Source organism: Streptomyces sp. DSM 41931 (assembly GCF_050271085.1).
GTDB lineage: Bacteria > Actinomycetota > Actinomycetes > Streptomycetales > Streptomycetaceae > Streptomyces > Streptomyces albogriseolus.
The window spans coordinates 2,000,747-2,112,726 of sequence record NZ_CP189902.1; the positions used below are offsets into that span (position 1 = coordinate 2,000,747).

Sequence of the window (111,980 nt, forward strand, 5' to 3'; positions counted from 1 at the left end):
TGGTGGATCGTGGTCACCAGGGGCGCGCCGAGGCCGCCGAGCAGGCCGTAGCCGAGGGTCTGGTTGTCGTGGACGACGTCGAAGTCGCCGCGGCGGGCGCGCAGATGGCGGCGGGCGCGCAGCGAGAAGGTCAGCGGCTCGGGGAAGCCGCCGGTCCACATGGTGGAGACCTCGAGGGCGTCGATCCAGTCGCGGTACTCGTCGCGCTTCGGAGTGCGGAAGGGGTCCGGCTGCCGGTAGAGGTCGAGGCTGGGCAGCTCGGTGAGGCTCAGCCCGTCGTACCCCTCGTCGAGCACCGGGTAGGGCTGGGCGCCGATGACCTCGACGCGGTGCCCCAGCCTGGCCAGTTCGCGGGAGAGGTGGCGCACGTAGACGCCCTGGCCGCCGCAGAACGGGTTTCCCTTGTAGGTGAGGAGCGCGATGCGGAGCGGTCGCGAGCCGTCGGATGCGGGGCCTGCCGAGGGCCCGGCCTGACTGGCCTCAGCGGTCACTCTGGGACCCCCTTCTGCCTGCACTGTCCCGCGACAGTACGACGGGACGCCGATCTAGAACAAGTTTCAGAGTTGATCGTTCGGAGGAACCGAATCTACCGGCAGGTAAGAACGTCGGCAGCGGTGGATCAGGTGATTCACGCCACGGCGGACGCCGTGCCATGCTGTCCGATCATCGATCCTCACCGACTGTCACGGACGGGACCCATGCCCGCGGATGCCCACAGGACCAAGGCGGCGCCGGACGCCGGGCGCGCCGAGCCGGCCTCCCCGCTCACGGAGCGGCAGGAGGCCCGGCGGCGGCGCATCCTCGAGGCGTGCGCGCGGCTGGCCTCGCGGGGCGGCTTCGACGCGGTGCAGATGCGCGAGGTCGCGGAGTCCTCGCAGGTGGCGCTGGGCACGCTGTACCGGTACTTCCCGTCGAAGATCCATCTGCTGGTGGCGACGATGCAGGACCAGCTGGAGCATCTGCACGCGACGCTGCGGAAGAAGCCGCCGGCCGGCGAGACGGCGGCGGAGCGGGTCGCCGGGACGCTGATGCGGGCGTTCCGCGCGCTCCAGCGCGACCCGCTGCTGGCCGACGCGATGGTGCGGGCGCTGACCTTCGCGGACCGCAGTGTGAGCGCGGAGGTGGAGCAGGTCTTCCGGCGGACGACGGCGATCATCCTGGACGCGACGGACCTGGCCGACCCGACGCCCGAACAACTGTCGGCGGTGCGGGTGATCGGGCACACCTGGCACTCGACGCTGATCACCTGGCTGTCGGGGCGGGCCTCCATCGAGCAGGTGGGCGCGGACATCGAAACGGTGTGCCGGCTGATCGACCTGACGGCGCCGCCGCGCTCCCGGCAGAGCTGACGAAAATTTCGAAAGCGCTTCCGCCCCCGGTCGCCCACCTCCCTCACCGGCCCCTCTTCGTCCAGGTCCATATCCGGCGTGCGCGAACGGTTGACCACCCGTTCCGCCCTCCGTATCGTCACCGCAGCCATTCGGAGCCGAGTCCGAAATTTTCGTACCGCAGTACCGCAGTGCCGCAGGCAGTGTCATCAGCGCCACCCCCACCGCACCACGCTCACCCGATCCGCACCACGGGACCCGCCGGAGAAGGGATGACATGCGCATGATCGGAAAGGGAACGACAGAGCCACACAGGAGAGCCGGAGGCGCCGTCCCCCGCGCGCGGCGCCGGCTGCGCGCGGCCCTGAGCGCCGCCACCACCGCCCTGCTGACCGCGGGCGCCCTCGCCGCGCTCCCCCAGGGCACCGCCCACGCCGCCGACACCCTGGGCGCCGCCGCGGCCGAGAAGGGCCGCTACTTCGGCGCCGCCGTCTCCGCGAACCACCTCGGCGAGGCGCAGTACGTGGCCACGCTGAACCGCGAGTTCAGCTCGGTCACGGCCGAGAACGAGATGAAGTGGGACGCCCTCGAACCGAGCCGGGGCTCCTTCAACTTCAGCCGCGCGGACCAGATCTTCGACCACGCCAAGAGCCAGGGCATGGACGTCCGCGGGCACACCCTGGTCTGGCACTCACAACTGCCGAACTGGGTGTCCCAGTTGGGCGCGAGCGACCTGCGCACGGCGATGAACAGCCACATCACCCAGGTCATGACCCACTACAAGGGCGAGATCCACTCCTGGGACGTGGTCAACGAGGCGTTCCAGGACGGCGGCAGCGGCGCCCGGCGCTCCTCGCCCTTCCAGGACAAGCTGGGCGACGGCTTCATCGAGGAGGCGTTCCGCACCGCCCGCGCGGCCGACCCGAACGCCAAGCTCTGCTACAACGACTACAACACCGACGGCGTCAACGCGAAGAGCAATGCCGTCTACACCATGGTCCGCGACTTCAAGGCCCGCGGCGTGCCGATCGACTGCGTCGGCTTCCAGTCCCACTTCAACCCCAACTCCCCCGTCCCGTCCGACTACCAGGCCAACCTCCAGCGCTTCGCGGACCTCGGCGTGGACGTCCAGATCACCGAGCTGGACATCGAGGGCTCGGGCCAGGCCCAGGCCGCCGACTACGGCAACGTCGTCCGCGCCTGCCTGGCGGTGAGCCGCTGCACCGGCATCACGGTGTGGGGCATCCCGGACAAGTACTCGTGGCGGGCGAGCGGCACCCCGCTGCTGTTCGACGACAACTACAACAAGAAGCCCGCGTACGACGCGGTGCTGAGCGCGCTGGGCGGCGCCCCCGGCGGCGACCCGGGGGACCCGGGTGACCCGGACGCGGCCTGCACCGCCGCCTACACCACGGCCGAGCAGTGGAACGGCGGCTACAACGGCAGGGTGACGATCACCGCGGGCCGCTCCCCGATCTCCGGCTGGAGCGTGACCCTCACCCTGGGGTCGTCGCAGCAGGTGGTCTCGGTGTGGAACGGGTCACCCACCTACAACGGCAACGTGATGACCGTCCGCTCCACCTGGAACGGCTCGCTGGCGGCCGGCGCCTCGACCAGCTTCGGCTTCACCGTCAACGGCTCCGCCACGTCCCCGCCGCAGATCGGCGCCTGCACCGCCTCCTGACGTACCCGCACCCCCCTCGGCCCGCACCCGTCCCTCGGGTGCGGGCCGTCTCACGGGTGCCGTGACCCTCGTCACCTCCCGCGTCCGTGCCTCTCCCCGCGCACGCGGCCGCCCCGGACGCCCGTTCTACGGGCGGGTAGAGTGGCCGCGTCGTATCACAGCCGTACGGGGGGAAGCCGGTGCGAATCCGGCGCTGACCCGCAACCGTGAGCCGTCCTGGAGACGGTGAGCCGGAATGCCCCGCACGGATCGTGACCGGCTCACGTGCCCGGCATCCCGCCGGCGCACGGGCACCGTCGAGGTATACGGAGCCGAGCCGCCGGGGTGTCCCGCGCTGCCCGGCCCTCTTCAGGGAGAGGCACCCGCCCGTCATGAACGTCCGCCGCAGCGCAGCGGTGCTGGCCGCCGTCGCCGTCCTCGGCGCCGCCGCACCGGCCGCAGCCGACTCGTCCCCGTCGCCGACCCCGCAGCCGCTGCCGTCCGCGCTGTACGGCGACACCGACCCGCAGTACGACGGGGTGTGGCGTCAGTCGCTCGCCCTGCTCGCCCAGCACGCCGCCGGCGCCGAGCCGCCGAAGGCCGCCGTCGGCTGGCTGACCGGCCAGCAGTGCGCCGACGGCTCGTTCGCGCCGTTCCGGGCCGACCCGTCCGTCGCGTGCGACGCCAAGACGATGGTCGACACCAACCAGACCGCCGCCGCCGTGCAGGCGCTCGCCGCGCTCGGCGGCCACGACGCCGTCATCGGGAAGGCCGTCGGCTGGCTGAAGTCCGTGCAGAACAAGGACGGCGGCTGGGGCTACACCGCGGGCGGCCCCAGCGACACCAACTCCACGTCCGTCGTCGTCGGCGCGCTCGCCGCCGCCGGTGAGAAGCCGGGCGAGGTGAGGAAGGGCGGCAAGTCCCCCTACGACGCGCTGCTCGGCCTGGAGCTGCCCTGCACCGGCGAGGGCGCGGGCGCGTTCGCGTACCAGCCGGAGAAGGACGGCTCGCTGACCGCCAACGCGGACGCGACGGCGGCGGGCGTGCTCGGCGCGCTCGGCCGGGGCCTGCTGGTCGAGCCCGGCAAGGGCGACGGCGCGGCGGCCGGCTCCTGCGTCAAGGCGACCACCCCGGAGCAGGCCGCCGCCAACGGCGCCGCCCACCTGGCCGGCGAGCTCGCCGCCAAGGGCTACCTGCTCGCCGCGACGCCCGGCGCCGAGGACCAGCCCGACGTCGGCAACACCGCCGACGCGGTGGTCGCGCTCGCCGCGCAGGGCGACACGGCCCAGGCGAAGAAGTCGTACGCCTGGCTGGAGAAGAACGCCGCCGACTGGGCCGCGCAGAGCGGGCCCGCCGCCTACGCGCAGCTCGTCCTCGCCGCCCACGCGACCGGCGCGGACCCGCGCGACTTCGGCGGCACGGACCTGGTGAAGCAGCTCCAGGCCGCCGGCCCGGCCGCCCCGGAGAAGACCACGAAGGCGGCGGAGGAGGCCGAGGACGAGAAGGACGCGGACTCCCCGTTCGGCGTCTGGTGGTTCGTCGGCGTCTGCCTGGTCGCCGGCATCGGCATCGGCTTCCTGGTCAGCAACCGCGCCAAGAGGCAGCAGTCGTGATCCGCCGTGCCACCGTGCTGTTCCTGGCCGCGCTGCTCCCCCTGCTGGCGGGCGCCGGCCAGGCCCAGGCCGCCGGGTACCGCTACTGGTCCTTCTGGGAGCGGGACGGCTCGGCGTGGACGTACGCCACCGTGGGTCCGTCGCTGTCGCGGCCCGCGGACGGCGACGTCCAGGGCTTCCGCTTCTCGGTCAGCGAGGACTCGGGCGACGCGGCCAAGCCCCGCGGCGCCGCCGGTTTCGACACGATCTGCGCGAAGACCCCCGCGAAGGACGGCACGAAGCGGGTCGCCCTGGTGATCGACTTCGGCACGCCCGGCGACGCCCCGTCCGGGGAGAAGCCGCCGGCCGGCCGCACGGCCTGCGCGCAGGTGGCGGAGGACGCCACGACGGCGGAGGCGCTGGCCTCGGTCGCCAAGCCGCTGCGCTACGACAGCAACGCGCTGCTGTGCGCGATCGCGGGCTACCCGGCGAAGGGCTGCGGCGAGCAGGTGGCCACGGACGGGAAGGACTCGTCCCCCACGGAGACCGCCGGGACCGCCGAGACCGCCGAGACCGCCGGGTCCGCCGAGGACGACGGCGGCTCCGGGCCCTCCGTGGGTCTGATCGCGGGCGCCGCGGTGGTGGTCGTGCTGGGCGCCGCCGCCGTCTGGCAGGTCCGTCGCCGTGCGTGAGGCACGCGGCTCCGGGCGTGCGGGCCTCGCCCGGCCGCGCCCGGAGCGGGGGACCCCGCCCGCCGGCGTCCCCGTCCCGCGTGCGCGCCGCGCCCAGCTGCACCCCGGCGCGTGGTGGCTGTGGGCCCTCGCGCTGGGCACCGCGGCGACCCGCACCACCAACCCGCTCCTGCTCGCCCTGCTGATCACCGTCTCCGGGTACGTCGTGGCCGTCCGCCGCCCGCACACGCCGTGGGCCCGCTCCTACGGCGCCTTCGTGAAGCTCGCCGCCGCCGTGCTGCTGCTGCGGCTCGCCTTCGCGGTCTTCCTGGGCTCGCCGATCCCCGGCACCCACACCCTGTTCACGCTGCCCGAGGTGCCGCTGCCCGACTGGGCGCAGGGCATCCGCCTGGGCGGCCGGGTCACCGCGGAAGGCCTCACCTTCGCCCTGTACGACGCGCTGCGGCTGGCCGCGCTGCTGATCTGCGTGGGCGCCGCGAACGCCCTCGCCAGCCCGTCCCGCCTGCTGAAGTCGCTGCCCGGCGCCCTGTACGAGCTGGGCGTGGCCGTGGTGGTGGCGCTGACCTTCGCGCCGAACCTGATCGCCGACGTACGCCGGCTGCGAGCCGCCCGCCGGCTGCGGGGGCGCCCCGACAAGGGCGTGCGCGGTCTGGTGCAGGTGGGGCTGCCGGTCCTCGAGGGCGCGCTGGAGCGCTCGGTGTCCCTGGCCGCCGCGATGGACGCGCGCGGGTACGGCCGTACCGCCGAGGTGCCGCCCGCAGTGCGGCGCACCACCGCCGCCCTCACGCTCGGCGGTCTGCTGGGCGTGTGCGCGGGGACGTACGGGCTGCTCACCGCCGAGGGCGGCAGTTACGGGCTGCCCGTGCTGCTCGTCGGGCTGGCGTCGGCGCTCGCGGGGCTCCGGCTCGGCGGGCGGCGCACCCTGCGCACCCGCTACCGCCCGGACCCGTGGGACGCCCGCGCCTGGCTGGTCTCCGCCTCGGGCGCCGCCGTGGCGGCCCTCCTGATCCTGGCCGGCTCGCTGGACCCCGGGGCCCTGCGCCCCGGCGTGGTCCCGCTGGAGCCGCCCACCCTGCCCCTGTGGCCGGCGGCGGCCGTGCTGCTCGGCCTGCTGCCCGCCTTCGTCACCCCCGCCCCCGAGGCGGCCCCCGACCCCCGCAAGGAGCCGACGACGTGATCCGCTTCGAGAACGTGTCGGTGACCTACGACGGCGCGGCGCGGCCCGCCGTGCGGGACGTCGACCTGGAGGTCCCCGAGGGCGAACTGGTGCTGGTGGTGGGCCCCTCCGGCGTCGGCAAGTCGACGGTGCTGGGCGCGGTCAGCGGACTGGTGCCGCACTTCACCGGCGGCACCCTGCACGGCCGCGTGACCGTCGCGGGCCGCGACACCCGCACCCACAAGCCGCGCGAACTGGCCGACGTGGTGGGCACGGTGGGCCAGGACCCGCTGTCCCACTTCGTGACGGACACGGTGGAGGACGAACTCGCCTACGGCATGGAGTCGCTGGGCCTGCCGCCGGACGTGATGCGCCGCCGCGTGGAGGAGACCCTGGACCTGCTGGGCCTGGCCGATCTGCGGGACCGGCACATCTCCACGCTGTCCGGCGGCCAGCAGCAGCGGGTGGCCATCGGCTCGGTCCTCACCCCGCACCCGAAGGTGCTGGTCCTGGACGAGCCGACGTCCGCCCTGGACCCCGCGGCCGCCGAGGAGGTCCTCGCCGTCCTCCAGCGCCTGGTGCACGACCTGGGCACCACGATCCTGATGGCCGAGCACCGCCTGGAGCGGGTGGTGCAGTACGCGGACCAGGTCGTGCTGCTGCCGCCCGGCGAGCGGCCCCGGATGGGCGCCCCGGCGGACGTCATGGCGGTCTCCCCGGTCTGCCCGCCGGTGGTCGAGCTGGGCCGCCTGGCCGGCTGGTCCCCGCTGCCCCTGACGGTCCGCGACGCCCGCCGCAGGGCGGCCCCGCTGCGGGACCGCCTGGAGGGCAGGCAGCCCGAGCGGCATACGACCGAGCCCCGGACGGCTCCCCCGGTGAAGCGCCTCTTCGGCCGGGCGAAGAAGACGCACGACGGCGCTCCCGAGCCGGTGGCCGAGGTGCGCTCGCTCGCCGTCCGCCGCGACCGGGTGCGGGCGCTCACCCACGTGGACCTCACGGTGTCGCCCGGCGAGACGATCGCGCTCATGGGCCGCAACGGCGCCGGCAAGTCCACGCTGCTCGGCGCGCTGGTGGGGCTGGTCGCCCCGTCCTCGGGATCGGTCCGCACCGGGGGCGCGGTCCCCCACCGCACCCGCCCCCGCGACCTGGTCCGCAAGGTCGGCCTCGTCCCGCAGGAGCCCCGCGACCTGCTGTACGCGGACACGGTGGCGGCGGAGTGCGCGGCCGCCGACCGGGACGCGGAGGCGGAGCCCGGCACCTGCCGCGCGCTGCTCACCGAGCTGCTGCCGTCGGTGGCCGACGACAGCCACCCCCGCGACCTGTCCGAGGGACAGCGGCTCACGCTCGCCCTCGCGGTGGTGCTCACCGCCCGGCCGCCCCTGCTGCTGCTCGACGAGCCGACCCGCGGCCTGGACTACGCGGCGAAGGCACGCCTGACGGCGATCCTGCGCCGGCTGGCCGCCGAGGGCCACGCCATCGTCATGGCCACGCACGACGTGGAGCTCGCGGCGGAACTGGCGCACCGGGTGGTGCTGCTCGCCGAGGGCGAGGTGATCGCGGACGGCCCGTCGGCGGAGGTCGTCGTGGCGTCCCCGGCGTTCGCCCCGCAGGTGGCGAAGATCCTGGCGCCGCAGCCCTGGCTCACGGTCGCCCAGGTGAAGGAGGCGCTGGAGCGATGAGCACGCCGACCACCCCCGCACGGCCCGCGGACCGCCAGGCCCGAGCGCTGCGCCTCGGCCCCCGCACCTGGCTGGCGCTGGCCCTGGTGAGCTTGGTGGGCGTGGCCGGCTTCGGCTGGCCGTTCCTCGCCCCGCCCGAGTCGGCGGTGAACGCGCACGAGGGCGACGCCCCGTGGCTGTTCGCCGGGCTGCTCGTGCTGCTGGTCGCCGTGGTGGCGGCCGCCCTGTCGGAGTCGGACCTGGGCGCGAAGGCGGTGGCGATGCTCGGCGTCCTCGCGGCGGCGGGCGCGGCCCTGCGCCCCGTGGGCGCGGGCACGGCCGGTCTTGAACCCATGTTCTTCCTGATGGTGCTCAGCGGCCGGGTCCTCGGCCCGGGGTTCGGCTTCGCCCTGGGCTCGGTCACGATGTTCGCGTCCGCGCTGCTCACCGGCGGGGTGGGCCCCTGGCTGCCGTTCCAGATGCTGGCGATGGGCTGGTTCACCATGGGCGCGGGCTTCCTGCCCGGCCCGGACCGGCTGCGGGGCCGCAGGGAGGTGTGGATGCTCGCCGTGTACGGCTTCCTGGCCGCCTTCGCCTACGGCACGGCGATGAATTTGGCGGGCTGGACCTTCATGAGCTCGCTCGCCTCGAACATCGCCTTCGACGGCGACGACCCGGTGGCCGCCAACCTGGCCCGCTTCGTCGCGTACTGCCTGGCCACCTCCCTGGGCTGGGATCTGGGGCGGGCCGTGATCACGGTGGTGCTGACGCTGACCGTCGGCGCGACGGTGCTGCGGGCGCTGCGCCGCGCCACGCGCAGGGCCGCCTTCGAGGCGCCGGTCACATTCGGCGACGCCCCTCGGTGAGGGTGCGTGCGCGTCGTGTGGGCGAGACGGTGAAGCACCCCACATGACCGGCGTCACATACGAAGGAGGGTCGTAGACGGTCCGCGCGCCCACTTACGGCCATCGCGCGCGAAACCGGACGTTGCGGACATTGAACCCGGACCGTCTCCGACCATCGGTAGTAAAAGGGACCTTTGCGGGCGATCCGGGGATTTGCTTCTGTGGAGCAGTCGCCGGGCGCCGACGAACCCCACGGGTCGCGGCGCCGACGTATGCCCCCGCCGGACGGCGGGGCCGCCCCCTGCTTCCGACCGAAAGGCCGCCTGTGTCCGCCGTTTCCCTCCTCCGCTCCGTCGCCACCCCGAAGAAGGCTGTGCTCGGCGCCGCCCTGACGGCCGCCACGTGCGGCACGCTGATCGCCGCCGCGCCCGCGCAGGCCGCGACCACGGCGACCCCCACCTCCGCCTCCTCGGCCCAGGCGACCGCGAAGAAGATGATCGGCAACTCGGCCGAGTTCCAGTGCTTCTCCAACATCGTGTCGCACGAGAGCGGCTGGAACCCGCAGGCCACCAACGCCTCCAGCGGCGCCTACGGCCTGGTCCAGGCGCTCCCGGCCTCGAAGATGGCCTCGGCCGGCTCCGACTGGAAGACCAACCCGGCCACCCAGATCAAGTGGGGCCTGGACTACATGAAGGACCGCTACGGCAGCGCCTGTGACGCCTGGTCCTTCTGGCAGGCCAACAACTGGTACTGACGAGCGTCACCCCTGATACCGAAGGCGGCGTCCCCCTGATCCCCGGGGCCGCCGCCTTCGTCTGCCTCAGCCCAGGATCAGCGGCAGCCGCGCGGTGAGGCCGCCCAGGGCGGCGGTCTCGCCGGCGGTGGGCGCACGCCGGCCCGTGCCGGTCAACAGGGCGTCGGTGTCGGACAGTTCGTCGGGGAACGGGACGTCCGCGATCCGTTCCAGCGCCGTGCGGGCCGCCGCGAGGGTTCTGGCCGGGGGCCTCGGGGCGGAGGGCAGGCGGGCGATCAGGTCCAGGTGGTGCAGGGTCCATTCCAGGACGTACGCCGCGAGGTAGTCGCCGGCGGTCAGCACCTTGCCCTTGGTGCTCACCAGGGCCGCGGGGTCGGCCAGTTCCGCCGCCCGCCCGGCCGCGGAGCCCACGTCGTCCAGATGGAACTTCAGCAGCGCGGGGTCGCCGTACGCGGCGGCCAGCCGCGGGATCAGCGCGTCCAGCGGGTCGTCACCGGTGGGCGGCGCCACGAGGTCCCAGTACGTCGTCGCGTCCGCCGTCGGCCCGGAGCCGGCCGGGGTGACGAGCGTGATGAGGACGTCCTGCGCGTCGATGACGAGATGGCAGACGAGGTCCCGCACCAGCCAGCCCCGGCAGCCGGACGGCTGGTCGAAGTCCTCGTCGGGGACGGCGGCGACGGCAGCCAGCAGCGCGCTCCAGCTGCGGGAGAAGTCACCGGTCACCACGTCACGCGCCATGCTCCGGATCCTAGGCGCGGCGCCCGCCGCGCCGCAGGGAATCCGGGCGCCCACGGGACGCGGCCCTAGATCTCCCCCACCGCCCGCAGCCACGCCGTGAAGTCCTCGATCAGCTCGGGAGGATTGGCGGCCTCGGTGGCGTGCGCCTCCCAGCCGGGGTGGGCCATGTCGAAGACGACGACCGGCAGCGGGCGGCCGAGGACGCGCTCGATCACACCGTCGGCGTGCAGATGCCGGGCCAGGTCGATCACGGCGTCACGGAAGTGCGCGCGCAGCAGTCCGGCGCGGGCGGCCACGTCCTCGTCGTCCAGCACCCGGTCGAGGTCGAACTCACCGTCGTACCAGGCGCCCAGGGCGCGCACCTCCTCGACGTACACCTGGCTGCCGACCGGGTCCTCGGGGACGTTGCCGAGGATCTCGAAGCCCTCGAGGAGCCAGTAGGCGTAGTTCCAGCGCGCCTCGCCGTCGTCGCCCGGGGTGTGCTCCCGTTCGTACTGGCTCTCGGTGTTGTACCCGATGGCCACGTACGGGCGGCGGTCGTCGTCGTCCACCCGCCAGATGCGGAAGGACAGGGCGTAGATCTCGGGCCTGAGTCCTGCGGGGAAGCGTTCGAGGACGCCGACGGCCGCGGTCCGCAGATGGGCGAGGAAGGTCTCCGGTCGATCCGTCACGGCAGCAGCATCCCATCCGTCAACGACAACGGACGGGACCCCCCTTGAGGAGTGAACGCGGGGGCGGAGTATGACGTCTTCATGATCGTGCCTTCTGCCGACCTCGCCCTGCTCCGGCGGCCGGCCCCGGCCACGGAGCGGAAGCAGACCCTCCGCTCCTTCTGCCGGCGTCGTCGCGTACCGCTCCTGGCCACCCTGGCCGTGCTGCCGCTGTACGCGCTGTGGTGGGCGGTGCTGGCGACGGGCGGCGGTGACCTGGCCGCCCAGGACGCGTGGGCGGGGTTCGCGGAGCGGCACGGCTCGTCGGCGTACAACCTGTTCTGGTACGGCGGCATGCACACCGCCAACTACAGCCTGATATCGCCGTACTTGATGGCGGCCGTCGGGGTGCGGGCGCTCACCGTGGCGTCCGGTCTCGCCGCCACCTGGATCGCGGCGGTGCTGGTGCGGCGGGTGGTGCCGCGCCGGCCGCTCGCGCCCGCGCTGCTCGCCGCGCTCGGCCTGTGGGGCAACGTGGCCTCGGGGCGCACCACGTTCGCCCTCGGGGTCGCCTTCGGACTGGCCGCGTGCCTGTACCTCACCGAGCACCGAACCAAGCACCTGACCGGGCGCCCGACCCAGCGGAAACGTCTCTTCCTCATCGGTTCCCACGCCGCCCTCGCCACCATGGCGTCCCCGGTCGCGGGCCTGTTCCTCGCCGTGGTCGGCGCCGGGTACGCGCTGGTGCGGCGGCCGGGCCCCGCCGTCGCCCTGCTCGCCCCGCCCGCGCTGGTGGTGGGCGCGACCAGTGCGCTGTTCCCTTTCCAGGGCGAGCAGTTGATGCCCGCGGGCCGCATATGGATACCCGCGTCCCTCGGCATCGCGGTCGCCGTGCTGTCCCCGCCGTCCTGGCGGGCGGCGCGGTGGAGCGGCGCCGTCTACGCGGCCGGGACCGTGCTGGTGTATCTGGTCCCCTCCCCCATCGGCACGAACGTCGAGCGGTTCGCCGAGTACGCCGCCCCCGTCGCGCTGCTGGCGGCCCTCCTCGCGCAGCCGCGGCTGCGGCCGGTGCGCCGCGCCCTGCTCGTGGCGGCGCTGGTGTTCTCCGCCGGGTGGACCGGCAAGAAGACCGTCGACGACCTGAAGGTGTCCACGGACGTCCCGGCCTGGGCGGCGCAGACGAACGGCGTCGTGCGCGCCCTGGAGTCGCTGGGCGCCGACCGGACGCGGGTGGAGGCGGTGCCCGCCCGCAACCACCGGGAGGCGGTGGCGCTCGCCCCGCACGTGCATCTCGCGCGGGGCTGGAACCGGCAGCTCGACATGGAGCGGGCCCGGCTGTTCTACGACGGCTCGTTCTCCGCCGCCACCTACCGGGCGTGGCTGGACCGGTGGGCGGTCGGATTCGTCGTGCTGCACGACGGCAAGCCCGACGGGTACGCCGAGGAGGAGGCGCGGCTGCTGCGGGAGCGGCGGCCCGACTGGCTGGTCCCGGTCTGGCGGGACGCGCACTGGGAGGTGTTCCGGGTCCGCGACGCGGTGCCGCTGGTGTCCGCGCCGGGGTCGGTGGTGCGGACCTCCGGCGCGGAACTGGTGCTGCGGGTGGCGCGGCCGGGCGCGGTGACCGTGCGGATCGCGTACTCGCCGTGGCTGCGGGTGGACGGCGGCGGGTGTCTGTCGCGCGCGGGCGAGTTCACCCGGCTCACCGTGTCCGCGCCCGGCGCGTACCGGATCAGCTCGGAGTACGGTCCTTCTCCGGCGCCGGCTGCCCGCTGCTGACCTCCTTCTTCCCCTCCTCCTCGGCCGCCGCCGTGACCGTGCGGGCCCGGGGTCCCTGGAACAGGTAGGTCAGGCCGAAGCCGCCGACGACGACGACCGCGCCGCCGGCCGCGTCCAGGATCCAGTGGTTGCCGGTGGCGACGATCGCGGCGGCCGTGAACAGCGGGTGCAGCAGCCCGAGGGCCTTCATCCACGCCCTGGGCGCGATGATCGCGATGACCAGGCCGCACCACAGCGACCAGCCGAAGTGCAGCGAGGGCATCGCCGCGTACTGGTTGGTGAGCGCGGTCAGCGTGCCGTAGTCGGGCTGGGAGAAGTCCTGCACGCCGTGGACCGTGTCGATGATGCCGAGGTCCGGCATCAGGCGCGGCGGGGCCAGCGGGTACAGCCAGAAGCCGACCAGGGCGAGCAGGGTGGCGAAGCCGAGGGCGGAGCGCGCCCAGCGGTAGTGGACGGGGCGGCGCCAGTACAGCAGGCCGAGCACGGTCAGCGGCACGATGAAATGGAACGACGTGTAGTAGAAGTCGAAGAACTCCCGCAGCCAGCCGGTCTTCACCACGGCGTGGTTGACGGCGTGCTCGATGTCCAGGTGCAGCACGCGCTCCAGGTCGAGGATCTGCTGTCCGTGCTCCTCGGCGCGGGCGCGGCCCGCCTCGTTGCTGCCGCCGGTCGCGGCGAGGCGCACCTTGGCGTACGCGGCGTAGGTGACGCGGATGAGCAGCATCTCCAGCAGCAGGTTCGGCCTGATCAGCACCCGCCGCAGGAACGGCAGCAGCGGCACGAACGCGAACCGGGCCGGCACGGGCGGGGCGTACGGCGTGGGCACCGGGTCGCGGAAGTACGGCGAGGTGCGGCCGAGGAACGGCACGGCGGTGGCGGCGGCCAGCGCGGCGAGCAGCACCACGTTGTCCCGCAGCGGGTGCAGGAACGCCATGTTCGGCAGCATCATCTTGGCCGGCAGCGTCATCACCAGGACGACGGCGACGGGCCACACCAGCCGGTCGCGGGCCCGCTTGCCGACCCGGCCGACGACGGTGAGCAGCACCCACAGCAGCTGGTGCTGCCAGGCGGTCGGGGACACCGCTATGGCGGCGCACCCGGTGATGCCGACGGCGAGGAGCAGCTGGCCGTCACGGGCGTAGTGGACGGCGCGCCTCAGGCCGAGGGTCACGACGACGGCGCCCAGCAGCAGGACCAGGCCGATCTCCAGCGGGCCCTCGAGGCCGAGGCGGAGCAGCGCGCCGTGCAGGGACTGGTTGGCGAGGGCGTCGGCGGGGCCGCCGAGCCCGACGCCCGACAGGTGGTGCGCCCAGTAGGCGGCGGAGTCCTGCGGCATGGCGGCCCAGGCGAGCGCGGTGGCCGAGGCGAAGGTGACGGCGGTCACGGTGGCGGCCTGGCGGCGGCCGGTGAGCCACAGCAGCGGCGCGAAGAGCAGCAGGGTCGGCTGGAGGGCCGCCGCGACGCCGACGAGGACGCCGCCGGCCCGCTGGCCGTGGGCGACGAAGCAGCCGAGCAGGACGAGCAGCACCGGGATGATGCTGGTCTGGCCGAGCCAGAGGGTGTTGCGCACCGGCAGGGACATCATGAGCAGGCTGACCGCGACGGGCGCGGCGAGCAGCGCGGTGCGCCGGCCGACCGGCTGGGGCAGGGCGCGGGCGGCGATCAGCGCCAGCGCCACCACCAGCAGCAGGGTGCCGAAGGTCCAGCCCCAGCCGAGGGTCTGTTCGGCCGATCTGGTGAGCGGTTTGAGGACCAGCCCGCCGAAGGGCGTGCCGGTGAACTCGGTGGAGTCGTAGAGGGAGCCGCTGACGTGCAGCACGCCCTCGGGGCCCACCCAGGTCTCCAGGTCGGTCAGGCGTTCACCGCTCGGGGTGGTGAGGACGAGGGCGACCTGGCGCACCGCGAGGACGGCGGCGAGCAGCCACAGTCCGAGGCGTGCCGCCCGCAGCCGCGCCCGGGTGCCGCCCACGGCCGTCGCGCCGAACGCCTCGGCCGGTCGCCCACTGTGTTCCGCATTCGCCACGCCTCGTCGGCCTCCCGCCCCGTTGTCGCCCCGCGCGTCCCGTGCGGGGGTTGTGCCGTGCGCCGCCCAGGAGGCGCGCACCCCTCGACAAGGACGCCGGACACCGCCGCTTCACCTGACGGTCCTCTCTCTTTTGTCCGGATGACGATAGTCCGCAGGGGATGCGGTTGCCTCGGGACGACGCGAGAAGGATCACAACCGGCCACCCTCGGCGGAGATCGCCTGGACCGCGACGTGCCTGCGCACGGCATATTTCCGTGCAGTATGCATCGACTTTCGTACCGTACGTAACGGGGGAAACGCCGCCTATCGTCGCTGGCTTCGGCCCGCCCGACAGTGCCGCCGCGCGGACCCGCCCCTGTTCCCGACGAAAGGCAGGCGAGCGAAGTCTTGTCGACTGCTCAGGTCGCCCCTCACTCCGTCGCCCCCGGTCCCGCCGGCTCTCCCGCCCCCGGGAAGGCCGGTGCGGCACAGGCACCCGATCCCGCCGTCGGCCCCCCGACGGTCACCGACCCCGCGCTGGTCAGGCGCGCCGTGAAGGCGGCCGCGCTCGGCAACGCCATGGAATGGTTCGACTTCGGTGTCTACAGCTACATCGCCGTCACCCTCGGCAAGGTCTTCTTCCCCACGGGGAACGCCACCGCCCAGTTGCTGTCCACGTTCGGCGCCTTCGCCGCGGCCTTCCTGGTCCGCCCGCTCGGCGGCATGGTCTTCGGCCCGCTCGGCGACCGCGTGGGCCGGCAGAAGGTCCTCGCCCTCACGATGATCATGATGGCCGCGGGCACCTTCGCCATCGGCCTGATCCCCTCCTACGCCGCGATCGGCGTGGGCGCCCCGATCCTGCTGCTGGCGGCCCGCCTGGTGCAGGGCTTCTCCACCGGCGGCGAGTACGCGGGCGCCTCCACCTTCATCGCCGAGTACGCCCCCGACAAGCGGCGCGGCTTCCTCGGCAGCTGGCTGGAGTTCGGCACGCTCGCCGGGTACATCGGCGGCGCGGGCCTGGTGACCCTGATGACGGCGCTGCTGTCCACGGACGCCCTGCTCTCCTGGGGCTGGCGCGTCCCGTTCCTGATCGCGGGCCCGATGGGCATCATCGGCCTCTACCTGCGCATGCGGCTGGAGGAGACACCCGCCTTCGCGGCCGAGGCCGCCAAGGCCGGTCCCGAGCGCCCGAAGGTGCCCCTGCGCGAGATGGTCACCGGCCAGTGGCGCGCGCTGCTGCTGTGCGTGGGCCTGGTGCTCGTCTTCAACGTCACCGACTACATGCTGCTGTCGTACATGCCGAGCTACCTCACCGGTGAGCTGGGCTACGACGCGACGCACGGCCTGGTCGTCGTGCTCGGCGTGATGGTGCTGATGATGGCCGTGCAGCCGTTCGTGGGCGCGCTGACCGACCGGGTGGGCCGCCGCCCGGTGATGGCGGCCGGCTGCGCGGGCTTCCTCGCGCTGTCCGTTCCTGCGCTGCTGCTGATCCGCGACGGCGGGCTGCTCGCGGTCGCCGCCGGCATGGGCGCGCTCGGCCTGCTGCTGGTCTGCTTCACCGCCGCGATGCCGTCCGCGCTGCCCGCCCTGTTCCCCACCCGGGTCCGCTACGGCTCGCTGTCGATCGGCTTCAACGTCTCGGTGTCCCTCTTCGGCGGCACCACCCCGCTGGTGGTCACCGCGCTGATCGGCGCGACCGGCGACCTGATGATGCCCGCCTACTACATGATGGCGGCCGCCGTGATCGGCGGGTTCGCGGTGTGGCGCATGGCCGAGTCGGCCGGCCGCCCGCTGCCCGGCTCACCCCCGTCGCTGGAGCCCGGGACACACCCGGAAAAGGTCTGACGGCCCAGGGCCGCGCCCCGTATCTTCGACAGCCGATCCGGCCGGGCAGGTCCGGCCGGCCCGACGGAAGGCACCCTGCATGAGCGAGGCGCGGACCTGGAACGCGGTGGACGACTGGTTCACCGGACGGCTCCTGGGCGACGACCCGGACGAGGCCCTGGCGGCGGCGCTGCGCGACAGCGACGCCGCCGGCCTCCCGCCCATCGCCGTCTCCCCCCTCCAGGGCAAGCTGCTCCAGCTCCTCGCCCGGCTCACGGGCGCGCGGCGGGTCCTGGAGATCGGCACGCTCGGCGGCTACAGCACGATCTGGCTGGGCCGCGCAATGCCCGGCGACGGGCGGCTGGTCACCCTGGAGTACGACCCCCGGCACGCCGAGGTCGCCGTCCGCAACATCGCCCGCGCCGGTCTCGCCGGGCGGGTGGAGGTGCGGGTCGGCCCGGCGCTGGAGTCGCTGCCGAAGCTCGCGGACGAGCAGCCGCCGCCGTTCGACCTGGTGTTCATCGACGCCGACAAGGCGAACAACCCGCACTACGTCGAATGGGCGCTGCGCCTGACGGCCGCGGGCAGCCTGATCGTCCTCGACAACGTGGTGCGCGGCGGCCGGGTGGCCGACCCGGAGAACACCGACCCGGACGTGGTGGGCACCCGCGCCGCCCTGGACCTGTTCGGCAGCCACCCGCGGCTCGACGCCACGGCCGTCCAGACGGTCGGGGCCAAGGGCTACGACGGGTTCGCCCTGGCGCGCGTGGTGGCCTGAGCGGACGGGCGGACACGCGAAGGGCCCGGCGGGCTCACACCTCGTGGTAGAAGCCCACGTTGACGCTGCGCGGGGCGGTGCGGTCCTGGATCACGACCTCGCCGCTGCCGCCCCGGGGCAGCGGCACGGTCCCGCCGTACGCGACCGGCTGGGCGTACTCCCCGACGGTCAGCCGCACCTCCGACGACGGCTCGGGCAGCGAGCCGCGCAGCCAGGTCAGCTGCCAGCTGCCGTCCTGCGCGCACTGGAACTCCAGGTGCACCCGGGAGACGAACAGCCAGTCGTCCGGCGTCGCCAGCCGGCACAGGGACGTGTCCCGGCCCACCCGCAGCACGGTGCCCGGCTCGCTGGGCGCGTCGGCCATCAGCATCCCGGCCGTGGCGCCCGCTTCCGCCGCGGACACCGCGGCCATGGTGAGTTCGAGCACGTGCGCTCCTCCTGAGAGGTCCCGGGGCCGGGGCGGCCGGATCGGCCGCCCGCCGCCAGATGATAAAACGCCCGGCCGTACCGCGTCCGGCACAATGGGGTCATGACCGAGCGGAAGCCACCGGGCGTCGATTTCGAGAGCTGGGTCGACAAGCAGATCCGCGACGCCGACGCGCGCGGGGAGTTCGAACGGCTCGAAGGCGCCGGCCGACCGCTGCCGCCCGAGGTCGAGAGCACCTACGACGAACTGTGGTGGGTGAAGCGGAAGATGGTCCGCGAGGGCATGTCGGTGCTGCCGCCGACGCTGGCCCTGCGCAAGGAGGCCGAGGACGCGCTGGAGGCGGCCCTCGCGGCCCCCTCGGAGCGGATCGTGCGGAAGATCCTCGCGGACGTCAACGCGAAGATCAGCGACATGATGTTCAAGCCGCCGCCCGGCCCCCCGCTGGGCAAGAAGCCGTACGACGTCGAGGACGTCGTACGCCGGTGGCGGGAGCGCCGGGCGGCGTCGGACGGACAGGGCGGACCGGGCGGACCGGGCGGGCGGGGCGGCTCAGACGCCTAGCAGGCGCTCCGCCAGCTGGCGGTAGTCCCGCAGCGCGAGCCGCAGTTGCTCGGTGTCGGCGGCCGGGGCGGCGTCGCCCTTCTTCGGGTCGCCGGAGGCGGGAGCCTTCCAGTTCTGGGCGAGGGCGCGGCGGCGCTCGGTGAGCGCGTCGGTCAGCCGCTCGGTGATCTCGTGCAGGACGAGGTCGGCCTCCTCCACGGCGTCCCGCGGCCGGTCCACGAACCCGGCGACGGCCTGCCGCAGCTGCGCGGAGAGACGGTCACAGGTGTCGTCGGCGAGGAGCCGGGCGTCGGGGCCGTGGTGGTCGGTGTGGCCGGCGCGGCCGGTCGTCCCCTTCGCGACGGGGGTGGTGGTGTGGTCGCCGGTGCCGTCCGGGCCGGGTACTGAGGTGCGGTCGGCGGTGCCGGGCGCGGCGCCGTGGGTTCCGGCAGGGGTGCCGTCGCCGGTCTGCGGATGGGCCGCGACCAGCGGGCTCCCGGCGCCGGCGGAGCCGCTCCCCGTGCCGCCGCCGGACCGGTGCGCGGTGTCCGTGCCCCCGGCGGCGGAGGACGTCTCCGTACCGCCGCGGCCGTACGGCGCGTCCGGCTCGCCGGGGAGGGTGCCCGCGCCGCCGGAGCGGCCCGGGGAGGTCTCCGCCCTGCGGCCTGCCTCCGTCCTGTGGTCGAGCGTGGCCGCCTCGCGGCCGGGGTCCGCGGAGGCGGGACCGGCCGGCGGGGTGTCCGGGCCGTTCGGGATCCAGGTGTCCTGGGTGTGACGGGGTGCCTCGGGCATGACGATCAGCTCTCCTTCGCCTGGCGGCGGTGCAGCAGCGACGGGGTGCGGTGACCCTCGCGGCGGGTGGCGGGGGCGGCCGTACGCTCGCCGGCGGCGCCACGGCGTCCGCCGTCGTGCCGCGACGGCCGGACCAGTTCCTCGAACAGCGCCCGCGCCTCGACCATCGCCTCGCGCATGTCCTCCGTGCCGGCGGCGCCGTCGTGCGCGCCGTCCGGGTGGGCCTGCGCGACGCGGTGGACGCGGCGGTAGCCCTCGACGTGGTGGGCGTGGTGCACGGACAGCGCCGCGACCTGCTCCTCGTACTGCCCGCCGGCGGGGAAGCCGCGCGTGCCGGCGAGTTCGGCGATCAGGCGGTCGGCCTCGGCGACCGCCTCCCGCGGCGCGTCGACGAACCGCTCCTGGGCGGCCGTCCAGCGCGCCTCGTAGCGCTCGCGCTCGGCCGGCTCCAGCGGCCGTACCCGGAGGGAGCCGTGGCGCTCCACGCGCTCGGACAGCTCCCGCTCGGCGGCCTTGGTGTCCCCGTCGTGCCGGGCGACGGCACGCTCGTACTCGGGACCGAAGCGCCGCTTGAGGCTCGCGCCGTGTCGCGGGCCGCGTGCGCGCAGGGTCAGGACGGCCGCGACGGCGACCGCGACAATCACGATCAACGCAATGATCAGGCCAGTGGACATGAATGCCTTCCGGGGTTCTCGTCCCAACCGGCACTCCTCGCGAGCCGGTTCGCCCCAACGGGTTGCCCGTTGCACCGCGCACAAACTGCGCGGCGCAGACGCCCGCGTCGTTGCCGGGGCCGCCCGGCGCCCCAATTCGCTTGCGCCGAGGGCCGGCCGGGGACACAGAATGCGGCCATGACCTGGACCGTCGCCCCGGAGCCCGCCGACTCGCCCGCCGCCCTCGCGCTCTGGCGGGCGTACTACACGGAGGTCAGCGACCGCTGGTACCTGCTGCACGAGGGGCGCAGGACCGATCCGGACGAGCTGGAGCGGGAGATCGCCGCGGCGTCGGGCGCCGGCCTCACTCCGCCGCGCGGGCTGCTGCTGGTCGCGCGGTACGGCGGGGAGCCGGCGGGCAGCGCCGGGTTCCGCCTGTCACCGGACGGCACGGCCGCCGAGCTGACCCGGGTGTTCCTGTACGAGGGGATGCGCGGCCGGGGCGGGGCGGCGCTGCTGGTGCGGGCCGCGGAGGAGGCGGCACGCGCCCGCGGAGCCCGCCGGATGATCCTGGACACCCGCAGCGACCTGGTCGAGGCACGCGCCCTGTACGCCCGCCTCGGGTACGCCGAGACCGAGCCGCACAACGACGACCCGTACGCGGAGCACTGGTTCGCCAAGCAGCTGGGCTGAAGCCGGGTCAGCCGTGGCTCAGGGCGCCGGGGCGGCAGCGCGGGCGCCCTGGGGGCGTTCGCCGCGGGAGCCGCACAGCTCGTCGTTGAGTTCGTGCACGAGCTGCACCAGGTCGGTCGGGCGGTCCGGCCCCCACCAGTCGCCCAGCAGCTCGGCCAGGGACTCCTCGCGCGCCCGTGCCAGCCGTTCGCTCACCTCGCGGCCCTCGTCGGTGAGCACCATGTCGACGCCCCGGCGCACGGCGAGGTGCCGGCTCTCGACCTGCCGGGTGGCCTTCAGGACGACGTCCAGCGGGACGGAGTTGCGCTCGGCGAGCCGGGCCGGTTCCACCGAGCCGTGGCGGCGGATCCGCAGCAGCAGCCAGCTCGACGCGGGCAGCAGGTCGTAGCCCGCGCGGTCGGTGATCTTCTGGTAGATCTCCCGGCGTCCCTCGCGGGTGCCGAGCACCGACAGGGCGCGGCACACCTCGTCGTGCGAGGAGCGTTCCACCGGGTTGGGGGCCAGCGTCTCGGAGGCGTCGGGCGCGGTGACCGAGGCGCGCAGCGGGTCCTCCTTGAGGATCCAGGCCAGCACGAAGCCCAGCAGCGCCACCGGCACGGCGTACAGGAAGACGTCGGTGATGGCGGTGGAGTAGGCGTCGAGCGCGGCGGGGCGCAGGGGAGGCGGCAGGGCGCCGATGCCGCGCGGGTCGGCCTCCAGGGCGTCGGGCGAGACGCCGGGCGGCAGGTCCACGCCGCGGAAGGCGGCGCCGAGCTGGTCGCCGAGGCGGCCGGCGAAGATCGCGCCGAACACGGCGACGCCGAACGAGGCGCCGATGGACCGGAAGAAGGTCGCCCCGGAGGTGGCGACGCCGAGGTCCTCGTAGGGGACGGCGTTCTGCACGATCAGCACCAGGACCTGCATGACCAGGCCGAGCCCGAGGCCGAAGACGAAGAAGAAGGCGCTCATCACGGCGGTGGAGCTCTGTGCGTCGAGCTGGTGGAGCAGCAGCAGTCCGACGGCGGTGACGGCGGTGCCCGTGATCGGGAACACCTTCCAGCGGCCGGTGCGGCTGACGATCTGCCCGGAGCCGGTGGAGGACAGCAGCATGCCGGCCACCATCGGCAGCATGTGCACCCCGGACAGGGTCGGGCTGATCCCGTGCACCACCTGGAGGAAGGTCGGCAGATAGGTCAGCGCGCCGAACATCGCGAAGCCGACGATGAAGCTGATCACGGCGGACAGGGTGAAGGTCCGCACGCGGAACAGCTTCAGCGGCAGCACCGGTTCGGCGGCCCGGCGCTCGACCGCGACGAACGCGACGATCAGCACGGCGCCGAGCACCGCGAGCCCGATGATCCCGGGCGACGCCCAGGGCCAGGTGATGCCGCCGAGCGAGGCGACCAGGACCAGGCAGGTGGCGACGGAGGCGATGAGCAGGGTGCCCAGGTAGTCGATGACGTGCTTGGTCGACCGGCGGGGGATGTGCAGCACGGTCGCGATGACGACGAGCGCGACGATCCCGACGGGCACGTTGACGTAGAACACCCAGCGCCAGCTCAGGTGTTGGGTGAACAGCCCGCCGAGCAGCGGCCCGAGCACGCTCGTCGCGCCGAACACCGCCCCGAACAGGCCCTGGTAGCGCCCGCGTTCACGGGGCGGCACCAGGTCGCCGACGATCGCCATCGACAGCACGATCAGCCCGCCGCCGCCGAGTCCCTGCAGCGCGCGGAAGCCGATCAGCTGGGGCATGTCCTGCGCGGCCCCGCACAGGGCGGAGCCGACGAGGAAGATGACGATGGCGGTCTGGAAGAGGCGTTTACGGCCGTACTGGTCGCCGAGCTTGCCCCACAGCGGGGTCGCGGCCGTGGACGCGAGCAGATAGGCGGTGACCACCCAGGACAGGTGCTCCAGGCCGCCCAGGTCGCTGACGATGGTCGGCAGGGCGGTGGAGACGATGGTCTGGTCGAGGGCGGCCAGCAGCAGGCCGAGCAGCAGCGCGCCGATCGACAGCACCACGCTGCTCGACACCTGGTCCGTGCCGGGTCCCCCGGGGGCCGCCGGACCGTCCTGGAGTGCGGGCCGTGCGCGCCCCGTCTCCGACGCCGAACGGTGAGCGTCCCCGGCCATGCGGACCTCCAGAGGTTCTCGTATCACCCTCCATCGTGATCGGTGTGCCCTGTTATGGCCTGTCGAGTCCCAGCGGAACTCTGCATTCCGGGGGCGCGCGGACGAGAGTGTGAAGAAGATCTGCATAATCTCTGGAGTTCGCGAGGGGAGGGACGACACGTGGACCAGCCGAACGGGCACCCGTGCCCGGAATGCGGTGCGCCCAGGCACGCCGACAACACACCGTCGTGCGGCTGCACCCGCCGCGCCGCCGACGCCCTCCGCGACGCCCGCACGGCCGAGGCCGCCGCGGCGGAGGACTTCGACCCCCTGCGGATACGTCCCTACGTCGACCTGGACGGCACTACGCCGGACGGGTTGCCGGAGGCAACGAACGACGCGCCGCCGGCGTCCGGGACGCCTCAGGCGCCGGCAAGGGAGGGCGCGTCCGCGGGTGCGCCCGCCGAGGGGCTCCACCCCGGGCCGGCAACGCCCGCCGGCCCCGGCAGGACGTCCGCGCCCGAAGACCGGCGGACGACGGAGACGCGGGCGGGGAACGAGGCGCCGGGCGCGCCCGACGCCACCATGACCTTGAAGGCCGTCAGCCCGGACGCCGCGACGTCCGGCAGGGCGGCACGCGGCCCGGCGGCAGCCGCGCCCGGAGCGGGAGGCGCCGCGGGCACCGGGGAGGCGCCCCACGCGGATGCCGCGCACACCGGCAGCCCTGCCCACGCGGCACCGGGCGCCGGGAACCGTGCCTCCACGCCCGGCGGGCCGCAGGTCCCGGCGAACACCACCGGCTCGGCGGCCCACGACTCCCCCATGACGTCCAAGGCCCCGCACCCGGACGCCGGGAAGCCCGGCACGGCAGCGGCGGCGGCGCCCGAAGCCGAGGGGCCGGCCGGCACGGGGGCGGCACCCGGCGCAGGCGCCTCCGACGGGCCGCGGGCCCAGGCCGGCGACGCGGCGCCCGACGCCACCATGACACTGCGCGCCGTCCGCCCCGACGCCGGGGCTCCCGGCACCGCGAAGCCCGGCGCCGCCGGCACCCCCGCCGCCGACGACCGCACGTCCGTCCTCCCCACCCCCCTCGCCCCCGGCACCGCCCGGCCGAACGTCGACGATCTGGGCCTCTTCGACGACGCCACGCGTCCGCTCCGCGCGGTGTCCGCGGGGGCGGCCGCCCCACGCCCCGAGGGCGCCGCGCCCCGGAACCGCCGACGGCGCGGCGCGCTGATCGCGGCGTCCGGCGCGGTCGTGGCCCTCCTGGGCGCGGCGGGGTGGGCGAGCGGGCTGCTCTCCTACGACACGCCGTCGCGGGACACCGCCGCCCCGGACGACGTCAGGGCGAGCGTGCCGGACGCGTCGTCGGCTGCCCCGTCGGAGGAGCCGTCCTCCGAGGCCCCGTCCGCCTCCCCCAGCGCGTCCGCGTCCGCCTCGGGCTCCCCCTCCGCGAGCGCGTCCGGGTCGCCGTCGCCCTCGGCGTCCAGTTCCGCGCCGAGCGCGTCCGCGACCGCCGCCCCGTCGGCGACCCCCTCCGCCGCCCTGTCGTCCGCGCCCGCCGTGGCGCCGGAGCCGGAGCCGGAGGAGCCGGTCGACACCGCTCCCGTGCTGCGGCGCGGCGACGCGGGGCCGGAGGTCGTCGAACTCCAGCAGCGCCTGCGCCAGGTGTGGCTGTACCAGGGCGACCTGAACGGCCGGTACGGCCACCGGGTGGAGGAGGCCGTGCGCCACTACCAGTGGTCGCGGGGCATCAACGAGGAGCTGGGCGTCTACGGCCCGCTGACCCGCTCCCGCCTGGAGTCGGAGACCGGGGGGCCCTGACGGGCCGAGGCGCCTGAGGCCGCCGCTCGCTAAGCGGAGACGTGCAGCAGGATCGTCCCCTCCGGCGTGCGCTCCACCCGTACCTGGGTGAGGTCGCGGACGACGACGTCCGGCCGGTGGAAGCCGGCCCGCGGGCCGATGCCGACCACCCGCATCCCGGCGGCGCGCCCCGCGGCGATCCCCGCGCCGGAGTCCTCGAAGACCACGCAGTCGGCCGGGTCCACGCCCAGTTCCGCCGCGCCCTTCAGGAAGCCCTCCGGGTCGGGCTTGCTCGCGCCGACCGACTCGGCCGTGATCCGCACCGCGGGCTGCTCGAGACCGGCAGCGGCCATCCGCGCCGTGGACAGGGCGACGTCCGCGGAGGTGACGAGCGCGTGCGGCAGCCCGTCGAGGGAGGCGAGGAACGCACGGGCTCCCGGTATCGCGACGACGCCCTCGGTGTCCGCGGTCTCCTCCGCGAGCAGCCGGGCGTTCTCGGCGTAGTTCTGCTCCATGGGCCGGTCCGGCAGCAGCAGGGCCATGGAGGCGTAGCCCTGGCGGCCGTGCACCACCTTCATCACCTCGTCGCCGTCCAGCCCGTGGCGCTCGGCCCAGCGGCGCCAGATGCGCTCGACCGAGGCGTCGGAGTTGACGAGGGTGCCGTCCATGTCGAGCAGGAGGGCGCGGGCGGGGAGTACGGCGGTGGTGGTGGCCGTCATCGGCTGCTCCAAGGCGGGGTGCGGGACCGTGGAGGCGGATCCCGGGCGGGACAGAGCGGCCCCGCCCGCCGGTCAGGGGAAACGGGCGGGAGCCACTTTGTTCAACCACGGTACAAAACAAACCCGGCTTCCCGCCACCGCCTCCACGGGGTGTTCACCGGCGGGACCGCCGCGCGTCACCCGGCGACCGCCTCCCACAGGCTCCACACGCCCAGGCTCAGCATGAGCAGCGCGGCGATCCGCGTGATCAGCTTCAGCGGCACCCGCTTCATCAGCGCCTTGCCGCCGACGATGCCGAGACCGGCCACCGCCCACAGCGCCAGCACCGCGCCCAGGCCCACGGAGAGCGGGTCGTCGTAGCGGGCGGCGAGGTTGGCCGTCATGATCTGCGTCAGGTCGCCGAACTCGGCGACCAGGATGAGCATGAACCCGGCCCCGGCGACCTTCCAGAAGGACTGGTCCTCGGGCTTGCGGATCTCCTCCTCGTCCTCGTCCTTCTTGAGCAGCAGCATCGCCGCGCCCGCGAGGAAGAGCACACCCGTGATCGCGTGGACGAGCTGCTGCGGCAGCAGGGTCAGCACGCTGCCCGCCGCCACGGCCAGCGCGACGTGCACCGCGAAGGCGGCGGCGACGCCGGCGAAGACGTACGAGGCGCGGTAGCGGGTGCCGAGGACGAGTCCGGCGAGCGCGGTCTTGTCGGGCAGTTCGGCCAGGAAGACGACGCCGAAGACGACGGCCGTCACGGTCAGGCTGATCAACGGTTCCTCAATCGGTCGGGGCCGCCCCGCCGAGAGTGATGAGCTTTCGCGCAAGACGCCTCGGCACGGCAGCACACTCGGCGCCCGCACCGTACGGCGCGGGCGTGCACTGCTTGCCGAAGGTCTCGCCGGCAGGACCCGTCACGGGTCTGCCTCCGGGCGCCGGCTCAGGCGGGCTGAGCAGTATGTCGACGGTCCGGCACAGGGCTACTCCCCTTCTGCGCCGTCCATCGTACGCGAGACCCGGCCCGGCTCCGGAAACGGCCGCCGGGGCGGACCCGGCCACCGCCGTGCGCGGAAACTTCACACCGGAACCGTAGACGTGTCATGTGCGCGTCATTAACTTCTTACCGGACCCTCGCCTCCCGGCAACACGGCGCCGCGAGCATTCCCCTGCACGCACGCCAACGCCCGCACCCCACAAGGGAGTTCGCATGTCGAAGTTCTACGCGCGTCGACGGCTCAGCATAGCCGCGGCGCTCACCGGACTCATAGCCTCCGCCGGGCTCTTCAACGCCCCGGCCGCCTCCGCCGCCCTCCCCACCCCGGTGAGCGCCGCCACCGCGCGCGGCTATCTCGCCACCCTCCCCGTCCGCACCGAGAGCCGGACCGGCTACAACCGCGACCTGTTCCCGCACTGGATCACGATCAGCGGCAGCTGCAACACCCGCGAGACGGTCCTCAAGCGCGACGGCACCAACGTCGTCACCGACTCCGCCTGCGCCTCCACCAGCGGCAGCTGGTACTCCCCCTACGACGGCGCCACCTGGTCCGCCGCCTCCGACGTGGACATCGACCATCTGGTGCCGCTCGCCGAGGCCTGGGACTCCGGCGCGGGCTCCTGGACCACCGCCCAGCGCCAGGCCTTCGCCAACGACCTGACCCGCCCGCAGCTCCTCGCCGTCACCGACAACGTCAACCAGGCCAAGGGCGACCAGGACCCCGCCACCTGGATGCCGTCCCGCACGGCCTACCGCTGCACCTACGTCCGCGCGTGGGTCCAGGTGAAGTACCACTACAACCTGGCGGTCGACTCGGCCGAGAAGTCCGCCCTCCAGGGGTACCTCAACAACTGCTGAGGCAGCACGGACCGAACCGCCGGGTGCGCCGATCTCCCCGGTGGCCTCCGTCGCTGCGTACCGTACGGGGCGACGGAGGAAGGGGTCATCATGGCCGGACTGCGGCTCGGACCGCTGCTGAGGTACGTCGACGGGTCGTCCGCGACCGTCTGGGCGGAGACGGACGGCCCGGGCACCGTGGAGGTGCGCTGCCCGGACGGCGCCGGGGGGACCTCCGGCACCTTCCAGGTGTGCGGCCACCACTACGCGCTGGTCCGGGTCACGGGCCTCGCCCCGGGCACGGCCACCCCCTACGAGGTCCATGTGGACGGCGAGCGCGTGTGGCCGCTCGCCCGGGAGCCGTTCCCGTCGTTCCCGCCGTCGGTGATCCGCACCCCGGCCGACGACGACCGGGCGCGCATCTCCTTCGGCTCCTGCCGCTGGGCCTCCCCGCCCACCGGGGAGCCCGACCCGGTGGGACCGGACGCCCTGGACGCCCTCGCGAAACGCATCGCCGCCGACCCCGAGGGCGAACGCCCCGACGTCCTGCTGCTCCTCGGCGACCAGGTGTACGCCGACGAGACGTCCGACGCCACGAAGGAGTGGCTCGCCGCGCGCCGCGACCTGGACGAGCCGCCGGGCAGCCAGGTGGCGGACTACGAGGAGTACACCCACCTCTATTACGAGTCCTGGCTCGACCCTCAGGTGCGCTGGCTGCTGTCCACCGTCCCCGCCTGCATGATCTTCGACGACCACGACGTCATCGACGACTGGAACACCTCCGCCTCCTGGGTCGAGGACATGCGCGCCACCTCGTGGTGGCGGGAGCGGGTGCTCAGCGGACTGATGTCGTACTGGGTGTACCAGCACCTGGGCAACCTCTCCCCCGCCGACGTCGACGCCGACCCCGTCTACGCGGCCGTGCGGGAGGCCCCCGACGGCACCGGCGCGCTGCGCGACCTCGCCGCCCGGGCGGAGGCCGACGCGACGGCCGTGCGCTGGAGCTACCGGCGCGACTTCGGCCGGGTGCGGCTGGTCATGGTGGACAGCCGCGCGGCGCGGGTGCTGGAGGAGGGACGGCGCTCGATGCTCGACCGGGACGAGGCCGACTGGCTGCGCGCCCAGGTGTTCGACGACCGCGGCTCCTACGACCATCTGCTCGTCGGCACGTCCCTGCCCTGGCTGCTCCCCCATCTGGTGCACGACGTGGAGGTGTGGAGCTCCGCGCTGTGCCGGGGCGACAAGGGCCCGCGCTGGGCGCGGCTCGGGGAGAAGCTGCGGCGCGCGGCGGACCTGGAGCACTGGTCGGCGTTCCCGGACTCGTTCGCCGAGCTGGCGGAGCTGCTCGCCGACGCGGGCAGCGGCCCGGACGCGCCCGCCACGGTGTGCGTGCTGTCCGGGGACGTCCATCACGCCTATGTCGCCGAGCCGAGCTGGCCGGGGCGGGCGGAACCGGAGGCACGGGTGGTGCAGCTGACCTGCTCGCCGGTGCACAACTCCATCCCCGCCTCGATGCGGGTGGGCTTCCGCTTCGGCTGGAGCGCGGCCGCCCGGTCGCTGGGCCGGGTCTTCCGGCGGCACGGCGGCCTCGGCCGGCCGCCGGTCGGCTGGCGCAGGACGGGCGGGCCGTGGTTCGGCAACCAGCTCATGACGCTGGCCACCCGGGGGCGTTCGGCGGTGCTGCGGCTCGAACACGCCCAGGAGGAGCAGGCCGGGGTGCGGCTGCGGCGCGTGATGGAACGGCGGCTGAGCCGCTGAGCCGCCAAGCCCTTTGGGCACCTGTGCGTCCGCTGTGCGACGAGGGGCGGTTCCGGTCACCCCGGTGATCAAGGGAGGGCCGCGGGGTGCCCGGTGACGTGCGGCGGGGGCGCGCGGGAGGGGGGCAAAAGGGGCCGACGTCATGGCCAAATGTTGAACTTGCAACCAAGATTTAGGCACACCTAACGTGGGGTCTCCGACTCGGTTCCGCCCCCCTCTGGACCGGCCTCGTCCAGCGGCCGGCCCGACCGAAGGAGACCCCCCATGAACGGACGCCTCACCAGCGCCCAGCCCTATGCCCTGGGCCTGTTCCGCATGGTCGTCGGCCTGCTCTTCGCCTGTCACGGCGCCGTGTCCCTGCTCGGCCTGTTCGGCGGCACGAACGGCAACGGCGGCACCGTCGGCACCGGCGCCTGGCCGGGCTGGTACGCCGCCGTCATCGAACTCGTCGGCGGCGGACTCGTCCTGCTCGGCCTCGCCACCCGGGCCGCCGCGTTCATATCGTCCGGCGCGATGGCGTACGCGTACTTCAAGGTGCACCAGCCCGAGGCCCTGTGGCCCATCGAGAACCACGGCGAGAGCGCGGCCATCTACTGCTGGGCCATGTTCCTGCTGATCTTCACCGGCTCCGGGGCCTTCGGCCTGGACCGCCTGCTCGCCCGCCGCGCACACGCGCGCGACGGGCGGCCGGCGGAACACACACCCGTCACCGCCTGACCGCACCGCACCACCGCACACACCCGCACGACCGCCGACGCCTCCCCACGGCAACCGCCTCCCCTACGGCACACCGAGTCGCACCGGGCGCCCCCCGCGCACACGCGGGGGGCGCCCTGGCGTACGGCGAGTGCCGGGCACACGAACCCCCCGTGACACTTCTGTCACTGACCGGGCGTACGCTGTATGGCTGTCATCGGCCTCTGCTGCCACTCCTGCCGCCTCCGCCGCGACAGCGCGGCAGGCACGGGCCCACGGGGGCGTACGGGGAGTGCGAGTGGAGAGTGTCGGGTCGCTGGTCGGCAGCCCGTGGATCTACGCGGTGGTGGCCCTGTCGGTCCTGCTCGACGTCTTCCTCCCGGTGCTGCCCAGCGGGGTGCTGGTGATCACCGCGGCCACCGCGGCCGCCGCGAGCACCGCCGCCTACGTGCCCGACATCCTGGTGCTGACGCTCTGCGCCGCGACCGCCTCGGTCCTCGGCGACCTGGTCGCCTACCGCCTCGCCTGGCGCGGCGGCGCCCGTCTGGACCGGGCCCTCGCCCGCTCCCGCCGGCTGCGGGGCGCGCAGGAACGTCTCGGCGCGGCGCTGGCCCGGGGCGGCGGCGGCCTCGTCGTCCTCGCACGGTTCGCGCCGGCCGGCCGCTCGGTGGTCTCCCTCGGCGCCGGCGCCGCCCGCCACCGCGCCCGCGACTTCCTCCCCTGGTCCGCCCTCGCGGGCCTGACCTGGGCCGGCTACAGCGTCGCCCTCGGCTATCTGGGCGGCCAGTGGCTCGGCGCGACGTGGCTCGCCGCGGCGGTCTCGGTGGGCGCCCTGTGCGCGGCAGGCGCGGGCGCGGGCTACTTGATGCGCAAGCCGCAGCCGTCGGAGGCGGGGTAGCCCCCTCCGGGGCGGGGGTGTTGCTCAGCTTGCCGGTCGGCGGGCCGGGGCGCCCCTGACCTCCAGGCTTTCCAGCAGCTCGGCCGTGGCCTCGGCGATCGCCTCGACCGCGCGGTCGAACACCTCGCGGTTGTGGGCGGCCGGCGCGCGGAAGCCGGACACCTTCCGCACGTACTGAAGGGCGGCCGCGCGGATGTCCTCCTCCGTGGCCTCCTCGGGGAGCGCGGGCGGACGCAGGGTCTTGATACTCCGGCACATGACCCCAGTCTCGCGCCTCCCGCCCCCGCGGGGCCACGAAAGAGTGAAGACCGCCCACGAGACCCCGGAACACCTCGCCACCCAAATTCGAACAGGCGTATCATTGGGGCGTGGCTGCGACCTATGACTTTCCGAGTGACCTCCTTGCCGGTCAGGAGGAACTGCATCAGGTCCGGGCCGAGCTGTCGGCCCTGCTGAAGCGGCTCCCCTGGTCGGTCGAACCCCTCGACGGGTTCAGCGACGACAACGGCTGGCGCAAGGTCGAGCGCCCCGCCTCGCCCGGCTGGACCGAGGACGAGCAGGCCGAGGTCGAGAAGCTCCGGCGCCGCGAGCACGAGCTCGCGGTGTTCGTCAGCACCCACCGCTACTGGTCGGAACTCACCGGCTCCGACCGCGTGCAGGCGCGCTCCGCGCTGAAGCACGCCCAAGAGGAGGGCGCGGACGGGGAAGAGTCGCCGTAGCGGCTCCCCCCGACGGCACAGGGCCCCCGGAGATGCTCCGGGGGCCCTGTCGTGTGTGGGCGCGGACGGTTTCGAACCGCCGACATCCTGCTTGTAAGGCAGGCGCTCTACCCCTGAGCTACGCACCCGTGACCCGCGCTCGCCGCCCGGGTCGAGTGGACAGACTACATGGCCGGGGTCACGGTCCCGCAAACCCCGTACGCCCCGGCCCGGGGGATATCCCCACCCCGGATCCGCCGGTCGGCCGGATCCCCTGCGGGCCCCCTCCTCCGTACGGTCGAAGACACCCGAAGCCGCCGCACCGCGCGGCCGTCCGTCCGCCGTACGCCCTGGGGGAGCCCGTCATGACCGCCACCGCCTGCACCACCTCGCCCACCCGCAGATCCCGTCCCGTACGGGCGCCTGCCCTCGTGCTCGCCGGGGCCGCCGTGGTGCTCGGCGCGGCGCTGAGCGCGTGCGGGGCGTCGGCGGCCGACGACGACGAGCCCGAGCACCGCGCCTTCGACCTGCCCGGCGCGAGCCTCACCGTGGACTCCGACGACTCCGCCCTGGAGATCGTCGCCTCGGACGAGCAGCCGGAGGGCGAGATCGCGGTCACCCGGTGGTTCCAGGGGACCGTCGCCATCGGCTCGGACCCGAAGGTCACCTGGTCCATGGACGGCGACCGGCTGGTGCTGCGCGAGCACTGCTCGGGCGTCGTCGCCGACTGCTCCGCCAAGCACCGCGTCGTGGTGCCGCGCGGCGTCACCGTCACCGTCGAGAGCGACGACGGCAGCGTCCGGGCCGACGGCTTCCGCGACGCGTTGAGCGTCCGCACCAAGGACGGCTCGGTCCGCGTCACGGACACCAGCGGCCCGCTGGAACTGCGCAGCGGCGACGGATCGGTGCGCGCCGAGGTCTCCTCCCGCACCGTGCGCGCCCACAGCGGTGACGGCTCGATGCACCTCGTCCTCACCGCCGTGCCGGACCGGGTGGAGTCCCGCAGCGGCGACGGCTCGACGACCATCGACCTGCCGCGCGGCGCCTACCGGGTGGACACCTCCACCGGCGACGGCGCCGAGGACGTGTCCGTCCCGCACGACGACTCCAGCTCCCACGTGGTGACCGCGCGCACCGGCGACGGCAAACTCACCGTCCGCACGGCGAACTGACGGGCCCGTGTGTTCGTCCTGTACCGGTGGGAGAATGACAACGGGCAGGGCGAACGACAGTACGGGAGAGGGATGTGACGGCGACACCAGCACAGCCGTACTCGCCGTCGGAGCCGCGCGCGCCTCGCCTGCGCCGCACCCTGTCCCCCGGACCTCTGCGTGACGCGCTCGCCCTGGCCGCCCTGCCGCTGGTCGCGGTGCTGGTGCTGCCCGCCGCGTTCGCCGGCGGGGGCACCCGGCGCTGGTTCGGCGGGCGGGCGGAGAACCAGCGCGCCGAGGCGCAGGCCGCCAAGGACGCCGCGGCCGCCGCCTTCTACGAACTCGACACCGCCCAGCGCGATCTGCGCATCTCCATCGAGACGATCACCGTCGTCGACGACTCGCCCGCGGCCCGCCGGGCCGTCGAGGACTTCGCGGCGCTGGGCCGGCGCATCGACGAGGCCAGCCACCGTTACATCAGTGCCGTCGACGCCCACGACCTCGACCGCGACGACCTGGACGCCTCGACGGCCTCCCGGGCCCGTGCCGACCTGACCGCAGCCAAGGACGAACTGGGGCGGGTCAAGCAGGACCTGGACCGGTTCGCCGACGGGCTCGGCCCGCTGCTCGGCAAGGCGGAGACCCAGCTGGCCCGGCTCGCGCCCGCCGTCGAACGCGCCCGGCAGGCACTGCTCGCCGCCTCCCAGGCCCTCGACTCCGCCCGCGGCTCCGGTCTGAAGGCCGACGACCTGGCCGCCCGGCTGGCCGCCCTCTCCCCCGAGCTGACCAAGCTGAACCAGGGCGCCGGGCAGCACGGCGTGCCCGCCACCCTGGACCGGGCCGCGCGCGTCACCCGGGAGGCCGAGGCGATCCGCGTGGAGGCGGAGCGGCTGCCGGAGCGGGCCGCCGAGATCGACCACCGGCTGGTCTCCCTGCGCACCCGCGCCCAGGCCCTCACCACCCGCTCCGAGCAGGTCGAACCCGTTCTGAGCGAACTGCGGCGGCGCTTCACCGCCGCCTGCTGGCAGGACCTCCAGGGCGTGCCCGAGCTCGCCGAGCGCAACGTCCGGCAGGCGGAGGCCCGGCTCGCCGAGGCCCGCACGGCCCGCGACGAACAGCGCTGGGCCGACGCCACCTCCCTGCTGTCCACCGCGCGGGCCCTGCTGAACACCACCGACGAGGCCGTGTCCGCCGCCGGGGACCGCCTGCGCCGGCTGAACGCCGTGCAGAAGGACCCCGAGCAGGAGATCGAACGCACCCGGTTCGCCATCCGGGATGCCCAGCGGCTCGCCATGGCCGGCCGCAACACCCCCGACCCGCGCCACGCCCGCCCGCTCGACGACGCCGTGGCCCGGCTGGAGCGCGCCGTCGCCGGGCTGGAGGGCCGTCACCCCGACTACTGGCACTTCCTCACCGAGACGGAGGCGGTCCGGGAGACCGTGAGCCGCGTGGTGGCCCAGATCCGTGAGGAGCGTGGCGCCGGCGCCCACTGACCGGCCCTCTCTCGCCGGTCCGGTTAACCTGTGCCCATGCCTCGCTACGAGTTCCGCTGCCGCACCTGCGGCGACACGTTCGAACTGAGCCGTCCGATGGCGGAGTCCTCCGCCCCCGCGGCCTGCCCGGCGGGTCACGACGACACGGTCAAGCTCCTCTCCACGGTCGCGGTCGGCGGCACCGCCTCGGCGGCGGCCCCGGCGCCCCGCGCGGGCGGCGGAGGCGGCGGTTGCTGCGGCGGGGGCTGCTGCGGCTGACCTCGCGCCGCCCGGCCCGGCGGGTCAGCTGCCCAGGTAGCGGAGCACCGCGAGCACTCTGCGCGAATAGCCCTCCCCTCCGCCCGCCAGCTCGAGCTTGTCGAAGATCGCGTTGGTGTGCTTCTCCACCGCGCTCTGCGAGATGTGCAGCCGCCGTGCGATGGCCGCGTTGGTGTGCCCCTGCGCCATCTCGGCCAGCACCGAGCGCTCCCGCGCGCTGAGCCGGGCCAGGGGGTCGACGTGGGTGGTGCGGCCGAGCAGCTGCCGGACGACCTCCGAGTCGAAGGCGGCCCGCCCGGCGGCCACCCTCTCCAGCGCGTCCAGGAACTCGTCGACCTGGACGACCCGGTCCTTCAGCAGATAGCCCACTCCTTCCGACTCACCCGTCAGCAGCTCCGTCGCATACCGCTTCTCCACGTACTGCGAGAGCACCAGCACCCCCACCTCGGGCCGGCTGCGGCGGATCTCCAGGGCCGCGCGCAGTCCCTCGTCCGTGTGGGTGGGCGGCATCCGGACGTCGGCGACCACCACGTCCGGCGGGGTCGCGGCGACCGCCTGCAGCAGCCGGTCGGCGTCGCCGACGGCGGCGATCACCTCGTGCCCCTCCTCCGTCAGCAGCCGCACCAGGCCTTCCCGCAGCAGGATGGAGTCCTCGGCCAGAATCACGCGCACGGCAGCTCCGCGGTCACCAGCGTCGGCCCGCCCGGGGGACTGCGCACCTCGAGCCTCCCGTCCAGCGCGGCCACCCGCCGGGCCAGCCCGAACAGGCCGCTGCCCGACGCGTTCGCCCCGCCTCGGCCGTCGTCCTCGACACTCACCCGCAACGCTCCTTCCTCCGATCCGACCGCGACGACTATCCGGCTCGGCGCCGCGTGCTTCACCGCGTTGGTCACGGCCTCGCAGACGACGAAGTAGACGACCGTCGCCACCGGCCGCGCCGGCTCCCCGCTCAGCCCGTACTCCACCCGCACCGGGACCGACGCGCGCTCGGCGACCGTCTCCAGCGCCGCCCGCAGCCCCGCCTCGTCGAGGGTCGTGGGGTAGATCCGCCAGGCCACTTCCCGCAGGTCGTCCAGGGCCTGCCGGCTCTCCTCGTGCGCCTGGCGCAGCAGCCGGTCCGCGCGCTCAGGGTCCTGGCTGCGCAGGGCCCGGCCCAGCAGCATGCCGAGCGCGACCAGGCGCTGCTGCACGCCGTCGTGCAGGTCCCGCTCGATGCGTCGCCGCTCGTCGTTCACCGCGTCGACCACGGCCGCGCGGCTCGCGGACAGCTCGGCGATGCGCCGCTCCAGCTCCTCCTGATGGCGGGGACCGAGCATGCGGCGGGCCAGCTTTCCCTCCAGCTCGGCGACCGCGAGTATCCCCTGCACGGTGAGGAAGAGCAGGAAGAGCCCGGCGAGGGACGTGTAGACGACCGCGCCCGTGTTCCGCACGTCGTCGACCAGCAGCCACAGATACATCCAGGACGTGCCGTAGCCGAGGCCGACCGCCGCCGAGAGCATCACCACCGCGCCCAGCACGCCGAGGGCCCAGCGGCAGGCCAGATACCGCAGGGCCTGCGTGTCCTCGTACACGGGAGAGGTGTGGACCCGGAGCCAGACCCGCAGCCGGGCCCGCTCCAGCTCCGTCACTCTCCGCGCGCACGCGAGAACCGGGCGGAGCACGGCCCGGCGGGGCCGCGGCCAGGCCACGACGAGCAGGAGCAGCAGGCCGGCCAGGGCCGTGCCGAGCAGCTCGACGACGGCCGCGGCGGCCCCCCACATGAGACCGACCGCGCACCGCACCACACGCCGCGCCATGACTCGCATGATCGCGAGACTAGCCGGGCCGGTCGGGGGCACACACTGCGGAAAACCGCAATTCCTCCTGCGGAGAACCGCAAGAAATCCTGCGGACGATCGCACCTCGTCGTGCGGCTTTCCTCAGCGACCCTTCAGCTCCGATTTCCTAGCGTGGACGACATGACAGCCATCGCAGCGCAGACGATCACGGCCTCGGGCGCGGACGCCGGGCCGCAGTGGGTCAACGACCTCATGGACGCCCTCGGCGCCCCCGGGGCGGGCCTCGCCATCGCGCTCGAGAACCTGTTCCCACCTGTGCCGAGCGAGGTGATCCTGCCGCTGGCCGGCTTCGCCGCGAGCAACGGGCGGATGAGCCTGATCGCCGCGTTGCTGTGGACCACCGCCGGCTCGGTGATCGGCGCGCTCGCCCTGTACGGGGTGGGGGCGCTGCTGGGCCGGGAGCGGACGCTGGCGCTGGCGGGACGCCTGCCGCTGGTGAAGGTCGCGGACGTGGAGAAGACGGAGGCGTGGTTCCTGCGGCACGGGTCGAAGGCGGTGTTCTTCGGCCGGATGATCCCGCTGTTCCGCAGCCTCGTGTCCATACCGGCCGGGGTGGAGCGGATGCCGCTGCCGCTGTTCCTCGGCCTGACCACGCTGGGCAGCGCGATATGGAACACGGCGTTCGTGATCGCGGGCTACGCGCTCGGGGACAACTGGACGCGGGTGACGTCCGTCGTGTCGGCCTACTCGAAGGCGGTGCTGGCGGCCGCGGCCCTGGCCCTCGTGGCCTTCGTCGTCGTACGTCTGTTCCGCTCGGGCGGCGGCAGCCGTCGCGCGGGCCGGGGCCCGGCGGGCGCCGGCTCCCGCGGCGCGGACGCCGACGCCCATGCCGGTGCCGACGAGGCCGGGGTGGCCGGCGCCCCTTCCGGGCAGGTCCGCCCGGCGGACTCGGGCGCCGACACCCTGAGCCTGCGCCGCCCCCGCTGATCCCGCCGCCGGCTCCCGGCGGGGACCGGCCTCAGCGGGAGCGGACGGTGCGGAGGAACTCGCGGAGGATGCGTTCGCCCGCCGCGACGCCCCGCTCGGGCAGGGTCCGGACGCCGGGGGCCGTCCAGGAGGCCTCGGCGAGTTCGCCGTGGCCCGGGCGCCAGCCCAGGTCGGCGGCGAGGAGCAGGTCCGCGTCGAGGAGGGAGTCGCCCGCGGCGAGGGTCAGGTCGGCGCCGGTGCGCCGGGCGACCTCCCGCATGGCCGCGCTCTTGGTGAGCGGCTTGGGCACGGCGTAGATCTTGCGGCCCTGGAGGGACACCGTCCAGCCGCGGTTCTCCGCCCACTCCCCGAGTTCCTTCACCCACTCCTCGCGCAGCAGCTCGCGCTCCACGACGAGGTAGGCGAAGAGGTCCTCGGCGGTCCGGTGCTTGCGCACCCACACGGGGTCGGCGGTGCGCAGCAAATGGTCCTGCACCTCGGACAGCGGGGCGCACTCGTCGGCCAGCCGGGCCTGGACGCGTTCGTGCCAGTCCCGGTCGGAGACGCCGTCGACGAGCAGATGGCCGCCGTTGGCGCAGATCGCGTAGGTGGGGGCGGGGCCTGGGAGGTTGATGCGCTGGTACTGCTTGCGGGTGCGGGTGGTGGTGGGGACGAACAGGGCCTCGTCGCCCAGCTCGGTGAGGAGCTGGCCTGCGGTCTCCGTCAGGTAGGACAGGGGCCGGCTCTCGTGGACCTCCACGCACAGCAGTCGCGGCGCCCGCGCGTCGGGCATGGTCAGGGCGAGCGCGGCGGCGGAGTAGATGAGGGTGCGGTCGAGGTCGCTGGCGACGATGACGGGCATCAGCGGGTCACCGCCGTGCCGTCGGCGCCGGTGGCGCCCCGGGTGTAGCGGGGGTGGATCAGGCCGACGCAGGTGTACGGCAGGTCGGCGACCTCCTCCACGGGGACGCCCCGCTGCTCGGCGAGGAGACGGACGTGGTCGAGGTCGCTGCCGGCCCCGGCGCGGGCGAGCACCTTCCAGGGCACCCGGCGCAGCAGCACACGGGTGGTCTCGCCGACGCCGGGCTTGACGAGGTTCACGTCGTGGATGCCGTACTCCTCGCTGATGCGCTCCACGGCGGCCCAGCCCTCCCAGGTGGGTGTGCGGTCGGCGGCGAGCAGGTCCTTGGCCTCGGCGCAGGCGGCCTCGGTGACCTCGTCGAAGCGGGCGGAGACGGCGTCCAGGAAGGCCACGGACAGGTCGGCGTCCGCGAGTTCGCGGTAGTACTTGGCGCCGTGGTAGTCGTCGGGGCCGACCAGGTCGGCGCGGAGCACGGTGCGCGAGATCAGGCCGGAGACCGTGGAGTTGAGGCAGGCGGACGGGATGAGATAGTCCTCGCGGGTGCCGTAGGTGCGCACGCAGGAGCCGGGGTCGGCGAGGACCGCGATCTCCGGGTCGAAGCCGGAGACGCCATGGGTCTTCTCGAACTCCTCGACGGCCTGGGCGAGTTCGCGGGTGATGGCGCCCTTGCCGGTCCAGCCGTCGACGAACACCACGTCGCGCGGGTCGTGGTGGGCGGCCAGCCAGCGCAGGGCGTTGGCGTCGATGCCGCGGCCGCGGACGATGGAGACGGCGTAGTGCGGCAGGTCGAGGCCGTGGCGGTGCTGCGCCCAGCGGCGCATCAGGATGCCCACCGGGGTGCCCGCGCGGGCCAGCGACACCAGCACCGGGCGGGGCGGCCTCTCGGCGAGGACGGTCTCGGTGACCACGCCGACGGCGTGCGCCAGCCGGGCGGCCGAGGCGTCCAGGGCGTTGTGGAAGAGCTGCTGGTACTGCTCGCTGGGCTGGTACTCCACGGGCAGCGACTCGGCGTAGTGGGCGCCGCCGCTCTGGATGGCCTCCTCGCGCTCCTCGGTCGGCGCCTCCAGCGTCACGTCCGAGAGGTCCTGGAGCAGCCAGCCGACCTCCTCGGGCGCGTACGAGGAGAAGGCGGGGCCGCGGAGGGGCTCGGGCAGCATGGTGGCGGACCTTTCGGGGGCGTCCTGGGCGACGGCGGGCACGGCCGGCACGTACGACGGTACGACCGCCAGGAGGACGTGCGGGGTGTGTTCGGCGAGCCGGGCGAGCAGGCCGTCGGGTGCGTGCAGCGCGGGGGTGTCGGCGACCGAGTCGACGACGGCGACCACGGCGTCGAAACCGGCGCCGGCGACGTTGTAGGCGTAGCGCTCGCCGGGGCCGTCGGCGGGGTCGTCGTGGGCGGGGAAGACGAGGCGGGTGCGGATGGCGTAGCCGGGGTCGTCGACGGCGAGGACGGGTGAGCGGGTGGTGGTGCTGTAGCGCACCTCGACGGTGGTGGTGCGCTCCAGTTCCGCGGCGAGCCGCAGGGGGGCGTACATGAGTTCCTCGAAGCCGAGGATGAGGACGCGGTGCGCGTCGTGCGGGAGGGCGGTGGCTATTCGGGACGCCATGGCGGGGAGGGCGGCGTCCAGCCGGGTGCGGTGGGTCGGGGTGAACCCGTGACGGCCCCCGTCGGGGAGGCCCGCCGGCCAACGCAAGTCGACTCGGGCGATGCGGTCGGACGGCGTCCGCGGCCCGGTGGGGGCTTGTCGCGCAGTTCCCCGCGCCCCTGAGGGTGCTGTCCCCGAGGCGCCCTCGAGCGCCGTAGCCGTCTCGAACCGCGCGACCAGCTCCTGCCCCTTCTCCAGGATGCCGTCAGGCAGCCGCACCGTCCCCGACGCGACCGTCACCAGGTCGATCCGTGCCCCGATCTCCCGGGCGAACTCCTCCAGCCGCCCGGCGTCGGCCGCCGACCGCATGTCGACCAGGGCGACGACGACATACCGTTCCCGCGGATATCGCGCATGAAGATCGCGCACGGTGTTCAGCACCGTGTTCCCCGTCGAGAACTCGTCGTCGACCAGCACCAGCGGCCCGGCCCCGGCCAGCAGGGACGGGTCCTCCGGCAGCAGCAGGTGGGAGGTGGCGTGCGAGTGGGACTCCTCGAAACCGCCGGCGGTGGCGACCCCGGCGACCGGCCGGCGTGTGGAGTGCAGGTAGGGCGCGGCGCCCAGGCCGTCGGCGACGGAGTGGCCGAGGCCGGTCGCGGTCTCGGCGTACCCGAGGACGACGGCCTCCCCGGCCGCGTCGCCCAGCAGCTCCCGCACCCGGCGGCCGAGCTCGACGCCGTGCCCGTACACCACGGACGGCGCCTGGGGTACGTGCTTGCCGAGGACGTTCGACACGAGCAGGTGGGCCCGCTTGGGGTTGCGCCGCAGCGCCAGCCCCAGCATCCCGCGCAGCCGTTCGTCGCCGGCCAGCTCGACGCCGAGCCGCTCGGCGACCCAGGTGCCGGACCAGGTGTTCACTCTTCTCTCCCTCTCGGTCGCTCCGCCGGACGCCTCGCTCACTCGGCCAGGCCGGCCGCGAGCAGTTCGACGAAGCCGATGTCCTCGTTGGTGACGCCGAAGACCTCGGCGCGCACCAGGGTCCGCTCCGCCCAGGCGCGGTGCGGCTTCACCTCGTTCATCTTGTTCGTGTACGCGGAGCGCAGTACACCCCCGCCGTCGCGTTCCGGCCGGAGGATGTCCTGGGCGTCGCTGAACTCCTCGTGACTGACGACGGACAGCGCGTGCACGGGCAGGACGTGGGAGGGGTGGATGCAGGTCTTGCCGAGGAGGCCGTTGGCGCGGTCCAGGGAGATCTCGCGGAGCAGGCCGTCCATGGCGTGCTCGATGAGCTTCTGGCGCAGCGCCGTGGCCTCCACCTCCAGGAACGGGCTCTGCCGCAGCTGCGGCTTGAACATGCGCTCCTGCACCCGGAAGTACTCCCAGACGGGCCCGGTGACGGTGAACCCGGTGCCGTCGGCGCGGCCCAGCATGTTCACCACGTCGGAGATCACGGAGGCGACGACCTGGATGTCGTACGCGGTCATGTCGGGGCCGCGGCGCAGCCCGTAGGAGGAGCAGAAGTCGGTGACGCCCAGGCGCAGGGCGAGCACGCGGTCGCGGTACTTGTCGACGGCGCGGAAGATGCCCTCGAGGGTCTCGACGCGGCTCTCGCGGTAGAGCAGCTCGGGCGACTCCAGCACCGGCATGGCGAACAGCCGGCGGCCGCAGGCGGACTCCGCAGCGGTGAGCGCCTCGAGGAACGGCAGGCCGCGCTCGGCGGTGAACTTGGGCAGCACGAATCCGGACAGCACCGCGACGGCGGGGCCGAGCCGGCGGACCAGGTCGCCGATCTGCCCGGGCTCGCGGACCCGGACGAACAGCAGCGGCAGGTCCGCTCCGGGCCGTCCGGCGAGGTCGGTGAGCTGGCGGACCAGGTTCTCCTCGCCGGCGACGACGTCCGCGTCGCTGATGGAGTCCTCCAGGCACAGCACCATGGAGACCACGCCGCGGGCGCCCTGCTTGAGGACGTCGTCGGCGAGCCGGGGCCGGGTGGCGGGGCTGTAGAGCGTGGCGCCGAGCGCCACCGAGAGCAGCCGGGCCGGGGAGTCGGCGGTGAACTCGCAGGGCTCCCGATAGAAGAGACGTTTCCGCACCTCAGGGGCGATGTGCCCGAAATGACGCATTGAACTCCCCCGTGGGCAGTGGTGGACTCTGTGGAGTGCCGGAAGGTGGCCGGTAATAGTACGTAGATGTCCGTGTCGGCGGTTCCCGCCGGGCATGAACTTCAGGTAACCCCGTGATGTCGGAGCCAACCCCCCGCATTGTCGTGACCAGGACGGAGAAGGCAGGATGACCGCATGACGCACGCGATGCTGAAGGGGTCGAACGTTCCTCTCGAGGCCACCACGGTACGCGCCGTGCTGCGCTGGTCGCCCGGGCAGGGGGTGCCGGACGTGGACGCCTCCGCGCTGCTCCTCGGTCTCGACGGCCGTGTGCGCTCCGACGAGGACTTCGTCTTCTACAACCAGCCCCGGCACCCGTCCGGGAAGGTGTGGCGGCTCGGCAAGAAGCGCGTCGCCGAGGGCCTGACCGACACGATCCAGACAGATCTGGCCGGTGTCGAGTCCGGTGTCGGCCGGATTCTGATCGTCGCATCGGCGGACGGTGTCGCCTTCGACCGCGTACAGGCGCTGCGCATCCTGCTGTACGACGCGCAGAACCCGGACGGGGAGGCGCTGGCGTACTTCGACGTGAAGCCGGAGACGGGCCAGGAGACCGCGCTGATCTGCGGCGAGCTGTACCGGCGCGGGGAGGGCTGGAAGTTCCGCGCGCTCGGCGAGGGCTACTCGAACGGGCTGAAGGGCCTGGCGACCGACTTCGGCATCTCGGTGGACGAGTCGGAGGCCGCCGAGGATCCGGACGCGTCCGCCGCGCCGGGCACGCCCGAGCCGCCCGCGCGGACCCCCGAGTCCGCCTCGCCGGACGCGGTGACGCAGGCGCAGGCCCCGGCGGCGCCGCCGGTCCCGGAGGTGTCCCGCCCGCTGCCGCCCGAGCAGCCGCCCACGGGCGTGCCCACGCAGCCCGCGTACGGCTACCCGCCGCAGCAGCCCCCGGCCGCCCCGCCCGCCGCCGCGCAGCCCGCCTACGGCTACCCGCACCCGGCGAGCCCGCCCGCGTACGGCTATCCGGCGCCCGCGCCCGCCACGGCGGCCGCCCAGGCGACGCAGGACCGGTACGGCTTCCCGCCGCCGGCCACGGGCGCGCCCGACCCGGACTTCCGGCTGCCGCCGCAGGGGCCGCAGTTCATCGGACGCTGAGCGGACCGCATCCGGGCCGGCCGCCGTTCAGCGGCCGGCCTTGGTCTTGAAGCCCCGGCCCCACTGCAGACCCCAGCCGTACAGCCGGTCCAGCTCGGCCTGGAAGCCGTAGACGAACCGCACCTCGCGGCGCACGACGATCTCGTTCTTCACGTTCTCGATCAGCACCACCGCGCAGGAGCGGGCCTGCGGCTGGCGTTCGTCGAGGGAGATCTCGATGCGCGGGCCGTTGCTCGGGTAGAGCGTGACGACGGCCTTGGTGCGGTCGAAGGCCGGGGTCTGGTCGTAGATGTAGGCGAAGACCAGCAGGCGTTTGATGTGCTCCCGCTGGTCGAGGTTGACGTAGATCGTCTCGCCGGAGGCGGAGCCGAACCGGTCGTCGCCGCTGAGCTTCACGTACGGCGGGCCGTTGACGTCGCCGAGGTAGCCGCCGAGGGGCTGCACCACGCCCTTGGTGCCGTCCTGCAGCTCGTACAGGCAGCCCAGGTCGAGGTCGACGTTGACCATGGACTGGCTGTGTCCGACGACCTCCGGCGGCTTGAGCGCCTTGAACGGGTGGCGCAGCAGGCTCTCCCGCTGTGGGCCCCCGAAGTCGGAGGTGCGCATCTGCCAGCTCAGGTTGATCCGCAGATGGCCGGTGGCCGCGCCCTGCCTGGTCAGCGACACATGGCCGTGCCGCTTGGTCAGCTCGATGGCGTTGGTGGCCGCGTTGCCGGAGTCGAAGTCGTCGTTCCGGCCGCGTCGCAGTCCGTCCAGCAAACCCATTCCCGCCCCCAGTCCACTCGTCGAACCCCCGCCGGTGGCCGCGGGGCGCCGGTGCGCCGCACGGCCGACGGGACGGCCTTGCGAGGACTGCTCCTCGTGGCCGCCCCGTCGAGAGCGTTCCTCACCCGGAGGGCTGTCACACCCCGGACGACACCTCGGTCTTCTCGCCCGCCTGTGCCTCGGCCGCCGCGATCCGCTTGTTGCGGCGCACGGAGGACCAGAAGGAGGCGCCGATCAGGACGACGCCGATGAGACCGGTGATGATCTCGTTGATCTCGTACTGGATGGTGACGAGCAGGATCAGCGCCAGGGCGCCGATCGCGTAGTGCGCGCCGTGCTCCAGGTAGACGTAGTCGTCCAGGGTGCCCTGGCGGACCAGGTAGACCGTGAGCGACCGGACGTACATGGCGCCGATGCCGAGGCCGAGCGCCATGAGGACGATGTCGTTGGTGATGGCGAAGGCGCCGATGACGCCGTCGAAGGAGAAGGACGCGTCCAGCACCTCGAGGTAGAGGAACATGAAGAACGCGGCCTTGCCGGCCAGGGCGACCGCCGACTTGGGCTTGCCCTCGCGTGCGGCCTTCTCCTCCTCCTCGTGTTCGTGCTCCTCCTCCTCTTCGAGCTTGTCCTCGAAGTAGCCGGAGAGCCCGCCCACGATCATGTAGGTGACCAGACCAGCGATACCGGCCAGCAGGACGGTCTCCGCCTTGTCCACGTGCGCGCCGCCGTGCTGGTGGGCGTGGGTGGCGAAGGTCATGGCGGAGATCAGCAGGATGATCAGCGCGATGCAGACCGACAGCATGTCGACCTTGCCGAGCTTGGCCAGCGGCCGCTCCAGCCAAGCCAGCCACTTGATCTCCCGGTCCTCGAAGATGAAGTCCAGGAAGATCATGAGCAGGAACATGCCGCCGAAGGCCGCGATGGCCGGGTGGGCGTCGGTAACGAGCTCCTGGTACCGGTCCTTGTCGCTGAGCGCGAGGTCGACCGCCTCGATCGGACCGAGCTGCGCGCTGATCGCGACGATGACGACGGGGAACACCAGTCGCATGCCGAAGACGGCGATCAGGATGCCGATGGTGAGGAAGATCTTCTGCCAGAAGGCATTCATCTTCTTCAGGATCCCGGCGTTGACCACCGCGTTGTCGAAGGACAGCGAAATCTCGAGGATCGAGAGGATCGCCACGATTCCGAAGGCGGTCCACCCCCCGAAGAGGAATGCTGCGACCAGGCCGAGCGCGGTCACCGCGAACGACCAGCCGAAGGTTTTCAGAACCACTGGCTACCCCATGTGTGTGTACGGGTCTCCCCCGCCCGCCGTGGCGGCTTTACGAAACGTTGACCCCGAAGTCTAGAGCGATGCCCCGCAGACCCGACGCGTACCCCTGTCCTACTGCACGGAACTTCCACTCGCCCTGGTAGCGGTACAGCTCACCGAAGATCATCGCCGTCTCCGTGGAGGCGTCCTCGCTGAGGTCGTAGCGGGCGAGCTCCTGGCCGTCCGCCTGGTTCACCACGCGGATGAAGGCGTTGCTGACCTGGCCGAAGGTCTGGCCGCGCTCGTCCGCCATATGGATGGAGACCGGGAAGACGATCTTGTCGCACTGCGACGGCACCTTGGACAGGTCGACCAGCAGGGACTCGTCGTCGCCCTCGCCCTCACCGGTGAGGTTGTCACCGGTGTGCTCCACGGAGCCGTCGGGGCTCTTGAGCTGGTTGTAGAAGACGAACCACTCGTCCCCCATGACCCGGCCGCCGCTGCACATCAGCGCACTGGCGTCCAGGTCGAAGTCGGCGCCCGTGGTGGAGCGCGCGTCCCAGCCGAGCCCGACCATCACCTGCGTGAGGTTGGGTGCGGCCTTGGACAGGGAGACGTTTCCCCCTTTGGCAAGCGTGACGCCCATGATGCTGGTCCCCCTCCGGGTGGTGTTTCCAGGTGGTCCTGCACTCCCCCGCGAGGGGGCGTCCCCGGGCGCCGCACGCGGCATGCGCGCGGCGCCCGGGCGGTGGCCGTACGGGACGGCCGCTCGGGTCTGTACCCGGGACGTGCCCCTCTCAGACGTTCACGCCGAAGTCCTGCGCGATGCCGCGCAGGCCGGAGGCGTAGCCCTGGCCGATGGCACGGAACTTCCACTCCGCGCCGTGGCGGTACAGCTCGCCGAAGACCATGGCGGTCTCGGTCGAGGCGTCCTCCGACAGGTCGTAACGGGCGATCTCGGCGCCGCCGGCCTGGTTGACGACGCGGATGAACGCGTTGCGCACCTGGCCGAAGGACTGCTGGCGGTTCTCGGCGTCGTAGATGGAGACCGGGAAGACGATCTTCTCCACGTCGGCCGGGACGGTGGCCAGGTTGACCTTGATCTGCTCGTCGTCGCCCTCGCCCTCACCGGTGAGGTTGTCACCGGTGTGCTCGACGGAGCCGTCGGGGCTCTTGAGGTTGTTGAAGAAGACGAAGTGCGCGTCGCTGGCGACCTTGCCCGAGCTGTTCAGCAGGAGGGCGCTGGCGTCCAGGTCGAAGTCGGTGCCGGTCGTGGTACGGACGTCCCACCCCAGTCCGACGATGACCGCGGTCAGGCCCGGCGCCTCCTTGCTCAGCGATACGTTGCCGCCCTTGCTGAGGCTGACTCCCACGAGTCCTCCCTTGGTGTCCCGGGGGCGGGATGCCCCGTTGTGCATGGATGTCGGATCAACGAGTCGATCCTAGTGACGGGTTCCCCGGACCCGCAGGCCCTGGGACGGACGTTCACAGGGTGTCGAGCGCCGCGAGGTACTCGCCGGGGTCACGGGCGTCCGCCATGCCGCTGCTCACGGTGGCGCGCACGACGCCCTGCCGGTCGATCACGAAGGTCCCCCGCACCGCGCAGCCCTTGTCCTCGTCGAAGACGCCGTAGGCGCGCGAGACGTTGCCGTGCGGCCAGAAGTCGCTGAGCAGCGGGAAGGGAAGATCCTCCTGCTCGCCGAAGACGCGCAGGGTGTGGATGGAGTCGTTGGAGACGGCGAGCACCTCGGCGCCGCGCTCGGCGAACTGCTCCAGCCGGTCGCGGATCTCGCTCAGCTCGCCGGTGCAGACACCGGTGAAGGCGAACGGGTAGAAGAGCAGCACGACGTGTCTGTGCCCGCGGAAGTCGGACAGACGCACCGGGGCGCCGTGGTTGTCCTTGAGTTCAAAGTCGGGGGCCTGCTCTCCGACCGGGATCGTCATCGTCGTCCTCGTCCCTCCGGGGTGGTGCCGTGCGACCACCCTACGCAGGCCGGACGAGGGTCCCGCGAACGGGCCGACGCGTGCGACGCACGTCGCCGCCGGCCCGTCCGGGGTGTGTCACCGCTTCGACTTGGCGGCCTTCGGGGTCGCCAGCCGGCTGCCGCTCCAGTCCTTGCCCACGCTGACGCTCTTGGACGCCGTCAGGCCCGCCGTGGTGGCGGCCTCCGAGATGTCACTCGGCTCGACGTAGCCGTCCCGGCCGGTCTTCGGCGTGAGCAGCAGGATCGCGCCGCCCTCTTCGATGTACGTGGTGGCATCCACCAGCGCATCCGTCAGGTCGCCGTCGTCGTCGCGGAACCACAGCACAACGGCGTCAGCCACGTCGTCGTAGTCCTCGTCGACAAGGTCGCTCTCGATGACGCCCTCGATGGCCTCGCGGAGCTCCTGGTCGACGTCGTCGTCGTAGCCGATCTCCTGGACCACCTGCCCGGGCTGGAACCCCAGCCTGGCGGCAGGGTTCGTCCGCTCCTCCGCGTGGTCCGCGGTCGCGCTCACGGGTTGCCTCCTGATCATGTCTTGGGAATATCTCAGCCACGCGCGTGCGCGAAGCATTGGCCGTAGTCCACACGGGCGGGACGGATCGCGCAAGTACCCGGCCGTGCGGACCGCCGAAACGGTGACGATCCTGGCCGGGTCACCGCAACTCCGCGCGCCCCGTCCTCGTCACCAGTGATGGACACCACACCTTTGTGCCCCGTTTGGGCGTTTGGGAACCGTCTGTGGGTACGAGACTCGCATGTGCTCGCCCCTTGCCTCACCGTACCGGCCTGGCCGTGGGATTACCTCTCGGTAGAGATGACGTCCGCGGCCGCGGGGTGGAGCATGGGAGCGGCGCACACCGGGCCGTGGCGAGTGAGGCGACGGCCCGTCCACGGCCCTCCGACAGGTAAGGAACAGCGTGGCTTCCGCATCCGACCGCAGCCCGATCATCATTGGCGGCCTTCCGAGTCAGGTTCCTGACTTCGACCCCGAGGAAACCCAGGAGTGGCTCGACTCCCTCGACGCCGCGGTCGACGAGCGCGGCCGGGAGCGGGCCCGTTATCTGATGCTGCGGCTGATCGAGCGTGCCCGCGCCCGGCGCGTGGCCGTGCCCGAGATGCGCAGCACGGACTACGTCAACACGATCCCCACCCGGGCCGAGCCGTTCTTCCCGGGCAACGAGGAGATCGAACGCAAGATCCTCAACGCGACCCGCTGGAACGCCGCCGTGATGGTCTCGCGCGCCCAGCGCCCGGGCATCGGGGTGGGCGGCCACATCGCGACGTTCGCGTCCTCCGCGTCGCTGTACGACGTGGGCTTCAACCACTTCTTCCGCGGCAAGGACGAGGGCGACGGCGGCGACCAGGTCTTCTTCCAGGGGCACGCCTCGCCGGGCATCTACGCCCGCGCGTACCTGCTGGACCGGCTGAGCGAGCGGCACCTGGACGGGTTCCGCCAGGAGAAGTCGGCGGCGCCGTACGCGCTGTCGTCGTACCCGCATCCGCGGTCGATGCCGGACTTCTGGGAGTTCCCGACGGTGTCGATGGGCCTCGGCCCGATCGGCGCCATCTACCAGGCACGGATGAACCGCTACATGCACGCGCGGGGCATCGCGGACACCTCGAAGTCGCATGTGTGGGCGTTCCTCGGCGACGGCGAGATGGACGAGCCGGAGTCGCTGGGCCAGCTGAGCATCGCCGCGCGCGAGGGGCTGGACAACCTGACCTTCGTGGTCAACTGCAACCTGCAGCGGCTGGACGGCCCGGTGCGCGGCAACGGAAAGATCATCCAGGAGCTGGAGTCGGTCTTCCGCGGCGCCGGCTGGAACGTGATCAAGCTCGTCTGGGACCGCACCTGGGACCCGCTGCTGGCCCAGGACCGCGACGGCGTGCTGGTGAACAAGATGAACACCACGCCGGACGGGCAGTTCCAGACGTACGCCACGGAGACCGGCGCGTACATCCGTCAGCACTTCTTCGGCGACGACCACCGGCTGCGCGCGATGGTCGAGGGCATGACCGACGACCAGATCCTGCACCTGGGGCGCGGCGGCCACGACCACCGCAAGATCTACGCGGCGTACAAGGCGGCGGTGGAGCACAAGGGCCAGCCGACGGTCATCCTGGCGAAGACCATCAAGGGCTGGACGCTCGGCCCGAACTTCGAGGGCCGCAACGCCACGCACCAGATGAAGAAGCTGACGGTCGACGACCTGAAGCACTTCCGGGACCGGCTGCACCTGCCGATCCCGGACAAGGACCTGGAGTCGGGTCTGCCGCCCTACTACCACCCGGGGCCGGACTCGGAGGAACTCCAGTACATGCACGACCGCCGCCGGTCCCTCGGCGGGTACGTGCCGACCCGGGTGGTGCGCGGCAAGCCGCTGGCGCTGCCGGAGGACAAGACGTACGCGAGTGTGAAGAAGGGCTCGGGCCAGCAGTCCATCGCGACGACCATGGCCTTTGTGCGGCTCCTCAAGGACCTCATGCGGGACAAGGAGATCGGCCGCCGATTCGTGCTGATCGCGCCGGACGAGTACCGCACGTTCGGCATGGACTCGTTCTTCCCGAGCGCGAAGATCTACAACCCGCTCGGCCAGCAGTACGAGGCGGTGGACCGGGAACTGCTGCTCGCCTACAAGGAGTCGCCGCAGGGGCAGATGCTGCACGACGGCATCTCCGAGGCGGGCTGCACGGCCTCGCTGATCGCGGCGGGCTCGGCGTACGCCACGCACGGCGAACCGCTGATCCCGGTGTACGTCTTCTACTCGATGTTCGGGTTCCAGCGCACCGGTGACCAGTTCTGGCAGATGGCCGACCAGCTGGCGCGCGGTTTCGTGCTCGGCGCGACCGCGGGGCGGACCACGCTGACCGGCGAGGGTCTCCAGCACGCCGACGGTCACTCGCAGTTGCTCGCCTCGACCAACCCGGCGTGCGTCGCGTACGACCCGGCGTTCGGCTACGAGATCGCGCACATCGTGCAGGACGGACTGCGCCGGATGTACGGCTCGTCGGAGGAACACCCGCACGGCGAGGACGTCTTCTACTACCTGACGGTCTACAACGAGCCCATCCAGCACCCCGCGGAGCCGGAGAACGTGGACGTCGAGGGCATCCTCAAGGGCCTGTACCGCTTCAGCGAGGGCACCTCGGGCTCGCTGCCGGCGCAGATCCTGGCGTCCGGCGTCGCGCTGCCGTGGGCGGTCGAGGCGCAGAAGATCCTCGCGGAGGAGTGGAACGTCAAGGCGGACGTCTGGTCGGCGACCTCCTGGAACGAGCTGCGGCGCGACGCGGTGGAGTGCGAGCGGCACAACCTGCTGCACCCGGAGGAGGAGCAGCGCACCCCGTACGTGACGCGCAAGCTGGCGTCGGCGCAGGGGCCGGTGGTGGCGGTGTCCGACTGGATGCGGTCGGTGCCGGACCAGATCGCGCGCTGGGTGCCGGGGACGTACCAGTCGCTGGGCGCGGACGGCTTCGGCTTCGCGGACACGCGCGGGGCGGCGCGGCGGTTCTTCCACATCGACGCGCAGTCGGTCGTGCTGGCGGTGCTGACGGAGCTGGCGCGTGAGGGGCATCTGGACCGCTCGGTGCTGAAGCAGGCGATCGACCGGTACCAGCTGCTGGACGTGGCGGCCGCGGACCCGGGGGCGGCGGGCGGCGACGCGTAGCGCCTCCGGCGGGGGCGAGGGGCGGGGGCGCCACCCGGGGTGGTGGGGCGGCCGCGGGTGCGTTCGGACCGATCGCGCAGTTCCCCGCGCCCCTGGGGGGCTGTCCCACCGCCGGCCCGGAAGCGCGGAGGGGGCCTCCGGCTGGTTCGCCGGAGGCCCCCTCACTGGTGCTGTCCGCCGGGTCAGAGCATGCCGTAACCCGAACCGGTCGCTCCGGCCAGGAAGATCAGGGCCAGGAGCGTGTCGATGGCGCCGAGGACCAGGGCGATCAGGGCCGGCGCCGAGCGGGAGCCCGCCCAGCTGCGGCCCATGGCCAGCCAGCCGCACACCATCGCCACCGGTCCGAGCACGATGCCCAGGACGAAGAAACCGGCGACGGCGCAGATGGCTCCGATGATCCCGAGCGTCGCGCGATCCGGCCCGGACCGTGACCACGTCCGGCCACGAGTGCGGGGGTGCCTGCGCGTTCCGTGTCCGAAGCTCGCCATCATCAACTCCCTGATGGGTTGGTTGACATGACGGGTACCCCCGCTTCCGGACCGGATTCCCCCCACCTGTCGGCCGGACGACCGCCGCGGCGCGCCGCACCCCTCCGGGGGCGCGCCGCAACGGTCCTCACGGCCCGTCAGATGTGGCCGACGCCCGCGCCCGCCTCCGCGTTCTCGCCGCGCTTGGTGAACAGCGCGACCAGGACCGCGACGGCGGCGACCCCGGCGGCGACCAGCGACGCCAGGCTCATGCCGGAGATGAAGGTGTCGTGGGCGACGTCGGTGATCTTCGCGGCGATCGCCTCGGGGGTGCCCTTGGCCACCGGCGGCACACCGACCTGGACCGCCTCGGAGGCCGCGCCGGCCTGTTCCGGCGTCAGCGGCGGCAGCCCGGCCTCCGCCCAGTTGCCCGGCAGGTCGCCGTCCACCTTGGAGGCCATCACGGCGCCCAGCACGGCGGTGCCGAGGCTGCCGCCGACCTGCATCGCGGACTGCTGGAGACCGCCGGCCACACCGGACAGCTCCAGCGGCGCGTTGCCCACGATGACCTCGGTGGCGCCGACCATGACGGGGGCGAGGCCGAGACCGAGCAGGGCGAACCAGACCGACATGGCGAGGCTGCCGGTGCTCTTCTCCAGCGTGGAGATGCCGTACATGGCGAGCGCGGTGCAGGCCATGCCGAACGCGAGCGGGATCCGCGGGCCGACCTTGGTGATCATCACGCCCGCGAGCGGCGAGCCGACGATCATCATGCCGGTGAGCGGCAGCAGGTGCAGACCGGCGTCGACCGGGCTGAGGCCGTGCACGTTCTGCAGGTAGAAGGTGACGAAGAACAGGCCGCCCATGAAGGCGATGGCCATGAGGACCATCAGCACCACACCCGCGGACAGCGGGACGGAGCGGAAGAGGGCCAGCGGGATCAAAGGCTCCTTCACCTTCGTCTCCCAGAAGGCGAAGACGACGAAGCCGACCACCGAGGCGGCGATGAACGCCCAGGTCCTGCCGTCGCCCCAGCCCCACTCGGGCGCCTTGATGAGCGCCCACACCAGGCAGAACATCGCGCCGGACAGCAGGGCGATGCCGGGGATGTCGAAGGAGCGCGGCGCGTTCTCCGCGCGGTGGTCGAGCAGGATCCACACGCCGAGCGCGACGGCGAGGACGCCGACCGGCACGTTGATGAAGAACACCGACTGCCAGTTGACGTGCTCGACGAGGACGCCGCCGAGGATCGGGCCGCCGGCGGTGGAGGCGCCGATGACCATGCCCCAGATGCCGATGGCCATGTTGAGCTTCTCGGCGGGGAACGTGGCCCGCAGCAGGCCGAGCGCGGCCGGCATCAGCAGCGCGCCGAACAGTCCCTGGAGCACACGGAAGACGATGACGAGCGTGATGCTGTCGGACAGGCCGATGGCTCCGGAGGCGGCGGCGAAGCCGACCACGCCGATGAGGAAGGTCTGCCGGTGACCGAAGCGGTCGCCGAGCTTGCCCGCGGTGATCAGGGAGACCGCGAGGGCGAGGAAGTACGCGTTGGTGATCCACTGGACGTCGGCGAGGGTGGCGCCCAGGTCGCTGGCGATGGCCGGGTTGGCGATGGCCACGATGGTGCCGTCCAGGGCCACCATCATGACGCCCACGGCGACGGTGAACAGCGTGAACCAGGGGTGCCCGCGCAGCCCCTTGCCGGGCGTCGCCTCCGACGGGCCGGCCGGAGGGCCGTCCCCCTGTCCCGCCTTGTCGAGGGTGGTCTGACTAGTCATACGTTCGAGGCTAGTGTCAGCCGCTGACACTTGACAAACCATTTCACCAGTCAGTAACTGACAGGACACGCGCCCATAGCCTGAACTGGGCAGACGGTTCAAGGAGGAGCCATGGACACGGTCGGGACCGTCGTGGGCGCGCTGCCACGGCCGGGTCTGCGCGAGCGCAAGAAGCAGCGCACCCGGGACGCCCTGGTCCGGGCCGCCCTGGACCTCATCGCCACGCGCGGATACGACGGCACGACGGTCGACGACATCGCCGCGGCCGTGGACGTCTCCCAGCGCACCTTCTTCCGTTACTTCGCCAGCAAGGAGGAGGTGGCGCTGTTCGTGCCGCGCCTGGCGGAACAGCAGATCGCCGAGGCCGTACGCGCCCGCCCGCGCGACGAGGCGCCGCTGGAGGCGCTGCGCCGGGCCGTGCTGGACAGCTGGGACGCGATCAACGAGGCGGTCGGCCGGCTCGTCCCGGTGGAGCTGCACATGCGCGTGTACCGGGTCATCGAGTCCACGCCCGCGCTGCTCGCCGCGCATCTGCGCCGGTCGGCGGAGCTGGAGGAGGAGCTGGCGGGCATCATCGCCGAACGCGAGGGGCTGGACGTCGACACCGATCCCCGGCCGCGCATCCTGGTGGCCGCGTTCGGCGGGGTGATCCGGGTGGCGGAGCGCCGCTGGTCCGCCGGGGACGACCTGAGCACCGAGGCCCTGCGGGAGCTGATGCGGACCTGCCTGGACCATGTCGGCCCGGCCCTCGCCACGAACTGGCGTACGGATGCATCCCTGAATCGGCACAACGAAACGTGATCCCGGTCACTGGATTCCCGCGAGACACTCTCGTTCTCCTAGTGTGTCCTCCCAGTGACTTCCTTCGACATCTCCCCCCGGCTGAACGTGTGGCGGGCGCTGCCGGCGCTCGCCGTGGTGTTCGTGATGCTGGCGACCACCGGCTGGACGGCAGTGCGCCACCAGCGCCACCCCGCTCCCCTGGAGGCGTCGCTCGCCGCGTGGGAGGACGGCCGGGTGGCCGGGAAGCGGCTGCCCGACCCGCAGTCGACGCCGACGCGACTGGCCCGGTTCTTCGCCTCGCTCACCGACGCGCAGCGGCTCCGGCTCGCCGAGCGCTATCCGCTGGCGGTCGGCAACATGAACGGCGCGCCGGTCGAACTGCGCTACCGCGCCAACCGCATCGCGCTGGCCGAGGCCCGCGAGACCGAGCTGAGACGGGTGCACGACAGCCGGCTCACGCCCGCGGGCCAGGAGCAGGCGGCCCGCAGGATGGACCGCATCGAGGCGCTGATGCGGCCGGGCCGGCACATCCTCGCCTTCAACCCGGCGGGCGCCGGGCGGGTCGCGGAGGTCTTCGGTGACCTGCGCCACGCCGAGCGGGTGTCGGTGGTCGTCCCCGGCGTCGACACCGAGCTGCTCACCTTCCAGCGCTCCGAGCGCCGGTACTCCGCCCCCGTGGGCATGGCCAAGTCGCTGTACAAGGCCCAGCGGCGGGCGGCACCCGCGACGCGCACGGCCGTGATCGCCTGGGCCGACTACACCGCGCCCAGCGGGCTCGGCATGGACGCGGCCACGGCGATGCGCGCGGAGGACGGCGCGGACCGGCTGGACGCGATGGTGCGGGGGCTGCCCGGGCTCGCCCCGGTCTCGCTGTTCTGCCACAGCTACGGCTCGGTGGTCTGCGGACTGGCCGCGCGGGGACTGCCGGAGCGGGTCTCCGACATCGCCGTGGCCGGCAGCCCGGGGATGCGGGTGGAGCACGCCTCCCACCTGCGCACCACCGCGCGGGTGTGGGCGATGCGGGACGCCGACGACTGGATCCAGGACGTGCCCCACCTGGAGCTCGGCGGACTGGGCCACGGGGCCGACCCGGTGGCCGACGGGTTCGGCGCCCGCGTGCTGTCGGCCCGTGACGCCAAGGGGCACGCCGGGTACTTCGTGCCCGGCACGGACAGCCTGCGGAACTTCGCGGAGATCGGGGTTGGCGCATACACGGCGGTGTCGTGTGCGCACCGGAACGACGCCTGCCAGGCGGGTTTGTCCGGTACGACCCCTACCGGACGCGCGTAGAGGCGGAGATACTGCGGTATGCGTGGGGAGGGGACGGAGAAGCTCGTGCCGCATACGATGAGCCGCATGGGTGACGTACTGGCCGGATTTCATGCCGCCTGGGAGTTCGGGTCCGACTCCGTGCGCATCCGTTACGTACGAGGAATTCGAACACCTAAGCTGTTCCAGGCGCTCGGGGAACGGCGCGTGCCTCTGGAGGCGATCGAGGGCGTGACCCTCTCGCCCGGGAAGCGCGGGACCGTGGTCCTGCGTCTGGAGCCGCGGCCGGGAGCCGACCCGCTGATGGAGGCGGCCGCCGGGCAGCTGAAGGAGAGCAGCGACCCCTACCGGCTGGTGCTGCCCGCCGAGCGGGAGACGCTCGCCGAGTACTACGCCGACGAACTGCGCGCGCAGCTCACCGAGTCGGGCCCCGCGGAACGCCACCTGGTGGCCGCGCCCGAGGCGCCGCTGCAGTTCAAGGCGTACGACGGCAAGGCGACGTTCGACGGCACGTCGGTGGCGTTCCGCTGGTTCTGGACCGGGGCGTCCTCGGCGAAGTGGAAGGCCGGCGACCAGCGTTTCCCCGTCTCCGAGCTGAGCGGGGTGGAGTGGCGTTCGCCCGAGGTGTTCGAGGGTCATCTGAGGCTGCTGCGCCGGGACACGACGGTGCCGGCCCCGGCGCAGGCCGACCAGGACCCCGCCGCGGTGGTGTTCGGGCTCGGGTACGGGCCCGTGCACGAGTCGCTGCCGTTCGCCGCGGCCGTGCTGGCCGCGGTGCGGGACTGCTCGGCGGTGCCGGCGATATCCTCGCCCGCGGCGGCCGCGGGGGGTGTGACATCCGCTCGGCGGGATCCCGCCGATATCGCCGAGCGGATCCGGCATCTCGGGGAGTTGCACCAGGCGGGGCTGGTGACGGACGAGGAGTTCTCCTCGAAGAAGGCGGAGCTGCTCGCGGAGCTGTGACGTTCCCCGCGGGTGGGTGGGGGCTGGTCGCGCAGTTCCCCGCGCCCCTTCGGGGCGCTTCTGCTACTCCCTGCCTGCCGAGGTGAACGACATGTCCGCGTAGCGGGTGCCGGTGACCTTGTCCGCGATGGGGTCGAGCAGGGCCAGGTCGCTCTCCGACAGGGTGATGCGGGTGGCCGCCGTGTTCTCGTCCACGCGGGACGGGCTGCGGGTGCCGGGGATGGGGACGACCGGGAGGCCGTGGACCGCCGCCTGCTGGTGGACCCAGGCCAGGGCGATCTGCGCGGGGGTCGCGCCGTGGTTCCCGGCGACCGTGCGGACCGGCTCCAGCAGGGCCGCGTTGGCCGCCGCGTTGTCGCCGGTGAAGCGGGGCATCGTCCGGCGGAAGTCGTCCTGTGTGAGGTCCTTCGCGGCGTCCGTGAAGGAGCCGGTGAGGAAACCGCGGCCGAGCGGCGAGTACGGGACGAGGGTCACGCCCAGCTCACGCGCGGCCGGCACCACGGCGGCCTCGATGTCCCGGCTGAACAGCGACCACTCCGACTGCACCGCGGCGATCGGGTGCACGGCGTGCGCGGCGCGCAGCTCACCGGCCGTCACCTCGCTGAGGCCGAGCTGCTTCACCTTGCCCTCGCGGACCAGCTCGGCCATGACGCCGACGGTCTCCTCGATCGGCACGTTCACATCGCGCCGGTGCATGTAGTAGAGGTCGATGACGTCGACGTCCAGGCGGCGCAGGCTCGCCTCGACGGCCTGCCGGATGTACGGCGGGTCGTTGCGGACGATGCGCCGGGTCGGGTCGTCCGGCGGGATCGACAGGGCGAACTTGGTGGCGATCAACACCTCGTCACGGTGCGCCGCGAGGAACGGGGCGAGGAACCGCTCGTTGTCGCCCGCGCCGTACGCGTCGGCCGTGTCGTAGAGGGTGACGCCCCGCTCCAGGGCGCGTTCCAGGGCCGCCCGGGAGGCGTCCGCGTCGGCGGGGCCGTAGGCGAAGCTCATGCCCATGCAGCCGAGGCCCTGCACGCCCACCTCGGGGCCGCCGGCGCCCAGCGTCGTCGTCGTGATCGTGTGGCCGGTCATCATGCCCTTTCCGAGGCCAGGGCGCGCCCGGCGTCCGAGTAGAAGCTGATCTTGCGGTCCAGGACGGCCAGGGTTCCCTGGAGTTCGGCGATGCGCGCCAGCACGTCCTCGCGGGTCGCCTTGAGCAGTTCGAAGCGCTCGGCGTACGTGTGGTCGCCGGCCCGGACCAGTTCGGCGTAGCGCACCATGCCGGCGACCGGCATGCCGGTCAGGCGGAGCTTGCCGACCAGGGCGAGCCAGTCGAGGTCGCGGTTGGTGTAGCGCCGCTGCCCGGTGTGGGAGCGGTCGATGTGCGGCATGAGTCCGATGCGCTCGTACCAGCGCAGGGTGTGCGCGGTCAGCCCGGTGAGGGCGGCCACCTCGCTGATCGTGTACTTGTCCTGGCCGTCCGGCCGCCGGTCGCCTTGCGGGGGTCCGGCGCAGGTGTCGGTCCTGGTGTCCGTGGTCTCCGTCACCGTCATGGCGTCCACGCTAAATCCTTGGAGTGCGCTCCAGGCAAGCGATGCCGGTGAGAAACGGGCGGACGTGTCGGGACGCTCCGACTGCGCGGAACCCGCTCGGCGCCGACGGCTACGTCTTCAGCGTCGCCACCGACCCGGACGCCCACCGCCGGGGCTACGCGCGGGCGTGCGTGGAGGCGCTGCTGGAGTGGTTCCGCGAGCGGGGCGCCGGGCGGGTCCGGCTGACCGCGAGCCCTCAGGCGGAGCCGCTGTACCGGTCGCTGGGGTTCACGCCCAGACCCGACCCCTTGCTGGAGCTGATGCTGTGAGCGCTTAGGCTCGTCGGCATGTCGCTGAAGAGCCTCGCGTCGATCGAGAACTGGCCGGTTCCCACCGCTGCGGCGGGGGTGGTGCGGGCGGACGGCGCCGTCCTGGGCACGCACGGGCCGGCCGGGCACCGCTTCCCGCTGGCCTCGGTCACCAAGCCGCTGGCCGCCTACGCGGTGCTCGTGGCGTACGAGGAGGGCGCGGTCGAGCTGGACGAGCCGGCCGGCCCGGACGGGGCGACGGTGCGGCATCTGCTCGCGCACACCTCGGGTCTGGCCTTCGACGAGCACCGGGTGACCTCCGCGCCCGGCGAGCGGCGGCTGTACTCCAACGCCGGGTTCGAGCAGCTCGGCGACCACGTGGAGAAGGCGACGGAGATCCCGTTCGCCGAGTATCTGCGGCAGGCGGTGCTGGAGCCGCTGGGCATGGCGTCGACCTCGCTGGAGGGCTCCCCCGCCAAGGACGGCGTGTCCACGGTGGAGGACCTGCTGCGGTTCGCCGCCGAGGTGCAGGCGCCGCGGCTGCTGGACCCGCGGACGGTGGCCGCGGCGATGACCGTGCAGTACCCGGGCACCAAGGGCGTGCTGCCGGGCTACGGCCACCAGAACCCCAACGACTGGGGGCTCGGCTTCGAGATCCGGGACGGCAAGTCGCCGCACTGGACGGGCGCCTCGTCCTCGCCGCGCACCTTCGGGCACTTCGGCCAGTCGGGCACGTTCCTGTGGATCGACCCGGACGCGGGCGCGGCCTGCGTGGCGCTCACGGACCGGGCGTTCGGCCCCTGGGCCGTCGAGGCGTGGCCGCCGTTCACCGACGCCGTGCTGGCGGAACTGCGCGGCTGACTGCCGCCGTTCGCCCGGATTTGCCGCAATCACCCGCCCTCACCTGCGAGGTTGACGTGGGACCGGCGTGAAAACCCTGTGGAAGCGGTGTCGGTGGCGCGCCCTATGATGCGCCGGACGATCACGCGGGACCAGGGGAGGGCGCGGCATGTTCGGCAAGCTGTTCGGCAGGGGCGGGGACGGACCGGGGGCGGATCCGCACGCCCTTCCGGCCCCGCGGCGGGGGAACGGCGTCCACCGGCTGCGCGCCCTCGGCGACCGGCGGGTGCTGGCGCTGGTGGAGGCGGCCGACACGGGCGACTGGGAGGGCGTCAAGGAGGCGCTGGCCCCGTTCGACCTGGGCCGTGACCATCAGGTCCTCGGTCAGCTCACGGACATCGACGGGCTGCAGGACTGGATCGGCCGCGCCGTCGAGGAGGACAAGGAGCACCGGGCCCTGGCCCTGCTGATATCCGGGGCGCGGCACATCGCATGGGGCTGGGAGGCGCGCACCGCCGCCCGCGCCGTGCACGTCACCCAGGAGCAGTGGCGCGTCTTCCGCGAGCGGCTCCAGATCGCCGAGCGGCAGCTGCTGGAGGCCGCCGAGCTGCGTCCGGACTGGATCACGCCGTGGCGTCAGCTGCTCACCTCCGCGCGCGGCATGTCGCTCGGCTCCGCGATCGCCGAGACGCGGCGCGACGCCGGCCTGCGCCGTGACCCGCTCGACGCGGAGATCCACGTCGAATGGCTGTCCCAGCTTCAGCCCCGCTGGGGCGGTGAGCCGGGGGAAGCCCTGGAGTTCGCCCGTGCCGCGTTCGCCGCCGCGCCCGACGGCCACCGGCTCGGCTGTGTGGTCGCCATGGCGTACATCGAGGAGTGGGTGGAGTCCGACGACGGCGCCTGCCTCCAGCAGCCCCGGATCCGGACCGAGTTGAGGCAGGCGGCGGAGCGCAGCATCCTGCACCACGCCTACGAGCGCCGCCTGGGCTGGCAGGGCGACTACAACATCTTCGCCATGGCCCTGTCCCTGGCCGGGAGCAGCACCGCCTCCAACGTCTTCCGCGAGCTGGAGGGCGCGTACACCGAGTGGCCGTGGACGTACATGTCCGAGCCGCAGAAGGCGTACGCGCGCTTCCGTAAAGCCTTCTGAGCGCCGCTCTCCCTTTCGCCAGCCGTCATCGCACGCCCTCACACCCCGGACCGCCCATGACCCTGCCCGACACCGCATCGCACCAGTCCGGCGCCGACCGCACCTTCCAGGTGGATCTGCGCGGCCTCGTCGACCTGCTCTCCCACCACCTCTACTCCAGCCCCCGCGTCTATCTGCGGGAGCTGATGCAGAACGCGGTGGACGCGCTCACCGCCCGGCACGCCCTCGAACCGGCGGCGCCCGCCGGGTCGTTCGGCATCCGGCTGTACGCCGACCGCTCCGTGGTGCGCGTCGAGGACGACGGCGTCGGCCTCACCGAGGAGGACGTGCACACCTTCCTGGCCACGATCGGCCGCAGCAGCAAGCGCGCCGACGGGATCGCCGAGCAACGGGGCGACTTCATCGGCCAGTTCGGCATCGGCCTGCTGTCCTGCTTCCTGGTCGCGGACGAGATCCACGTGGTCAGCCGGTCCGCCCGCGCGCCCGGCGCGCCCGCCGTGGAGTGGCGGGGGCGCGGCGACGGCAGCTACACCGTGCGCGCCCTGCCCGCCTCCGCCCGGCCCGCCCCCGGCACCACAGTCACGCTGACCCCGCGCGCCGACGCGGGCGAGTGGACCGCGCCCGCGCGCGTACAGGCGCTGGCACATCACTTCGGTTCGCTGCTGCGGCACCCGGTGACCTTCGACGACGGCTCCGGCGGCCCCGCCGTGCCGGTCAACCCGGAGCCGGCGCCCTGGGCACGGACGTACCCGACGCCGGGCGCCCGGTCCCGCGCGCTCGCCGCGTACGGCGAGGAGGTGTTCGGCTTCACGCCGCTGGACACCGTCGAGCTGAACCTGCCGGCCGTGGGTCTGCGGGGCATCGCGTGCGTGCTGCCGGAGGCGGTGCCGGCCGGGCGCCGTCACGGGCACCGGGTGCACGTCAAGGGCATGCTGCTGTCCGAGCAGGCGGAGGAGATCCTGCCCGACTGGGCGTTCTTCGTGCGCTGCGTCGTCGACGCGGAGAGCCTGCGCCCCACGGCCTCGCGCGAGTCCCTGTACGAGGACGACACCCTGGCCGCGGTCCGGGACGCGCTGGCCGAGCAGCTGCGCGCCTGGATCGCCCGTGCCGCCGCCAGCGACCCGGAGCTGCTGCACCGCTTCCTCCAGGCGCACCACCTGTCGGTGAAGTCGCTCGCCGTGCACGACGACGAGATCCTGCGGATGCTGCTGCCGTGGCTGCCGTTCGAGACCACCGACGGGCACTGCACGCTCGACGAGTTCTCCCGCACCCACCGCACCGTGCTGGTGACGTCCAGCGTGGAGGAGTTCCGGCAGGTCGCGGCGATCGCGTCGGCCGCCGGGCTGGGCGTGGTCAACGGCGGCTACACCTACGACCGCGAACTGGTGCACCGGCTGCCCGAGATCCGGCCCGAGGTGAGCGTCGCCGACCTCGACCCGGCGACCCTGACCGCGCACCTCGACCCGGTCGACCGGGAGACGGAGCTGGCCGCCGCGGCCTATCTGGCGCAGGCCCGTGACGCCCTCGCGGTGTTCGACTGCGACGTGGCGCTGCGCGCCTTCCAGCCGGCGTCCGCGCCCGCCCTGCTGGTCGACAGCCGGGAGGCCCGGCACGAGCGCACCCGCTCCCGGCTCGCCCGCGAGCAGGAGGGCGGCCTGTGGGGCGACATCCTCGGCGCCCTCCAGCAGGAGGCGCCGCGCGCCCAGCTGATCCTCAACCAGCTGAACCCGCTGGTGCGCACCGCCGTCGCGATCGACGAGCCGGAGCTGGCCCGCACCAGCGCCGAGGCCCTGTACGGGCAGGCGGCGCTGCTGTCCCGGCGTCCGCTCCGGCCCGCCGAGTCCAGCCTCATCAACCGCTCCTTCCTCGACCTTCTCGCCCACGCCCTGCGCAAGGACAGCTGACGATGCAGACCGCACCCCAGACCACCGACGAGCTGTACGAGGCGCTGCGGGAGAACGACCGGCGCCCCTACGGCCGCACCCGGACCGTGGCCGCCGAGGAACTCGCCGAGGCGGCCGAGCTGTTCGGTGAGCCGGTCCCGCTGATCCACGCCCTGCTGGACCTCCAGGAGGCGTACACCTACGGCTCCGAGCCGCGGAAGTCGCCGGTCGTCTTCGCCCGGCTGCTGAACCTCTTCGACGAGCAGCCGGACGTGTTCGACGACCGGCTGCGCCACCAGCTGTTCTGGCGGTTCAAGTGGGTGGCCAACGCCCTGCGCTGCCTGCCCGAGATACCGCTGGCCAGTCTGCGCCAGTGGCAGACGGAGATGCGCGACCGCTACGAGAAGGCCGGGCTCGACCTCCAGCCGTACTACGGGCAGGCCTACCAGCTCGCCGCCCACGTCGGCGAGGACACCGCCCTCGCCTACGAGCTGTGGGCGGGCCGGACCCGCGGCATGCTCAGCGACTGCGAGGCGTGCGAGACCTGCGAGCGCGCCCAGTACCACCTGGCGGCGGGCGACCACGAGCGGGCGCTGCGCATCTGGGCGCCGGTGCTGGCGGGCAAGGAGTCCTGCCAGGAGGAGCCGGCCCGCTCCGTCTCGTACGCGCTGCTGCCGTTGCTGCGGACCGGCCGGACGGACGAGGCGCGCCGGCTGCATCTGGCGGGCTACCGCGGCTGCCGCCGCAATCCCTCGATGGCCGGGGAGATCGGTCGCCACCTGGAGTTCTGCGCGCTGACCGGCAACGAGGCGCGCGGTCTTGAGCTGCTGGCGGAGAACCGGAACCTGTTCGACGAGGTGGACTCGCCGCTGGCCCTGCTCGATCTGCTCACCGGGGTGGAGGTGCTGCTCGCCCGCGTGGAGGCGCTGGGCCACGGGGAGCTGCCGGCCGCGGGATTCCCGGGCCGGAGCTGGACGGTGACGGCGCTGCGGGCCGAGGTGCGCGGGCGCGCCGACGACCTGGCCGCCCGCTTCGACACCCGCAACGGCACGACGGCGCACGCCGACCGCCGCGGGGCCCGTCTCGCGCAGGAGCCGCTGCTGGAGTCGCTGGAACTGACCCTGCGCCCGCGCACCCTGGAGGACGTGGCCCCGGCCCCCGCCGCGCCGGCGCCGGCGCCGGCCGAGCCGCTGCCCGAGTCGCCGGCGGACCTGATCAGGCGGGCTCGGGAGCTGGACGAGCTGGGGCACCCGGACGCGCACGCCTGCTGGGCACGGCTGCGCGACCTCGCCGCCGCCCGCGACTACGTCCACCCGGACGACCCGGAGGTGGGCCCGCTGGTGCGGCTGCGCGCCGACCTGCTGGAGGAGGAGGCGACGCTGGCGGACCGCGGGAACGCGTACGGGGACGCGGCGGCGCTGTACGAGGAGGCGGCGGGTCTGTACGAGGACGCGGGGCTGCCGGGGCACGCGGTGCTCGCCCGCGCGGGCGCGGTGCTGGCGGCCGCGCAGGCGGCGCGGGAGGGCTCCGCCCATGACGCGGACGTCCATGCCGCCGCGCTGGCCGAGGCGTACGCGACGCTGGTACGGCTGCACCAGGAGGCGTCCGGGCTCGCCCCCTTCCTGGAGGCGCGGCTGCTGCGGCTGCGGGTGAGCGCGCTGGGACTGCGGCTCCAGGCGTCCGGGGACCGGGAGCAGGTCGCGTCCGTCTTCGCCGAGGCGGAGCTGCTGCACGACTTCGCCGCCCGGCACGCCGTGACCGGGCAGATCGCGGGCGCGCGGCTGCTGCGGGCCACCACGCACGCCATGGCCGGCGACCTGCCCACCGCGCTCGCCGAGACGGACGCGCTGGTGGGGCTGTTGCGGACGGACGGCCCCGCCTGGCACCTGCCGCGCGTGCTCGCCCTGCGGGGCAAGGTCCAGCTGGGTCTCGGCGACGCCGAGGCCGCCCACGCGAGCCTCGGTGAGGGGCTGCGGCTGGCCGCCGAGTGGCCCGCCGAGACGGTCGACGGCCCGGCCCTGCACGGCGAGCTGGCGCAGGCGTGCATGCGCCTGGGCCGCCCGGACGAGGCGCTGCGCCATCTGACCCGCTCGGCGGAGCTGGACCTGAGGGCGGGCAACCGGTTCGACGCGTTCTGCTCCTACAGCAACGCCGCCCAGCTCAGCCTCGACCTGGGCCGGGTCGAGGACTGCATCGCCCTGCTCGACTCCCTGCTCGTCGAACCGGACGTCGTGGACGGCGAGCTGGACGACCGGCTCGTGGCCCAGCTGCGGCTGACGCGGGCCCGTGCGCTGCACGCCGGGGAGGACCTGAAGGCCGCCACGGCGGAGTTCGTGGCCCTCGCCGCCGAGTCGGCCGGCTGGGACGACGACCCGGGCAGCCACGCCATGATCGCCGCGGAGACGGCCGTCCTGCTCGGTGAGGCCGGGGAGTTCGGGCAGGCCCGGGAGGCCGTGGACCGGGCGCTCGCGGCCCACGCGCGCGAGCCGCGGTTCGAGATGCTCAGCAACGCCCTGCGGGAGCTGGCCCGGCTCCAGGCGCACCAGCAGGGTCCCGAGGGGCTGGCGGGCGCCCGTGCCTTCCTGGACGACGCCGGCCGGGTCGCCGACGCGGCCCGCGCCGCCGGGTTCGAGGCGCACGGCCGCTCGCTGGACTCCGCCCTCGCCTACGAGCACGGGCGGGTCAACGCGTACGGGGGCGCCTACGAGGAGGCGCTGGCCGCGCTGGAGAAGGCCCTCGGGCTGATCGGTGAACCCGGCGAGGACGCCGGGCGGGCCGCGGAGTGGGCGGAGTGCGTGCGGCTGGCCGGAGTGGTGGAGGGCGTCTACCTGGAGCGGCGCACGGCGGCGCTCGGCCGGGTCGGCGCGGCGGCGGAGCGGCTGACGGCCCTCGGTCACGGGGAGGCGGCAGAGGCGCTGACGGAGCTGGCGGAGAGGCTGCGGGACGAGGAGTGAGCGGTGCCGGGGGCGGGGCCGCGGCCGTGCGGGCCGGCGGTCCCGCCCCCGCCCGTCTCGGTATCCGGAACGGATCACCAGCGTCGACCCCACGGCGTGACTGTGACGGTGATCATGTTTACGCAGCGTATCTGTGCCAGTTGATGACCTTGTGTCACTCCGGCTTTGTGGCACGGACGTTAACGAGCGGCCGAACCCCTTGTGCAATCCGCGTAGACAGATCAATCTTTCGCCTGGCGACAGGACATGCGGAGCGCGGCCACAGCGTCCGTGTTTGGCATGTTCCTGACATGCGTGCGTCCCGGCGACCCGGTACGCACGCCGCCGTGCGGCGCCTCACCCCCCAAGAGGCGCTACCCCCACACTCCCCACCTGTCGAGGAGGAACCCTCAGATGGCAGTGATGCGAAACGCCAAGCGCAGATCGATCGCCGGTGTCGGCGCGGTCGCCGCGGCGGCTCTCACGGGCGGTCTGTTCACCGCCCCCGCCGCGCACTCCGCCGAATCCCCCAAGGGGGCGATCGCCTACGCGGACGCGCCGAACGCGGTCGAGGGCAGCTACATCGTCACCCTGAAGTCCGGCACCAAGGCCACCACCGCCAAGGGCAAGGGCCTGGCCAAGAAGTACGGCGCCGACGTCGAGCACACCTTCCGCGAGGCCGTCAACGGCTACACCGTCGAGGCCACCGAGGCGGAGGCCGCCGAACTGGCCGCCGACCCCTCGGTCGCGCTGGTCGAGCAGAACCGCACCTTCACCATCCAGGCCACGCAGACCAACCCGCCGTCCTGGGGCCTGGACCGCATCGACCAGACCGCGCTGCCGCTGAGCGGCTCGTACACCTACGACGACACCGCCGGCCAGGGCGTCACCGCGTACATCATCGACACCGGTGTGCGCATCTCCCACAGCGACTTCGGCGGCCGCGCCCGCAACGGCTACGACGCGGTCGACGGCGACAACGTCGCCCAGGACGGCAACGGCCACGGCACCCACGTCGCCGGCACCGTCGCGGGCACCGCGTACGGCGTCGCCAAGAAGGCCTCCGTCGTCGGCGTCCGCGTCCTCGACAACAACGGCTCCGGCACCACCGCCGGCGTGATCGAGGGCGTCGACTGGGTCGCCGCCAACGCGGTCCTCCCGGCCGTCGCCAACATGTCGCTCGGCGGCGGCGCCAGCACCACGCTCGACAACGCGGTGCGCAACGCCATCGCGGCCGGCGTCACCTTCGCCGTGGCCGCGGGCAACGAGTCGACGACCGCGACCGGTTCGCCGGCCCGGGTGACCGAGGCGATCACCGTCGGCGCCACCACGAACACGGACGCCCGCGCCAGCTACTCGAACTACGGCTCGAACCTGGACATCTTCGCCCCGGGCTCCTCCATCACCTCCGCCTGGTACACCGGCGACAGCGCCACCAACACCATCTCCGGCACCTCGATGGCCACCCCGCACGTCGCGGGCGCCGCGGCGCTGTACCTCGCCGACAACCCGTCGGCCACCCCCGCGCAGGTCGCCTCCGCGCTGGTCAACAGCTCCATCTCCGGCGCCGTCGGCAACCCGGGCACCGGCTCCCCGAACCGTCTGCTGTACGTCGGCGGCAACGGCGGCACCACCCCGCCGCCGGGCAAGACCTTCAGCAACACCGCGGACTACACGATCCGCGACAACGCGACCGTCGAGTCCCCGATCACCGTCAGCGGTGTCTCCGGCAACGCCCCGTCGGCCCTTCAGGTGCCGGTGAACATCGTCCACACCTACATAGGCGACCTCACGGTCCAGCTGGTCGCGCCCGACGGGTCGGTCTACACCCTCAAGGCGTCCGGCACCGGAGGCTCGGCGGACAACATCAACACCACGTACACCGTGAACGCCTCCTCGGAGACGGCCAACGGCACGTGGAAGCTGCGCGTCACGGACAACTACTCCGCCGACACCGGCTACATCAACAGCTGGGGCCTGACCTTCTGACCCTCCTGCCCTGAGCTCCGCGCACCGCCCCGGCACGGGTACACCGTGCCGGGGCGGTGGTACGTCGGCGGAGGTGCAAGGGGTCAGCCGCGCGGGGATGTCAGAACCCCGTCATCTCCCACATCAGCACCTCCGCCGCTCCCTCCGCCACCGCCTCCGCGTCCTTCTCGTCCGTGAGGCGGGCCGCGTCGCCCGGCTCGAGCAGCTCGCCGTCCAGGCGGACCGTGCCGCGGGTCACGTGGACGTAGACGTAGGGCGCCGCGGGGACCGCCGTGCGTGCGCCCGGGGCCAGGCGGCGGACGTGGAGCATGGCGCCGGCCTCGGGGAGGGCGAACGGGGTGGAGTCGGCTATGCCGCGCACGACCTCGTAGCGGGGTTCGCCGCCCGGCCTGAGGGGGGCCAGCCACATCTGGAGGAAGGTCAGCGGGACACGGGCCGCGTTGCGCTCCACGTGGCGGACGCCCGACGCCGCGCTCAGGCGCTGGACGTCGCCGGGGCGGATCACCGTCTCGTGGCCCGTGGAGTCGCGGTGGGTCAGCTCGCCGGAGATCACCCACGTGACGATCTCGGTGTGGCTGTGCGGGTGCTCGTCGAAGCCGGCGCCGGGGCCCAGGTGCTCCTCGTTGCAGGCGATCACCGCGCCGAAGCGCAGGTTGTCCGGGTCGTAGTGGGGACCGAAGGACAGGGCGTGCCACGACTCGATGCCCGCCGCCGGGTCCCCGCCCTTGTAGCGCTCGCTCGCTCGCCTGACGTCCATCACGCCCTCCACGGTAGGCCCTCCCGGAGGGAGTCCGGGACGGCGCACGGCGGGGGCACCGGAGCCCGGGCACGGGGCACGGGCCCGGGGGCGGGTGCGACCCTGGGGCACGGCCCGCCGTCCCGATAAGGCAGTCTTGTCCCGTGCCCGAACCAGAAACCAGTACCCCAGGACCCGCTGTACGCCCCGCCCATCCGCACACCGCGACGCTGAAGCGGCTGGAGAGGTCGTCCGGCAGTCTCGCCGCGCAGGCGATCGCGCGGATGGACGAGACGCTGCCCTGGTACCGGGCCATGCCGCCGGAGAACCGTTCCTGGATCGGCCTGGTCGCCCAGGCGGGCATCGCCGCCTTCACCGAGTGGTTCCGGCGCCCCGACGCCCCGCAGGCCATCTCCACCGACGTCTTCGGCACCGCGCCGCGCGAGCTGACCCGGGCCATCACGCTGCGGCAGACCGTGGAGATGGTGCGCACCACCATCGAGGTGATGGAGTCCGCCATCGACGAGGTGGCGGCCCCGGGCGACGAGAGCGTGCTGCGCGAGGCGCTCCTCGTGTACGCGCGGGAGATCGCCTTCGCCACCGCCCAGGTGTACGCCCAGGCCGCCGAGGCACGCGGTGCCTGGGACGCGCGCCTGGAGTCGCTGGTGGTGAACGCCGTGCTCAGCGGCGAGGCCGACGAAGGGGCGGTGTCGCGGGCCGCCGCGCTCGGCTGGAACTCCCCGGAGCATGTGTGCGTGGTGCTGGGCACCGCCCCGGACGGGGACTCCGAGCTGACCGTGGAGGCGATCCGGCGGGCCGCCCGGCACGCCAAGCTGCAGGTGCTGACCGGCGTGCTCGGCGACCGGCTCGTCGTCATCGCGGGCGGCAGCGACAACCCGCTGGCCGTCGCGAAGTCGCTGATCGGCCCGTACGCGGCCGGTCCCGTCGTCGCCGGACCCGTGGTGCCTGACCTGCTGGCCGCGACCCGGTCCGCGCAGGCCGCCGCCGCGGGACTCAAGGCGTGTTCCGCCTGGCAGGACGCCCCGCGTCCGGTGCTGGCGGACGATCTGCTGCCGGAGCGCGCGATCGCCGGGGACCCCTCGGCGCGCGAGCAGTTGGTGGAGGAGATCTACAGACCGCTCGAAGAGGCCGGCGCGGCGCTCCTGGAGACGCTCAGCGTCTATCTCGAACAGGCGAGCAGCCTCGAAGGCGCGGCGCGGATGCTGTTCGTTCACCCCAACACCGTTCGTTACCGGCTCCGACGTGTGACAGACGTCACCGGCTGGTCACCCTCCGATGTACGCTCTGCGTTCACCCTGCGGATCGCGCTGATCCTGGGGCGTCTGGCCGATGGTGATCTCCAGACCTAGTCTTTTGTCGGGGGTCGACAAAACCCCCTCCGGTTCTTCGTCCTTGTCCCCACGGGCGGCCGCGCCCGTACGCAAGAGAGAGTGTGAGAGTGCTCGTACTCGTCGCTCCCGGCCAGGGCTCCCAGACGCCCGGCTTCCTGACCGAATGGCTCGAACTCCCCGGCGCCGCCGACCGCGTCGCCGCGTGGTCGGACGCCATCGGACTCGACCTCGCCCACTACGGCACGAAGGCCGACGCGGACGCGATCCGCGACACGGCCGTCGCGCAGCCGCTGCTGGTCGCGGCCGGGCTGCTGTCCGCCTCGGCACTGGGTGACATCGACCCCGGTGCCGTGGCCGGCCACAGCGTCGGCGAGATCACCGCCGCCGCCCTCGCCGGAGTCCTCGACGACGCCTCCGCCCTCTCCCTGGTCCGCAAGCGTGGCCTGGCCATGGCCGACGCCGCCGCGATCACCGAGACCGGCATGGCGGCGCTGCTCGGCGGCGACCCCGAGGTGACCGTCCCGCACCTGGAGAAGCTGGGTCTCACCCCGGCGAACATCAACGGCGCCGGCCAGATCGTGGCCGCCGGCACCAAGGAGCAGCTCGACGCGCTCCAGGCGGACAAGCCCGAGGGCGTCCGCCGGGTCGTCCCGCTGCAGGTCGCCGGCGCCTTCCACACCCACCACATGGGCCCCGCGGTCGACACGCTGGCGGAGGCCGCCAAGGCCCTCGCGCCCGCCGACCCGAAGGTCGCCTACGTGTCGAACAAGGACGGCAGGACGGTCGCGTCCGGCGCCGAGGTGCTGGAGCGCCTGGTGGGCCAGGTCGCCAACCCGGTCCGCTGGGACCTGTGCATGGAGACCTTCAAGGAGCTCGGCGTCACGGCCCTCCTGGAGCTCTGCCCCGGCGGCACCCTGACCGGCCTGGCCAAGCGTGCCCTGCCCGGCGTCACGACGCTGGCCCTGAAGACCCCCGCCGACCTCGAAGCGGCTCGCGAGCTCGTCGCCGAGCACGCCGCCTGACGCCCTTAAGGAGCCGACCCGCATGGCGAAGATCAAGCCCAGCAAGGGCGCCCCGTACGCGCGCATCCTCGGCGTGGGCGGCTACCGTCCCACCCGGGTCGTGCCGAACGAGGTGATCCTCGAGACGATCGACTCGTCCGACGAGTGGATCCGCTCCCGCTCCGGGATCGAGACCCGGCACTGGGCCGGGCCCGAGGAGACCGTCGCCGCGATGTCGGTCGAGGCGTCCGGCAAGGCGATCGCGGACGCCGGGATCGACGCCTCGCAGATCGGCGCCGTGGTCGTGTCGACCGTGTCGCACTTCGCCCAGACCCCGGCCATCGCCACCGAGATCGCCGACAAGCTCGGCACGGACAAGGCGGCCGCCTTCGACATCTCCGCCGGCTGCGCGGGCTTCGGCTACGGCCTGACCCTCGCCAAGGGCATGATCGTCGAGGGTTCCGCGGAGTACGTCCTGGTCATCGGCGTGGAGCGGCTCAGCGACCTGACCGACCTGGAGGACCGCGCGACGGCCTTCCTGTTCGGTGACGGCGCGGGCGCCGTGGTCGTCGGCCCCTCGCAGGAGCCGGCCATCGGCCCGACCGTGTGGGGCTCCGAGGGCGACAAGGCCCAGACGATCAAGCAGACCGTCTCCTGGGACCGCTTCCACACCGGAGACGTCTCCGAGCTGCCCCTGGACAGCAAGGGCAACATCAAGTTCCCCGCGATCACCCAGGAAGGCCAGGCGGTGTTCCGCTGGGCCGTGTTCGAGATGGCGAAGGTCGCCCAGCAGGCGCTGGACGCGGCCGGGATCAGCGCGGACGACCTGGACGTCTTCATCCCGCACCAGGCCAACGTGCGGATCATCGACTCGATGGTGAAGACCCTCAAACTGCCGGAGCACGTCACGGTCGCCCGTGACATCCGCACCACCGGCAACACCTCGGCCGCCTCGATCCCGCTCGCGATGGAGCGGCTCCTGGCGACCGGCGAGGCGAAGAGCGGCGACACCGCGCTCGTCATCGGCTTCGGGGCGGGTCTCGTGTACGCCGCGACTGTCGTTACCCTCCCCTAGGCACTCCGTGCCGGATCATGCATCCGGTGCAGGAGAAAACACCGCCACACCCTCTGGAATCACAACGAAGGAGCGCCACCATGGCCGCCACTCAGGAAGAGATCGTCGCCGGTCTCGCGGAGATCGTGAACGAGATCGCCGGCATCCCGGTTGAGGACGTCCAGCTGGACAAGTCCTTCACCGACGACCTGGACGTCGACTCGCTGTCCATGGTCGAGGTCGTCGTCGCCGCCGAAGAGCGTTTCGACGTCAAGATCCCGGACGACGACGTCAAGAACCTCAAGACCGTCGGCGACGCGACCGACTACATCCTCAAGCACCAGGCCTGAGCACGCGCGGGGCGTGAGCCCCGCCAGGGCCGGGAGCTCCCCGGCCCCGCCACCCGGCGGTGGCGCCGTACGCATCCTCGTCAATCGTTGGAGAAAGAATTCCGATGAGCTCGACCAATCGCACCGTGGTCGTCACCGGTATCGGCGCAACCACACCGCTGGGTGGCGACGCGGCCTCTACCTGGGAGGGCCTCGTCGCCGGGCGTTCCGGCGTCAAGCACCTCACGCAGGAGTGGGCCGCCGAGCAGGCGGTCCGCATCGCGGCCCCGGTGGCCGTGGAGCCCACCGAGGTCATCCCCCGGCCGCAGGCCCGCCGGCTGGACCGCTCGGCGCAGTTCGCGCTGATCGCGGCCAAGGAGGCGTGGGCCGACGCCGGCTTCGAGGGCAAGGCCGGTGAGGACCCGACCATCGACCCCGACCGGCTGGGCGCCGTGATCGCCTCCGGCATCGGCGGCGTGACGACCCTGCTGGACCAGTACGACGTGCTGAAGGAGAAGGGCGTCCGCCGTGTCTCCCCGCACACCGTGCCCATGCTGATGCCGAACGGCCCCTCGGCGAACGTGGGCCTGGCCGTGGGCGCCCGCGCGGGCGTGCACACCCCGGTCTCGGCCTGCGCCTCGGGCGCGGAGGCCATCGGCTACGCCATCGAGATGATCCGCACCGGACGCGCCGACGTGGTCGTCGCGGGCGGCACGGAGGCGGCGATCCACCCGCTGCCGATCGCCGCGTTCGGCAACATGATGGCGATGTCCAAGAACAACGACGACCCCGAGGGCGCCTCGCGCCCCTACGACGTGGCCCGCGACGGCTTCGTCATGGGCGAGGGCGCGGGCGTGATCGTCCTGGAGTCCGCCGAGCACGCCGCGGCACGCGGCGCCCGCGTCTACGCGGAGGCGGTCGGCCAGGGCATCTCGGCCGACGCGCACGACATCGTGCAGCCGGAGCCGGAGGGGCGGGGCATCTCGCACGCCCTGCAGAACCTGCTGGACCGCACGGACCTGGACCCGGCGGAGATCGTGCACGTGAACGCGCACGCGACGTCGACGCCGGCCGGTGACATCGCCGAGCTGAAGGCGCTGCGGAAGGTGTTCGGGGACGACGCGGACCACATCGCGGTGTCCGCGACGAAGTCGATGACCGGTCATCTGCTGGGCGGCGCCGGTGGTGTGGAGTCGGTGGCGACCGTGCTGGCGCTGTACCACCGGGTGGCTCCGCCGACGATCAACGTGGAGAACCTGGATCCCGAGGCCGAGGCGAACGCGGACGTGGTCCGCGGTGAGGCGCGGAAGCTGCCCGTGGACGGACGGATCGCCGCGTTGAACGACTCGTTCGGGTTCGGTGGGCACAACGTGGTGCTGGCGTTCCGGACGGTCTAGTCGCCCGGGGCGGTTTCTGGAAGGGGTTCACCTCTGGGAGGTGGGCCCCTTCCGTTGTCCGCCCTTTCGCGCAGTTCCCCGCGCCCCTGAATGCCTGCGGGCCGGTGGGGGCTTGGCGCGCAGTTCCCCGCGCCCCTTCGGGGCGCGTACCCGGCCGCGGGTTCGTGGGGGTCGAGCGCGCAGTTCCCCGCGCCCCTTGCGGGGCGCTCAGACCACCTGGTGGAGCCAGCGGACCGGGGCGCCTTCGCCTGCGTAGCGGAAGGGTTCGAGTTCGTCGTCCCAGGGCTTGCCGAGGAGTTTGGCGATCTCCGACTCCAGGTCGGTGTCCTCGGTGCGGGAGCGGACCAGGGCGGCGCGCAGGCGGTCCTCCGGGATGAGGATGTCGCCGTGGATGCCGGTGACGGCGTGGAAGATGCCGAGGTCGGGGGTGCAGCTGTAGCGCTCGCCCTCGGCGGTGGGGCACGGCTCGGAGGTGACCTCGAAGCGCAGCATCTGCCAGCCGCGCAGCGCGGAGGCGAGCTTGGAGGCGGTGCCGGCCTGACCCTGCCAGGAGAACTCCGAGCGCCAGGTGCCGGGGGCGGCCGGCTGGCGGATCCAGTCCAGGCTGACGCGCGTGCCGAGCACCCCGGCGACGGCCCACTCGACGTGCGGGCACAGCGCGCGCGGCGCGGAGTGCACGTACAGAACTCCACGAGTCGTCACCGGAACCTCCGGGCTGAGCGGGTCGTCTTCGGTCGGGCGGAACGGTCACGGCCCGGCGGACCGCGTTGAGGGCGAGGCTACCGTGCGACGGCGCAAGGAGTGTGACGTACCGTCCGTCCCGGCGGCGGGAAAGTCGTGCCTTTCACCCGGCAGGACGTCTGTGCGGGTGCCCGGGTTCATTCCGGGCGGGCCCCTCGGAGAAGCGGGAACTCCCGTGCGTTGTTATGGGTTGGGGGACGGCACGGACGTGGTGGGACGCTCGGGGAGGTGGCGGATGGCGCACGCGACGGGGAGGCGGGGACGCCGTGCGCGGGCCGTGCTCGCCGCGGTGGCGGCCGTCGCGTTCGGCGTGGCGGGCTGTGACGCGGGCGGCGGGGACAGGCCCGACGCGGCCGGCTCCAGGACGCCTTCCCCCAGGCCGACGCCGCTGTGGGACACCCGTCCGGACTCGGTGGCCGCGGTGGGCGACTCCATCACCCGGGGGTTCGACGCCTGCGCGGTGCTGACGGACTGTCCGGAGGTGTCGTGGGCGACGGGTGACAGCGAGGCGGTCGACAGTCTGGCCGTACGGCTGCTGGGGCGGGCCGGGGCGGCCGGGCGGAGCTGGAACTACGCGGCGACCGGCGCCCGGATGGAGGACCTGCCGGGACAGATGGCCCGGGCGGTGCGGCGGCAGCCGCAGCTGGTGGCGGTGATGGCGGGGGCGAACGACGCCTGCCGGGAGAGCGTGGCGGCGATGACGCCGGTGGAGGAGTTCCGCGCGGACTTCGAGGCGGCGCTGCGCACCCTGCGCGAGGCGCTGCCGAGGACGCAGGTGTACGTGGCGAGCGTGCCGGACCTGAAGCGGCTGTGGTCGCAGGGGCGGACCAGCGCGCTGGGCAAGGAGATCTGGAAGCTGGGCATCTGCCCGTCGATGCTGGGCGACGCGGACGCGATGGACACGGCGGCGGTCGAGCGGCGGGCGACGGTCCAGCAGCGCGTGGAGGACTACAACGAGGTGCTGCGCGAGGTGTGCGCGAAGGACCGCCGCTGCCGCACCGACGGCGGCGAGGTGTACGCGTACCGGTTCGGCACCGCGCAGCTGAGCCGCTGGGACTGGTTCCACCCCAGCGTCGACGGACAGGCCAAGCTCGCCGAGATCGCCTACCGTACGGTCACGGCGCCGGGCCCGTGACCTATTGTTTCGCACATGAACGAACTCATCGGCACACTTTCCGACGGCACGCCGGTGCACCGGTGGACCCTGCAGCGGGCGGGCGTACGGGTACGGATCCTGTCGTACGGCGGGATCGTGCAGGACGTCGAGGCGCCGGACCGGGACGGGCGGCCCGGGAACGTGGTGCTGGGGTTCGACGGTCTGGACGGCTATCTCGCGCACCCGGAGCCCTTCCTGGGCGCCCTCATCGGCCGGTACGCCAACCGGATCGGCGGCGCCCGCTTCACCCTGGACGGCGTGGAGCACGTCCTCGCGCCGAACGACGGGCCGAACTCGCTGCACGGCGGTGAGCGGGGCTTCGACAAGCGCGTCTGGGACGTCACCGAGGTGGCGCACGGGCTGCGGCTGTCGCTGGTCGCCGAGGACGGCGAGGAGGGCTTCCCGGGGCGGCTGGAGGTCACGGTGACCTACACGCTGGACGAGCGGGGCGCGCTGCACATCGCGTACGAGGCGGTGACGGACGCCCCGACGCATGTGAACCTGACGAACCACACGTACTGGAACCTGGCAGGTTCCGGCACCGCGGGCGGGCACGAGCTGCGGGTGGCCGCGTCCCGCCGGACGCCGTCGGGTCCGGATCTGATCCCGGCCGGCGAGCTCGCGGACGTCTCCGGCACCCGGTACGACTTCCGCGAGGCGCGCAAGGCGGGCGGCGGTTACGACGACAACTTCGTGCTGGACAAGGGGGTGACGGCGGCGCCCGAGGAGGTGGCCGAGCTGTACGACCCCGCGTCGGGCCGGGTGCTGACGGTGGCCACCACGGAGCCGGGCATCCAGGTGTACACCGCGGACCACATCGGGGAGCCGTTCGAGCCGGGCGCGGGCATCGCGCTGGAGACGCAGCACTTCCCGGACTCGCCGAACCGTCCGGAGTTCCCGAGCACGGTGCTGCGGCCGGGCGAGGTGTTCCGCTCCGAGACGGTGTACGGCTTCTCGGCGCGGTAGCGGACGGGTCCCGCGCGGGACCCGGACCCGCCGGTCCGGACACACATGAGCCCCGGTCCGGGGTCAGGGTCCCGGGCCGGGGCTGTACATGGGGTACCCCGCCGGGACCCGACGTTAACCGCTGACCCGCTCCGGCGGCCGGCGATCCGGTCCGCGGGAGGAATCCCGTACCAACCCTTCACATTCGGCCACGGTGCCTTCCCGCGCCGGTCGGACGGTGTCCTTCGCACCGTGGTGGGGTCCCTGCCGGTCACGCGATACTGCGGGCTTCCGGCATCCACCCGTACCCCACGACGACGGAAGGCCCTCCTCCTGTGATCTCACCCCGTGTACGCATCGGTGTGCTCGGTCTGGCCCTGCTGACCGCCCTGTCCGCCCCCGCCACCGCCACGGCCGCCGGCCCGGTGGCCCCCGGTTCCGCCGCGCCGCCCACCGTCGAGGAGCTGCGCCTCGACCAGGCCGTGCCGCGGGAGATACTCCGCCGCTCCGGCTTCGACAAGGTCGCGCCCGCCTTCGCCCGCGCCCTGGACCGGGCCCGCTCCTACGCTCAGGCGCGGCGGGTCGTCGAGCGGCACGGTTCCGCGCTGTGGCGCGGAGCGGTCGACCGGGCGCAGGGCCGGGGCCCGGCGGGCGGCGACCTGAGCCGGGACGACGACCGGCCGCTGTACTGGGCGCGGCTCGGCATGGCGCGTGAACTGCGCGGCTGGGAGCCCCGGTTCGGGCTGGACGAGGCGCGGCGGGCGAAGCTGCTCGACACGCTGGAGCGGACCTCGCGCGGGCAGACCTCCGTCCTCCCCCGCCGCACGGGCCTGAAGCGGGTGCTGGTGACCGGCTTCGACCCGTTCACGCTGGACCGGGACATCCGCATCTCCAACCCCTCGGGCGCCGTCGCGCTGGCCCTGGACGGCACGGTGATCGAGACGGCGAGCGGCCCGGCGCGCGTCGAGACGGTCGTGTTCCCGGTGCGCTGGCGGGACTTCACCGACGGGACGGTGGAGCGGGCGCTGCGGCCGCACCTGCCGGAGACCGACCTGTTCGCCACGGTCAGTCAGGGCCGGGTGGGCCGCGTCGACGTCGAGCGGACGAACGGCGCCTGGCGGGGCGGCTTCGGGGACAACGAGAACACCGGCACCCCGGAGACCGTGCCGGTGTCCGACCCCGCCTCGCAGCCGCAGTGGACGTCGACGACGCTGCCGTATGCGGCGATCGTGGCGGCGGAGACCGGGCGGTTCCCGGTGTACGACAACACCGGCGTGACGGAGATCCCGGCGGGTGGCACGGTGCCGGTCGTACGGCGGGACGGGCCGACGCCCGGCTCGACGGCGCGGGCCGGGGGCGGCGGCGACTACCTGTCCAACGAGATCGCGTACCGGGCGACGCTGCTGCGTGACCGGCTCGGGCTGCACGACTCGCTGCCGGGCGGTCATGTGCACACGCCGGTGCTGGAGTTCGGGGCGGGCAACAGCACGGAGGTCACCGACCCGCAGTTCGTGCGGAACCGGCTGGACATCATCGCCCAGGTGCGCTCGATCGTGGCCGTCGCGGTCGGTGCGGCGTCCTGACCTCCGTTCCCGGGGGCTCCGCCCCCGGGACCCCCGGTTCACGCGGTTCCCCGCGTCCCTAGGGGAGGTGGACGCCCTGCTGCTTCGCGGCCCCGTCGCCTTCCTCGGTCTCCTCGCCCATCAGGTCGCGTGCCATGAGGGTGGCGCCGGCGACCGCGCCGGGCATCAGGAACACCGCGACGAACGGCACGAGGAACGCCAGCGCGAGGGGCGTGCCGAAGCCCCAGACGAGCGTCTTGCGGGAGCGCAGCAGCGCCAGCCGGTCACGCACCTCGACGCCGCGCCGCTGGAGGGCGACGGCGGTCAGCTCCTCGGTGAGGAAGAAGCCGGTGACGAGGAATCCGATCACCGGGACGACGGTCTGCCCGGCCACGGGGACGAACCCGAGCGCGAACAGCAGCACCGCCCACACGGCGGCCCGCAGGACGATGCGCAGGCTGTCGCGGGCGGAGATCCACAGCTCCCGCCACAGCGGCAGGCGGGACTCGGGCGCGGTGCCGTCGGGCGAGACGTCCCGGTCGACCTTCTCGGAGAGGCTTTCGTAGAACGGCTGCCCGATGAGCAGGGTCATCGCGGTGAAGGTGAGCACGCTCAGCAGCAGGGCGAGCGCGAACAGCACGGCGGTGAGGAAGCCGCGGAAGAGGCCCGCCCAGGGGTCGGCCCAGTCGTCGGCGAACGGCGTCGCCCAGCCGACGAGGTCCGCGCCCCACAGGGCGAGCGCGACCAGGGTGGCCGCGTACAGCACCAGGGTGATCAGGCCGGGCAGCAGCCCGAAGCCGTACTGCCTGCCGTGCCGGCCGACCCACCGCTGGCCCTTCAACAAGTACCGGAAACCCGCCCCGAGATCGCGCATGGGAGGACTGTAGCGGGAGCCCGGACGGGTGACGGGCGGGGGCCGCACCCCACGTCCAAGGGTGCGGCCCCCGCCGTACGCAACGACACCGGCCGGGCGGGCGTCACGGCCGTCCCGGCCCGGATGTCACCGGGCGGGGGCGGCCTCGGCGGCCTCCTCCTCGTCCGGGGCGGGGCGGTGCGAGCCGTCCGGTCCGCGCAGGGCGACGAGGACCAGCAGGACGGTCATGACGGCGACGCCCGCCCACATGGCCCGCTGCCAGCCGTCGACGAAGGACTCCTGGGCGGCGTGCACCAGGTCCCGGGCGTGTCCGCCGGTGCTCGGGGCCACCTCGACGGCGTTGGCGACTCCCTCCCGCGCGGTGTCCGCGGCCTTCCGGGGGATGCCGTCGAGCCGGTCGTCGACGGCGGCCCGGTATCCGCCGGCCACGAGCGCGCCGAGCAGGGCCACACCCAGGGCCGTGCCGAACTCCCGGGTGATGTCGTTGAGGGCCGAGGCGACGCCCTGCCGGTCGCGGGGCAGGGAGGCGGTGATCGCCTCGGTGGAGGGCGTCATCGACAGGCCCATGCCCGCGCCCATGGCGAGGGTGCCGGGCAGCACGGACAGGTAGCCGCCGTCGACGGAGACGAACAGGGCCATCAGTGTGAGGCCGAGGGCGGACAGGGCGATGCCCGCCGTCATGGTGGACCGCGCGCCGATCGCGGCGGCCGCCCTGGGGGCCAGCCCGGACGTCACCATCATGGTGACGGCCATGGGCATCATCGCCGCCGTGGACAGCAGGCCCGACCAGCCCAGCACGGCCTGGAAGAACGGGAACAGCACGACGGCGACACCGGCCTGGACCCCGAACACGACGAGCAGGGTGAGGGAGCCGCCGGCCAGACCGCGCTCGCGGAAGAGGCGTACGTCCAGCAGCGAGGCGTCACGTCGGCGCAGCTCCCAGGCCACGAAGGCGACGGCCGCGGCCAGTCCTGCCGCGAGGCCGGTGAGCGTCCGGGGGGCGGTCCAGCCGCGCTCGGGGCCTTCCTGGAGGACGAAGATCAGGCCGACGACGGCGACGGCGGACAGCAGCGCGCCTCCCGTGTCGAAGGAGGAGGCGGGGCGTTCGCGGGAGTCGGGCACCGACGTCACGGTCGTCACCAGCGCCACGGCCGCCAGCGCCACGGGCAGCGCGAACAGCCACCGCCAGTCCGCGACATCCACGAGGAGCGCGGAGAGGAACATCCCGAGGATGCCGCCGCCTCCGGCCACCCCGGTCCACACGCCGATCGCCTTGCCGCGTTCCTCCTCGGGGAACGTGGAGGTGATCACGGCCAGCGTGATCGGCATGATCATGGCGGCGCCGGCGCCCGCGGCCACCCGGGCGCCGATCATCACGGCGGCCGACGGAGCGAACGCCGCCACCACACCGGCCGCGCCGAAGAGGACCAGCCCCGCGATCAGCACCGGCTTGCGGCCCAGGCGGTCGCCGACCGCGCCGAGCGGCAGGAGGAGGGCGGCCAGGGTGAGGGTGTAGACGTTGACGATCCACAGGACGGTCGTCTGGGAGGCGCCCCACTCGACGGCCATGTGGGTCTGGGCGACGTTCAGGCCGGACACCGACGCGACGACGGCCATCAGCGCGATCGACACGGCGGTCAGGACCGCGCGCAGTCGTCGCGCGTCCGGCGTTCCGGTGCCGCTCGGTGGCGCGTCCGCCGCCCGGAAGGGCTGGTCGCTGCTCATGTTCTCCTCCGGGAAAGGGCATGCGGGATCGGCGCCGGAGCAGGGCCGGCCGCCGAAGGGGGACGACGCGGGGCGGCGGACGCGCGGACCGCCGCCCCGCTCCGCCCCGACGCTAAGCCCGTATTGCGGCAAGGGCATACGATGTTGCCCATGACGCAAGAAGACGGCGGCTTGGACGGCCTCGTACGCAAACGGATCCGGGCGCTGCGGGTCGCGCAGGGGTGGTCCCTGGAGGAACTGGCGACCCGGGCCAACCTCAGCCAGTCCTCACTGAGCCGGATCGAGAACGGACAGCGCCGGCTCGCCCTGGACCAGCTCGTCGTCCTCGCCAGGGCCCTGGACACCACCCTGGACCAGCTCGTGGAGAACGCCGACGACGACGTCGTCGTCAGCCCGATGGTCGACGGCGCCCACGGCCTGATGCGCTGGCCCGTGAAGGGCGACCCCGGGATGAGCGTGGTGCGTCAGCGGCTGACCGCTCCCCCGCCCGACAGTCCCGCCCGGATGCGCGCCCACCCCGGCCGGGAATGGCTGGTCGTGCTCTCCGGAACCGCGGTCCTGATGCTCGGGCACCGGCGGTACCGCGTCGAGACCAACCAGGCCGCCGAGTTCCCCACCATGACGCCGCACGCGATCGGGGCGGAGGGCGGCCCGTGCGAGATCCTGGGCATCTTCGACCGCGACGCCCGCCGCGGCCACCAGCGGGACACCGGCGACCGCACGGAGGGGGGCGCAGGTCCGCGGGGCGCGTAGGCGCCCCACGCGAAAGGACCGCACCCGGCGGCACGGATCGTGCGGCCGGGTGCGGTCCAGCGGCTCCGGGGAGCCCTGTCGTCAGAGCTTGACGATCATCTTTCCGGTGTTGTCGCCGCGCAGGACGCCGAGGAATGCCTCCAGGTTGTTCTCGATGCCCTCGACGACGGTCTCGCGGTACTTCAGCTCGCCCGAGCGGACCCAGGCGCCGACCTCCTGGACGAACTGCGGCTGGAGGTCGTAGTGGTCGCCGACCAGGAAGCCCTCGATGCGGCCGCGGGTCTGGATGAGGCGGGCGAGGTTCCTCGGGCCGGGCGCGGGCTCGGTGTTGTTGTAGACGGAGATCGCGCCGCAGACGGCGATGCGGCCGTCCCGGTTCAGGCTGCCGATGGCCGCCTCCAGGTGGTCGCCGCCCACGTTGTCGAAGTACACGTCGACGCCGTCGGGGGCGGCGGCGCGCAGCTGCTCGCTCACGGGGCCGTTCTTGTAGTTGAACGCGGCGTCGAAGCCGTACTCCTCGATGAGGAGCTTGACCTTCTCGTCCGAGCCGGCGGAGCCGATCACCCGGGAGGCGCCCTTGAGCTTGGCGATCTGGCCGACCTGGCTGCCGACGGCGCCGGCCGCGCCGGACACGAAGACGGAGTCGCCCTCCTTGAAGGAGGCGGTGCGCAGCAGGCCCGCGTAGGCGGTGAGGCCGGTCATGCCCAGCACGCCCAGGTACGCCGACAGGGGCGCGGCCTGCGGGTCCACCTTGACGGCGGTCTTCGCGTCCACGACGGCGTACTCACGCCAGCCGAGGAAGTGCAGCACGTGGTCGCCGACGGAGATCCCCTCGGCGTTCGACGCGACGACCTCGCCGACGGCGCCGCCCTGCATGGCCTTGCCCAGCTCGTACGGGGCGACGTAGGACTTGGCGGCGCTCATCCGGCCGCGCATGTACGGGTCGACGGAGAGGTACTCGTTGCGCACCAGCACCTGGCCCTCGCCCGGGGTGCGGACCTCCGCCTCGACCAGCGCGAAGTTCTCCGGTTCGGGCCAGCCGACCGGCCGGCTCAGCAGGTGCCACTCACGGGCGGTGGCGGGGGGCGTGGGGGTGTCGGTCATGGGGAGCACCTTTCCTCGAATACTTCAGCACCTGAAACAACCATGCGACTGAATATTTCATCATGTCAAGCACACGGGTACCCTGGTGCGCATGGCCACACCCCGTTCCGCGCCCAGCCGTCCCGACGCTCTCACCCTGGACGTCGTCGAGCTGATCGGCGCGGTCGTGGCGCGCTACCACGAGGAGTACGAGGAGGCCGCCGCCGAGCACGCGCTGACCGGCGCGCAGGCGCGGCTGCTGAGCTTGCTCAGCCTGGAGCCGCTGCCCATGCGGAGGCTGGCGCAGCGGCTGAAGTGCGAGCCGTCGAACGTCACCGGCATCGTGGACCGGCTGGAGGCCCGCGGCCTGGTGGAGCGCCGCCCGGACCCGGCGGACCGGCGCGTGAAGCTGGCGGCGGCGACGGCCGAGGGGCGCCGGGTGGCGCGCGGCCTCCAGGAGTCCCTGCGGTTCGCCCGCGAGCCGCTCGCGGGGCTGTCGGAGCAGGAGCGGGTGGCCCTGCGGGACGCGCTGCGGCGGATGCTGGGGCCGGAGGGCTAGCGCCCTCCGGCGGGAGGAGCGGGCGCGGGGTCGCCGTCACCCGTGCGACGGCTGCCCGGCGTGCCCGCCGGAACCGGCGGCCCGGGCCGGGCTGCGGCAGGGGGCGGGCGGCCCGGGGCGCGCTGCGGCCCGAAGGGGACCCGGGCGGCGGACCGGGGCGGGCGGCTCTCGTCGTGCGTGCGTGGGGCGGCGGCATCCGTGCGGGGCGGCCGCGGCTCAGGTGCACCACCAGAGGAACCTGTCGCACGTCTCCGAGGGTTCGGGTTCCGGCTCGGGTTCGTCGGTGGTCGGGTCGGGGTCGGGGGCGTCCGTCGCCGGCGGGTCCTCCACGGTCGGCGCCGTCGTCGGCCCGGTCGTCGGCGTGTCCTCCGGCGCGGACGACGCGGACGCCTGCGCCGTCTCCTCCTCCGGACCTTCCGACTCCTCGTCCCCGGAGGCGGAGGCGGACGCGGACGCCGAGGCGGACCCCGACGCCCCGGGGCTGGGCGACGCGCCCGGCTCTCCCTGACCCGGGGCGCTCCCGCTCGCCGACGCGCTCGGTTCGACCTCCTCCGCGCCCCCGTCGACCGACTCCTCGCCCGCCACCGCAGGACGCGGATCGGAACCGGGCGCGTCCAGTCCCAGTTCCGCCAGGCTCAGTCCGCCGGCCGCGAGGACGAAGCCCGCGACGATCAGCAGGGTGCGGTTGCGCCGGCGCCGGTGGGCGGCCGCCTTGCGGTCCCGGCGGCTCTGCCCGCCGTGCCGGTCCTCGCCCTCCTCCGGCTCCCGGCCCCGGCGCCGGGCGGCGCGCCGTCCGAGCGGGGCATCGGACTCGACGTCCTCCCGCTCCTCGCGCGCGTCGTCCGGTCCGTCGTCGGCATGCGCACCGCTGTCGGCGTAGGCATCGTTGTCGGCGCTCCCCGCGGATGCGGACGTGCCAGGGGTCTCGCCCGCAGGGCCCGCCGGCGCCGCCCACTGCTGGGCGCGCAGCGTCTCGACGGGCGTGCCGCAACCAGGGCAGGCCAGAGCGCCGTTGAGGTGCCGTCGGCACGGGTGGCAAAAGTCCATGACGCGGGAAGGTTAGGTTCCGGTCCGGTCCGGTTCCTAGGCCTTGCTGTGAAGGTTTGGTGCGGACCCTTACGCAATGGTTTCGAAAGTGCCGAAACCGATAAGCGCGCGACCCATTGACACCCCCGCCGTACCGTCCTTACTGTCTCGCCAGCATTTCGAACGTGTGACGAAATATCGAACGCGGCGAACCGTCACACACGCCGATGACAGTCCACCACCGCAGCGAGGGGCAACTGCCGTGCGCATCACCGGAATCAGCACACACGTGGTCGGGACGCCGTGGCGCAACCTGACGTACGTCCAGGTGCACACCGACGAGGGGATCACCGGAGTCGGCGAGACCAGGATGCTCGGCCACACCGACGCGCTCCTGGGCTACTTGAAGGAGGCCGAGGCCAACCACGTCCTCGGCTCGGACCCGTTCGCCGTCGAGGACCTGGTCCGGCGCATGAAGTACGGCGACTACGGCCGCGCGGGCGAGATCGTGATGTCCGGGATCGCGGTCGTCGAGATGGCCTGCTGGGACATCAAGGGCAAGGCGCTCGGCGTCCCCGTCTGGCAGTTGCTGGGCGGCAAGGTCACCGACAAGGTGAAGGCGTACGCCAACGGCTGGTACACCACCGAGCGCACCCCGGAGGCGTACCACAAGGCGGCGCGGACGGTGAGGGAGCGCGGGTACCGGGCGCTGAAGATCGACCCGTTCGGCACGGGTCACTTCGAACTCGACCACAAGGAGACCCTGTACGCCGTCTCCCTGATCGAGGCGGTGCGGGACGCGATCGGTCCCGAGGCGGAGCTGATGCTGGAGATGCACGGCCGCTTCTCCCCCGCCACCGCCGTCCGGCTCGCGCACGAGCTGGCGCCCTTCCGGCCGGCCTGGCTGGAGGAGCCGGTGCCGCCGGAGAACCTCAAGGCGCTGGAGAAGGTCGCCGCGAAGGTGGACATGCCGGTCGCGACCGGTGAGCGCATCCACGACCGCATCGAGTTCCGCGAGCTGTTCGAGAACCAGGCCGTGGACATCATCCAGCCCGACGTCGGCCACATCGGCGGCATCTGGGAGACCCGCAAGCTCGCGGCGACCGCCGAGACCCACTACATGCTGGTCGCCCCGCACAACGTCGGCGGCCCGGTGCTCACCGCCGCGTCGCTCCAGGTCGGTTTCACCACCCCGAACTTCAAGATCCTTGAGCACTTCAACGACTTCGCGGACGCGGAGATCAAGAAGGTGGTCAAGGGCGCGCCGGTGGTCGACCCGGAGGACGGCTGCTTCCACCTCTCCGACGCGCCCGGTCTCGGCGTCGAGCTGGACGTGGACGCCGCCGCCGAGTTCCCGCAGCAGCAGGCGCGGTTCGACCTGTGGGCCGAGGGCTGGGAGCAGCGCAGGCCGAAGGGCGCGGAACAGTGAGCACCGCCGTCGTCGTCGAGGCGCCCGGACAGCACCGCCTGGTGCCGCACGAGCCGCGTCGGCCGGCCGCCGGGGAGGCGCTGGTGCGCGTCCACGCGGTCGGCATCTGCGGCAGCGACCGCGAGGTCTACCAGGGCAACAGGCCGGAAGGATACGTCCGTTACCCGCTCACCCCCGGCCACGAGTGGTCCGGCACCGTCACCGCCGTCGGGGACGGGGTGCCCGCGAGCCTGGTCGGGCGCAAGGTCGTCGGCGAGGGCTTCCGCAACTGCCAGGTGTGCGACCGCTGTCACGCCGGTGAGACGACCCTGTGCACGGCGGGCTACGAGGAGACCGGCTTCACCCGGCCGGGCGCCATGGCCCCGACGCTCACCCTGCCGGCGCGGTTGCTGCACCCCCTGCCGGACGGCGCCGACCTCACCGCGGCGGCGCTGCTGGAGCCGGCGGCGTGCATCGCCGCCGCCGCGCTGAAGGCGCGCGCGGTGCCCGGCGAGCGGGTCGCGGTGGTGGGCACCGGCACGCTGGGGATGTTCGCGGTGCAGTTCCTGAAGGCCGCCTCGCCCGCCGAGCTGCTGGTGGTGGGCACCCGGGACGACCGGGAGGCGCTGTCCCGGCGGTTCGGGGCCACGGACTTCCGCACCAAGGACCGGCCGCTCCCGGACGACTGCGACGTGGTGATCGAGACCGCGGGGTCGGCCGACGCGGCCCGTACCGCGGCCGGACTGCTGCGGCGCGGCGGGCGGCTGGTGCTCACCGGCATCCCGGCGCCGGGCGCGGACGGGCTCGACCCGACCGGCCTGGTGGTGCGGCAGCTGGAGGTGCACACCGTGTTCGGCGCCCCGCCGGACGCCTGGGCGCACACGGTGCGGATGTTCGGCGCCGGGCTGCTCGACCCGCTGCCGCTGGTCACCCATGAACTGCCGCTCGCCGCGTTCCCGGACGCCATCGAGCTGGTGGGGTCCGGCGACCCGAAGGTGGGCAAGGTCCTGCTGCGTCCCTGAGCCCGCTCCGGTACGAGGGCGGGGCGACGCCCTCGGACCGGCGCACCCGGCCCGCCTCTCCGCCCGCGCCGCCTCCCTCCCGCCCTCTGTCTCCCGTACCGCACCGGCCGCGGCCGGCCCGTACCCCGGGCCGCGAACCATGTCCGGTATATCGAACACGAAGGACACCCTGTGACCGACGCTTCCGTCACGGCGCCCCGCAGACCCGGTGAGCAGGCGCTCACCGCGCTCGGCCTGGGCGCGCCGGCCCTCGACCCCGCCGACGCCTCGCCGCACTCCTTCCCCGGCGGCGGCCGCTGGCGCACCGAGGTCCCCTCGTGCGAGGGGCCCGAGGCGCTGGCGGTGGTGCTGAAGGAGGCCTCGCGCCTCGACGTGCCGGTGCACCGGATCAGCCAGGGCAGCGGCGTGTGGATGCTGACCGACGCCGAGATCACCGAGATGGTCGAGGCCACCGCCGCACGGGACATCGAGCTCTGCCTGTTCACCGGCCCGCGCGGCACCTGGGACATCGGCGGCTCCACCCGGACCGACTCGCACGGCGCCGGACTGCGCGCCCGCGGCCACGACGCGGTGGCGGGCTGCGTGGAGGACGCGGTGCGCGCCACCGAACTGGGCGTGAAGTGCCTGCTGGTGGCGGACGAGGGCGTGCTGTGGACGCTGCACCGGGCGCGGGCGGCGGGCATCCTCCCGGCCGACACCACCCTGAAGGTGTCGGCGCTCGTCGGTCCGGTCAACCCGGCCTCGTTCGCCGTGCACGAGCAGCTCGGCGCAGACTCCATCAACGTGCCCAGCGATCTGACGCTCGCCCATCTCACCGAGATCCGGCGGGTGTCGGCGGCTCCCATGGACATGTACATCGAGGCGCCCGACGACCTGGGCGGTTATGTGCGGATGTACGAGGTGGCCGAGCTGATCCGGCGCGGCGCCCCGGTGTACCTGAAGTTCGGGCTGGCCAAGGCGCCCGGCATCTACCCGTACGGCCACCACCTGCGGGAGGTCGCGCTGGCCACGGCGAAGGAGCGGGTGCGGCGCGGCCGGCTGGCGCTGGACCTGCTGGCGCGGCACGGCGCGGACGGCGGTATGGCGCCGCTCGGTTCGCGGCTGCCGGGTGATCTGCGCAGGTTCGGCATCCCGTCATAACGTTCCGGAAACGCGGCTTCACACAAGTGGACACAGCCGCGCACAATCCCACACACCCGTTGCCCGGCCCCGGGGGTGACGCCCCCCTCGGCCGCACATCCCGTCACCGTCTCGCACACGGCACCACCGACTCCACCGAGTCGACCGATCCGCTCGAACCGCTCAATCCGCCCGACGATCAAGGATGATCATCATGCGCAACCGCAGAGCCGCATTCGCCGCGACGGCCACCGCCGTCACCCTCGCCCTCGCCCTGACCGCCTGCGGCCAGAACAGCGAGGGCGGCAGCGAGGAGGACAAGGGAGGCCCCGAGGGGGCCACCATCGGCATCGCCATGCCGACCAAGTCCTCCGAGCGCTGGATCGCCGACGGCGACAACGTCGTGAAGGAACTCGAGTCCAAGGGCTACAAGACCAAGCTGGTCTTCGGCGAGGACGACCCCGACCAGCAGGTCTCGCAGATCGAGAACATGATCACGCAGGGCGTGGACGCCCTGATCGTGGCGGCCATCGACAACAAGTCGCTGAACAACGTCATGCAGCAGGCGAAGGACGCCGACATCCCGGTGGTCTCCTACGACCGCCTCATCCTCGGCACGGAGAACGTCGACTACTACGCCTCGTTCGACAACGAGAAGGTCGGCCAGCTCCAGGGCACCTACATCGTCGAGCAGCTCGGTCTGAAGGACGGCAGCAAGAAGGGCCCCTTCAACATCGAGTTGTTCGCCGGTTCCAACGACGACAACAACACCCGTTACTTCTTCAACGGGGCCATGAGCGTCCTGCAGCCCTTCATCGACAAGAAGCAGCTCGTCGTCAAGTCCGGCCAGGCGGAACTCAATCAGGTGACCACCCTGCGCTGGGACGGCGGCACCGCGCAGAAGCGCATGGACGACATCCTCACCTCGGCCTACCGCAGCGACCGGGTCGACGCGGTGCTCTCGCCGTACGACGGCATCTCCATCGGCATCCTGTCCGCCCTGAAGTCGGACGGCTACGGCAGCAAGGACAAGCCGCTGCCGGTCGTCACCGGCCAGGACGCCGAGGTCGCCTCGGTGAAGTCGATCATCTCCGGCCAGCAGTCGATGACCGTCTTCAAGGACCTCCGCGAACTCGCCAAGGTCGCCTCCAACATGGTCGACGCCCTGCTCAACGACAAGAAGCCCGAGACGAACGACACCAAGAGCTACGACAACGGCGCCAAGGTCGTCCCCGCCTACCTGCTGGAGCCGGTGGCGGTGGACAAGGACAACTACAAGAAGGCGCTCGTCGACTCCGGATACATCAAGGAAAGCGACCTCAACTGACCTCCGTAATCCACTGATTGGAAGGCACGACCATGGCGGGACCCGTCCTGGAAATGCGCTCGATCGTCAAGACCTTTCCCGGCGTCAAGGCGCTGTCGGACGTCAGCCTGACCGTCCAGCGGGGCGAGGTCCACGCCATCTGCGGCGAGAACGGCGCCGGCAAGTCGACCCTGATGAAGGTCCTCTCCGGCGTCCACCCGCACGGCACCTACGAGGGGGAGATCCTCTTCGAGGAGGAGGTCTGCCGGTTCAAGGACATCCGGGCCAGCGAACAGCACGGCATCGTGATCATCCACCAGGAGCTGGCCCTGGTGCCCTATCTCTCGATCGCCGAGAACATCTTCCTCGGCAACGAACACGCCACACGCGGCTTCATCAACTGGAACGAGACCCTCAGGCACGCCACCGAGCTGCTGCGCCGGGTCGGGCTCGACGAGCACCCGGAGACCCGCGTCGCCGACATCGGCGTGGGCAAGCAGCAGCTGGTGGAGATCGCCAAGGCGCTGTCGAAGAAGGTGAAGCTGCTCATCCTCGACGAGCCGACCGCGGCGCTCAACGATGAGGACAGCGGCAAACTCCTCGACCTGATCCTGCAGTTGAAGGAACAGGGCATCACCGCGATCATCATCTCCCACAAGCTGAACGAGATCCGCAGGGTCGCCGACTCGGTGACCATCCTGCGCGACGGGCGGACCATCGAGACGCTCGACGTGAAGGCCCCGGAGACCACCGAGGACCGGATCATCAGCGGGATGGTCGGCCGCGACCTGGAACACCGTTTCCCGGAGCGCACCCCGCACCATCCGGAGGAGGGCACCGCCCCGGCCCTGGAGATCCGCAACTGGACCGTGCACCACCCGATCGACCAGCAGCGCAAGGTCGTCGACGACGTGTCGCTGACCGTCCGGCGCGGCGAGATCGTCGGGATCGCCGGACTGATGGGAGCCGGGCGCACCGAACTCGCGATGAGCGTCTTCGGCCGTACCTACGGCCGGCACGCGGGCGGCACGGTCCTCAAGGACGGCAAGGAGATCCGTACCAAGACCGTCCCCGAGGCGGTGGGACACGGCATCGCCTACGTCACCGAGGACCGCAAGCACTACGGCCTGAACCTCATCGACACCATCAACCGCAACATCTCGCTCAGCGCCCTCGCCAGGGTCGCCAAGCGGGGCGTCGTGGACGAGCACCAGGAGCGTCAGGTCGCCGAGGGCTTCCGGACGTCCATGAACATCAAGGCGCCGACGGTGTTCGAGCCGGTGGGCAAGCTGTCCGGCGGCAACCAGCAGAAGGTCGTGCTCAGCAAATGGATCTTCGCCGGTCCCGATGTGCTGATCCTCGACGAACCGACGCGCGGCATCGACGTCGGAGCCAAGTACGAGATCTACACGGTCATCGACCAGCTGGCCGCCGAGGGCAAGGCGGTCGTCTTCATCTCCTCCGAACTGCCGGAGCTGCTCGGCATGTGCGACCGCATCTACACGATGGCCGCAGGAAGGCTGACCGGTGAGTTCTCGAGGGCCGAGGCCTCCCAGGAATCGCTGATGCGTCAGATGACGAAGGACAAAGAGGTATCCCGATGAGCACAGTCACCGACAAGACCCCGGCCGCCGCGCCGCCGGGCCGGAACGGGACGGGCGGCGGTGACGGCCTGCTCCAGCTGATGCTGGACGGCATGCGCCGCAACATGCGGCAGTACGGCATGCTGATGGCGCTCGGCCTGATCGTGGCGCTGTTCGCCGTGTGGACCGACGGCGACCTGCTGCTGCCGCGCAACGTCTCCAACCTGGTGCTGCAGAACAGCTACATCCTGATTCTCGCGATCGGCATGATGCTGGTCATCATCTCCGGCCACATCGACCTGTCGGTCGGCTCGCTGACGGCGTTCGTCGGCTCCATGGCCGCGGTGTTCATGGTCAGGAACGACCTGCCCTGGCCGGTGGCGGTGGTGCTGTGTCTGGCCGTGGGTGCCATCGCGGGCGCCGTGCAGGGGTGGTTCATCGCCTACGGCGGCATACCGTCGTTCATCGTGACCCTCGCGGGCATGCTGACCTTCCGCGGTCTCACCGAAATCTTCCTGGAGGGTCAGACCCTCGGCCCGTTCCCCAGGGGTCTGCAGAAGGTCGCCAACGGCTTCATGCCCGAGGTCGGGCCGGAGACCAACTATCACAACCTCACTCTGCTGCTCGGCTTCGCGCTGATCGCCCTCGTCGTCCTCCAGGAGGTGCGCGACCGCAGGCGGCAGAAGGAGTTCGACCTCGACGTCCTGCCCGCCAAGCTGTTCCTGCTGAAGCTCGTCGCGCTCGCCGCGGCCGTCCTCGTGGTGACGATGCTGCTGGCCAGCTACAAGGGCGCCCCGATCGTGCTGCTGATCCTCGGCGTGCTGCTGGTCGGGTTCGGCTACATGATGCGCAACGCCGTCATCGGCCGCCACATCTACGCCATCGGCGGCAACCTGCCCGCGGCCAAGCTGTCGGGTGTGCGGGACAAGAAGGTCACCTTCCTGGTCTTCCTGAACATGGGCATGCTCGCGGCCCTGGCGGGTCTGGTGTTCGCCGCCCGCTTCAACGCGGCCTCTCCCAAGGCCGGTCTCAACTTCGAGCTGGAGGCGATCGCCGCCGCGTTCATCGGCGGCGCGTCGATGGCCGGCGGTGTCGGCACCGTGCTCGGCGCCATCATCGGCGGTCTGGTCCTGGGCGTGCTGAACAACGGCATGAACCTCGTCGGCGTCGGCACCGACTGGCAGCAGGTCATCAAGGGCCTGGTCCTGCTGGCCGCGGTCGGCTTCGACGTGTGGAACAAGCGCAAGGTCGGTTCGTAAGTCAGCCCGGGCCCCGCCACACGGCGGGGCCCCCTTCCCTTCAGGGAGCCGCACTGATGGAACTGAACAGACGCACGGTCATCGCGGGAGCCGCCGCGGCCTCAGTGGCCGCCACGGCCTGGGGCGGAACGGCGCACGCCTCGCCCGGTGGCCGGGGCAGGCCGGTCCGGGAGCTGTTCGGCAGGCTCGCCGACGGTACCCGGGTGGACCGCTGGACCCTGGAGAACGGCGGCACCCGGATGGAGGTCCTCTCCTACGGCGGCATCGTCCACTCGCTGGAGATCCCCGACCGGCGCGGCCGGCGCGCCAACGTCTCCCTCGGCCTGCGCACCCTGGAGGAGTACGTCGCCTCCAGCCCGTACTTCGGCGCCCTGATCGGCCGGTACGGCAACCGCATCGGCAAGGGGACCTTCACCCTCGACGGCACCCGGTACCAGCTCTCCGTCAACGACGGCGAGAACAGCCTGCACGGCGGCGCGCAGGGCTTCGACAAGCGGGTGTGGGACGTCGAGCCGTTCACCCGCGGCTCGGACGTCGGCCTGCACCTGTACCACACCTCCGTCGACGGTGAGATGGGCTACCCGGGCACCCTGCGCACGAAGGTGACGTACACCCTGACCCGGGGCGGCGACTGGCGCGTCGACTACGAGGCCGTCACCGACCGGCCCACGGTCGTCAACCTCACCAGCCACGTCTACTGGAACCTGGCCGGCGAGGGCAGCGGCAGCATCATGGACCACGAGCTGTCGATCGCCGCCTCCCGCTACACCCCGGTGGACGCGGGCCTGATCCCCACGGGCGAACAGGCGAAGGTCGCCGGCACCCCGTTCGACTTCCGGCGGGTGAAGCCGGTCGGCCGGGACATCCGCACCGCCCACCAGCAACTGCTGTACGGGCAGGGCTTCGACCACAACTGGGTGCTGGACAAGGGCGTCACCGCCCGCCCGGAGCACGCGGCGACCCTGCGCGACCCGGCCTCCGGCCGCACCCTGCGCATCGCGACGAACGAGCCGGGCCTGCAGTTCTACTCCGGCAACTTCCTCGACGGCACCCTCGTCGGCAGCGGCGGCCGGGTGTACCGGCAGGGCGACGGACTGTGCCTGGAGACCCAGCACTTCCCGGACTCCCCCAACCAGCCGGCGTTCCCCTCGACCGTGCTGCGGCCCGGCGAGACGTACCGGACGACGACCGTGCACACCTTCGGGACGTGAACCGCGTGCCGGTGTGAGCGTCTCGGCACGGGCGTCGCGCTGTGAGCGGTTTCGGTGTGAGCACGCTCACGAAGCGTCCTCACATTTTCCTCACACGTGCTGAACGGCGCCCCGGTCCGCTCCGTACTCCTGGGTGGCCCGCGCTCCCCCGCGCGGGCCACCCAGGCATGACGGGCCCGTCACGTCCCCGGCAGGCCCGCCGCACACGGAGGTTCCCTTGGCCGACAACGTCACCTCGTTGTTCCGCAGCACCGCGGCGCACAGCCCGTCGATGGCGGCGCTGACGAGGGAGAGCGACGGGGCCGGCCCGGTGGACTTCTGCATTCCCTGCAACCCGTACTTCCCCACCCCCGCCATGTTCGAGGAGATGGCGGCCCGGCTGCGCGACATCGTCACGTACTACCCGAGCAGCGCCGACACCATCACCGCCGAGCTGTGCAGTCTGCTGCGACTGCCGCCGCAGTGCGTGGCGATGGGCAACGGCTCGACGGAACTCATCACCTGGATCGACCATCTGCTGGTGCGCGAGTCGCTCGCCGTGCCGGTGCCGACGTTCGGCCGCTGGACCGACCAGCCGATGGAGACCGGCAAGCGGGTCGACATGTTCCCGCTCCAGGAGTCCAGCGGCTTCGCCCTGGACCTCGCGCAGTACGCCGAGTTCATCCGCGCCCGCGGCACCCGGGTCGCCGTCATCTGCAACCCGAACAACCCCGACGGCGGCTTCCTGCACAAGCACGCGGTCGTGCAGTTCATGGACGCCATGGCCGACCTGGACCTGGTGGTGATCGACGAGTCGTTCCTGGAGTTCGCCGACGCCGAGAACGAGCCGAGCGTGGTGCAGGAGGCGATGCTGCGCCCCAACGTCATCGTGCTGCGCAGCCTCGGCAAGAACTTCGGCCTGCACGGCATCCGCTTCGGCTATCTGGTCGCCAACCCGGCGCTGGCCGGGCGGGTACGCTCGATGCTGCCCAAGTGGAACCTCAACTCCTTCGCCGAGCACGTGGTGTTCATGCTGAAGGAGCACGGCGCCGAGTACGCGCAGAGCCTGCACCAGGTGCGCCGCGACCGGATGGACATGTCCGGCCAGCTCTCCTCCCTGCCCGGTCTCACCGTCTACCCCTCGCAGGGCAACTTCCTCTTCGTGCGCCTGCCCGTGGGCGCCGAGGGGACCGTGGTGCGGGACCGGCTGCTCACCGAGCACCGGATCCTGGTGCGTGAGTGCGGCAACAAGATCGGCTCGTCCAGCCGCTTCCTGCGTCTCGTGGTGCGCCCCCAGGTCGACGTCCGTCGCCTGGTGACCGGCCTGGAACAGGTGCTCTACGGGACGTCCAGGAGGGGAGCCGCCGTGCCCGAGCAGGCCACAGGGACCGCCTACAGCTCGGGCACGGCGGCGGTGGACCGCCTGGTGAGCGAGACCAACGGGGCCGGGACGCGCGGCCTCGCACAGGCCGCCGGCGTCGGCATGCCGCTCCCCGCCGCCGCGTCCGCCCCGGCGGTGGGCGCGGGCGGCGTGATGCCGGCGCCGGCCGCGGCCGGGCTGCCCCAGCCGGAGGCCCGGCCCGTCCCGCAGGAGGTGCCCCGGCCGCAGCCCGTGCCGCAGCCGGTGCCGCAGCCCGTTCCGCAGTCGGTGCCCCAGCCGCAGCCCGTGCCGCAGCAGCTCCCGCAGCCGGCCGGGTTCCCGGAACCGGCCGCGCGGCCCGCCCCGGCCGCCCCGCCCCTCGCCCCGGCGGCCGCGTTCCCGGCGCCCACCCCCGCTCCGATGCCCGCCCCCGCTCCGATGCCGGCGGCCGCGCAGATGCCCACCGGCCCCACCCCGCCCGGTGTGCCGGCGCGCGGCGGGCTGACGGCGGCCCAGGTGCGCGGCACCGACGGGCTGTCCATGGCCCCGGCGACGGGCTGGCCGGGGGCACAGAGCTGGCCGGACGCGGCGGGGATGGGACAGGCCGCGGGCTGAGGCGCCCGGCCGGGCGCCTGGGGCCGCCTCCCCTACGGGCCTGGCGTGGTCTCCGTCGGGGTCGGGCAGGGTGTGCCGGGGCCGGACGGGGAGGCCGTGGGCTCGGGGCCGGGGACGGTCGGCTCCGGGGAGCAGGGGGCCGAGGTGGTCGGGTCCGGCGAGGGCTCCGCGGTCTCGGTCGGCGTCTCTGCGGGAGGCTCCGTGGGCTCCTGGCTCGTCGGGGGGTCCGTCGGTGTGCCGGTCGGGGACGTGCTGGGACCGGGCGACGACGTGGGGTCCGGGACGTCCGGGGCGGACGGGGAAGGACGCGGGGACGGTCCGGTGCCGGGGGAAGGGCTGGGCTGCGGTCCGATGACGACGCCTCCGCCGCGGCCCCCGCTCCCGCCGTCGACCGGCTCGGTCGCCGGGGTGTCGCCGCCCGCGCCCGGGCTGCGGGGTACGGCGCCCTTGCCGTCGGGCACGGTGTGGACCCCGTGGCGGTAGAACGCCAGCCAGTACCTGACCAGGCGCAGGTAGGAGCGGGAGTGGTTGTAGCTCAGGACCGCCCGGTCCAGGTCCGCGGGACGGCCCAGGTTCCGGTCGCCCGCGCACAGGTAGTGTCCGGCCGCCAGCGCGGCGTCGAAGACGTTGTTCGGGTCGGCGCGGCCGTCGCCGTTGCCGTCCGTGCCCCAGCGGGCCCAGGTGGACGGCAGGAACTGCATCGGGCCCACCGCCCGGTCGTAGACCGTGTCACCGTCGTGGGCGCCCCCGTCCGTGTCCCGGATCAAGGCGAAACCACGTCCGTCGAGGGCCGGGCCGGTGATGCGGCCCAGGGTCGTGCCGTCCCGGTCGACCGCGCCGCCGCGCGCCTGACCGGACTCGACCTTGCCGATGGCGGCCAGCAGCTCCCAGGGCAGCCGGCAGCCGGGGTCCGTCCTCGCGACCGAGGTCTCGGCGGCACGGTAGGCGCGCAGCACGGTGGCCGGGATGCCGGACTGGACGCGGACCTCCCGCCCGAGCACGGGCGAGGCGGCGGTGACGGCCTTCGCGGTGCGCAGCGGCGGGAGTTCGGTGTGGTACGAACCGTCACCCGGCGGAGCGAGTCCGGCGTACGGGTCGCCCGCGGCCTGCGGCGCCCCGCCGCCACCCGCCGGTTCGGCCCGGTCCTTCACGGCGTCCCGGACGAGGCCGGGCCCCTGGGAAGCGGTCAGGGCCGTCATGACCGCCACGGCGAGCACGGTCGTGCGCAGTCCCCTGCGGGCCCGGCCGGAGTACCGGCGTCGGGATCGGCGTACGGACATGGGCGTCACTCCTGTCGGATCCGTCTGTGGCGCGGAGGCGCGGGGTGTGGTCAGGGGCGGCCGAAGGTGTCGAGGCCGGAGACGAGCCAGCGGCCGTCGCGGTGCACGACGTCCACCGCGAGCATGGCCGCCGCGTACACGCCCTCGTCCCGCGCCGCGTTCCGCTGCTCGCCCGCCTTCCCGCCCGCGGTGGCGACGCTGCTCTGGTCGGCGTAGACGAGGACCCGGGCCCGGTCGCCGTCGATGCGTTCGACCCCGGTCTCCGTGACGGTCGTGGTGATCACGGCCTTCTGCGCGTCGGCCCGCTCCCGGACGTCGGCGAGCAGGTCACGGTGCTGGGTGACGGCCCTCCCCGTCAGGAGGTCCTTCGCGGCCTTGTCGAACGCGCCGGGATCGGCGTGGTCGTAGGAGAAGAGCCGGTCGACGGCCTCGGCCACCTGTCCCTTGATCTCGCTGGTCCTGGCGAGGTCGGTCAGTGCGGTGTTGCTCCGCGCGGGCTCGGCGCGGAGCGACTCGGCCTCCGCGTGGGCCCAGCCCGCGAACGCGCCGAGGAGCAGCGTCAGCGCGCAGAGCGCCACCAGGCCCACGGGACGGCGCGGCCGGGACCGCACGGTCCTGCTCTCCCCGTCCGTGGCCGGTCCGGGGCCGCGCGGGGCGGGTGTCGCGGTCGCGGCGGGCCGGGCCACGCGGGCCTGACGGCGCCGCTGGCGGTTGATGTGGTGACGGGTCGTCGACATGCTGGGGTGTCCTCCTCGCTGCGGCCGGCTCGTGCGGTACGGGACCGGTCAGCCGGCCGGTGCGCCGCCCACGGGAGCCTGGCCGAGGGCGCTCAGCTTCCACCGGCCGTCGGTCCGGGTGAGTTCGCCGAGCATGCGGCTGTCCTTGTCCGTGCGCGTCCCGTCGGACGCCCTGACGGTGACGCGCAGGGCGACCAGCACCCGGGCACGGCCGGCGCGCTCGTCGAGTTCGGTGACCGCGCCGGACAGCACCCGGGCCGTGCTGACCGTCTTCGCCTCCCGCACCCGCTCGGCGAAGTCGGCTCTGCCGGAACCGAGTTGCTCGTGCAGTTCCCCGGTCGTCGACGCCTCCCAGAGGTCGAGTCCCTGGTCCAGGTCACGGTGGTCGAGCGTGTTGAGGTTCTGCACGGCCTGTTCCCCCGCGGCGAGCGCCTCGTCCCGCTGCACGGCGTAGGCGGCCCGGTCGTCGTGGGCCGCCCCGTACCAGTCCTGGCCCGCCCACGCGGCGAGACCGCCGGCGACGAGGACGAGGGCGAGAGCGGGCGCGTACGGCGTCCGGAAGCGGCTCGCCGTGAGGCGGCGGACCGGTCGGTCCATGGGGTGCTCCTGTCTCCCGCGCATGGTCAGCGGGCCTTGATGTCGACGATCCGCCACCGGTCGTCCTCGAGTCGTGCCGTGACCGTGAGCTGCGCCGCCGCGACGGTGGCCGCGCCCTCGCCCCGGCGGGAGGTCTGGTCGAGGAAGACCAGCAGACGGGCCCGGTCGCCTTCGAGTTCGACCACACCGGTGCGGACGGCGCGGGTGCTCAGGGTGACGCGCTGCGCGGTGAGGTCCTCGCGGACGCGGTCGAAGAGGGTCGCGTACTGGCGGGCGGCCCGCCCGTCGAGGACGGTGCGCGCCGAGCGCTCGGCGGCGGCGGTGCCGTCGGGCGTGTAGGAGAAGACGCGGGCGAGGGCGTTGCCGATGTCCCCGGCGACCCGGCTGGTGGCCTCGGTGTCGGTGAGCGCCCGGTTCCGGGCGGACTCGGCCGACCTCAGCTGGTGGGCGGCGTGGAGGAAGCCGCAGCCGCCGAGGACCAGGGCCACGGCGGCCCCCGCCGCGACGGCCCGCCTCAGCCGCGGGCCCCGCGAACGGCCGGACGCGTCCGCCGGCAGGCCGCCGCCCGTCTCCTGCCCGGGCCGCTCGGTCCCCGGACCCTCGCCGTCGAGGTCCTGTCCCGTCCCGGTTTCACGCGCGCCGGCCCGGCGGGGCAGCCACGTCCGTGTCATCGGCCGCTCTCCTCCCTCTCCCCTTGGACCGGTACGGCGCTCAGTGCCTTCGCCTTCCACACACCCTCGCCCGTGCGGGCCAGGACCAGCTCCAGGCGCTTGCGGTCGACGGCCGGCTTCTTCGTCCCGGCCGGTGTGGTCGCGACGCGGACGGTGGCGATCAGCTTGGCCGTGCCGGAGCGGGTGTCGAGCGCGGTGACGGCGGCCTCGGTGACCGTGCCGCGCGCCGAGGCCCCCGCGCGGGCCCCGGTGCCGCCGAGCTCCTCGCGCAGCGGGCCGGTGGAGACGTCGCGCCAGTTCCGGACGCTTGCCTGCGCACGCTGCCGTGTGGAGGCGTCGATCGTGGTGAGCACGGCGAGTGCCCGGCGCCCGTCGGCGAGCGCCTCGTCCCGTTCCCTGCCGTACGCGAGCGCGTCGTCGGTGCGTGCCTGGGCGTACGTCCACGCGCCTGTGCCGCAGAAGCCGAGGGCCAGCGCGAGCCCCGCCCCGGCGAGGATCCTGGCCCGCCTCATCGGGTGCCTCCGCCGGCCGGGGCGAGGACGTGGCTCAGGTCGCGCGGTGCCTCGCCGCTCTGCCCGGGCAGGGCGAGCGCACCGGGAAGCGCCGCGCCGCCGCGCTGCGCCGGGCCGCCGGCCGAGCCGGCCGAGCTGCCCGAGGGCAGGGAGCCGGGTCTGGCCGGTTCGGGCACCGCGCCGCCCTTCGGGGCGTTCGCCGAGCCGCGCACGTTCACTCCCGTCGACGCCGGGGCGGTGCAGGCCGCGCCGGTGTTCAGGGGCGGCGCGGTGCCGAGGTCGAGGCCGTTGCGGTAGCGCGTGGCGCCGTACCCGGCCGTGCAGGGCAGGGGGTCGAAGAAGGTGACGGCCATGCCGAGGTTCAGCTTCCCTCCGTCGACGGCGGTGGAGCCGGCGGAGACGACCGCCGGATAGGTCACGAGCAGTTCCTCGATGCCTCGTTGCCGGGTGACGGCGACCTCCGCGGTGGTGAGGAGGTTGGCGAGCACGACGCCGAGGCTCGGGTCGAGGTCCCGCAGCACGCCGCTGACCTGGGTGGCGGCCTCGGGGGTGACCGCGAGGAGGCGGCGCAGGTCGGCGTCGGATCCCTTGAGGGCACGGGCCAGTTCCTCCGCGCCCTCGGCGAAGCCGCGGATCGCCTCGCCCTCCTGGGCCTGGGTGCGCAGGACGGTCTCGCCGTCGGTGATGAGCAGGGTGGTGGACGGCAGGGCCCGGTCGGCGGCCCGGACGAAGTCGCTGCCGCTGTCGAGCAGCACCTGGAGGTCGTCGCCGTGCCCTTCGAACGCCTTGCCCAGCTCGTCGACGACCGTGCGCAGATCGTCCTGCGGAACCGACCGCACCAGGGCGTCGACGCTCGCGAGGACGTCGGTGACGGGGGCGGGCACCTGGGTGTCGGCCTGTTCGATGCGGGCGCCGTCCGTGAGGTAGGGGGACCCGTCGCTCTCCGGCCGCAGGTCGACGTACTGCTCGCCGACGGCGGAGAGCCCGGCGACCACGGCCTTGGTGTCGGCGGGGATGCGGGGGGCGGACTTCTTGATCCGCAGCTCGGCGACGACCCCGTCGTCGGTCAGGCCGATCGGGCCGACCCGGCCCACCGAGACGCCTCGGTACGTCACGTCCGCGTGGGTGAACAGCCCGCCCGTGCGCGGCAGTAGCACGTCGACCGTGTAGTGGTCGGCGACGCCGACGTGCCGGCCGAGGTCGGCGTAGCGGATGCCGAGGTAGGAGAGGGCGAGGACGGCGACGAGGAGGAAGGCGAGGTTCTTCAGCCGTACGGCGAGGGTGATCACCTGCTCTCACCTGCCTCCGGGGCCGCCGGTGCGCTGTCCGCGCCGGGCGTGGACGCGGACACGGAGGGCGTCGGGGAGGGCCGCGGGTCGTCGATCGGCGGGATCACCTGGGTCCCGGGCAGGGCGACCATGCTCAGGTAGGTGTTGAGGTAGTCGCCCTTCACCCCGTTCAGCACCTCGTCGGTGAAGGGGTAGGTCACCAGCACCTGGAGCGAGTCGGGCAGGTCCGCGCCGGCGTCGGCGAGCTCCTTCAGCGTCGGCGCGATGGCCCTGAGGTCGGCGATCATGTCGTCCTTGCTCGCGTCGACGGTGGACACGGCCACGCCGGAGAGCGTGTCGAGGGAGCGCAGCATGGTCAGCAGCGAGCCGCGCTGCCGCTCCAGCGTCCTCAGCCCGGGCGAGAGGCCGGTGAGGACGGTCCCGACGTCGTCCTTGCGGTGGGCGAGGGTGGAGGAGAGCCGGCTGACGGCGTCGAGCGCGTCGGTGATGTCCTTCCGGTGGTCGTCGAGGTCGGTCACCAGGGTGTTCACCCGCCGGAGCATGGAGCGGACCTCGGGTTCCCGGCCGCCGAGCGCCGCGTTGAGTTCCCGGGTGATGGTCTTCAGCTGGTTGACGCCGCCGCCGTTGAGCAGCAGGGACAGCGCGCCGAACACCTCCTCGACCTCGGTGGTGCGACTGGTGCGGGACAGCGGGATGACGCTGCCGTCGGACAGCCTGCCGCCCTCGCTCTTCCCGCGGGGGGCGACGAGCTGGACGTACTTCTCGCCCAGCAGGCTGGACTGCTCCAGGCGCGCGGTGGCGTCGGCGGGCAGCGTGACGGCGCCGTTGATCTCCATGGTGACGCGGGCCGTCCAGTCGTCACCGAGCTCGATGCCGGTGACCCGGCCGACCGCGACGTCGTTGACCCGTACCGCGGAGTGCGGGACGAGACTGAGCACGTCGCCGAGTTCCGCGGTGACGGTGTAGGGACGGTCGCCGAGGTCGGCGCCGCCGGGCAGCGGCAGGTCCTCGACGCCGCCGAAGCCGCGGGGCAGGGCGGCGACTCCGCCGACGGCGAGGGTGAAGCCGAGGCCGAGGGCGATCAGTCCGCCGACGGTGAGGCCGGCCACCCGGCCGGTGGTGAACGCGCCGCGTCCGAGCGCCGAGGCGGCCCGTCCTCCGGTCCGTGTGCCGCGCTTCATCTCTCCCCCTTCCCCTCGCTCGCGGGCCCGTCGCCGCCCGGGGCGGAGGCGCCGGTGACGGGCAGCGGCAGCAGGGGTCCTCCCATGCTGATCTCGTTGAGGTTCGCGCGGCCGTCGAGGGTGCGGGTGTCGGGGTTGTAGGCGTTCACGACGTTGCCCGCGGCCAGCGGCGCCACGTCCAGCGCCTCGGCCAGCGAGGCCCGTTGCCGCACCAGCGTGCGGGTGATCGGGACGAGCCGGTCGACGTTCTTCCTCAACTCGCCCCGGTGGTCCTCGATGAAGGTCTTCACCTGGCCGAGGGCCTTGCCGAGTTCCTCGAGCGCGCCGGTGAGGTCGTCCTTGTTGTCGGCGAAGAAGCCGACGACCTCGTCGAGGCGTTCCTGCGCGGTGCGCACGTCGGTGTCCTTGTCCTTCAGCATGGTGGTGAAGGTCTGGAGGCTGCGGAGCGTTCGGAACAGGTCGCCGCTGCTGCCGTCCAGGGTCTTGGCCGCCTTGCCGAACTCCTCGACGCCGGTGCCGATGGCCTCCCCGTTGCCGTCCAGGTTGGCGGCGCCCGTCCGCAGCAGTCCGGACAGGGCGCCCTCGGCGTTGGCGCCGTCCGGGCCGAGCGCGTCGGCGAGTTCGGTGATCGAGTCGTAGATCTGGTCGATCTCGACGGGGATCCGGTTGCGCGAGGCGGGCAGCACGGCGCCGTCGGCCAGGGCGGGGCCGGTCGTGTGGGCGGGGGTGAGCTGCACGTACCGGTCGGCGACGACGCTGGGGGCGACGACGACGGCCCGCGCGTTCTCGGGGACCTTGACCCCCTCGTCGAGGCGCAGGTCCACGCGGACCGTGGTGCCCTGCGGCCGCACCGACTCCACCTCGCCGACCCGGACGCCGAGGATGCGCAGGTCGGATCCGGCGTAGACGCCGATGACGCGGTCGAAGTAGGCGGTGACACGGATGCCGTCGGGGGCGAGGGCCGAGGCGGCGGCCAGTCCGCCGGCGGCCAGCACCACCAGGGCGAGCAGCCCGCTGAGGATCTTTCCGCGTCGGCTCATCGCTCACCGCTCCCTGAGGCGGCCGCCGGCTGTTTCGGCGGCAGGCATCCGGTCTCGGGCCGGGACGTCTCCGGCAGGTAGCCGGGGGGCACGACGCCGCACAGGTAGCTGTCGAACCAGCGGCCGTTGCCCAGGGTGTTGCCGACCATGCGGTAGTACGGGCCGACGAGGGCGAGCGTCCTGCCGAGCTGGTCGTTGTTCTTCTCCAGGACGCCGGTCACCCGGCCGAGTGCCTTGAGGGTGGGGCCGAGCTGTTTCTCGTTGTCCTTCACCAGGCCGCCGAGTTCGGTTCCGAGGTCGCGGCTGCCCTTGAGCAGGGCGCTGATCGCGGCCCGCCGCTTCCTGAGTTCGCCGAGCAGGGATCCCCCGTCCTCGATGAGGGTCTCGAAGCTGGACTTCTTGTTCTCCAGCGTCTTGCTGAAGCGGGCGCTGCCCTTGAGGAGCCGGGAGAGCTCCGCGTCGCGCCTGGAGACGGAGCGGGACAGGTCGGACAGGCCGGTGGCGGCCTTGCTCACATGGGGAGGTGAGTCCTTGAAGGTGTCGGAGATGGTCTCGAAGCTCTCCGCGAGCCGGCGGGTGTCGATGGCGTCGACGGTGCCGCTCAGGTCCTGGAACGCCTGGGTGACGTCGTAGGGGGAGGTGGTGCGGGACGACGGGATGCGGCTGCCGGGGTCCTGCGGCCGGGACCCGAGCGGGTCGACGGCCAGATACTTGTCGCCCAGCACGGTCTTGACGGCGATGGCGGCGGTGGTGCGGTCGCCGATCCAGGCGTCCTCGACGGTGAAGGAGACCTTCACCTTGGCGCCGTCCAGCGCGACGCCGGTGACCTTGCCGACCTTGACGCCGGCGATGCGCACCTCGTCGCCCTCGTCGAGGCCCGCCGCCTCGGAGAAGTCGGCGCTGTAGGCGGTGCCTCCGGTGAACGGGAGCCGGTCCGCGCCGTAGGCGAGGCCGCCGAGCAGGGTGAGGGCGAGCAGGCCGGCGATGCCGACGGCGACGGGGTCGCGGTCCTTGACCGGTCTCACGCGCGGGCGCCTCATCCGCGGCACCTCGATTCGGTGATCGCGATGCCGGTCGGCGGTTCGGAGCCGTCCGAGGTGGTCACTCCGCTCACACGCGCCTCGCAGAGGTAGAGGTTGAACCACGATCCGTAGGAGGACAGTCGGGCCAGGGCGGTCATCTTGGCGGGGGTCCGGTCGAGGAACTCCTCGATCTGCGGCGTGTGTTCGCCGAGGTTGCGCGAGAGCCGGCCCAGTTCGCGGATGTCCCGCTTCAGGGGCGCGCGCCCGTCGTCGAGGAGGCCGGCGGTCACGGTGGTCAGGTCGCCCATGGCCACGACGGCCCGGCCGAGGGGTTCGCGGTCCTCGTCGAAGCCGGAGACGAGGTCCCGCAGGGTGACGACGAGGTCGTCGAAGCTGTCCTCGCGGTCGTTGAGGGTGTCCAGGACGGTGGTGAGGTTCTCCACGACCGCGCCGATCACCTTGTCCTTGGCGGCGACGGTGGTGCTGAGCGAGCCGATGCGGCGGATCAGGCTGTCGACGGTGGCGCCCTCGCCCTGGAGGACCTGCACGATCGATCCGGCGAGCTCGTTGACGTCCTTCGGGGAGAGCCCTTCGAACAGCGGCTTGAAGCCGTTGAAGAGGAGCGTCAGGTCGAGTGCGGGGGTGGTGCGGTCCAGCGGCACGGTGGCGCCCTCCTCCAGGGCTCCGCCGAGGTCGCCGCTGCCGCGGCCGAGGGCCACGTAGCGCTGGCCGACCATGTTGAGGTACTTCACCGCGGCGGTGGTCGAGCGGGGCAGGCGGCGGTCCTCGCGGACGGTGAAGGTGACCTGCGCGAGGCGCCGTTGCACGACGCGTACGTCGGTCACCTCGCCGACCGTCACGCCGGAGATGCGCACGCTGTCCCCGTCCCGGAGCCCGGTGACGTCGGTGAAGAGGGCGTGGTAGGTACGGCCGCCGCCGCCCGCGCCGGAGCCGGCCACGCCGAGGCCGAGCAGGGTGGTGGCGAGGGCGGTGACCACCACGAAGGCGAGGGACTTGAGCAGCGGTCCGGTCAGCGGACGGCGCCGGGTGTGCGCGGTGTCGGGGCCGGTCATCCGAGGGTCACCTCCGTACCGCGGTAGACGGGCCCGACGAGGAGGCTGCTCCAGTCGGGCAGGTCGCCTGGGGACGCGCCGGCGGCGGGCGCGAGCAGTTCGTTGACGAGGTCGTTCTCCGCCGGGGAGTTGGCGGGCCCGAGGTCCTCGGCGGCCGCGGCGGAGGCGGACCGCGCGGTGGGCCGGGGCAGCGGGCCGACGTAGGGCACGGAGGGGCAGCGGGGCCCGCCGCCCGAGTCGTACACCGGGGTGTCGCGGCCGGGGCGGTAGGCGCCGCGCGCGGGGACGGAGGTGACGTCGACGTGGATGCCGGGCCGGTCGGTGCCCTTGCCGAGCGCCTGGTCCATGGCCGGGACGAACTCGGCGAGGGTGCGCAGGGTGCACGGGAAGGAGGAGGAGTACGCGGCGAGCAGTTCCAGGGTCGGCCGGCCGGCGGCGGTGAGGCGGATGAGGTTGCCCCGGTTCTCGCGCAGGAAGGCCGTCATGTCCTCGGCCGTCCGGGTGGTGGCGCCGAGGGTGGAGGCGAGTTGGGCCTCCTGTTCGGCGAGGGTGCCGCTGGTGGTGGTGAAGTCGGTGAGCGCCGTGATGACGTCGGGCGCGGCGTCCGCGTAGACATGGCCGACCTTCACGAGTTCCCTGAGGTCGCGGTTGAGTGCGGGCAGGTGCGGGTTGAACTCGGCCAGGTGCTCGTCCAGCAGGCTCAGCGTCTCGCCGAGCCGGCCCCCGCGGCCTTCCAGGGCCTGCGAGACGGCCGACAGGGTCGCGGAGAGCTTCTGCGGCTGGACGGCGGTGAGCATGGGCAGGACGTCGTCAAGCACCTGCTGGAGTTCGACGGCGTTCGCGGAGCGGTCCTGGGGGATGACGGCTCCGGCGGCCAGCGGCTCGGGCGAGGGGTTCTCCGGCGGCACGAGGGCGACGAACCGCTCGCCGAACAGGGTGGTGGGCAGCATCTGGGCGCGGACGTCGGAGGGGACGGCGTCCAGTGTGCCGGGCTTCATGGCGAGGGTGAGGCGGGCGCCGTCACCGGTGGCGTCGATGGCGCGGACCTCGCCGACGACGACGCCGCGCAGTTTCACCTCGGCGCCCGGGTGCATCTGGTTGCCGACGCCGTCGGTCTCGACCACCACCGGGTCGGACGCGGTGAACCTCTTGTCGTAGACGGCGACGGCCAGCCAGATCAGCAGGGCGGGCACCAGCACGAACACCACTCCGGCGAGCCGGCGGCGCAGGGTCCGTCCTCGGGATCCCCGGGGTCCGTTCATCTCACCCCGCCACCTTCACGGTCGTGGTCGCGCCCCACAGGGCGAGCGACAGGAAGAAGTCGGTGACGCTGATCAGGACGATGGCGTTGCGCACGGACCGTCCGACGGCGACACCGACACCGGCGGGGCCGCCCGAGGCGCGGAACCCGTAGTAGCAGTGCGCGAGGATCACCATCACGCTGAAGATCAGCACCTTCAGCACGGAGAGCAGCACGTCCGTCGGGGAGAGGAAGAGGTTGAAGTAGTGGTCGTACGTCCCTCGGGACTGTCCGTTGAACAGGACGGTCACGTAGCGGGAGGCGAGGTAGGAGGAGAGCAGCCCGATGGCGTAGAGCGGGACGATGGCGACGACGCCGGCGATGATGCGGGTGGTGACCAGGTAGGGCATGGAGCGGATGCCCATGCCCTCGAGTGCGTCGACCTCCTCGTTGATGCGCATGGCGCCGAGCTGGGCGGTGAAGCCGGCGCCGACGGTCGCGGAGAGGGCGAGGCCGGCGACCAGGGGGGCGATCTCCCGGGTGTTGAAGTAGGCGGAGACGAATCCGGTGAACGCGGCCGTGCCGATCTGGTCGAGGGCCGCGTAGCCCTGGAGCCCGACGACGGTCCCGGTGAAGAGCGTCATCGCGATCATCACGCCGATGGTGCCGCCGACGACGCCGAGGCCGCCGGAGCCGAAGGCCACCTCGGCCAGCAGGCGCTGCACCTCCTTGAGGTAGCGGCGCAGGGTCCGCGGTATCCACAGCAGGGCCCGTACGTAGAAGAGCAGATGGTCGCCGGAGCGGTCGAGCAGGGCGAGCGGGGAGGCCATCGGACCTCAGCCTCCCTTCGGCGGGACGATCTGGAGGTAGACGGCCGTCATCACCATGTTGACGAAGAAGAGCAGGAGGAACGTGATGACGACGGACTGGTTGACGGCGTCGCCGACGCCCTTGGGGCCGCCGCGCGGGTTGAGGCCCCGGTAGGCGGCGACGATGCCGGCGATGAACCCGAAGACCAGGGCCTTCAGTTCGCTGACGTACAGATCGGGAAGCTGGGCGAGGGCGGAGAAGCTGGAGAGGTAGGCGCCGGGGGTGCCGCCCTGCATGACGACGTTGAAGAAGTAGCCGCCGAGGATGCCGACGACGGAGACCAGGCCGTTGAGCAGGACCGCGACGCCCATGGCGGCCAGCACCCGGGGCACCACCAGCCGCTGTACCGGGGAGACGCCCATGACCTCCATCGCGTCGAGTTCCTCGCGGATGGTGCGGGAGCCGAGGTCGGCGCAGATGGCCGAGCCGCCGGCGCCGGCGATGAGGAGGGCGACGATGAGCGGGCTCGCCTGCTGGACGACGGCGAGGACGCTGGCGCCTCCGGTGAACGACTGGGCGCCCAGCTGCTGGGTGAGGGAGCCGACCTGGAGGGCGATGACGGCGCCGAAGGGGATGGAGACGAGGGCGGCGGGCAGGATCGTCACGCTCGCGACGAACCAGAACTGTTCGGTGAACTCGCGGAACTGGAAGGGTCTTCGGAAGACGGCGCGGCCGACCTCGGCGGCGAGCGCGAAGAGCCGGCCGGTCTCGCGCAGCGCGCCGGTGATCATGCGCCGCTCCCGGCGAGGGGCGCCGTCACGGTGACCGCCCCGGCGTCCCGCGCGTAGGTCTCCCGGATGGCGGAGCGCGCGGCCGGCGGCAAGGTGTCGATCATGCTCATGACACGCTCACGTCGTCGCGCGACGGCACGACGCGGCGGAAGACCGGGGGACGGCTCGAGCTGGGGCACGATCACCCGGGCCGCGGCGGGGGTCGCGGTGTTCGCCTCGGCGGCGAGGGTGGCCGCGTCCTTCTCCTCGGACATGCCGATGGGCCCCTCGCGCCGGCCGCCGAGGAACTGGGACACGACCGGCTCGTCGCTGGTGAGGAGCACCTCGCGCGGACCGAAGGTGACGAGCTCGCGCCGGAAGAGCATCCCCATGTTGTCGGGCACGGTGGCGGCGATGTCGAGGTTGTGGGTGACGATCAGCATGGTCGCGTCGATCTGCGCGTTCAGGTCGATCAGCAGCTGCGAGAGGTAGGCGGTGCGGACCGGGTCGAGCCCGGAGTCCGGTTCGTCGCACAGGATGATCTGCGGGTCCAGCACGAGCGCGCGGGCCAGCCCGGCCCGCTTGCGCATGCCTCCGCTGATCTCGCCCGGAAGCTTGCCCTCCGCACCCAGCAGTCCGACGACCTCGATCCGCTCCATGACGATACGGCGGATCTCCGACTCCTTCTTGCGGGTGTGCTCACGCAGCGGGAAGGCGATGTTGTCGAAAAGGGACAGGGACCCGAAAAGGGCGCCGTCCTGGAACATGAGACCGAATAATTTGCGAGTCTCGTAGATATCCCTTTCCGGACTGTTCACCATGTCCACTCCATTGATGAGGACACGGCCTTTCTCGGGTTTGAGCAACCCGATGAGCGACTTCAGAAAGACGGTTTTTCCGGTGCCGGAGGGGCCCAGCATCACACTGACTTCTCCGGCCGGGAGAGTGAGTGACACGTCCCGCCAGATGTTCTGCTTGCCGAAGGACTTGGTCAGCCCTTCGACCACTACTTCGATTCCCATATCACCTCCAGCGGACGCCCGTGACACACACAGCGGGCGCACCTCTCCGCGACTTGTCACCACGCGGACAACACACCGGCCCGACGCCGGCCGGCGGGAGGGCAAGGCCGGTGGGACGTCCGCCGGGGCTCCCCCAGTCGGGGGCCGGTGACCCGGAGCCGAGCACCGCACCGGCACGTTACGGCCGAGTAACCTCAGCGGGCAACACCGCATGACGAGTTTTCCGGGGAACCGGCCCACGCCCTGTGAAACCTGTCAGCGGGAGCACAAGGACGCCCTCGGAAACTGTCCGCCGGTGAGCACCACGGCCTGCCGCGCAGGCCCGCCGGGAAGCCCCCGCCCACACCGGCCGCCCCTCCTTCCTTGACAGCACGTGATGAATGCGGACCGGAATTGCCTCACCCAGGGAACAGCTTGTTCCCTTTCCCGAAGAAATCATGGAACGCCGCATTGTTCCGCCGCGTTTACCGCAAGTAACGTCATGGCACGTCCCATCGGGCCGACCCTCAAGGAGATACCCGGACATGACGCATCACCTGAAGAAAACAGCCGTCGCGGCGTGTGCGGCCGCGGCCGCTCTCGCCCTCACCGCCGGTCCCGCCTCCGCGGCGCCCTCCACGGTGTGGACCGTCAGCCCGTCACCGGCCGCCTTCACCGCCGTGAACGCCGGCAACATCGTGCTGACCGCCACCATCCCGATGACCTGCACGGCCTCGAACGCGAGCGGGACGATGGCGAGCACCACCGGCAACCCGGCGAACGTCGCCGCCATCAGCACCATGAACTTCGGCACGTCCGGCGCTCCGTGCACCAGCGTCCTGGGCAACGTCACCACCGTGGCCGTCACCCCCTGGGACGTCGTCGCGGTGGACTACAACTCCGCCACCGGCGTCACCACGGGCTACGTCGGCAACGTCAAGGCCAACGTGAGCGCCGGCGTCTGCAAGTTCACGGTGGCGGGCAAGGCCTCGGCCACCTACACCAACAGCACCGGCGTCCTGGCGGTCAACAGCGTCGCCGGTGAACTGACGGTCAGCAACCCCGTCAACTGCGGGGCGATCGTCACGACCAGCACCAAGCCCACCTTCAAGGGCAACTACGCCGTCAAGGTGGCCGGTACCACCACCATCCCGACCATCGTCGGTTCCAACCCGTAGGCCGCCGCCCGCTCACCCTCGCCCGGCCGGCACCCCGGCCGGGCGTTCGCGGGCTCTGTCCCGGATCCCCCCGACACCGTCCCTTCCGCCGAGCGGAGCTGTATGAGAGTCCAACGAGCCGCCACCCCGCGGCCCCGCCGAGTCCGCGCCACGCTCACGTCGACGGCCGCGTTCGTCGTGCTCGCCGCCCTGATCCCGGCCACGGCGTCGGCCTCGGACACCCAGGAGGTCGACGCCGAACTCCCCTACGTCTGCGCGTTCCCCTCGGGGAAGGCGCCCGTGACGGTGCGGATCTCGGCGGAGTTCCCGCAGCGGTTCCGGGCGGGTGAGGCGTTCATCCCCACCGGCGTCACCACCACGGTGGAGCTCCCGGCGGAAGCGGTGGCGGACCTCCCCCTGCGCGACGCGTCCGAGGTGCGCGCCCGCACCGCGCTCGCCGTGGACGTGGCCCAGGACTCGGCCGCGGCCACGGCGACATGGCGGGGGGACTCCGGTCCCGTCGCCCTGCCGGAGTCCGGGCCGCTGACGCTGACCACGACGGGCGACGTCCCCTCGGTGACGGGCCGGAGCGACGGCGCCCTGACCTTCACCGCGGGCGGCCTGGCGATCGACCTGACGCCGGGTCCGGAGGACGACGCCGGCAACGGCGCGGGGACCGGCTCAACGGCCGTCGACTGCGCGCTCGCCGAGGACGCGCCGGACAAGGGGCTGCTGGCCACCGTGCCGGCCGTCCCGGACGCACCGGGGGCCGGCGGTCCGCCGTCCGCCCCGGCGCCCGGCGGGACGTCCCCCGCACCCGGCGGGACGTCCCCGGCCCCGGCGGACGGACCGCGGGACCGGCAGGGCGAGCGGTCCCCGGAGGTGCCGGAGAACGCACCGGGCACCGCCGCCGACCGTGACGTGCCGCCGTGCCGCTACGACGAGCGGAACCCGCCCACGCCCCTGTCGCTCAACGCCTACGTCACGGGCTACGCCAACGTGAAGAAGCAGAAGGCCGCCTCGTACCTGCCGCCGTCCTGCGTGCTGATCGACGGGGGAGAGTTCCAGATCCCGGTCGACGAACCCTTCGACCCCGAGCACCTGGTCATGGTCCTGGAGACGTACGGCGAACTCAGCTACCAGGGACGCAGGCAGACGCCGCCCTACGACAGCACCTTCCTCTCCTTCGACTTCGCCCCGGTGAAGGCCACCATGGTGCTCAAGCAGACAGGTCCGATGAGGATCGACGCGCGGATGAAGATGCGCTTCTCCGACCTGTTCATGACCACGGAGACCCATGTACGGGTCCCCCTGGTCGCCCAGGTCACCGCCCTCGAGGTCAACGGCACTCCCCTGGACGTCGGTCCAGGCTGCCGGACCGAGACGTCCCTCACCTCCGCCGACCCGGACCCCGCCAAGCATCCCGGCGACCATGTGGTGCTGTACGGCAAGGCCGAACAGGTCCTCGGCCAGGACGTCACCGGCTACACGATCCTCACCGGCGGCCCGCTGTCCGGCGAGGTGACCATTCCGGCCTTCACCGGCTGCGGCACCGACGGCGAGGACCTCGACCGTCTGCTCACCGCCTCCGTCTCCGGTCCCGGCAACTACATCAAGCAGGTCCAGGGCCAGACGTGCACCCCCCTCGTCCCGGTGTTCGAGTCCCCGGACACCAAGGGCCAGTGCACGGAGGACCTCCAGCCCTACCAGATCCCGGTCGCCGAGCGCTGAGCCGCCCGGCCCGCCCCCTCCCCCCGAGAAAGGCCACCGCCATGCAGTCGTTCACCCCCCGCACCAGGCTCGCCACCGTCTCCGCGCTCACCGCGCTGGGCGCCTTCGCCTCCCTCGGCACGGCGACCGCGGCCGACCCCGCGCTGAACGGCGAGTGGGCCCCGTTCACCCGCTGCCCCGTGGACGCGCCGGCGATGCTGGCCGCCGACGGCTTCGAGAGGACCCCGCAGTGCGTGGTGTCCACCTCGTCCGGCGGCTCCATTAAGCTGGGCGACACCACCGTGGTCACCGGGAAGACGAACCTGCAGATCGGCATCGTCCAGAACGCCGACGGCACCAGCAGCGTGGTGGCCCCGCCCGGCGGCGCGCTGGTCGCCGAACCGGCCACCGTGCCCGGCGGGCTGCTCGGCCTGATGTGTCCCAGCGCCATACCCGTGATCACGGGCCTCTGCGAGTCGCTGGAGAACTCCAGCCTCAACAAGATCACCGCGACCATGGAGTCGGTCGGCGCGCCCTACGACTTCAACCAGACGGCCGGCGTCCTGACCGACATGCCCATCGTCGCCCTGCCGGTCCGCATCCACCTGGAGAACCCGCTGCTCGGCAGCAAGTGCTACATCGGCACGGCCGCCAACCCGATCGTGCTGCTGCCCGAGAACCGGAACTACCCGGCATTCGACATGACCTTCTTCCAAGGGGACGGCACCCTCGACCCGGCCGGCGAGATGAGCCGTATCAACCTCACCGGCGCCACCCAGAACGACAGCACCTTCGCGGTCCCCGCCGCCACCGGCTGCGGGCTGAACATCGGCCTCATCAACGCCGCGGTCAACGCGAAGACCGGGCTGCCCTCGCCTTCCGGGAACAACAGCCTCACCCTGAACGACACGCAGACCCACCTGACCGGCCTCAACGCACCCGGCACCGCCGCTCCCCGGGCCGGCGAGGTGCTGGCGCGGCACTGGCACTCCGCCGTCCGGTGAAGTTTCTGTGAAGCGGTTTCTGCCCAAGAGGTGTACAAGGCAATTAAGTTGACTTACCGTCAGCTTTTCGGGACCCGGTGCTCGTTGCGGCCCGGCCGGGCTTCGCCCCCCCACGGGGCGTGCCCGGCCGGGCCGCTCTGCCGGACAGGTCGGAGAGCAAGGGATCAGTCATGCCCTCAAGCGCACGTCCTTCGGTGCTCGGCGAGCCGCTCGACCCTCTCCCCCGGCAGTTCGCCGCCTTCATGCGGCCGTTGCTGCCGGGACTGCTGAACGAGATACGGACCGAGGTCACCCGCGCCTACCCGGTGTACGGCAGGCTGCTCAACGGCCCCGACGGGCACGCCATCCGCCAGGGGGTCGAGCAGGCCCTCACCGCCTTCGTGGACCGGGTGGCCGACCCCTCCACGACCTCGGAGCTGCGGGACGACCTCCTGCGCAGGTTCGGCCGGGTGGAAGCCTACGAGGGCCGCGACCTGGAGGTGCTGCAGGGCGCCTACCGGCTCGGCGCGCGCATCGCCCTGCGCCGGGCCAAGACGCTGGGGCGGCAGCACAGCCTCTCCCCCTCCCTGGTCCTCGCCTTCGCCGACGCCCTGTTCGCCTACGTCGAGGAGCTGGAGGCCGTCACCCGCGAGGGGTACACGGAGGTACGGGAGAGAGCCGCGTCCGAGGTGTCCGCGTTACGAAGACAGCTGTTACACCTCTTACTGGCCGCCTCCCCGCTTCCCCGGACGACCGTTTCCGAACTGTGCGCGTCCGCCGCCTGGGAACTGCCCCGGACCTGCTTCCTCGTCGCCCTGCGTCCCCCGGTTCCCGAGCACATCCAGGCGGGACTCGACAGCGACGTCCTCGCCGACTTCGACATCCCGCAGCCGCATCTGCTGGTGCCCGGCGAACTCACCCCCGAACGCGTCCAGATGCTCCACACGGCCCTGTCCGGCACCCGTGCCGCGGTGGGCCTGACCGTGCCGGTCGCCCAGGCCGCGGACTCCATCCGCTGGGCGCGCCGCGTGCTCCAGCTCGTCGACGACGGCGTCGTGCCCGACGCCCCGCTGGTCCGCTGCGAGGAGCATCTGACGACCCTGTGGCTGCTGTCCGACCCGGCTCTCGTCGACCGTCTCGCCGCCCGTGAGCTGGCCCCGCTCGACGGGTTGACCGCCAAGCGGCGCGACCGGCTCGTCGAGACCCTCCGGGTGCACGTCTCCACCCGCGCCTCCGCCGAACAGGTCGGCGAGATGCTGGGCGTGCACGCCCAGACGGTGCGCTACCGGCTGCGGACGCTGGACGCCTACCTGGGCGACCGGCTCGCCGACCCCGACCACCGGTTCGCTCTCGAGGTGGCCTTGCGCGCGCGCCATCTGCGCAGCCGCGACGGCGCGCGGTGACGGGGGCGGGCCGGCGCCCGCCCCCGCCGTCCGGTCACTTCTCCGGGCACTCCTTCCACGCCAGGTGGTACACCGTGCTGATGTCGCCGTCCGTGGAGTCCATCGCCATGTAGCTGACCTTCGTCGGGTCGGTCCCCGCGGCGACTCTCAGCTCGGTGTTGATGTTGAAGTTGCGCTGCACACCGCAGGGCGCGTAGACGAGCTGCGCCCAGTCGGTCTCGTCCGTGGCCTGCCAGTTGTCGTCGTACGGACCCGCATAGGAGTGCGTGCGGTACTCCGTGTTGGGCGACCCCTGGAAGTAGTACGAGGCCCGCTGGGTGCCCCGGGCGCCGGGCTGGAGCGCGGCGAAGCCCCGGTAGTCGGCGCTGGCGATGGCGTAGGTGAAGCCCTGCGGGACATGGACGA

At 72.9% G+C, this 111,980-nt stretch carries 102 protein-coding genes, 1 tRNA gene, 1 pseudogene and 1 riboswitch (2 of these 105 running past the window's edge); of the genes and pseudogenes, 56 read left to right on the forward strand and 48 right to left on the reverse strand.

The features are described 5' to 3' along the window. Window positions 1–491, reverse strand: partial view of a glycosyltransferase family 4 protein gene (locus ACP7TJ_RS09390; protein WP_427762772.1) — the 5' end (the start) only. 967 nt of this gene lie to the left of the window's left edge; only the first 491 of its 1,458 coding nucleotides appear in the window; its start codon is at window positions 489–491; its stop codon lies off the left edge, out of view. A 207-nt stretch (window positions 492–698) separates the two neighbouring features. On the opposite strand from ACP7TJ_RS09390, the gene ACP7TJ_RS09395 reads away from it, so the two are divergent. The 8 genes from ACP7TJ_RS09395 to ACP7TJ_RS09430 all read left to right on the forward strand — a co-directional run bounded on the left by ACP7TJ_RS09395 (window position 699) and on the right by ACP7TJ_RS09430 (window position 9,688). After that, on the forward strand, window positions 699–1,349 hold the full coding sequence (locus ACP7TJ_RS09395; protein WP_093767798.1) for a TetR family transcriptional regulator: 651 nt from the start codon (window positions 699–701) through the stop codon (window positions 1,347–1,349). A gap of 262 nt (window positions 1,350–1,611) precedes the next feature. Then, window positions 1,612–3,012 (forward strand): endo-1,4-beta-xylanase, encoded by a 1,401-nt coding sequence (locus ACP7TJ_RS09400; protein ID WP_189910276.1) that lies wholly within the window; start codon window positions 1,612–1,614, stop codon window positions 3,010–3,012. 124 nt (window positions 3,013–3,136) lie between these two features. Continuing rightward, window positions 3,137–3,272, forward strand: a riboswitch (cobalamin riboswitch). Window positions 3,273–3,383: 111 nt separating this feature from the next. Next, complete coding sequence (locus tag ACP7TJ_RS09405) at window positions 3,384–4,604, forward strand: prenyltransferase/squalene oxidase repeat-containing protein (RefSeq protein WP_189910198.1); 1,221 nt, start codon at window positions 3,384–3,386, stop codon at window positions 4,602–4,604. Continuing rightward, window positions 4,601–5,275: an SCO2322 family protein gene (locus ACP7TJ_RS09410; protein WP_367559238.1), complete on the forward strand. Its 675-nt coding sequence runs from the start codon at window positions 4,601–4,603 to the stop codon at window positions 5,273–5,275. Before ACP7TJ_RS09405 ends, ACP7TJ_RS09410 begins: the two co-directional genes overlap by 4 nt. After that, window positions 5,268–6,452: an energy-coupling factor transporter transmembrane component T gene (locus ACP7TJ_RS09415; protein WP_093767795.1), complete on the forward strand. Its 1,185-nt coding sequence runs from the start codon at window positions 5,268–5,270 to the stop codon at window positions 6,450–6,452. Before ACP7TJ_RS09410 ends, ACP7TJ_RS09415 begins: the two co-directional genes overlap by 8 nt. Then, window positions 6,449–8,110: an ABC transporter ATP-binding protein gene (locus tag ACP7TJ_RS09420; RefSeq protein ID WP_427762775.1), complete on the forward strand. Its 1,662-nt coding sequence runs from the start codon at window positions 6,449–6,451 to the stop codon at window positions 8,108–8,110. Before ACP7TJ_RS09415 ends, ACP7TJ_RS09420 begins: the two co-directional genes overlap by 4 nt. Then, the gene (locus ACP7TJ_RS09425) at window positions 8,107–8,955 is read left to right on the forward strand and encodes an ECF transporter S component (RefSeq protein WP_167742959.1); all 849 of its coding nucleotides are present in this window, start codon (window positions 8,107–8,109) and stop codon (window positions 8,953–8,955) included. The genes ACP7TJ_RS09420 and ACP7TJ_RS09425 overlap by 4 nt, the downstream gene beginning before the upstream one ends. 304 nt (window positions 8,956–9,259) lie before the next feature. Continuing rightward, window positions 9,260–9,688 carry a transglycosylase SLT domain-containing protein gene (locus ACP7TJ_RS09430; protein WP_376724569.1) on the forward strand — a complete coding sequence of 143 codons (429 nt, stop codon included), beginning with the start codon at window positions 9,260–9,262 and terminating at the stop codon, window positions 9,686–9,688. Window positions 9,689–9,754: 66 nt separating this feature from the next. On the opposite strand, the gene ACP7TJ_RS09435 is transcribed toward ACP7TJ_RS09430, so the two are convergent. Together ACP7TJ_RS09435 and ACP7TJ_RS09440 are read right to left on the reverse strand one after the other, a co-directional pair. Continuing rightward, a complete protein-coding gene (locus ACP7TJ_RS09435; protein ID WP_427762777.1) occupies window positions 9,755–10,426 on the reverse strand; it encodes a maleylpyruvate isomerase N-terminal domain-containing protein in 672 nt (223 codons plus the stop codon). Window positions 10,427–10,491: 65 nt separating this feature from the next. Continuing rightward, on the reverse strand, window positions 10,492–11,097 hold the full coding sequence (locus tag ACP7TJ_RS09440) for a hypothetical protein (RefSeq protein WP_318295772.1): 606 nt from the start codon (window positions 11,095–11,097) through the stop codon (window positions 10,492–10,494). 81 nt (window positions 11,098–11,178) lie between these two features. On the opposite strand from ACP7TJ_RS09440, the gene ACP7TJ_RS09445 reads away from it, so the two are divergent. Then, window positions 11,179–12,852: a hypothetical protein gene (locus ACP7TJ_RS09445; protein ID WP_425821418.1), complete on the forward strand. Its 1,674-nt coding sequence runs from the start codon at window positions 11,179–11,181 to the stop codon at window positions 12,850–12,852. Here ACP7TJ_RS09445 and ACP7TJ_RS09450 read toward each other — a convergent pair. Further along, a complete protein-coding gene (locus ACP7TJ_RS09450) occupies window positions 12,806–14,875 on the reverse strand; it encodes a bifunctional glycosyltransferase 87/phosphatase PAP2 family protein (RefSeq protein ID WP_093767789.1) in 2,070 nt (689 codons plus the stop codon). The two genes, ACP7TJ_RS09445 and ACP7TJ_RS09450, sit on opposite strands and share 47 nt — an antisense overlap. A 390-nt stretch (window positions 14,876–15,265) precedes the next feature. On the opposite strand from ACP7TJ_RS09450, the gene ACP7TJ_RS09455 reads away from it, so the two are divergent. Both ACP7TJ_RS09455 and ACP7TJ_RS09460 read left to right on the forward strand, forming a co-directional pair. Then, entirely contained in the window at window positions 15,266–16,702 is a 1,437-nt protein-coding gene (locus ACP7TJ_RS09455; protein WP_427762779.1) for an MFS transporter, read from the forward strand. A 79-nt stretch (window positions 16,703–16,781) separates the two neighbouring features. Beyond that, on the forward strand, window positions 16,782–17,459 hold the full coding sequence (locus tag ACP7TJ_RS09460) for an O-methyltransferase (RefSeq protein WP_427762780.1): 678 nt from the start codon (window positions 16,782–16,784) through the stop codon (window positions 17,457–17,459). A 34-nt stretch (window positions 17,460–17,493) separates the two neighbouring features. Here the strand turns inward: ACP7TJ_RS09460 and ACP7TJ_RS09465 are convergent, their stop codons facing one another. After that, the gene (locus ACP7TJ_RS09465) at window positions 17,494–17,886 is read right to left on the reverse strand and encodes an FHA domain-containing protein (RefSeq protein ID WP_167742970.1); all 393 of its coding nucleotides are present in this window, start codon (window positions 17,884–17,886) and stop codon (window positions 17,494–17,496) included. A gap of 102 nt (window positions 17,887–17,988) precedes the next feature. Here ACP7TJ_RS09465 and ACP7TJ_RS09470 point away from each other — a divergent pair, with 102 nt between their 5' ends. Then, window positions 17,989–18,447 carry a DUF1992 domain-containing protein gene (locus ACP7TJ_RS09470; protein ID WP_387789423.1) on the forward strand — a complete coding sequence of 153 codons (459 nt, stop codon included), beginning with the start codon at window positions 17,989–17,991 and terminating at the stop codon, window positions 18,445–18,447. Here the strand turns inward: ACP7TJ_RS09470 and ACP7TJ_RS09475 are convergent. Together ACP7TJ_RS09475 and ACP7TJ_RS09480 are read right to left on the reverse strand one after the other, a co-directional pair. Further along, window positions 18,436–19,218 carry a hypothetical protein gene (locus ACP7TJ_RS09475; protein ID WP_387789424.1) on the reverse strand — a complete coding sequence of 261 codons (783 nt, stop codon included), beginning with the start codon at window positions 19,216–19,218 and terminating at the stop codon, window positions 18,436–18,438. The two genes, ACP7TJ_RS09470 and ACP7TJ_RS09475, sit on opposite strands and share 12 nt — an antisense overlap. Before the next feature lie 5 nt (window positions 19,219–19,223). Further along, window positions 19,224–19,892 carry a hypothetical protein gene (locus ACP7TJ_RS09480; RefSeq protein ID WP_193457564.1) on the reverse strand — a complete coding sequence of 223 codons (669 nt, stop codon included), beginning with the start codon at window positions 19,890–19,892 and terminating at the stop codon, window positions 19,224–19,226. Window positions 19,893–20,069: 177 nt separating this feature from the next. On the opposite strand from ACP7TJ_RS09480, the gene ACP7TJ_RS09485 reads away from it, so the two are divergent. After that, window positions 20,070–20,564 (forward strand): GNAT family N-acetyltransferase, encoded by a 495-nt coding sequence (locus ACP7TJ_RS09485; RefSeq protein ID WP_266396662.1) that lies wholly within the window; start codon window positions 20,070–20,072, stop codon window positions 20,562–20,564. 18 nt (window positions 20,565–20,582) lie between these two features. On the opposite strand, the gene ACP7TJ_RS09490 is transcribed toward ACP7TJ_RS09485, so the two are convergent. Then, a complete protein-coding gene (locus ACP7TJ_RS09490) occupies window positions 20,583–22,673 on the reverse strand; it encodes a DHA2 family efflux MFS transporter permease subunit (RefSeq protein WP_427762783.1) in 2,091 nt (696 codons plus the stop codon). Between the two features lie 159 nt (window positions 22,674–22,832). Here ACP7TJ_RS09490 and ACP7TJ_RS09495 point away from each other — a divergent pair, with 159 nt between their 5' ends. Continuing rightward, entirely contained in the window at window positions 22,833–24,476 is a 1,644-nt protein-coding gene (locus ACP7TJ_RS09495; protein ID WP_427762785.1) for a peptidoglycan-binding protein, read from the forward strand. Window positions 24,477–24,505: 29 nt separating this feature from the next. Here the strand turns inward: ACP7TJ_RS09495 and ACP7TJ_RS09500 are convergent, their stop codons facing one another. Next, complete coding sequence (locus ACP7TJ_RS09500) at window positions 24,506–25,174, reverse strand: HAD-IA family hydrolase (protein ID WP_367487098.1); 669 nt, start codon at window positions 25,172–25,174, stop codon at window positions 24,506–24,508. Between the two features lie 176 nt (window positions 25,175–25,350). After that, a complete protein-coding gene (locus ACP7TJ_RS09505) occupies window positions 25,351–25,932 on the reverse strand; it encodes a TMEM165/GDT1 family protein (RefSeq protein WP_093767779.1) in 582 nt (193 codons plus the stop codon). A gap of 434 nt (window positions 25,933–26,366) precedes the next feature. Here ACP7TJ_RS09505 and ACP7TJ_RS09510 point away from each other — a divergent pair, with 434 nt between their 5' ends. The 4 genes from ACP7TJ_RS09510 (at window position 26,367) to ACP7TJ_RS09525 (ending at window position 30,342) form a co-directional block, all read left to right on the forward strand. Then, window positions 26,367–27,011, forward strand: coding sequence for an HNH endonuclease family protein (locus ACP7TJ_RS09510; RefSeq protein WP_167742980.1), 645 nt, complete (start codon window positions 26,367–26,369; stop codon window positions 27,009–27,011). Between the two features lie 90 nt (window positions 27,012–27,101). After that, window positions 27,102–28,748 carry an alkaline phosphatase D family protein gene (locus ACP7TJ_RS09515; RefSeq protein WP_427762788.1) on the forward strand — a complete coding sequence of 549 codons (1,647 nt, stop codon included), beginning with the start codon at window positions 27,102–27,104 and terminating at the stop codon, window positions 28,746–28,748. A gap of 264 nt (window positions 28,749–29,012) precedes the next feature. Next, window positions 29,013–29,465 (forward strand): DoxX family protein, encoded by a 453-nt coding sequence (locus ACP7TJ_RS09520; RefSeq protein ID WP_093767776.1) that lies wholly within the window; start codon window positions 29,013–29,015, stop codon window positions 29,463–29,465. A 277-nt stretch (window positions 29,466–29,742) separates the two neighbouring features. Beyond that, on the forward strand, window positions 29,743–30,342 hold the full coding sequence (locus ACP7TJ_RS09525; RefSeq protein WP_093767775.1) for a DedA family protein: 600 nt from the start codon (window positions 29,743–29,745) through the stop codon (window positions 30,340–30,342). Between the two features lie 24 nt (window positions 30,343–30,366). On the opposite strand, the gene ACP7TJ_RS09530 is transcribed toward ACP7TJ_RS09525, so the two are convergent. Continuing rightward, on the reverse strand, window positions 30,367–30,600 hold the full coding sequence (locus ACP7TJ_RS09530) for a DUF2277 domain-containing protein (protein ID WP_167742986.1): 234 nt from the start codon (window positions 30,598–30,600) through the stop codon (window positions 30,367–30,369). 110 nt (window positions 30,601–30,710) lie between these two features. Between ACP7TJ_RS09530 and ACP7TJ_RS09535 the strand changes: the two genes are divergently transcribed. Next, the gene (locus ACP7TJ_RS09535; protein ID WP_093767773.1) at window positions 30,711–31,061 is read left to right on the forward strand and encodes a hypothetical protein; all 351 of its coding nucleotides are present in this window, start codon (window positions 30,711–30,713) and stop codon (window positions 31,059–31,061) included. 56 nt (window positions 31,062–31,117) lie between these two features. On the opposite strand, the gene ACP7TJ_RS09540 is transcribed toward ACP7TJ_RS09535, so the two are convergent. Further along, window positions 31,118–31,189 (reverse strand) — tRNA-Val (locus tag ACP7TJ_RS09540). 216 nt (window positions 31,190–31,405) lie between these two features. Between ACP7TJ_RS09540 and ACP7TJ_RS09545 the strand changes: the two genes are divergently transcribed. From ACP7TJ_RS09545 to ACP7TJ_RS09555, 3 genes are all read left to right on the forward strand, one after another. Further along, window positions 31,406–32,212 carry a DUF4097 family beta strand repeat-containing protein gene (locus ACP7TJ_RS09545; protein ID WP_189910184.1) on the forward strand — a complete coding sequence of 269 codons (807 nt, stop codon included), beginning with the start codon at window positions 31,406–31,408 and terminating at the stop codon, window positions 32,210–32,212. Window positions 32,213–32,286: 74 nt separating this feature from the next. Then, window positions 32,287–33,684 carry a hypothetical protein gene (locus ACP7TJ_RS09550; protein WP_387789432.1) on the forward strand — a complete coding sequence of 466 codons (1,398 nt, stop codon included), beginning with the start codon at window positions 32,287–32,289 and terminating at the stop codon, window positions 33,682–33,684. A 36-nt stretch (window positions 33,685–33,720) separates the two neighbouring features. Then, a complete protein-coding gene (locus ACP7TJ_RS09555) occupies window positions 33,721–33,942 on the forward strand; it encodes an FmdB family zinc ribbon protein (protein ID WP_039988362.1) in 222 nt (73 codons plus the stop codon). A gap of 24 nt (window positions 33,943–33,966) precedes the next feature. Here the strand turns inward: ACP7TJ_RS09555 and ACP7TJ_RS09560 are convergent, their stop codons facing one another. Together ACP7TJ_RS09560 and ACP7TJ_RS09565 are read right to left on the reverse strand one after the other, a co-directional pair. Next, window positions 33,967–34,614 carry a response regulator transcription factor gene (locus ACP7TJ_RS09560; protein WP_167742990.1) on the reverse strand — a complete coding sequence of 216 codons (648 nt, stop codon included), beginning with the start codon at window positions 34,612–34,614 and terminating at the stop codon, window positions 33,967–33,969. Then, complete coding sequence (locus tag ACP7TJ_RS09565; protein ID WP_189910181.1) at window positions 34,605–35,747, reverse strand: sensor histidine kinase; 1,143 nt, start codon at window positions 35,745–35,747, stop codon at window positions 34,605–34,607. The genes ACP7TJ_RS09560 and ACP7TJ_RS09565 overlap by 10 nt, the downstream gene beginning before the upstream one ends. A gap of 153 nt (window positions 35,748–35,900) precedes the next feature. Between ACP7TJ_RS09565 and ACP7TJ_RS09570 the strand changes: the two genes are divergently transcribed. Further along, on the forward strand, window positions 35,901–36,707 hold the full coding sequence (locus tag ACP7TJ_RS09570) for a DedA family protein (RefSeq protein ID WP_427762793.1): 807 nt from the start codon (window positions 35,901–35,903) through the stop codon (window positions 36,705–36,707). Between the two features lie 31 nt (window positions 36,708–36,738). Here ACP7TJ_RS09570 and ACP7TJ_RS09575 read toward each other — a convergent pair whose 3' ends face one another. From ACP7TJ_RS09575 to ACP7TJ_RS09585, 3 genes are read right to left on the reverse strand one after another with little or no spacing between them, the layout of a single operon-like run. Next, the gene (locus tag ACP7TJ_RS09575) at window positions 36,739–37,548 is read right to left on the reverse strand and encodes an HAD family hydrolase (protein ID WP_266396685.1); all 810 of its coding nucleotides are present in this window, start codon (window positions 37,546–37,548) and stop codon (window positions 36,739–36,741) included. Continuing rightward, window positions 37,548–40,052 (reverse strand): phosphoribosyltransferase, encoded by a 2,505-nt coding sequence (locus tag ACP7TJ_RS09580; RefSeq protein WP_427762795.1) that lies wholly within the window; start codon window positions 40,050–40,052, stop codon window positions 37,548–37,550. Before ACP7TJ_RS09580 ends, ACP7TJ_RS09575 begins: the two co-directional genes overlap by 1 nt. 38 nt (window positions 40,053–40,090) lie before the next feature. Further along, window positions 40,091–41,257, reverse strand: coding sequence for an HpcH/HpaI aldolase/citrate lyase family protein (locus ACP7TJ_RS09585; RefSeq protein ID WP_093767767.1), 1,167 nt, complete (start codon window positions 41,255–41,257; stop codon window positions 40,091–40,093). Window positions 41,258–41,431: 174 nt separating this feature from the next. Between ACP7TJ_RS09585 and ACP7TJ_RS09590 the strand changes: the two genes are divergently transcribed. Beyond that, a complete protein-coding gene (locus tag ACP7TJ_RS09590; RefSeq protein WP_093767766.1) occupies window positions 41,432–42,391 on the forward strand; it encodes a TerD family protein in 960 nt (319 codons plus the stop codon). Window positions 42,392–42,418: 27 nt separating this feature from the next. Here ACP7TJ_RS09590 and ACP7TJ_RS09595 read toward each other — a convergent pair whose 3' ends face one another. From ACP7TJ_RS09595 to ACP7TJ_RS09620, 6 genes are all read right to left on the reverse strand, one after another. Then, entirely contained in the window at window positions 42,419–43,156 is a 738-nt protein-coding gene (locus ACP7TJ_RS09595) for a TerD family protein (protein ID WP_093767765.1), read from the reverse strand. Window positions 43,157–43,292: 136 nt separating this feature from the next. Beyond that, complete coding sequence (locus ACP7TJ_RS09600; protein ID WP_167743000.1) at window positions 43,293–44,432, reverse strand: DUF475 domain-containing protein; 1,140 nt, start codon at window positions 44,430–44,432, stop codon at window positions 43,293–43,295. Between the two features lie 49 nt (window positions 44,433–44,481). After that, entirely contained in the window at window positions 44,482–45,057 is a 576-nt protein-coding gene (locus ACP7TJ_RS09605) for a TerD family protein (RefSeq protein WP_093767763.1), read from the reverse strand. 151 nt (window positions 45,058–45,208) lie between these two features. Continuing rightward, window positions 45,209–45,784: a calcium homeostasis/redox stress adaptation protein gene (locus ACP7TJ_RS09610; protein WP_093767762.1), complete on the reverse strand. Its 576-nt coding sequence runs from the start codon at window positions 45,782–45,784 to the stop codon at window positions 45,209–45,211. Window positions 45,785–45,896: 112 nt separating this feature from the next. Then, window positions 45,897–46,355, reverse strand: coding sequence for a peroxiredoxin (locus tag ACP7TJ_RS09615; protein ID WP_189910177.1), 459 nt, complete (start codon window positions 46,353–46,355; stop codon window positions 45,897–45,899). A gap of 117 nt (window positions 46,356–46,472) precedes the next feature. Further along, window positions 46,473–46,910, reverse strand: coding sequence for a DUF3052 domain-containing protein (locus ACP7TJ_RS09620; RefSeq protein ID WP_031018687.1), 438 nt, complete (start codon window positions 46,908–46,910; stop codon window positions 46,473–46,475). A 403-nt stretch (window positions 46,911–47,313) separates the two neighbouring features. Here ACP7TJ_RS09620 and aceE point away from each other — a divergent pair, with 403 nt between their 5' ends. After that, window positions 47,314–50,061 carry a pyruvate dehydrogenase (acetyl-transferring), homodimeric type gene (gene aceE, locus ACP7TJ_RS09625; RefSeq protein WP_093767760.1) on the forward strand — a complete coding sequence of 916 codons (2,748 nt, stop codon included), beginning with the start codon at window positions 47,314–47,316 and terminating at the stop codon, window positions 50,059–50,061. Between the two features lie 182 nt (window positions 50,062–50,243). Here aceE and ACP7TJ_RS09630 read toward each other — a convergent pair whose 3' ends face one another. Next, the gene (locus ACP7TJ_RS09630) at window positions 50,244–50,552 is read right to left on the reverse strand and encodes a small hydrophobic protein (protein ID WP_167743007.1); all 309 of its coding nucleotides are present in this window, start codon (window positions 50,550–50,552) and stop codon (window positions 50,244–50,246) included. A 134-nt stretch (window positions 50,553–50,686) separates the two neighbouring features. Beyond that, window positions 50,687–52,306, reverse strand: a complete 1,620-nt coding sequence (locus ACP7TJ_RS09635; protein WP_093767758.1) for an MFS transporter — start codon at window positions 52,304–52,306, stop codon at window positions 50,687–50,689. Window positions 52,307–52,417: 111 nt separating this feature from the next. On the opposite strand from ACP7TJ_RS09635, the gene ACP7TJ_RS09640 reads away from it, so the two are divergent. From ACP7TJ_RS09640 to ACP7TJ_RS09650, 3 genes are all read left to right on the forward strand, one after another. Beyond that, entirely contained in the window at window positions 52,418–53,107 is a 690-nt protein-coding gene (locus ACP7TJ_RS09640; protein ID WP_093767757.1) for a TetR family transcriptional regulator, read from the forward strand. A gap of 54 nt (window positions 53,108–53,161) precedes the next feature. After that, window positions 53,162–54,379, forward strand: coding sequence for an alpha/beta hydrolase (locus tag ACP7TJ_RS09645; RefSeq protein WP_427762799.1), 1,218 nt, complete (start codon window positions 53,162–53,164; stop codon window positions 54,377–54,379). A 66-nt stretch (window positions 54,380–54,445) separates the two neighbouring features. Further along, the gene (locus ACP7TJ_RS09650; RefSeq protein WP_427762801.1) at window positions 54,446–55,321 is read left to right on the forward strand and encodes a DUF4429 domain-containing protein; all 876 of its coding nucleotides are present in this window, start codon (window positions 54,446–54,448) and stop codon (window positions 55,319–55,321) included. A 63-nt stretch (window positions 55,322–55,384) separates the two neighbouring features. Here ACP7TJ_RS09650 and ACP7TJ_RS09655 read toward each other — a convergent pair whose 3' ends face one another. Then, entirely contained in the window at window positions 55,385–56,401 is a 1,017-nt protein-coding gene (locus ACP7TJ_RS09655; protein WP_167743264.1) for an aldo/keto reductase, read from the reverse strand. Next, window positions 56,401–56,862, reverse strand: coding sequence for a MerR family transcriptional regulator (locus tag ACP7TJ_RS09660; RefSeq protein ID WP_427767316.1), 462 nt, complete (start codon window positions 56,860–56,862; stop codon window positions 56,401–56,403). Before ACP7TJ_RS09660 ends, ACP7TJ_RS09655 begins: the two co-directional genes overlap by 1 nt. An 83-nt stretch (window positions 56,863–56,945) precedes the next feature. Between ACP7TJ_RS09660 and ACP7TJ_RS09665 the strand changes: the two are divergent. The 6 genes and pseudogenes from ACP7TJ_RS09665 to ACP7TJ_RS09690 form a co-directional block, all read left to right on the forward strand. Continuing rightward, window positions 56,946–57,170 (forward strand): annotated as a pseudogene (locus ACP7TJ_RS09665) (GNAT family N-acetyltransferase); the annotation flags it as partial. 18 nt (window positions 57,171–57,188) lie between these two features. Beyond that, on the forward strand, window positions 57,189–58,010 hold the full coding sequence (locus ACP7TJ_RS09670; RefSeq protein ID WP_167743012.1) for a serine hydrolase domain-containing protein: 822 nt from the start codon (window positions 57,189–57,191) through the stop codon (window positions 58,008–58,010). Between the two features lie 148 nt (window positions 58,011–58,158). Next, complete coding sequence (locus ACP7TJ_RS09675; protein ID WP_167743014.1) at window positions 58,159–59,139, forward strand: hypothetical protein; 981 nt, start codon at window positions 58,159–58,161, stop codon at window positions 59,137–59,139. A 56-nt stretch (window positions 59,140–59,195) separates the two neighbouring features. After that, the gene (locus ACP7TJ_RS09680) at window positions 59,196–61,043 is read left to right on the forward strand and encodes an HSP90 family protein (protein ID WP_427762803.1); all 1,848 of its coding nucleotides are present in this window, start codon (window positions 59,196–59,198) and stop codon (window positions 61,041–61,043) included. A gap of 2 nt (window positions 61,044–61,045) precedes the next feature. After that, window positions 61,046–63,976, forward strand: a complete 2,931-nt coding sequence (locus ACP7TJ_RS09685; protein ID WP_427762805.1) for a hypothetical protein — start codon at window positions 61,046–61,048, stop codon at window positions 63,974–63,976. A gap of 393 nt (window positions 63,977–64,369) precedes the next feature. Continuing rightward, window positions 64,370–65,944, forward strand: a complete 1,575-nt coding sequence (locus tag ACP7TJ_RS09690; protein WP_093767749.1) for a S8 family peptidase — start codon at window positions 64,370–64,372, stop codon at window positions 65,942–65,944. Between the two features lie 100 nt (window positions 65,945–66,044). On the opposite strand, the gene ACP7TJ_RS09695 is transcribed toward ACP7TJ_RS09690, so the two are convergent. Further along, window positions 66,045–66,701, reverse strand: coding sequence for a pirin family protein (locus ACP7TJ_RS09695; RefSeq protein WP_189910173.1), 657 nt, complete (start codon window positions 66,699–66,701; stop codon window positions 66,045–66,047). Window positions 66,702–66,844: 143 nt separating this feature from the next. Here ACP7TJ_RS09695 and fasR point away from each other — a divergent pair, with 143 nt between their 5' ends. From fasR to fabF, 5 genes are all read left to right on the forward strand, one after another. Beyond that, window positions 66,845–68,050 carry a fatty acid biosynthesis transcriptional regulator FasR gene (fasR, locus tag ACP7TJ_RS09700; RefSeq protein WP_093767748.1) on the forward strand — a complete coding sequence of 402 codons (1,206 nt, stop codon included), beginning with the start codon at window positions 66,845–66,847 and terminating at the stop codon, window positions 68,048–68,050. Window positions 68,051–68,139: 89 nt separating this feature from the next. Further along, a complete protein-coding gene (locus tag ACP7TJ_RS09705) occupies window positions 68,140–69,054 on the forward strand; it encodes an ACP S-malonyltransferase (protein ID WP_093767747.1) in 915 nt (304 codons plus the stop codon). Between the two features lie 22 nt (window positions 69,055–69,076). After that, window positions 69,077–70,108 carry a ketoacyl-ACP synthase III gene (locus tag ACP7TJ_RS09710; RefSeq protein ID WP_093767746.1) on the forward strand — a complete coding sequence of 344 codons (1,032 nt, stop codon included), beginning with the start codon at window positions 69,077–69,079 and terminating at the stop codon, window positions 70,106–70,108. 80 nt (window positions 70,109–70,188) lie between these two features. Further along, complete coding sequence (locus ACP7TJ_RS09715) at window positions 70,189–70,437, forward strand: acyl carrier protein (protein ID WP_004931691.1); 249 nt, start codon at window positions 70,189–70,191, stop codon at window positions 70,435–70,437. Between the two features lie 104 nt (window positions 70,438–70,541). Further along, complete coding sequence (gene fabF, locus ACP7TJ_RS09720; protein ID WP_167743023.1) at window positions 70,542–71,813, forward strand: beta-ketoacyl-ACP synthase II; 1,272 nt, start codon at window positions 70,542–70,544, stop codon at window positions 71,811–71,813. A gap of 207 nt (window positions 71,814–72,020) precedes the next feature. On the opposite strand, the gene ACP7TJ_RS09725 is transcribed toward fabF, so the two are convergent. Further along, window positions 72,021–72,515 carry a DUF3145 domain-containing protein gene (locus ACP7TJ_RS09725; protein ID WP_006134787.1) on the reverse strand — a complete coding sequence of 165 codons (495 nt, stop codon included), beginning with the start codon at window positions 72,513–72,515 and terminating at the stop codon, window positions 72,021–72,023. Between the two features lie 274 nt (window positions 72,516–72,789). On the opposite strand from ACP7TJ_RS09725, the gene ACP7TJ_RS09730 reads away from it, so the two are divergent. The 3 genes from ACP7TJ_RS09730 (at window position 72,790) to ACP7TJ_RS09740 (ending at window position 76,238) form a co-directional block, all read left to right on the forward strand. Further along, complete coding sequence (locus ACP7TJ_RS09730) at window positions 72,790–73,689, forward strand: SGNH/GDSL hydrolase family protein (protein WP_427762810.1); 900 nt, start codon at window positions 72,790–72,792, stop codon at window positions 73,687–73,689. A gap of 15 nt (window positions 73,690–73,704) precedes the next feature. Next, entirely contained in the window at window positions 73,705–74,676 is a 972-nt protein-coding gene (locus tag ACP7TJ_RS09735; RefSeq protein ID WP_266396712.1) for an aldose epimerase family protein, read from the forward strand. Window positions 74,677–74,990: 314 nt separating this feature from the next. After that, entirely contained in the window at window positions 74,991–76,238 is a 1,248-nt protein-coding gene (locus ACP7TJ_RS09740) for a pyroglutamyl peptidase (RefSeq protein WP_427762812.1), read from the forward strand. Window positions 76,239–76,296: 58 nt separating this feature from the next. Here the strand turns inward: ACP7TJ_RS09740 and ACP7TJ_RS09745 are convergent, their stop codons facing one another. Then, complete coding sequence (locus ACP7TJ_RS09745; protein WP_189910168.1) at window positions 76,297–77,091, reverse strand: EI24 domain-containing protein; 795 nt, start codon at window positions 77,089–77,091, stop codon at window positions 76,297–76,299. Window positions 77,092–77,217: 126 nt separating this feature from the next. Continuing rightward, entirely contained in the window at window positions 77,218–78,816 is a 1,599-nt protein-coding gene (locus ACP7TJ_RS09750) for an MFS transporter (RefSeq protein WP_427762815.1), read from the reverse strand. A 150-nt stretch (window positions 78,817–78,966) separates the two neighbouring features. On the opposite strand from ACP7TJ_RS09750, the gene ACP7TJ_RS09755 reads away from it, so the two are divergent. After that, a complete protein-coding gene (locus tag ACP7TJ_RS09755) occupies window positions 78,967–79,569 on the forward strand; it encodes a helix-turn-helix domain-containing protein (protein WP_176710865.1) in 603 nt (200 codons plus the stop codon). Between the two features lie 81 nt (window positions 79,570–79,650). Here ACP7TJ_RS09755 and ACP7TJ_RS09760 read toward each other — a convergent pair whose 3' ends face one another. Continuing rightward, window positions 79,651–80,673, reverse strand: coding sequence for an NADP-dependent oxidoreductase (locus ACP7TJ_RS09760; protein ID WP_427762817.1), 1,023 nt, complete (start codon window positions 80,671–80,673; stop codon window positions 79,651–79,653). Between the two features lie 91 nt (window positions 80,674–80,764). Here ACP7TJ_RS09760 and ACP7TJ_RS09765 point away from each other — a divergent pair, with 91 nt between their 5' ends. After that, a complete protein-coding gene (locus ACP7TJ_RS09765; RefSeq protein WP_427762819.1) occupies window positions 80,765–81,211 on the forward strand; it encodes a MarR family winged helix-turn-helix transcriptional regulator in 447 nt (148 codons plus the stop codon). 216 nt (window positions 81,212–81,427) lie between these two features. On the opposite strand, the gene ACP7TJ_RS09770 is transcribed toward ACP7TJ_RS09765, so the two are convergent. After that, window positions 81,428–82,258: an SCO2400 family protein gene (locus ACP7TJ_RS09770; RefSeq protein ID WP_387618634.1), complete on the reverse strand. Its 831-nt coding sequence runs from the start codon at window positions 82,256–82,258 to the stop codon at window positions 81,428–81,430. Window positions 82,259–82,499: 241 nt separating this feature from the next. On the opposite strand from ACP7TJ_RS09770, the gene ACP7TJ_RS09775 reads away from it, so the two are divergent. The 8 genes from ACP7TJ_RS09775 (at window position 82,500) to ACP7TJ_RS09810 (ending at window position 93,099) form a co-directional block, all read left to right on the forward strand. Then, complete coding sequence (locus ACP7TJ_RS09775) at window positions 82,500–83,666, forward strand: mandelate racemase/muconate lactonizing enzyme family protein (RefSeq protein ID WP_093767736.1); 1,167 nt, start codon at window positions 82,500–82,502, stop codon at window positions 83,664–83,666. Next, complete coding sequence (locus ACP7TJ_RS09780) at window positions 83,663–84,667, forward strand: zinc-dependent alcohol dehydrogenase (RefSeq protein ID WP_093767735.1); 1,005 nt, start codon at window positions 83,663–83,665, stop codon at window positions 84,665–84,667. Before ACP7TJ_RS09775 ends, ACP7TJ_RS09780 begins: the two co-directional genes overlap by 4 nt. A 171-nt stretch (window positions 84,668–84,838) precedes the next feature. Continuing rightward, window positions 84,839–85,807, forward strand: a complete 969-nt coding sequence (locus ACP7TJ_RS09785) for a hypothetical protein (protein WP_093767734.1) — start codon at window positions 84,839–84,841, stop codon at window positions 85,805–85,807. A gap of 193 nt (window positions 85,808–86,000) precedes the next feature. Beyond that, window positions 86,001–87,113 carry a multiple monosaccharide ABC transporter substrate-binding protein gene (gene chvE, locus ACP7TJ_RS09790; RefSeq protein WP_093768001.1) on the forward strand — a complete coding sequence of 371 codons (1,113 nt, stop codon included), beginning with the start codon at window positions 86,001–86,003 and terminating at the stop codon, window positions 87,111–87,113. 32 nt (window positions 87,114–87,145) lie between these two features. Continuing rightward, the gene (gene mmsA / locus ACP7TJ_RS09795) at window positions 87,146–88,696 is read left to right on the forward strand and encodes a multiple monosaccharide ABC transporter ATP-binding protein (protein WP_189910164.1); all 1,551 of its coding nucleotides are present in this window, start codon (window positions 87,146–87,148) and stop codon (window positions 88,694–88,696) included. Next, on the forward strand, window positions 88,693–89,934 hold the full coding sequence (gene mmsB / locus ACP7TJ_RS09800; protein WP_193457584.1) for a multiple monosaccharide ABC transporter permease: 1,242 nt from the start codon (window positions 88,693–88,695) through the stop codon (window positions 89,932–89,934). Before mmsA ends, mmsB begins: the two co-directional genes overlap by 4 nt. A 56-nt stretch (window positions 89,935–89,990) precedes the next feature. Next, complete coding sequence (locus ACP7TJ_RS09805) at window positions 89,991–91,145, forward strand: aldose epimerase family protein (protein WP_193457585.1); 1,155 nt, start codon at window positions 89,991–89,993, stop codon at window positions 91,143–91,145. Window positions 91,146–91,362: 217 nt separating this feature from the next. Next, window positions 91,363–93,099 (forward strand): pyridoxal phosphate-dependent aminotransferase, encoded by a 1,737-nt coding sequence (locus tag ACP7TJ_RS09810; RefSeq protein ID WP_193457586.1) that lies wholly within the window; start codon window positions 91,363–91,365, stop codon window positions 93,097–93,099. 32 nt (window positions 93,100–93,131) lie between these two features. On the opposite strand, the gene ACP7TJ_RS09815 is transcribed toward ACP7TJ_RS09810, so the two are convergent. Genes ACP7TJ_RS09815 through ACP7TJ_RS09880 form a run of 14 tightly spaced genes read right to left on the reverse strand, consistent with a single transcriptional unit; the run spans window position 93,132 to window position 106,343 of the window. Continuing rightward, window positions 93,132–94,379: a lytic murein transglycosylase gene (locus ACP7TJ_RS09815; protein WP_427762823.1), complete on the reverse strand. Its 1,248-nt coding sequence runs from the start codon at window positions 94,377–94,379 to the stop codon at window positions 93,132–93,134. 50 nt (window positions 94,380–94,429) lie between these two features. Further along, entirely contained in the window at window positions 94,430–95,116 is a 687-nt protein-coding gene (locus tag ACP7TJ_RS09820) for a hypothetical protein (RefSeq protein WP_266396735.1), read from the reverse strand. A gap of 48 nt (window positions 95,117–95,164) precedes the next feature. Beyond that, window positions 95,165–95,713, reverse strand: a complete 549-nt coding sequence (locus ACP7TJ_RS09825) for a nuclear transport factor 2 family protein (RefSeq protein ID WP_167743050.1) — start codon at window positions 95,711–95,713, stop codon at window positions 95,165–95,167. A gap of 26 nt (window positions 95,714–95,739) precedes the next feature. Beyond that, window positions 95,740–96,384 carry a hypothetical protein gene (locus tag ACP7TJ_RS09830; RefSeq protein ID WP_266545925.1) on the reverse strand — a complete coding sequence of 215 codons (645 nt, stop codon included), beginning with the start codon at window positions 96,382–96,384 and terminating at the stop codon, window positions 95,740–95,742. Further along, entirely contained in the window at window positions 96,381–96,896 is a 516-nt protein-coding gene (locus ACP7TJ_RS09835) for a hypothetical protein (protein ID WP_228917006.1), read from the reverse strand. The genes ACP7TJ_RS09830 and ACP7TJ_RS09835 overlap by 4 nt, the downstream gene beginning before the upstream one ends. Then, entirely contained in the window at window positions 96,893–98,185 is a 1,293-nt protein-coding gene (locus tag ACP7TJ_RS09840; protein ID WP_266396751.1) for an MCE family protein, read from the reverse strand. The genes ACP7TJ_RS09835 and ACP7TJ_RS09840 overlap by 4 nt, the downstream gene beginning before the upstream one ends. Further along, complete coding sequence (locus ACP7TJ_RS09845; RefSeq protein WP_427762826.1) at window positions 98,182–99,366, reverse strand: MCE family protein; 1,185 nt, start codon at window positions 99,364–99,366, stop codon at window positions 98,182–98,184. The genes ACP7TJ_RS09840 and ACP7TJ_RS09845 overlap by 4 nt, the downstream gene beginning before the upstream one ends. Continuing rightward, window positions 99,363–100,406 (reverse strand): MCE family protein, encoded by a 1,044-nt coding sequence (locus tag ACP7TJ_RS09850; RefSeq protein WP_189911211.1) that lies wholly within the window; start codon window positions 100,404–100,406, stop codon window positions 99,363–99,365. Before ACP7TJ_RS09850 ends, ACP7TJ_RS09845 begins: the two co-directional genes overlap by 4 nt. Continuing rightward, window positions 100,403–101,446, reverse strand: a complete 1,044-nt coding sequence (locus ACP7TJ_RS09855; RefSeq protein WP_427762828.1) for an MCE family protein — start codon at window positions 101,444–101,446, stop codon at window positions 100,403–100,405. The genes ACP7TJ_RS09850 and ACP7TJ_RS09855 overlap by 4 nt, the downstream gene beginning before the upstream one ends. Further along, on the reverse strand, window positions 101,443–102,501 hold the full coding sequence (locus ACP7TJ_RS09860) for an MCE family protein (RefSeq protein WP_189911209.1): 1,059 nt from the start codon (window positions 102,499–102,501) through the stop codon (window positions 101,443–101,445). Before ACP7TJ_RS09860 ends, ACP7TJ_RS09855 begins: the two co-directional genes overlap by 4 nt. After that, window positions 102,498–103,763, reverse strand: a complete 1,266-nt coding sequence (locus ACP7TJ_RS09865) for an MCE family protein (RefSeq protein ID WP_387618667.1) — start codon at window positions 103,761–103,763, stop codon at window positions 102,498–102,500. Before ACP7TJ_RS09865 ends, ACP7TJ_RS09860 begins: the two co-directional genes overlap by 4 nt. A gap of 1 nt (window position 103,764) precedes the next feature. After that, a complete protein-coding gene (locus tag ACP7TJ_RS09870) occupies window positions 103,765–104,571 on the reverse strand; it encodes an MlaE family ABC transporter permease (protein ID WP_093767719.1) in 807 nt (268 codons plus the stop codon). A gap of 6 nt (window positions 104,572–104,577) precedes the next feature. Beyond that, window positions 104,578–105,342, reverse strand: a complete 765-nt coding sequence (locus tag ACP7TJ_RS09875; RefSeq protein WP_093767718.1) for an MlaE family ABC transporter permease — start codon at window positions 105,340–105,342, stop codon at window positions 104,578–104,580. Next, window positions 105,339–106,343 carry an ABC transporter ATP-binding protein gene (locus ACP7TJ_RS09880; protein ID WP_427762832.1) on the reverse strand — a complete coding sequence of 335 codons (1,005 nt, stop codon included), beginning with the start codon at window positions 106,341–106,343 and terminating at the stop codon, window positions 105,339–105,341. Before ACP7TJ_RS09880 ends, ACP7TJ_RS09875 begins: the two co-directional genes overlap by 4 nt. 524 nt (window positions 106,344–106,867) lie before the next feature. Here ACP7TJ_RS09880 and ACP7TJ_RS09885 point away from each other — a divergent pair. The 4 genes from ACP7TJ_RS09885 to ACP7TJ_RS09900 all read left to right on the forward strand — a co-directional run bounded on the left by ACP7TJ_RS09885 (window position 106,868) and on the right by ACP7TJ_RS09900 (window position 111,575). Beyond that, window positions 106,868–107,500, forward strand: a complete 633-nt coding sequence (locus ACP7TJ_RS09885; protein WP_093767716.1) for a hypothetical protein — start codon at window positions 106,868–106,870, stop codon at window positions 107,498–107,500. 102 nt (window positions 107,501–107,602) lie between these two features. Next, window positions 107,603–109,210: a DUF6801 domain-containing protein gene (locus tag ACP7TJ_RS09890; protein WP_427762833.1), complete on the forward strand. Its 1,608-nt coding sequence runs from the start codon at window positions 107,603–107,605 to the stop codon at window positions 109,208–109,210. A 41-nt stretch (window positions 109,211–109,251) separates the two neighbouring features. Beyond that, window positions 109,252–110,193: a hypothetical protein gene (locus tag ACP7TJ_RS09895; protein WP_320584949.1), complete on the forward strand. Its 942-nt coding sequence runs from the start codon at window positions 109,252–109,254 to the stop codon at window positions 110,191–110,193. A gap of 170 nt (window positions 110,194–110,363) precedes the next feature. Then, window positions 110,364–111,575, forward strand: coding sequence for a helix-turn-helix domain-containing protein (locus ACP7TJ_RS09900; protein ID WP_367546906.1), 1,212 nt, complete (start codon window positions 110,364–110,366; stop codon window positions 111,573–111,575). 34 nt (window positions 111,576–111,609) lie between these two features. Here the strand turns inward: ACP7TJ_RS09900 and ACP7TJ_RS09905 are convergent, their stop codons facing one another. Then, window positions 111,610–111,980, reverse strand: partial view of a DUF4360 domain-containing protein gene (locus ACP7TJ_RS09905; RefSeq protein WP_093767713.1) — the 3' portion only. The gene runs 277 nt beyond the window's last position; the window shows 371 of its 648 coding nt (coding positions 278–648); the start codon falls outside the window, past its right edge; it ends in the stop codon at window positions 111,610–111,612.

What these genes read in the sequence shown, in the direction of transcription:
- ACP7TJ_RS09815 (WP_427762823.1), bottom strand. Translation starts at nt 94,379, where the DNA reads ATGTCCGTACGCCGATCCCGACGCCGGTACTCCGGCCGGGCCCGCAGG.
- ACP7TJ_RS09570 (WP_427762793.1), top strand. Translation starts at nt 35,901, where the DNA reads ATGACAGCCATCGCAGCGCAGACGATCACGGCCTCGGGCGCGGACGCC.
- ACP7TJ_RS09835 (WP_228917006.1), bottom strand. Translation starts at nt 96,896, where the DNA reads ATGAGGCGGGCCAGGATCCTCGCCGGGGCGGGGCTCGCGCTGGCCCTC.
- ACP7TJ_RS09650 (WP_427762801.1), top strand. Translation starts at nt 54,446, where the DNA reads ATGGGTGACGTACTGGCCGGATTTCATGCCGCCTGGGAGTTCGGGTCC.
- ACP7TJ_RS09890 (WP_427762833.1), top strand. Translation starts at nt 107,603, where the DNA reads ATGAGAGTCCAACGAGCCGCCACCCCGCGGCCCCGCCGAGTCCGCGCC.
- ACP7TJ_RS09825 (WP_167743050.1), bottom strand. Translation starts at nt 95,713, where the DNA reads ATGGACCGACCGGTCCGCCGCCTCACGGCGAGCCGCTTCCGGACGCCG.
- ACP7TJ_RS09585 (WP_093767767.1), bottom strand. Translation starts at nt 41,257, where the DNA reads ATGCGTCATTTCGGGCACATCGCCCCTGAGGTGCGGAAACGTCTCTTC.
- ACP7TJ_RS09730 (WP_427762810.1), top strand. Translation starts at nt 72,790, where the DNA reads ATGGCGCACGCGACGGGGAGGCGGGGACGCCGTGCGCGGGCCGTGCTC.
- ACP7TJ_RS09490 (WP_427762783.1), bottom strand. Translation starts at nt 22,673, where the DNA reads ATGGCCGGGGACGCTCACCGTTCGGCGTCGGAGACGGGGCGCGCACGG.
- ACP7TJ_RS09860 (WP_189911209.1), bottom strand. Translation starts at nt 102,501, where the DNA reads ATGACCGGCCCCGACACCGCGCACACCCGGCGCCGTCCGCTGACCGGA.
- ACP7TJ_RS09435 (WP_427762777.1), bottom strand. Translation starts at nt 10,426, where the DNA reads ATGGCGCGTGACGTGGTGACCGGTGACTTCTCCCGCAGCTGGAGCGCG.
- ACP7TJ_RS09750 (WP_427762815.1), bottom strand. Translation starts at nt 78,816, where the DNA reads ATGAGCAGCGACCAGCCCTTCCGGGCGGCGGACGCGCCACCGAGCGGC.
- ACP7TJ_RS09685 (WP_427762805.1), top strand. Translation starts at nt 61,046, where the DNA reads ATGCAGACCGCACCCCAGACCACCGACGAGCTGTACGAGGCGCTGCGG.
- ACP7TJ_RS09470 (WP_387789423.1), top strand. Translation starts at nt 17,989, where the DNA reads ATGACCGAGCGGAAGCCACCGGGCGTCGATTTCGAGAGCTGGGTCGAC.
- ACP7TJ_RS09735 (WP_266396712.1), top strand. Translation starts at nt 73,705, where the DNA reads ATGAACGAACTCATCGGCACACTTTCCGACGGCACGCCGGTGCACCGG.
- ACP7TJ_RS09630 (WP_167743007.1), bottom strand. Translation starts at nt 50,552, where the DNA reads ATGATGGCGAGCTTCGGACACGGAACGCGCAGGCACCCCCGCACTCGT.
- ACP7TJ_RS09830 (WP_266545925.1), bottom strand. Translation starts at nt 96,384, where the DNA reads ATGACACGGACGTGGCTGCCCCGCCGGGCCGGCGCGCGTGAAACCGGG.
- ACP7TJ_RS09660 (WP_427767316.1), bottom strand. Translation starts at nt 56,862, where the DNA reads ATGACGGTGACGGAGACCACGGACACCAGGACCGACACCTGCGCCGGA.
- ACP7TJ_RS09880 (WP_427762832.1), bottom strand. Translation starts at nt 106,343, where the DNA reads ATGGGAATCGAAGTAGTGGTCGAAGGGCTGACCAAGTCCTTCGGCAAG.
- ACP7TJ_RS09445 (WP_425821418.1), top strand. Translation starts at nt 11,179, where the DNA reads ATGATCGTGCCTTCTGCCGACCTCGCCCTGCTCCGGCGGCCGGCCCCG.
- ACP7TJ_RS09555 (WP_039988362.1), top strand. Translation starts at nt 33,721, where the DNA reads ATGCCTCGCTACGAGTTCCGCTGCCGCACCTGCGGCGACACGTTCGAA.
- ACP7TJ_RS09510 (WP_167742980.1), top strand. Translation starts at nt 26,367, where the DNA reads ATGTCGAAGTTCTACGCGCGTCGACGGCTCAGCATAGCCGCGGCGCTC.
- ACP7TJ_RS09640 (WP_093767757.1), top strand. Translation starts at nt 52,418, where the DNA reads ATGGACACGGTCGGGACCGTCGTGGGCGCGCTGCCACGGCCGGGTCTG.
- ACP7TJ_RS09460 (WP_427762780.1), top strand. Translation starts at nt 16,782, where the DNA reads ATGAGCGAGGCGCGGACCTGGAACGCGGTGGACGACTGGTTCACCGGA.
- ACP7TJ_RS09900 (WP_367546906.1), top strand. Translation starts at nt 110,364, where the DNA reads ATGCCCTCAAGCGCACGTCCTTCGGTGCTCGGCGAGCCGCTCGACCCT.
- ACP7TJ_RS09875 (WP_093767718.1), bottom strand. Translation starts at nt 105,342, where the DNA reads ATGATCACCGGCGCGCTGCGCGAGACCGGCCGGCTCTTCGCGCTCGCC.
- ACP7TJ_RS09530 (WP_167742986.1), bottom strand. Translation starts at nt 30,600, where the DNA reads ATGTGCCGGAGTATCAAGACCCTGCGTCCGCCCGCGCTCCCCGAGGAG.
- mmsA (WP_189910164.1), top strand. Translation starts at nt 87,146, where the DNA reads ATGGCGGGACCCGTCCTGGAAATGCGCTCGATCGTCAAGACCTTTCCC.
- ACP7TJ_RS09400 (WP_189910276.1), top strand. Translation starts at nt 1,612, where the DNA reads ATGATCGGAAAGGGAACGACAGAGCCACACAGGAGAGCCGGAGGCGCC.
- ACP7TJ_RS09715 (WP_004931691.1), top strand. Translation starts at nt 70,189, where the DNA reads ATGGCCGCCACTCAGGAAGAGATCGTCGCCGGTCTCGCGGAGATCGTG.
- chvE (WP_093768001.1), top strand. Translation starts at nt 86,001, where the DNA reads ATGCGCAACCGCAGAGCCGCATTCGCCGCGACGGCCACCGCCGTCACC.
- ACP7TJ_RS09475 (WP_387789424.1), bottom strand. Translation starts at nt 19,218, where the DNA reads ATGCCCGAGGCACCCCGTCACACCCAGGACACCTGGATCCCGAACGGC.
- fabF (WP_167743023.1), top strand. Translation starts at nt 70,542, where the DNA reads ATGAGCTCGACCAATCGCACCGTGGTCGTCACCGGTATCGGCGCAACC.
- ACP7TJ_RS09480 (WP_193457564.1), bottom strand. Translation starts at nt 19,892, where the DNA reads ATGTCCACTGGCCTGATCATTGCGTTGATCGTGATTGTCGCGGTCGCC.
- ACP7TJ_RS09545 (WP_189910184.1), top strand. Translation starts at nt 31,406, where the DNA reads ATGACCGCCACCGCCTGCACCACCTCGCCCACCCGCAGATCCCGTCCC.
- ACP7TJ_RS09405 (WP_189910198.1), top strand. Translation starts at nt 3,384, where the DNA reads ATGAACGTCCGCCGCAGCGCAGCGGTGCTGGCCGCCGTCGCCGTCCTC.
- ACP7TJ_RS09755 (WP_176710865.1), top strand. Translation starts at nt 78,967, where the DNA reads ATGACGCAAGAAGACGGCGGCTTGGACGGCCTCGTACGCAAACGGATC.
- ACP7TJ_RS09520 (WP_093767776.1), top strand. Translation starts at nt 29,013, where the DNA reads ATGAACGGACGCCTCACCAGCGCCCAGCCCTATGCCCTGGGCCTGTTC.
- ACP7TJ_RS09635 (WP_093767758.1), bottom strand. Translation starts at nt 52,306, where the DNA reads ATGACTAGTCAGACCACCCTCGACAAGGCGGGACAGGGGGACGGCCCT.
- ACP7TJ_RS09895 (WP_320584949.1), top strand. Translation starts at nt 109,252, where the DNA reads ATGCAGTCGTTCACCCCCCGCACCAGGCTCGCCACCGTCTCCGCGCTC.
- ACP7TJ_RS09760 (WP_427762817.1), bottom strand. Translation starts at nt 80,673, where the DNA reads ATGACCGACACCCCCACGCCCCCCGCCACCGCCCGTGAGTGGCACCTG.
- ACP7TJ_RS09845 (WP_427762826.1), bottom strand. Translation starts at nt 99,366, where the DNA reads ATGAAGCGCGGCACACGGACCGGAGGACGGGCCGCCTCGGCGCTCGGA.
- ACP7TJ_RS09885 (WP_093767716.1), top strand. Translation starts at nt 106,868, where the DNA reads ATGACGCATCACCTGAAGAAAACAGCCGTCGCGGCGTGTGCGGCCGCG.
- ACP7TJ_RS09855 (WP_427762828.1), bottom strand. Translation starts at nt 101,446, where the DNA reads ATGAGGCGCCCGCGCGTGAGACCGGTCAAGGACCGCGACCCCGTCGCC.
- ACP7TJ_RS09485 (WP_266396662.1), top strand. Translation starts at nt 20,070, where the DNA reads ATGACCTGGACCGTCGCCCCGGAGCCCGCCGACTCGCCCGCCGCCCTC.
- ACP7TJ_RS09655 (WP_167743264.1), bottom strand. Translation starts at nt 56,401, where the DNA reads ATGACCGGCCACACGATCACGACGACGACGCTGGGCGCCGGCGGCCCC.
- ACP7TJ_RS09575 (WP_266396685.1), bottom strand. Translation starts at nt 37,548, where the DNA reads ATGCCCGTCATCGTCGCCAGCGACCTCGACCGCACCCTCATCTACTCC.
- ACP7TJ_RS09425 (WP_167742959.1), top strand. Translation starts at nt 8,107, where the DNA reads ATGAGCACGCCGACCACCCCCGCACGGCCCGCGGACCGCCAGGCCCGA.
- ACP7TJ_RS09865 (WP_387618667.1), bottom strand. Translation starts at nt 103,763, where the DNA reads ATGAACGGACCCCGGGGATCCCGAGGACGGACCCTGCGCCGCCGGCTC.
- ACP7TJ_RS09605 (WP_093767763.1), bottom strand. Translation starts at nt 45,057, where the DNA reads ATGGGCGTCACGCTTGCCAAAGGGGGAAACGTCTCCCTGTCCAAGGCC.
- ACP7TJ_RS09615 (WP_189910177.1), bottom strand. Translation starts at nt 46,355, where the DNA reads ATGACGATCCCGGTCGGAGAGCAGGCCCCCGACTTTGAACTCAAGGAC.
- ACP7TJ_RS09745 (WP_189910168.1), bottom strand. Translation starts at nt 77,091, where the DNA reads ATGCGCGATCTCGGGGCGGGTTTCCGGTACTTGTTGAAGGGCCAGCGG.
- ACP7TJ_RS09670 (WP_167743012.1), top strand. Translation starts at nt 57,189, where the DNA reads ATGTCGCTGAAGAGCCTCGCGTCGATCGAGAACTGGCCGGTTCCCACC.
- ACP7TJ_RS09850 (WP_189911211.1), bottom strand. Translation starts at nt 100,406, where the DNA reads ATGAGCCGACGCGGAAAGATCCTCAGCGGGCTGCTCGCCCTGGTGGTG.
- ACP7TJ_RS09770 (WP_387618634.1), bottom strand. Translation starts at nt 82,258, where the DNA reads ATGGACTTTTGCCACCCGTGCCGACGGCACCTCAACGGCGCTCTGGCC.
- ACP7TJ_RS09565 (WP_189910181.1), bottom strand. Translation starts at nt 35,747, where the DNA reads ATGCGAGTCATGGCGCGGCGTGTGGTGCGGTGCGCGGTCGGTCTCATG.
- ACP7TJ_RS09500 (WP_367487098.1), bottom strand. Translation starts at nt 25,174, where the DNA reads ATGACGGCCACCACCACCGCCGTACTCCCCGCCCGCGCCCTCCTGCTC.
- ACP7TJ_RS09870 (WP_093767719.1), bottom strand. Translation starts at nt 104,571, where the DNA reads ATGGCCTCCCCGCTCGCCCTGCTCGACCGCTCCGGCGACCATCTGCTC.
- ACP7TJ_RS09805 (WP_193457585.1), top strand. Translation starts at nt 89,991, where the DNA reads ATGGAACTGAACAGACGCACGGTCATCGCGGGAGCCGCCGCGGCCTCA.
- ACP7TJ_RS09710 (WP_093767746.1), top strand. Translation starts at nt 69,077, where the DNA reads ATGGCGAAGATCAAGCCCAGCAAGGGCGCCCCGTACGCGCGCATCCTC.
- ACP7TJ_RS09680 (WP_427762803.1), top strand. Translation starts at nt 59,196, where the DNA reads ATGACCCTGCCCGACACCGCATCGCACCAGTCCGGCGCCGACCGCACC.
- ACP7TJ_RS09590 (WP_093767766.1), top strand. Translation starts at nt 41,432, where the DNA reads ATGACGCACGCGATGCTGAAGGGGTCGAACGTTCCTCTCGAGGCCACC.
- ACP7TJ_RS09765 (WP_427762819.1), top strand. Translation starts at nt 80,765, where the DNA reads ATGGCCACACCCCGTTCCGCGCCCAGCCGTCCCGACGCTCTCACCCTG.
- ACP7TJ_RS09515 (WP_427762788.1), top strand. Translation starts at nt 27,102, where the DNA reads ATGGCCGGACTGCGGCTCGGACCGCTGCTGAGGTACGTCGACGGGTCG.
- ACP7TJ_RS09695 (WP_189910173.1), bottom strand. Translation starts at nt 66,701, where the DNA reads ATGGACGTCAGGCGAGCGAGCGAGCGCTACAAGGGCGGGGACCCGGCG.
- ACP7TJ_RS09820 (WP_266396735.1), bottom strand. Translation starts at nt 95,116, where the DNA reads ATGTCGACGACCCGTCACCACATCAACCGCCAGCGGCGCCGTCAGGCC.
- ACP7TJ_RS09595 (WP_093767765.1), bottom strand. Translation starts at nt 43,156, where the DNA reads ATGGGTTTGCTGGACGGACTGCGACGCGGCCGGAACGACGACTTCGAC.
- ACP7TJ_RS09690 (WP_093767749.1), top strand. Translation starts at nt 64,370, where the DNA reads ATGGCAGTGATGCGAAACGCCAAGCGCAGATCGATCGCCGGTGTCGGC.
- ACP7TJ_RS09675 (WP_167743014.1), top strand. Translation starts at nt 58,159, where the DNA reads ATGTTCGGCAAGCTGTTCGGCAGGGGCGGGGACGGACCGGGGGCGGAT.
- mmsB (WP_193457584.1), top strand. Translation starts at nt 88,693, where the DNA reads ATGAGCACAGTCACCGACAAGACCCCGGCCGCCGCGCCGCCGGGCCGG.
- ACP7TJ_RS09395 (WP_093767798.1), top strand. Translation starts at nt 699, where the DNA reads ATGCCCGCGGATGCCCACAGGACCAAGGCGGCGCCGGACGCCGGGCGC.